At 65.5% G+C, this 115,343-nt stretch carries 85 protein-coding genes, 3 pseudogenes and 1 riboswitch (1 of these 89 running past the window's edge); of the genes and pseudogenes, 47 read left to right on the forward strand and 41 right to left on the reverse strand.

Annotation, left to right across the window (positions count from 1 at the left end):
- The 4 genes and pseudogenes from XaplCFBP3123_RS09445 to XaplCFBP3123_RS09460 all read right to left on the reverse strand — a co-directional run.
- Positions 1-312: TraI domain-containing protein (locus XaplCFBP3123_RS09445; protein WP_429001622.1), on the reverse strand; the 312-nt coding region annotated here is incomplete at its 3' end.
- Positions 309-1,453, reverse strand: a pseudogene (locus XaplCFBP3123_RS09450) (IS3 family transposase). The pseudogene XaplCFBP3123_RS09450 and the gene XaplCFBP3123_RS09445, both read right to left, overlap by 4 nt.
- 150 nt (positions 1,454-1,603) lie before the next feature.
- Entirely contained in the window at positions 1,604-2,671 is a 1,068-nt protein-coding gene (locus XaplCFBP3123_RS09455; protein ID WP_172453188.1) for a lipocalin-like domain-containing protein, read from the reverse strand.
- Positions 2,672-2,741: 70 nt separating this feature from the next.
- Positions 2,742-3,818 (reverse strand): lipocalin-like domain-containing protein, encoded by a 1,077-nt coding sequence (locus XaplCFBP3123_RS09460; protein ID WP_104533840.1) that lies wholly within the window; start codon positions 3,816-3,818, stop codon positions 2,742-2,744.
- Positions 3,819-4,004: 186 nt separating this feature from the next.
- Here XaplCFBP3123_RS09460 and XaplCFBP3123_RS09465 point away from each other — a divergent pair, with 186 nt between their 5' ends.
- From XaplCFBP3123_RS09465 to XaplCFBP3123_RS09480, 3 genes are all read left to right on the forward strand, one after another.
- Positions 4,005-4,655 carry a TetR/AcrR family transcriptional regulator gene (locus XaplCFBP3123_RS09465; RefSeq protein WP_216361730.1) on the forward strand — a complete coding sequence of 217 codons (651 nt, stop codon included), beginning with the start codon at positions 4,005-4,007 and terminating at the stop codon, positions 4,653-4,655.
- Between the two features lie 1,094 nt (positions 4,656-5,749).
- Positions 5,750-6,145 (forward strand): hypothetical protein, encoded by a 396-nt coding sequence (locus XaplCFBP3123_RS09475; RefSeq protein ID WP_104533842.1) that lies wholly within the window; start codon positions 5,750-5,752, stop codon positions 6,143-6,145.
- A gap of 89 nt (positions 6,146-6,234) precedes the next feature.
- Positions 6,235-6,627, forward strand: a complete 393-nt coding sequence (locus XaplCFBP3123_RS09480; protein WP_023904915.1) for an H-NS family nucleoid-associated regulatory protein — start codon at positions 6,235-6,237, stop codon at positions 6,625-6,627.
- A 670-nt stretch (positions 6,628-7,297) separates the two neighbouring features.
- Here XaplCFBP3123_RS09480 and glgX read toward each other — a convergent pair.
- A complete protein-coding gene (gene glgX, locus XaplCFBP3123_RS09485; RefSeq protein WP_104533843.1) occupies positions 7,298-9,430 on the reverse strand; it encodes a glycogen debranching protein GlgX in 2,133 nt (710 codons plus the stop codon).
- A gap of 486 nt (positions 9,431-9,916) precedes the next feature.
- Here glgX and rimK point away from each other — a divergent pair, with 486 nt between their 5' ends.
- The 4 genes from rimK (at position 9,917) to XaplCFBP3123_RS09505 (ending at position 13,521) form a co-directional block, all read left to right on the forward strand.
- Positions 9,917-10,822, forward strand: a complete 906-nt coding sequence (rimK, locus tag XaplCFBP3123_RS09490; RefSeq protein WP_172453189.1) for a 30S ribosomal protein S6--L-glutamate ligase — start codon at positions 9,917-9,919, stop codon at positions 10,820-10,822.
- A gap of 226 nt (positions 10,823-11,048) precedes the next feature.
- Positions 11,049-11,426 carry a hypothetical protein gene (locus XaplCFBP3123_RS09495; RefSeq protein ID WP_253254181.1) on the forward strand — a complete coding sequence of 126 codons (378 nt, stop codon included), beginning with the start codon at positions 11,049-11,051 and terminating at the stop codon, positions 11,424-11,426.
- 90 nt (positions 11,427-11,516) lie between these two features.
- Positions 11,517-12,194 carry a response regulator transcription factor gene (locus XaplCFBP3123_RS09500; RefSeq protein ID WP_006448355.1) on the forward strand — a complete coding sequence of 226 codons (678 nt, stop codon included), beginning with the start codon at positions 11,517-11,519 and terminating at the stop codon, positions 12,192-12,194.
- The gene (locus XaplCFBP3123_RS09505) at positions 12,187-13,521 is read left to right on the forward strand and encodes a sensor histidine kinase (protein ID WP_172453190.1); all 1,335 of its coding nucleotides are present in this window, start codon (positions 12,187-12,189) and stop codon (positions 13,519-13,521) included. The genes XaplCFBP3123_RS09500 and XaplCFBP3123_RS09505 overlap by 8 nt, the downstream gene beginning before the upstream one ends.
- A gap of 104 nt (positions 13,522-13,625) precedes the next feature.
- Here the strand turns inward: XaplCFBP3123_RS09505 and XaplCFBP3123_RS09510 are convergent, their stop codons facing one another.
- The 6 genes from XaplCFBP3123_RS09510 to XaplCFBP3123_RS09540 form a co-directional block, all read right to left on the reverse strand.
- A complete protein-coding gene (locus XaplCFBP3123_RS09510) occupies positions 13,626-14,024 on the reverse strand; it encodes a SymE family type I addiction module toxin (protein ID WP_104533845.1) in 399 nt (132 codons plus the stop codon).
- Between the two features lie 525 nt (positions 14,025-14,549).
- A complete protein-coding gene (gene coaE, locus XaplCFBP3123_RS09520) occupies positions 14,550-15,173 on the reverse strand; it encodes a dephospho-CoA kinase (RefSeq protein WP_104533846.1) in 624 nt (207 codons plus the stop codon).
- Positions 15,174-15,186: 13 nt separating this feature from the next.
- Positions 15,187-16,050 (reverse strand): prepilin peptidase, encoded by an 864-nt coding sequence (locus XaplCFBP3123_RS09525; RefSeq protein ID WP_104533847.1) that lies wholly within the window; start codon positions 16,048-16,050, stop codon positions 15,187-15,189.
- Positions 16,051-16,056: 6 nt separating this feature from the next.
- Positions 16,057-17,319 carry a type II secretion system F family protein gene (locus tag XaplCFBP3123_RS09530; RefSeq protein WP_047124749.1) on the reverse strand — a complete coding sequence of 421 codons (1,263 nt, stop codon included), beginning with the start codon at positions 17,317-17,319 and terminating at the stop codon, positions 16,057-16,059.
- A gap of 109 nt (positions 17,320-17,428) precedes the next feature.
- Positions 17,429-19,396 carry a hypothetical protein gene (locus tag XaplCFBP3123_RS09535; RefSeq protein WP_146091317.1) on the reverse strand — a complete coding sequence of 656 codons (1,968 nt, stop codon included), beginning with the start codon at positions 19,394-19,396 and terminating at the stop codon, positions 17,429-17,431.
- Between the two features lie 55 nt (positions 19,397-19,451).
- On the reverse strand, positions 19,452-19,868 hold the full coding sequence (locus XaplCFBP3123_RS09540; protein ID WP_047124751.1) for a pilin: 417 nt from the start codon (positions 19,866-19,868) through the stop codon (positions 19,452-19,454).
- A 345-nt stretch (positions 19,869-20,213) separates the two neighbouring features.
- On the opposite strand from XaplCFBP3123_RS09540, the gene XaplCFBP3123_RS09545 reads away from it, so the two are divergent.
- The 5 genes from XaplCFBP3123_RS09545 to pilB all read left to right on the forward strand — a co-directional run bounded on the left by XaplCFBP3123_RS09545 (position 20,214) and on the right by pilB (position 24,917).
- Positions 20,214-20,594: an SMR family transporter gene (locus XaplCFBP3123_RS09545; protein ID WP_052767997.1), complete on the forward strand. Its 381-nt coding sequence runs from the start codon at positions 20,214-20,216 to the stop codon at positions 20,592-20,594.
- 4 nt (positions 20,595-20,598) lie between these two features.
- Complete coding sequence (locus XaplCFBP3123_RS09550) at positions 20,599-21,393, forward strand: glycosyltransferase family A protein (RefSeq protein ID WP_052767998.1); 795 nt, start codon at positions 20,599-20,601, stop codon at positions 21,391-21,393.
- Positions 21,390-22,421: a glycosyltransferase gene (locus tag XaplCFBP3123_RS09555; RefSeq protein ID WP_080959838.1), complete on the forward strand. Its 1,032-nt coding sequence runs from the start codon at positions 21,390-21,392 to the stop codon at positions 22,419-22,421. The genes XaplCFBP3123_RS09550 and XaplCFBP3123_RS09555 overlap by 4 nt, the downstream gene beginning before the upstream one ends.
- A 10-nt stretch (positions 22,422-22,431) precedes the next feature.
- Positions 22,432-23,031, forward strand: a complete 600-nt coding sequence (locus tag XaplCFBP3123_RS09560; RefSeq protein WP_047124752.1) for a class I SAM-dependent methyltransferase — start codon at positions 22,432-22,434, stop codon at positions 23,029-23,031.
- Between the two features lie 149 nt (positions 23,032-23,180).
- A complete protein-coding gene (gene pilB, locus XaplCFBP3123_RS09565) occupies positions 23,181-24,917 on the forward strand; it encodes a type IV-A pilus assembly ATPase PilB (RefSeq protein WP_104533848.1) in 1,737 nt (578 codons plus the stop codon).
- A 215-nt stretch (positions 24,918-25,132) separates the two neighbouring features.
- Here the strand turns inward: pilB and XaplCFBP3123_RS09570 are convergent, their stop codons facing one another.
- Complete coding sequence (locus XaplCFBP3123_RS09570; RefSeq protein WP_172453191.1) at positions 25,133-26,527, reverse strand: sigma-54-dependent transcriptional regulator; 1,395 nt, start codon at positions 26,525-26,527, stop codon at positions 25,133-25,135.
- Positions 26,528-26,719: 192 nt separating this feature from the next.
- Positions 26,720-28,333 (reverse strand): sensor histidine kinase, encoded by a 1,614-nt coding sequence (locus XaplCFBP3123_RS09575; protein WP_104533850.1) that lies wholly within the window; start codon positions 28,331-28,333, stop codon positions 26,720-26,722.
- A 230-nt stretch (positions 28,334-28,563) separates the two neighbouring features.
- On the opposite strand from XaplCFBP3123_RS09575, the gene sucC reads away from it, so the two are divergent.
- Both sucC and sucD read left to right on the forward strand, forming a co-directional pair.
- A complete protein-coding gene (gene sucC / locus XaplCFBP3123_RS09580; RefSeq protein WP_104533851.1) occupies positions 28,564-29,733 on the forward strand; it encodes an ADP-forming succinate--CoA ligase subunit beta in 1,170 nt (389 codons plus the stop codon).
- Positions 29,734-29,757: 24 nt separating this feature from the next.
- Complete coding sequence (gene sucD, locus XaplCFBP3123_RS09585) at positions 29,758-30,633, forward strand: succinate--CoA ligase subunit alpha (protein ID WP_047124757.1); 876 nt, start codon at positions 29,758-29,760, stop codon at positions 30,631-30,633.
- Positions 30,634-30,709: 76 nt separating this feature from the next.
- Here the strand turns inward: sucD and XaplCFBP3123_RS09590 are convergent, their stop codons facing one another.
- Complete coding sequence (locus XaplCFBP3123_RS09590; RefSeq protein ID WP_104533852.1) at positions 30,710-30,955, reverse strand: hypothetical protein; 246 nt, start codon at positions 30,953-30,955, stop codon at positions 30,710-30,712.
- 178 nt (positions 30,956-31,133) lie between these two features.
- Between XaplCFBP3123_RS09590 and XaplCFBP3123_RS09595 the strand changes: the two genes are divergently transcribed.
- Entirely contained in the window at positions 31,134-31,526 is a 393-nt protein-coding gene (locus tag XaplCFBP3123_RS09595; protein ID WP_026064065.1) for an endonuclease domain-containing protein, read from the forward strand.
- A 1-nt stretch (position 31,527) separates the two neighbouring features.
- Positions 31,528-33,168, forward strand: a complete 1,641-nt coding sequence (locus XaplCFBP3123_RS09600) for an NAD+ synthase (protein WP_104533853.1) — start codon at positions 31,528-31,530, stop codon at positions 33,166-33,168.
- Positions 33,169-33,177: 9 nt separating this feature from the next.
- Here the strand turns inward: XaplCFBP3123_RS09600 and XaplCFBP3123_RS09605 are convergent, their stop codons facing one another.
- Positions 33,178-34,164: a hypothetical protein gene (locus XaplCFBP3123_RS09605; RefSeq protein ID WP_104533854.1), complete on the reverse strand. Its 987-nt coding sequence runs from the start codon at positions 34,162-34,164 to the stop codon at positions 33,178-33,180.
- A gap of 337 nt (positions 34,165-34,501) precedes the next feature.
- Positions 34,502-35,383 (reverse strand): outer membrane protein assembly factor BamD, encoded by an 882-nt coding sequence (locus XaplCFBP3123_RS09610; protein ID WP_104533855.1) that lies wholly within the window; start codon positions 35,381-35,383, stop codon positions 34,502-34,504.
- Between the two features lie 120 nt (positions 35,384-35,503).
- On the opposite strand from XaplCFBP3123_RS09610, the gene rluD reads away from it, so the two are divergent.
- From rluD to XaplCFBP3123_RS09625, 3 genes are read left to right on the forward strand one after another with little or no spacing between them, the layout of a single operon-like run.
- A complete protein-coding gene (gene rluD / locus XaplCFBP3123_RS09615; protein ID WP_016901271.1) occupies positions 35,504-36,499 on the forward strand; it encodes a 23S rRNA pseudouridine(1911/1915/1917) synthase RluD in 996 nt (331 codons plus the stop codon).
- 1 nt (position 36,500) lies between these two features.
- Entirely contained in the window at positions 36,501-37,316 is an 816-nt protein-coding gene (pgeF, locus tag XaplCFBP3123_RS09620; RefSeq protein ID WP_104534231.1) for a peptidoglycan editing factor PgeF, read from the forward strand.
- Positions 37,226-37,528, forward strand: coding sequence for a thiol-disulfide oxidoreductase DCC family protein (locus XaplCFBP3123_RS09625; protein WP_104533856.1), 303 nt, complete (start codon positions 37,226-37,228; stop codon positions 37,526-37,528). The genes pgeF and XaplCFBP3123_RS09625 overlap by 91 nt, the downstream gene beginning before the upstream one ends.
- Before the next feature lie 300 nt (positions 37,529-37,828).
- Here the strand turns inward: XaplCFBP3123_RS09625 and XaplCFBP3123_RS09630 are convergent, their stop codons facing one another.
- From XaplCFBP3123_RS09630 to XaplCFBP3123_RS09655, 6 genes are all read right to left on the reverse strand, one after another.
- Positions 37,829-39,697 (reverse strand): methyl-accepting chemotaxis protein, encoded by a 1,869-nt coding sequence (locus XaplCFBP3123_RS09630; protein WP_104533857.1) that lies wholly within the window; start codon positions 39,695-39,697, stop codon positions 37,829-37,831.
- Positions 39,698-40,335: 638 nt separating this feature from the next.
- Positions 40,336-42,774 carry a membrane-bound PQQ-dependent dehydrogenase, glucose/quinate/shikimate family gene (locus XaplCFBP3123_RS09635; protein WP_172453221.1) on the reverse strand — a complete coding sequence of 813 codons (2,439 nt, stop codon included), beginning with the start codon at positions 42,772-42,774 and terminating at the stop codon, positions 40,336-40,338.
- Between the two features lie 429 nt (positions 42,775-43,203).
- Entirely contained in the window at positions 43,204-44,571 is a 1,368-nt protein-coding gene (otsA, locus tag XaplCFBP3123_RS09640; RefSeq protein WP_104533859.1) for an alpha,alpha-trehalose-phosphate synthase (UDP-forming), read from the reverse strand.
- On the reverse strand, positions 44,568-46,346 hold the full coding sequence (locus XaplCFBP3123_RS09645) for a glycoside hydrolase family 15 protein (protein WP_104533860.1): 1,779 nt from the start codon (positions 46,344-46,346) through the stop codon (positions 44,568-44,570). The genes otsA and XaplCFBP3123_RS09645 overlap by 4 nt, the downstream gene beginning before the upstream one ends.
- Positions 46,347-46,394: 48 nt before the next feature.
- On the reverse strand, positions 46,395-47,153 hold the full coding sequence (gene otsB, locus XaplCFBP3123_RS09650; protein WP_026064067.1) for a trehalose-phosphatase: 759 nt from the start codon (positions 47,151-47,153) through the stop codon (positions 46,395-46,397).
- A gap of 233 nt (positions 47,154-47,386) precedes the next feature.
- Entirely contained in the window at positions 47,387-49,822 is a 2,436-nt protein-coding gene (locus XaplCFBP3123_RS09655) for a TonB-dependent receptor plug domain-containing protein (protein WP_026064068.1), read from the reverse strand.
- Between the two features lie 226 nt (positions 49,823-50,048).
- Here XaplCFBP3123_RS09655 and XaplCFBP3123_RS09660 point away from each other — a divergent pair, with 226 nt between their 5' ends.
- The 5 genes from XaplCFBP3123_RS09660 (at position 50,049) to XaplCFBP3123_RS09685 (ending at position 56,131) form a co-directional block, all read left to right on the forward strand.
- Positions 50,049-50,522 (forward strand): DUF3574 domain-containing protein, encoded by a 474-nt coding sequence (locus tag XaplCFBP3123_RS09660; RefSeq protein ID WP_016901292.1) that lies wholly within the window; start codon positions 50,049-50,051, stop codon positions 50,520-50,522.
- 88 nt (positions 50,523-50,610) lie between these two features.
- Entirely contained in the window at positions 50,611-51,555 is a 945-nt protein-coding gene (locus tag XaplCFBP3123_RS09665; RefSeq protein ID WP_253254182.1) for an XAC2610-related protein, read from the forward strand.
- A 136-nt stretch (positions 51,556-51,691) separates the two neighbouring features.
- Positions 51,692-53,293 (forward strand): hypothetical protein, encoded by a 1,602-nt coding sequence (locus tag XaplCFBP3123_RS09670; protein WP_104533862.1) that lies wholly within the window; start codon positions 51,692-51,694, stop codon positions 53,291-53,293.
- Positions 53,290-54,459: a lysozyme inhibitor LprI family protein gene (locus XaplCFBP3123_RS09675; protein ID WP_104533863.1), complete on the forward strand. Its 1,170-nt coding sequence runs from the start codon at positions 53,290-53,292 to the stop codon at positions 54,457-54,459. Before XaplCFBP3123_RS09670 ends, XaplCFBP3123_RS09675 begins: the two co-directional genes overlap by 4 nt.
- 856 nt (positions 54,460-55,315) lie before the next feature.
- Positions 55,316-56,131, forward strand: coding sequence for a DUF3014 domain-containing protein (locus XaplCFBP3123_RS09685; RefSeq protein ID WP_104534232.1), 816 nt, complete (start codon positions 55,316-55,318; stop codon positions 56,129-56,131).
- A 132-nt stretch (positions 56,132-56,263) separates the two neighbouring features.
- Here XaplCFBP3123_RS09685 and XaplCFBP3123_RS09690 read toward each other — a convergent pair whose 3' ends face one another.
- Both XaplCFBP3123_RS09690 and XaplCFBP3123_RS09695 read right to left on the reverse strand, forming a co-directional pair.
- Positions 56,264-56,971, reverse strand: a complete 708-nt coding sequence (locus tag XaplCFBP3123_RS09690; RefSeq protein ID WP_104533864.1) for a glutathione S-transferase family protein — start codon at positions 56,969-56,971, stop codon at positions 56,264-56,266.
- Positions 56,972-57,016: 45 nt separating this feature from the next.
- Positions 57,017-57,325 carry a GIY-YIG nuclease family protein gene (locus XaplCFBP3123_RS09695; protein ID WP_104533865.1) on the reverse strand — a complete coding sequence of 103 codons (309 nt, stop codon included), beginning with the start codon at positions 57,323-57,325 and terminating at the stop codon, positions 57,017-57,019.
- Positions 57,326-57,593: 268 nt separating this feature from the next.
- Between XaplCFBP3123_RS09695 and XaplCFBP3123_RS09700 the strand changes: the two genes are divergently transcribed.
- From XaplCFBP3123_RS09700 to cobT, 10 genes and pseudogenes are all read left to right on the forward strand, one after another.
- The gene (locus XaplCFBP3123_RS09700) at positions 57,594-59,849 is read left to right on the forward strand and encodes a TonB-dependent receptor (RefSeq protein ID WP_253254183.1); all 2,256 of its coding nucleotides are present in this window, start codon (positions 57,594-57,596) and stop codon (positions 59,847-59,849) included.
- Positions 59,850-59,913: 64 nt separating this feature from the next.
- On the forward strand, positions 59,914-61,242 hold the full coding sequence (locus tag XaplCFBP3123_RS09705) for an LLM class flavin-dependent oxidoreductase (protein WP_104533866.1): 1,329 nt from the start codon (positions 59,914-59,916) through the stop codon (positions 61,240-61,242).
- 16 nt (positions 61,243-61,258) lie between these two features.
- A complete protein-coding gene (mgrA, locus tag XaplCFBP3123_RS09710; protein WP_104533867.1) occupies positions 61,259-62,299 on the forward strand; it encodes an L-glyceraldehyde 3-phosphate reductase in 1,041 nt (346 codons plus the stop codon).
- Complete coding sequence (locus tag XaplCFBP3123_RS09715) at positions 62,296-63,294, forward strand: aliphatic sulfonate ABC transporter substrate-binding protein (RefSeq protein WP_301182391.1); 999 nt, start codon at positions 62,296-62,298, stop codon at positions 63,292-63,294. The genes mgrA and XaplCFBP3123_RS09715 overlap by 4 nt, the downstream gene beginning before the upstream one ends.
- A gap of 127 nt (positions 63,295-63,421) precedes the next feature.
- Positions 63,422-64,216 carry an aliphatic sulfonate ABC transporter permease SsuC gene (ssuC, locus tag XaplCFBP3123_RS09720; protein ID WP_104533869.1) on the forward strand — a complete coding sequence of 265 codons (795 nt, stop codon included), beginning with the start codon at positions 63,422-63,424 and terminating at the stop codon, positions 64,214-64,216.
- Positions 64,213-65,058: an ATP-binding cassette domain-containing protein gene (locus XaplCFBP3123_RS09725; protein ID WP_253254184.1), complete on the forward strand. Its 846-nt coding sequence runs from the start codon at positions 64,213-64,215 to the stop codon at positions 65,056-65,058. Before ssuC ends, XaplCFBP3123_RS09725 begins: the two co-directional genes overlap by 4 nt.
- Before the next feature lie 204 nt (positions 65,059-65,262).
- A complete protein-coding gene (clpB, locus tag XaplCFBP3123_RS09730; RefSeq protein WP_104533870.1) occupies positions 65,263-67,848 on the forward strand; it encodes an ATP-dependent chaperone ClpB in 2,586 nt (861 codons plus the stop codon).
- Positions 67,849-68,279: 431 nt separating this feature from the next.
- Positions 68,280-68,502: riboswitch (cobalamin riboswitch) on the forward strand.
- A 116-nt stretch (positions 68,503-68,618) separates the two neighbouring features.
- The gene (gene btuB / locus XaplCFBP3123_RS09735) at positions 68,619-70,496 is read left to right on the forward strand and encodes a TonB-dependent vitamin B12 receptor (protein ID WP_104533871.1); all 1,878 of its coding nucleotides are present in this window, start codon (positions 68,619-68,621) and stop codon (positions 70,494-70,496) included.
- A 23-nt stretch (positions 70,497-70,519) separates the two neighbouring features.
- Positions 70,520-70,681: pseudogene (locus XaplCFBP3123_RS09740) on the forward strand (bifunctional adenosylcobinamide kinase/adenosylcobinamide-phosphate guanylyltransferase); the annotation flags it as partial.
- Complete coding sequence (gene cobT, locus XaplCFBP3123_RS09745; RefSeq protein ID WP_104533872.1) at positions 70,678-71,724, forward strand: nicotinate-nucleotide--dimethylbenzimidazole phosphoribosyltransferase; 1,047 nt, start codon at positions 70,678-70,680, stop codon at positions 71,722-71,724. The pseudogene XaplCFBP3123_RS09740 and the gene cobT, both read left to right, overlap by 4 nt.
- Positions 71,725-71,956: 232 nt before the next feature.
- On the opposite strand, the gene XaplCFBP3123_RS09755 is transcribed toward cobT, so the two are convergent.
- The 8 genes from XaplCFBP3123_RS09755 to ybaL all read right to left on the reverse strand — a co-directional run bounded on the left by XaplCFBP3123_RS09755 (position 71,957) and on the right by ybaL (position 84,261).
- Entirely contained in the window at positions 71,957-73,246 is a 1,290-nt protein-coding gene (locus tag XaplCFBP3123_RS09755; protein WP_104533873.1) for a type III PLP-dependent enzyme, read from the reverse strand.
- A complete protein-coding gene (locus XaplCFBP3123_RS09760) occupies positions 73,243-75,012 on the reverse strand; it encodes an IucA/IucC family protein (RefSeq protein WP_104533874.1) in 1,770 nt (589 codons plus the stop codon). The genes XaplCFBP3123_RS09755 and XaplCFBP3123_RS09760 overlap by 4 nt, the downstream gene beginning before the upstream one ends.
- A complete protein-coding gene (locus XaplCFBP3123_RS09765; RefSeq protein WP_104533875.1) occupies positions 74,990-76,198 on the reverse strand; it encodes an MFS transporter in 1,209 nt (402 codons plus the stop codon). Before XaplCFBP3123_RS09765 ends, XaplCFBP3123_RS09760 begins: the two co-directional genes overlap by 23 nt.
- Complete coding sequence (locus tag XaplCFBP3123_RS09770; protein ID WP_104533876.1) at positions 76,195-77,997, reverse strand: IucA/IucC family protein; 1,803 nt, start codon at positions 77,995-77,997, stop codon at positions 76,195-76,197. The genes XaplCFBP3123_RS09765 and XaplCFBP3123_RS09770 overlap by 4 nt, the downstream gene beginning before the upstream one ends.
- Positions 77,994-79,220, reverse strand: coding sequence for a siderophore biosynthesis protein PvsA (locus XaplCFBP3123_RS09775; protein ID WP_104533877.1), 1,227 nt, complete (start codon positions 79,218-79,220; stop codon positions 77,994-77,996). The genes XaplCFBP3123_RS09770 and XaplCFBP3123_RS09775 overlap by 4 nt, the downstream gene beginning before the upstream one ends.
- Before the next feature lie 233 nt (positions 79,221-79,453).
- On the reverse strand, positions 79,454-81,586 hold the full coding sequence (locus XaplCFBP3123_RS09780) for a TonB-dependent receptor family protein (protein WP_104533878.1): 2,133 nt from the start codon (positions 81,584-81,586) through the stop codon (positions 79,454-79,456).
- Positions 81,587-82,348 (reverse strand): HpcH/HpaI aldolase family protein, encoded by a 762-nt coding sequence (locus XaplCFBP3123_RS09785; protein WP_104533879.1) that lies wholly within the window; start codon positions 82,346-82,348, stop codon positions 81,587-81,589.
- 215 nt (positions 82,349-82,563) lie between these two features.
- On the reverse strand, positions 82,564-84,261 hold the full coding sequence (ybaL, locus tag XaplCFBP3123_RS09790) for a YbaL family putative K(+) efflux transporter (RefSeq protein WP_104533880.1): 1,698 nt from the start codon (positions 84,259-84,261) through the stop codon (positions 82,564-82,566).
- Between the two features lie 258 nt (positions 84,262-84,519).
- Between ybaL and XaplCFBP3123_RS09795 the strand changes: the two are divergent.
- Positions 84,520-84,903, forward strand: a pseudogene (locus XaplCFBP3123_RS09795) (cytochrome P450); the annotation flags it as partial.
- A 142-nt stretch (positions 84,904-85,045) separates the two neighbouring features.
- On the opposite strand, the gene XaplCFBP3123_RS09800 reads toward XaplCFBP3123_RS09795, so the two are convergent.
- The 4 genes from XaplCFBP3123_RS09800 to XaplCFBP3123_RS09815 form a co-directional block, all read right to left on the reverse strand.
- The gene (locus XaplCFBP3123_RS09800) at positions 85,046-87,445 is read right to left on the reverse strand and encodes a TonB-dependent receptor plug domain-containing protein (protein ID WP_104533881.1); all 2,400 of its coding nucleotides are present in this window, start codon (positions 87,443-87,445) and stop codon (positions 85,046-85,048) included.
- 310 nt (positions 87,446-87,755) lie between these two features.
- Positions 87,756-90,143, reverse strand: a complete 2,388-nt coding sequence (locus tag XaplCFBP3123_RS09805; protein WP_104533882.1) for a TonB-dependent receptor plug domain-containing protein — start codon at positions 90,141-90,143, stop codon at positions 87,756-87,758.
- Between the two features lie 274 nt (positions 90,144-90,417).
- Positions 90,418-90,843, reverse strand: coding sequence for a VOC family protein (locus XaplCFBP3123_RS09810; protein ID WP_172453192.1), 426 nt, complete (start codon positions 90,841-90,843; stop codon positions 90,418-90,420).
- 234 nt (positions 90,844-91,077) lie between these two features.
- Positions 91,078-93,462, reverse strand: coding sequence for a TonB-dependent receptor plug domain-containing protein (locus XaplCFBP3123_RS09815; protein ID WP_104533883.1), 2,385 nt, complete (start codon positions 93,460-93,462; stop codon positions 91,078-91,080).
- Positions 93,463-93,639: 177 nt separating this feature from the next.
- Here XaplCFBP3123_RS09815 and XaplCFBP3123_RS09820 point away from each other — a divergent pair, with 177 nt between their 5' ends.
- Entirely contained in the window at positions 93,640-95,556 is a 1,917-nt protein-coding gene (locus XaplCFBP3123_RS09820; protein WP_104533884.1) for an ABC-F family ATP-binding cassette domain-containing protein, read from the forward strand.
- A gap of 321 nt (positions 95,557-95,877) precedes the next feature.
- Here the strand turns inward: XaplCFBP3123_RS09820 and ampR are convergent, their stop codons facing one another.
- A complete protein-coding gene (ampR, locus tag XaplCFBP3123_RS09825; protein ID WP_104533885.1) occupies positions 95,878-96,750 on the reverse strand; it encodes a LysR family transcriptional regulator AmpR in 873 nt (290 codons plus the stop codon).
- A 100-nt stretch (positions 96,751-96,850) separates the two neighbouring features.
- Here ampR and bla point away from each other — a divergent pair, with 100 nt between their 5' ends.
- The gene (gene bla, locus XaplCFBP3123_RS09830; protein WP_104533886.1) at positions 96,851-97,744 is read left to right on the forward strand and encodes a class A beta-lactamase; all 894 of its coding nucleotides are present in this window, start codon (positions 96,851-96,853) and stop codon (positions 97,742-97,744) included.
- A 202-nt stretch (positions 97,745-97,946) separates the two neighbouring features.
- On the opposite strand, the gene XaplCFBP3123_RS09835 is transcribed toward bla, so the two are convergent.
- From XaplCFBP3123_RS09835 to XaplCFBP3123_RS09850, 3 genes are all read right to left on the reverse strand, one after another.
- Positions 97,947-100,094, reverse strand: coding sequence for a phosphocholine-specific phospholipase C (locus XaplCFBP3123_RS09835; RefSeq protein ID WP_104533887.1), 2,148 nt, complete (start codon positions 100,092-100,094; stop codon positions 97,947-97,949).
- Between the two features lie 220 nt (positions 100,095-100,314).
- Positions 100,315-102,729, reverse strand: coding sequence for a TonB-dependent receptor domain-containing protein (locus XaplCFBP3123_RS09840; protein WP_104533888.1), 2,415 nt, complete (start codon positions 102,727-102,729; stop codon positions 100,315-100,317).
- Between the two features lie 790 nt (positions 102,730-103,519).
- On the reverse strand, positions 103,520-104,764 hold the full coding sequence (locus XaplCFBP3123_RS09850) for an MFS transporter (protein WP_104533890.1): 1,245 nt from the start codon (positions 104,762-104,764) through the stop codon (positions 103,520-103,522).
- A gap of 176 nt (positions 104,765-104,940) precedes the next feature.
- Between XaplCFBP3123_RS09850 and XaplCFBP3123_RS09855 the strand changes: the two genes are divergently transcribed.
- On the forward strand, positions 104,941-105,234 hold the full coding sequence (locus tag XaplCFBP3123_RS09855; protein ID WP_104533891.1) for an FmdB family zinc ribbon protein: 294 nt from the start codon (positions 104,941-104,943) through the stop codon (positions 105,232-105,234).
- Positions 105,235-105,339: 105 nt separating this feature from the next.
- On the opposite strand, the gene XaplCFBP3123_RS09860 is transcribed toward XaplCFBP3123_RS09855, so the two are convergent.
- Positions 105,340-106,107, reverse strand: a complete 768-nt coding sequence (locus XaplCFBP3123_RS09860) for a DUF3011 domain-containing protein (protein ID WP_104533892.1) — start codon at positions 106,105-106,107, stop codon at positions 105,340-105,342.
- A 155-nt stretch (positions 106,108-106,262) separates the two neighbouring features.
- Between XaplCFBP3123_RS09860 and aspS the strand changes: the two genes are divergently transcribed.
- From aspS to ybgC, 9 genes are all read left to right on the forward strand, one after another.
- The gene (gene aspS, locus XaplCFBP3123_RS09865) at positions 106,263-108,029 is read left to right on the forward strand and encodes an aspartate--tRNA ligase (protein WP_104533893.1); all 1,767 of its coding nucleotides are present in this window, start codon (positions 106,263-106,265) and stop codon (positions 108,027-108,029) included.
- A 362-nt stretch (positions 108,030-108,391) separates the two neighbouring features.
- Positions 108,392-108,919, forward strand: a complete 528-nt coding sequence (locus tag XaplCFBP3123_RS09875) for a GNAT family N-acetyltransferase (RefSeq protein WP_104533895.1) — start codon at positions 108,392-108,394, stop codon at positions 108,917-108,919.
- 175 nt (positions 108,920-109,094) lie between these two features.
- Complete coding sequence (locus XaplCFBP3123_RS09880; RefSeq protein WP_253254189.1) at positions 109,095-109,772, forward strand: alpha/beta hydrolase; 678 nt, start codon at positions 109,095-109,097, stop codon at positions 109,770-109,772.
- A gap of 75 nt (positions 109,773-109,847) precedes the next feature.
- On the forward strand, positions 109,848-110,576 hold the full coding sequence (locus tag XaplCFBP3123_RS09885) for a YebC/PmpR family DNA-binding transcriptional regulator (protein ID WP_104533896.1): 729 nt from the start codon (positions 109,848-109,850) through the stop codon (positions 110,574-110,576).
- Positions 110,577-110,705: 129 nt separating this feature from the next.
- Entirely contained in the window at positions 110,706-111,230 is a 525-nt protein-coding gene (ruvC, locus tag XaplCFBP3123_RS09890; protein ID WP_104533897.1) for a crossover junction endodeoxyribonuclease RuvC, read from the forward strand.
- Between the two features lie 118 nt (positions 111,231-111,348).
- A complete protein-coding gene (ruvA, locus tag XaplCFBP3123_RS09895; RefSeq protein WP_104533898.1) occupies positions 111,349-111,933 on the forward strand; it encodes a Holliday junction branch migration protein RuvA in 585 nt (194 codons plus the stop codon).
- Between the two features lie 52 nt (positions 111,934-111,985).
- Positions 111,986-113,893 (forward strand): potassium transporter Kup, encoded by a 1,908-nt coding sequence (locus XaplCFBP3123_RS09900; RefSeq protein WP_104533899.1) that lies wholly within the window; start codon positions 111,986-111,988, stop codon positions 113,891-113,893.
- A 178-nt stretch (positions 113,894-114,071) separates the two neighbouring features.
- Positions 114,072-115,106, forward strand: a complete 1,035-nt coding sequence (ruvB, locus tag XaplCFBP3123_RS09905) for a Holliday junction branch migration DNA helicase RuvB (protein ID WP_104533900.1) — start codon at positions 114,072-114,074, stop codon at positions 115,104-115,106.
- Positions 115,107-115,158: 52 nt separating this feature from the next.
- Positions 115,159-115,343, forward strand: the 5' end (the start) of a protein-coding gene (gene ybgC / locus XaplCFBP3123_RS09910; RefSeq protein WP_104533901.1) for a tol-pal system-associated acyl-CoA thioesterase. Its footprint extends 274 nt past the window's final position; 185 of the gene's 459 nt are visible here — the first part of the coding sequence; its start codon is at positions 115,159-115,161; its stop codon lies off the right edge, out of view.

Below are 115,343 nucleotides of genomic sequence, written 5' to 3' on the forward strand. Positions count from 1 at the left end.
CCGGAGACCTCTAGTTATGGATGGATCAATTTTACGGGGAGTCGACACAGACGCTGGGAATTGCTGCACAAGATCCGCATAGCGCTCAATCGGGACTCGATAGAGCGTGTGGAACTGCTTGCGGGATAGAGAGGTGCGCTGCCAGATATGTTCCAGAAGCTTCTGGCGTCGAGGTGTGGTGAGTAGTTCCGCTGCCGGCTTGGGGTGCAACAGCCCTTTGCCAAGCGCATTCTCGGTCACTGCCGCAATAGGTGGCAGGATGGCGGCCTTTCGTTGAAACAATGATACGCTCAGGGTTCCGTAGACACTCAAGACCCTCGTTGCGCGTAGCGCCGTTCAAACTCTACAGGGGACAGGTCGCCAGTTGAACCGTGGCGGCGGTTGGGGTTGTAGAACATCTCGATGTAGTCGAATACCTCGGCGCGAGCGGCGTCCTTGGTGGGATAGATCCGCCGCCTGATCCGCTCGCGTTTGAGCAGGCCGAAGAAGCTCTCCACGGGTGCGTTGTCGTGGCAGTTGCCACGCTAACTCATGCTGCACACCAAGCCATGGGACGCCAGGAAACTGCGCCAGTCATCGCTGGTGTAGACCGACCCTTGGTCCGAGTGAACCAAGCAACCAGCGTTGGGTTTGCGCCGCCACACCGCAGACAACAAGGCCTGCACGACCAACTCGGTATCGGCCCGATCGCGCATCGCCCAGCCGACGACCTGCCTGGAAAACAGATCGATCACGACAGCCAGGTACATCCAGCCTGCATGCGTGCGGATGAAGGTGAAATCGCTCGCCCAGGCCGTGTCCGGCTCAGTCACGTCGAACTGTCGGTCAAGCAGGTTGGCCGCCGCCTTGCGCTGCATTCCTCCATGGAAGCGCGGTTTGCGACCATAGCCCACCTGGGCACGCAGTCCCTCGGTGCGCATCAGCCGATGCACCCGATGGCGACTGCAACGCTCACCCAGATCGCGCAGATCCTTCGTAATCTTGCGATGCCCATAGACACTGCCGCTGGCCAGCCAGTGGTGCTTGATCAATCCCAGCAGGCGTTGGTCTTCCTTTGCGCGCGCACTGTCGGGCGAGCGTAACCAGGCGTAATAACCCGCCCGGTTGACCCGCAACACCCGGCACATCGCACACACCCTGAATTCCCCGCAGTGGGCTTGCATGAAGGCGTACTTTGCCTTTACCCCTTGGCAAAGTACGCGGCGGCCTTTTTTAGGATGTCGCGCTCCTCGGTCACTCGACGCAACTCTGCCTTCAGCCGCCGAACCTCGGCGCTCTGGTCCACCTCGGCGCGCTGCACCACGCCAGGCTTGCCGAACTTGCGCAGCCAGGCGTAGAGGCTGTGCGTGGTGACACCCAGTCGCTCGGCGACTTCTGCCACCTTGAACCCACGATCAGTCACTTGCCGGACCGCCTCGATCTTGAACTCATCCGTATACCGCTTACTGCTCATGGACACCTCCGAATTAGCCATTTTCCATGGCCTTGAGATGTCTAGGAAACCCTGGGCGTATCAACTCAACGGTATCCGGCTTTCTCACCCTGCCGGGCCTCCAGCCTCCGCGGCGTTGCCGGGAGGCTCCACATTGCATCGCGAGCGTAGTTACTGCAATTGGCGACGGCGTCCGAGAAAATCCATGTTTTCCAACGAGCCGACCCCGCTCACCTGCAGGTGCTCCTCGTCCGTCGCGAGGTCCACGCTCACCTTCGCGACGAACTTGGCATGCCAGGTCTCCCAGTCGGGCGAGGAATTGGTGAACGGGAAGGACGCGACGATCGTGCGCTGGCCATCGAAGCGCACGTTTCCCTTGAGTCCATCCAGATCGACGATGTAGACGCAATCGCTACTGACCTTCTTGCCTGTCTGCGGCACCGGGACTTTCACGCCCTCCAGGCAGATCAATTGGTCGTTGATCACGTCCGCGTGGACCTGCTCGCCCCGCGCAACGTACAGCAGGGGAGTTTCCAGCCCACCGGCCTCGGTGCGGAAGCGGACGGAGGACGCCACCACGGTGACGCCCTCCACTTCCGCCCGTCCCCACAGCCAGTCGCTGAGCAAATGATCCATCGGGACATCACCCCAGTTGTGGTCGTGGTAGCCATTGCCTTCGACCTCGATGGCCTTCCCGGCGACGAACAGGCTGCCCTTGGTGCGCGCACCGGGCACCGCACTGAACCAGGAGAAATGCCCGTCGGCGTTTTCCCAGCGGCCGGTGCCCGGGCGGTAGGGGCGCACCGTACGCTCGAGCACCAGGTCCAACCCGTGACCTTGGTTTTCGTCCGGATCGACGTGGATGTGGTAGCGCTCCAGGCCATCGAGGCCGCGGAAAAACGACTTGCCGATTCTGACGTCGCATTGGGTGTCGGAGACCTCGAAGCGGCCGTCGTCGAAGGGCGTCGTGATGTCGGCGAGCTTGGTTCCATCGCGGGCGATGTTGAGATTGATGAATGGCGTGTTCCTGCCCTCCGCATCCACCTGGATATGGAACGAGACCACGCAATAGAGGCCATCGGAGAAATGGGCGTCGGCATACCACCATTCCCATTCGCCGGGCTTGAACGGCTGCTTTAGCCGCAACGCGTCCTCCCATGTCTGGGGGTGGTCGCGATCGATGCCGAGCCGGTCGAAACTGGCCTGGTCGTCCAGGAGCCTGCCGTTCTTGTCGGCCATGTGATTATCCTTTGTCTGTCGGTGGAATGGGGTCGGGAGCGGCATGGCCGCGCCCGAGGGGCGAGGGCTTTCAGCGCTGGCGGCTGGCGTAGGGAGCGTTCTGCATAATCCGGATGTCGGCCGACTCGTTGACGGATACGCCGACCTGTCGTCCGCTCGTTTCGTCGATCAGGCGAGCGCCGCCTTCGTAGAGCGCATACCGGATTTCCGGGATTTCCAGGAACTCCCTGGAGGACAGCGGCTCCACCCGGAACCGGCGCGAGCCTTCCACCTCGACCGGCAACTCGTAGCTCCAGCCCCAGGACACCCACGTGCCGACATCGGGCGCCTTGGCGTAGCCGTTCTGTTTCACCACCACGCCATCGAGATACCGGACCTCGCCGTCGGCGGTCACGTAGACCGCCTCCTGGTGGCCGTTGTAGAAGTTGTAAAGATGGAAGCGCGCACCGTTGTCGAAACGGAAGGACGACCATTCCCAGGTCAGAGTGAAGAAGTCCCCCCACTGGCGATCGATCCAGGCCTGCCCGGCGATCTGCAACGTGCGCCAGCTGCCGTCGGCATCCTTGAGCGAAAACGTGCCATGGGCGGCGGCGCGCATGATCGAGAAGTAGAAGCTGAAGTCGTCCTCGGCACCCTGCTGGATCAGGCCTTTCACGCCGAGCTTGTCCTGATGCCAGATCACCTCGTCGGTTTCGGAGAAGCGCAGATCGAGGCGGGTATCGCCGACCTCTGCTCTCAATTGCATGCCCTGGTCCGTGTACGACCAGTCGGCCGAGCTTTCCCCGAGCCGTGTCAGGACTGCGCGGCGATCCGCGTCCCATATCTGCTGGTCGGAGATGAGTCCTTCCGTGCGCAGGGTCCGGTAGTCCTGCCGCTCGTAATCGCTCACCATGCCGACCAGGTGGGCGAAGCGCTTGCCCTCCTCGAACGGCACGCCGAAACGCGTGTGCCAGCCGTCGCCGGGATAGTGCACGATGTCGAAGAACAAAAAGTAGCGCCGCCCCGAGGCATCGAAGGCATGGAGCGTCACGTACCACCACTCGTACGACTTCTCGCTCATGCGGGCGTGGGGTCGCCACTCCTCCTGTGGCGAGCGGATATGCGGCTTGGAGACGTCGAAGGACAGCGGCGTGTAAAGTTGCGGCATGGGGTTCTCCTGCTTCGGCAACCAACGGAGGCAAGCACGGGGCGACGCCGCTGGCTGCGGGGAACGGTGCGCCAATAATGCAACGCAAGTGTTGCATTATTGGCGCACCCGAGCAAGTCGCCCACCCTGCGGCTCAGGCATATGAACAGCGAGAGAGACAGCGATTTGAGACAAGAGAAAGACAGTATGAGGAGAGGTGGACGCCCCACCGCGGAGTCCGCTGCGGAGATAACCACGCGTATCGTCCAGGTCGCGACCCGCGCCTTCCTAGATAAGGGTTATGCCGACACCGGCATGGAGCAGATCGCCGTATCGGCCGGCGTGGCCAAGCGCAGCCTCTACGCCCGCTTCCCCACGAAGGAGACGCTGTTCCGGGTCGTCGTGCGCACTTATTCGGACCAGACGCTGGGGCACCTGCCGGATATGGCCGAGGATGCGAGCCCGCTCAAGGATCGCATCCTCGATGGCTGCCTGCGGGTCCTGGAGGTCGTGCTCGCCACCGACGTCATCGCGCTTGAGCGCGTGATCGTGGCTGAATCGGTGCGCTTCCCGGAACTGGTGGCCAGCGTCGAAGCCGCGCGCGGGCAGGCGCTGCGCTATCTCGCAGGCATTCTCGAACGAGGCCGTGAAGGCGAGGCCCGGACGTCTCGCAAAAAGCGTGCCGCTGAAGACCCAGCCATCGTGTCGGCCGGGCATCTCTGGGATCTGGTTGTGGCTCCGGCGGTGCGGGCGGCCGTGCTTGCGAAGGTTCCCTGTGGCTTGGCGAACGCCGACCGAAGTCAGGTCTGCGCCCGTGTGGACTTCTTCCTCGATGGCTACCGGGGAAGCGTGCGTTGATGCGGCTGTCCCACCAGCGATCGCGCTGGCTGAGCAAATTACTGAGTCAGAAAGGCCTTGGCGAAGTCCGCAGATGGCCTTACCCACAGTCTTACTTGCACTTCTAAGGTCGCCTCTTATGCAGCATCAGCCCGCGTGTCGGCTCGAAGCACCGTTGGCACCTAACCGCTCAAGCACTTTCGGCCGCCAGAGCCTTTTATCAGTCTCGCACCAGCCACACCGAGTGCCAATGCCCTGTCGCCGCCAAGACTGTTCCTACACTCCATGCCCGTTAACCTTGTGACAAGCAAGAGGGATGATGTGGCACGGGGCACATACTGGTCGCATGAAGAAATGGCCGCGGTCGGTCGGGTTCGGCAGGCGGCGTCTTGGGCATGGTCGGGTGCGCACCATACGGCATGGCGAAGCCCACTGACACGCGTCAGAGCGCGTGAAAGGGGTGCCGATAAGATCATCGTCAACTACGACATGCCCATAGCCGACACCTTCGGCAACAGAGCCATACCGTCGTAGCCTTGATAGCTGTTCTTGGAGGTCAGCGGCGCTGAGTGGATACAGTTGGCTTGTCGAGAACAGGGCCTCGGTACATAATGCGGTCTAATCCTGTAGACCATACGGGATAAATTTCTTTAATTACAATGGGTTGGGCGCGAAGTGCTGTTCCCATCGCCCGCTCCATGTCCTGCAGGCGCCGCTGACGATCTTGTCCGCTCTGCCGGAGCGTGATCGCTCGATATCTGATCCGTTCCCAACTGAATTGCTTTTCTTCTCGGGCGGCCGCTGCACGAGCGCGCTTATTTTCCTGATATGCGACTGCAGGCGCAGGCTCAGGTCTCTTGCAGTGATGGCAGCGACTGGTTTTTCAGCTGTCAGCTTTTTAACCTCTGATCGGGTGTACCTCTGTCTGCTACAACCGATTGGGACGACGCGGTCGGACATGACGTTTGGCGTTTGGACCGACATCGATTGCAGCGCGCCCAGAGCGAATGACGCGAGTTGCGCGCTTCGCTATTTCCTTCCCCATGGTCAGGAACCTCCTGATTGAGCGGGTTCGCGGCGATGGGCATAGTGGCAGCCATCATCGAGCGAGCACCATGACCGCCACGCATCCTCAACTCATCGGCGCACTTCTCAAGGGTATGCGACGCGCCGAATCCGCGCGTGCAGCCTCTATCGCGTATTGCGCCGGGTCGGCCGGGCAGATGAGTTCTGGTTATGGCACGCCGGACGATGCGGGCAAGGTGCTGGAGATGTTCGCGCTGGATTCCGAGCAGATCCGCGAATTGGGGCTGGTGGGCGTGGAAGAGCTGGGCGAGGCGGTCTGCCATGCCTGGTCCATCAACGCCGGCGAGCTGGATCGGGTGGTGCAGTGGTTTTCGGCGCCCAGGGTCGAGTTCGTCGGCAAGCACTGCCGTGAGCTGATCCGGGCCGGGCGCATCGGGCCGGTGCTGACCATGGCCCGCGAGCATGCCTTGCTGCGCCATCGCTGAGCGCAGCCAGCCTCGGGCACGCCCTGCCGCTTTACGCTAGCCGGCGCAACGGCAATACTCGCTGACCCCTCCCAACCTCAGTTTTGCCAATGCGCCAGGTTCCGCCCGCTTCACCCTCTGCCGCCGCCAAAGCCCAATTGCTGGAAGAGCTGCGCAAGCTCGAGCAGGAAGAAGCCCAGCTGAAATACGCCCAGACCCTGGAAGCCTTCGACCAGGTGGTCGAGGTGCTGACCCAGTTCGGCAGCCGCTTCAATGCCAAGCAGAAGTCCCAGATCGCTTCGCTGGCGATGACCGGAAAATCCAAGGGGCCGCTGTCGTCCACGGGCGAAGTGGTGGCCAAGTACTGGATTCCGCATTCCGGCGAAACCTGGTCCGGGCGGGGCCGCACGCCGCGCGCGTTCAAGGCATGGGAAGGCACCAGCTCCTACAAGGAATGGAAGGCCAATCATCCGGACAAGCGATTCCCGCTGTATCCGGGCTGAGTTTTTGCGTATTAAGAGCCGGGCTAGGGGCGCGTTGGCGCCTGGCGATTCGCGGCTTTGCGCACGTTGATTTTATCGCTGTCACTGCTGCGCTGTATTTTAGGCGCCGGCGGACCATGCGATCGATGCTGGATGTGATCCAGGCTTGCCGATGTGGCCGTACGCCAGGCCGGAGACGGAAAGTTGCGCGTCCAGCTTGGTGCAGCGATGTGGTTGTTCGATGCATTGCGGCGCAGTCAGCCAGCGGGTGTTTTCGATAGGTGTACTCGAACGGCGCGATCCCGGGTACGGCTGTTTTGGCTTGTCGGTCCGCTGATCGACTATCGATAATGACGCGTGATGAATCGATAAGTGTTGCGCCAGCCCGCATCGCCATATCAGTAATTGATGCCAAGCCATTGCCTCAAGCGCTTTAGCCGATAAAGCAAATCGAAGCTCTATCTGCGATTGCGGCATTGCCAGGAGCGATTCTGTTTGCGCCGCGCTCGACGCCGATTCTGGGTGTCACCAGCAGGGTTGTAATCGCACACGAAAAGCAGCGGCGGCGTTTGCAGAGCGACAGCGCAGATCCGCTTCAAACAGAAGCATCCGGCGCAAATGTCCAAGCAATAAAAAACCCGCTGCCCGCCGGAATTCCGGCAGGCAGCGGGTTTCGCTTATCGCTACAGGGCTACTGGTCGCTCTTGCACTCGAATACCGACACGCTGCGCGGCGGTGCCAGGAACTCGCTGGCGCCGGCCGGCATCATATCTACTGCCAGCGCTTCGTCGGTGGAGAGCACCAGCTTCCAGTGCACCGGTTCATCGGACGAGGGCAGGGTGAAGGTCACCCCTTCGTGGTAGGCATGGATGACGATCAACAAGGTGTCGTCGTTGGCCAGTTCCTTGACGCCCGAGGTCTGCGCCTTGCCTTCCAGCAGCAAACCCACCGAGCGCGCACCGGCATCGGTCCAATGCGCGTCGTCCATCTCGGTGCCGCCGGGATTGAGCCAGGTCAGATCGCGCAGGCCGGCCTCTTCGTTGTACTGGCCGTTGAGAAAGCGACCGCGCGACAGGATCGGGTAGCGCTTGCGCAAGCCGGTGAGCGCCTTGACGAATTGGGTCAAACGGCCGTCCGTGGGGTCGTTTTGCCAGTCCAGCCAGGTGATCTCGTTGTCCTGGCAGTAGGTATTGTTGTTGCCGCCCTGCGACTGCGCACGCTCATCGCCGGCAAGCATCATCGGCGTACCTTGCGAGAGCAGCAGCGTGGCGAGCAGGTTCTTCATCTGCCGCTCGCGGATCTGCAGCACGTCCGTATTGTCTGTGTCGCCTTCTTCGCCGTAATTGCAGGAGCCATCGTTGGACGAACCGTCGCGATTGTCCTCGCCATTGGCGATGTTGTGCTTTTCGTTGTAGCTCACCAGATCGCGCAGGGTGAATCCATCGTGCGCGGTGATGAAGTTGACCGACGCCCACGGACGGCGACCACGACGATCGAACAGATCGGCCGAGCCGGTAAAGCGGGTGGCGAATTCGGCGAGCTTGCCGTCCTCGCCCTTCCAGAATTCACGCGCGTTGTCGCGGAACTTGTCGTTCCATTCCGACCAGCCGGGCGGGAAGTGACCGACCTGGTAGCCGCCGGGGCCGCAGTCCCAGGGTTCGGCAATCAACTTGACCTCCGACAGCAGCGGGTCCTGGTTGCACGCATCCAGGAAACCGCCACGCTGGTCGAAGCCACTCGGCTCGCGCCCCAGGATGGTGGCCAGATCGAAGCGGAAGCCGTCCACATGCATCTCGCCGGCCCAGTAGCGCAGCGAATCGTTGACGAACTGGATCACCCGCGAGTTGCTCAGGTTGAGCGTGTTGCCGGTGCCGGTGTCGTTGATGTAGTAACGCTTGTCTTCGGCAAGGCGGTAGTAGCTGGCGTTGTCGATGCCCTTGAACGACAGTGTCGGGCCCAGCTCGCTGCCTTCGGCGGTGTGGTTGTAGACCACGTCCAGGATCACTTCCAGGCCCTGCTTGTGCATGGCCTTGACCATGTCGCGGAATTCGTCGCGATGCCCGCTGGACAGGTAACGCGACTTCAGCGCGAAGAAGCCGATGGTGTTGTAGCCCCAGTAATTGCGCAGGTCCTTGTCCAGCAGATGCTGGTCGTCCAGATACGCATGCACCGGCAACAGTTCGACTGCGGTGATGCCCAGGTCCTTGATGTATTGCAGGACCTGCGGCTGTGCCAGGCCGGCAAAGGTGCCACGCACGGCTTCCGGCACCTGCGGGTTGCGCATGGTGTAGCCACGCACGTGGGTTTCGTAGATCACCGTCTCGTTCCACGGCGTCAGCAGGCGTGCGTCGTCTTCCCAGTCGTAGGTGTCTTCGACCACCACGCACTTGGGCATGAACGGCGCACTATCGCGCTCGTCGAAGCTCAGGTCGCCGTCCGGGTGGCCCACGGTATAACCATAGAGTTCGTCCGCCCAGATCAGGTCGCCATCCATCTCGCGCGCGTACGGGTCCATCAACAGCTTGTTGTGGTTGAAGCGGTGGCCTTCGGTCGGTTCATAGGGGCCATGCACGCGGTAGCCGTAGCGCTGGCCGGGTTTGACGTCGGGCAGGTAGCCGTGCCAGATCTCGTTGGTGTATTCCGGAAGATCCACCCGCACTTCGGTGCCCTGTTCGTCGAACAGGCACAGCTCCACGCGCGTGGCGTGCGCGGAAAACAATGCAAAATTGGTGCCCTTGCCATCGAAGACGGCGCCACGCGGAAACGGGCGTCCTTGGCGGATGCGGGAGGGGTTGGCGTAAGCCGCGCTTGCTGGACGTCGCATTGAGAGTCTCGGGTGCGCCGGCATGCCGGCATTGAGGGGACTCAAGCATTGCGGGTTCAGCTGTGCAAAACGCGTCACGACGACAGGGGGGCGGCGTGAGGGCGGCCATGCGGCGCGCGCTGCCGGTCATTCTTGGCGGCGGTGACAGAACGACGCATGCCGATGCGGGTGAGCTGACGCATTGAATCGAACGCATCTGGTGCGTTGCGTGTGCGATGGTCGTCAGACAAATGAGTACTGTGCATCACCCGTCCCGATGCACGCATGCGCGCGCTTGAGCGCTGCGCAGCGGCCCTGCTAGCATCCAGCCGGTCGAAGCGACGCAGCGCATGCAGTGTTACAGCTGCCTTGCTGCATCGCTTCCGTTTCCCATTCTCGGGGCCGTCGCACACCCGTCGAACGCAACGTGCAGGGCAGGGACGCTGCCCGCGCGTAATCGACCGGCAGACCTGCGGACTTGGGTCACTCCGTCATCAGACTCCGACCATGTCCAGGCCGCGCCGTATACCTGCCGCGATGAAAATCGCCATTCTTTCCCGCAACAGCAAGCTGTATTCGACCCGGCGGCTCATCGAGGCCGGGCGCAAGCGTGGCCACACCGTGCGCATCCTCGACCCGCTGCGCTGCTATATGCGCATCGCCGCCGACGGCTTCAGCCTGCACTACAAGGGCAAGCCGATCACCGGGTTCGACGCGGTGATCCCGCGCATCGGTGCCTCAGTCACGCGTTATGCCACCGCTGTGTTGCGCCAGCTCGAATTCATGGGCACCTACACCCCCAACCCCTCCGACGCCATCCTGCGCTCGCGCGATAAGCTGCGCGCGCATCAGTTGCTGGCCGCGCAAGGCATCGACATGCCGGTGACCGTGTTCGGCGACAACCCGGACGACACCCAGGACCTGCTGTCGATGCTCGGCCCGCCGCCGCATGTGGTGAAGTTGAACGAAGGCGCGCAGGGCGCCGGGGTGATCCTCACCGAAAAAGCCAGCGCCTCGCGCGGCGTGGTCGAGGCGCTGCGCGGGCTGTACGCCAACTTCATCGTGCAGGAATTCATCGGCGAGGCCGAGGGCGCGGACCTGCGCTGCTTTGTGGTCGGCGACCGGGTGGTTGCCGCCATGCGCCGGCAGGCTGCCGAGGGCGACTTCCGTTCCAACCTGCATCTAGGCGGCAGCGCCGCGGTGGCCCAGGCCACCGAGCAGGAGCAGGAGGTCGCGGTACGTTCGGCGCGCGCGCTGGGCCTGGCGGTGGCCGGCGTGGACCTGATTCGTTCCAGGCGCGGGCCGCTGGTGCTCGAGGTCAATTCGACACCCGGACTGGAGGGCGTGGAAGGGGTCTGCGAGGTGGACGTGGCGGCGGCGATCATCCAGCACCTGGAGCAGTCTGTCCGCTGATCGGGCCACCAGCTTTCTTATCAAAAATTTAACGGAAATATAATCCTTTCCTCGCTAGCCTCACCCGACCGTAGCTCCGCTCTCGGCAGTGACGGTGATCGGGATGAACTTTTGGCCCAAGTGCGTTGTCGCACTTGGGCCTTTTTATGTGGTGGCTTGCTGCCCCCAGGCTTCGCGTCTACATTCGTTGATGTTAAATCGCTCGGGCACACAAGGAGGCGTCGGCATGGCAAGGCAAGTCAGCACCGCAATGCTGCTCAGCGTGATCGGTTTCCTGATCAGCCCTGCCTGCGCAATGGCGGTCGATGGCGACGCGCCGCCCAAGCCACCGGCGGAGCAGGTGCGGAGCGAGCTGCACACAGGCGCGAAGCACTCCGAGATCAGTCAGGATGAGCGCGCTAAGGTGACAGCTGCACTTGATTGCAGCAAAGCTGCGTTGGAGGCGCAGCCGGATGTCACCGTGCTGCACCCGGACCAGCGCGCAGCGTTGCAGAACGATCAGGAGCCCGTCACCCAGATTTTGACCATGGCAGGCGATGATGGTCGGCCAACTGCCGGCGCGCGCGTGCACCTGGTTCGTAGATCAGTACCAAGCAGTGTCTGACCGCCGCCGAGTGCCGCCCTCATACGACTGTGAGTCAACACGACATTTCTCGGCGCCAGCGCCAAAAACAGCTTAACCAATGAGGTTCCAGTGCGAATTCTAGTAATCGAAGACAACAGCGATATCGCCGCCAATCTGGGCGACTATCTCGAAGACCGCGGCCACACGGTGGACTTTGCCGCCGACGGCGTGACCGGTCTGCACCTGGCCGTGGTGCACGAGTTCGACGCCATCGTGCTCGACCTCAACCTGCCCGGCATGGACGGCATCGAGGTGTGCCGCAAGCTGCGCAACGAAGCGCGCAAGCAGACCCCGGTGCTGATGCTCACCGCACGCGATTCGCTGGACAACAAGCTGGCCGGTTTCGACTCCGGTGCGGACGACTACCTGATCAAGCCGTTTGCATTGCAGGAAGTGGAAGTGCGGCTGAATGCGCTGTCGCGTCGAGGCAAGGGCGTGCACACCCGCGTGCTGGAAACCGGCGATCTGGAATACAACCTGGACACGCTGGAAGTGCGTCGCCGCGGCAAGCTGCTGCAGCTCAACCCCACGGCGTTGAAGATCCTGCAGTCGCTGATGGAGGCCTCGCCGGCCGTGGTCACCCGCCAGGAGCTGGAAACCCGCGTCTGGGGCGAGGAGCTGCCGGATTCGGATTCGCTGCGCGTGCATATCCACGGCCTGCGCGCGGTGGTCGACAAGCCCTTCGATGTACCGATGATCCAGACACGTCACGGCATCGGCTATCGCATCGCCTCGCCCGATGCCTGAAAGCAATAACGGCGCGCGGCCGGCGCGCAAGCGCGGCCGCTACCGGCGGCGTCTGCGCAGTCGCATCATCCTGTCGTTCGTGTTGTTGGGCTTTTGCCTGACCACGCTGTTCGCCTTCGCCACCAACTGGGCGCGCTCGCGCGTGGAAAACCAGTTGGTCGAAGACGTGATGAACCGCAATATCGACGCGTTCGCGCAGCGCTTCTATTCCGACCCGCTGCGCAACCCCGATCTGCCGGTACAGCAGATGCGCGGGCGCGTGGTCAAGAGCGACAAGTTCGAAGCGCTGCGGCTGGAACAGCCGGAGTGGTATCAGTTCCCGGACGGCATCCACACCATCTCCGGCGTGGACGAAAATGGCAACGCGTATTCGTACAAGCTGGCGGTGCGCAAGACGCCAAGCGAGTGGTTCTTCCTCGCCTACGACATGACCCAGACGCTCAAGGGCGAGATCCAGCTCAAGCGCACGCTGATGCTCTCGGTGCTGGTGTTCAGCGGGTTTTCGCTGCTGATCGGCTGGTGGTCCGCCTCCAAGGTGATGCGCCCGGTGTCGGATCTGGCCGCGCGCCTGCGTGCCTACCGTGGCGGCACCAGCGAGCCCAAGCCGCTGGCCGCGCACTTCCCCGACGACGAAGTGGGCCAGCTGGCCGAAGCGCTGGACGATTACTCGGCCCGCCTCACCGAAGTGGTACAGCGCGACCGCGAATTCAACGCCGACGTCAGCCACGAACTGCGCACCCCGCTGGCGGTGATTCGTGGCGCCACCGAACTGCTGCTCACCAAGCCCAATCTCGACGAGAAGATGCTGCAGCGCCTGCAGCGCATCCAGCGCGCCGAACTGCAGTGCAGCGACCTGATCGGCTCGCTGCTGCTGCTCTCGCGCAATGAACGCGGGCAGGGCAGCAGCAACGTCGCCAAGGTGGCCGAACAGCTGATCGACGCGCACCGCGCCCAGCTCGGCGGCAAGCCGCTGGAACTGCTGCTGGAAGGCGAGCGCGACCTGGTCATCGACGCGCCCGAATCCGCCTTGTCGGTGGCGCTGGGCAACTTGATCGGCAACGCGGTCAAGTACACCCAGGACGGCCAGGTGCGGGTGCGCGTGCGCGGCGACTGCGTGGAAGTCATCGACTCCGGCCCCGGCCTGAGCGAGGAAGACGCCGCCAAGCTGTTCCAGCGTGGCTACCGCGGCACCCACGCCGGCCACTCGCAAGGCGGCGGCATCGGCCTATCGATCGTCAGCCGGCTCTGTGACCTCTACGGCTGGCGCGTCAGCGTGCGCCCAGGCCAGCAGCGCGGCGTCATCGCAACCCTAGCCTTCTACCGCTAACCACCATCCGCACGTCCGTAGGAGCGCACCCGGGCGCGACAGCCTTACCCATAACGCCTCACCAACGCAGCGCCTCCAAACAACAACCGCACCCAAAACACCCCTCAGCGCTCCACCACCGTCACCACCAACTCGCCCGCACGCGCCGTGATCTGCAGCTTGCACCCAACCGCAAACCCCAACTGCTCCAGCCACAGCCCGCGCAAGCGCACGCTGGGAATCCGCTGGCTGTGCGGCCGGCCCGGTTCTGCATCGTAGAACGCATAACCCACCGTGCAGCGCGTGGGCGTGCGTGCCTTGCGCGGTGGCCGCGGCGGCAGATCGTCCACGCGGGGCCTGTGGCGACGGTCGACGTCGGGGTTGTCCACATCGAACTTGGGCGAGGGCACCAGCTGCATGGGCTGCGCGTCCTTTACCGGCGTAGCTGCCCGCTTGGTGGTCGCGTTGTGCTTGGCATTTGATTCTTTGTACCGCTTGGCGGTTGGAGACTGCGTCCGGCTCATCGCCTCACCCCCGCCAGCACCACGGAGCGACGACGCCCACCAATCTGCGATACCGATGCATCTGTCATGACAACGCCTCCTTCGAAGAACAGGCACCGTCGCCGGCCGGCGACGGGATGTCGGGAGGTTAGAAACCGCTCATAGCCGGCGGGCGTATTCCTCCCGAAGGAGTGTTGTATTAGCCGCCCTCCCGACGCAGGCATCGCGTCGGCTTGCGCCTGCGAACAGGCACAAAAAACCCACCAGTTTGACGGAGGTGGGTACCGCTATGAGAGGAGTTTCTACGCTCCTTGAGGCAGAGGTTGCTACTGGTTTTCTGGAATGTCAATGCAGTAAATAAGTCCGGTCGGCGTTGATGCGCTAATTCGGCGTCGAGTACGTCACGCTGCCTGGGAAACATGCCATGCACACCGGAGGAGCTGCGTGCTGAGGGAACGGACGCCGTGCAGCGTGTGCCAATTAACTCGCCGCTGGTAATGGCAGCCGGCTGACCGCGGGAGCATCTTGGGTGCTCGGCCGTGGACGTCAGCGCCCGATTCGATGCGTTTGTAGAATTGCCCTGTAGCTCGCATCCAGGCTTCGCGCTTGTTGCGCCAGTCGGTCCGTGTCGCCTTCGTTGCTGACTACGTCATCGGCAATGGCCAATCGTTGTTCGCGAGACGCTTGCGCGGCAATCATCTGATCGGCAAGCACCGATGTGCTCCCGTCGCGTTGCATCAGGCGAGCATGTTGAAGCGACACCGGCGCATCGACAACCAGAATGCGGTCCAGCCAGGCATAGGTCGCTCGTCCACCCGCTTCGGTCAGAAGGGGGATGGCGACGACCGTATAAGGGCCCAAGGCTTCCTGCGCGGCGCGCTGCAGTTCTGCGCGAATGGCCGGGTGGGTGATCGCTTCCAGCGCTTTCCGTTGGGCTGGATCGGCGAAGACGATCTTGCGCAGCGCTTGGCGGTCCAGTGTTCCATCCGGTAACAGAATCTCGCGGCCGAACTGCTCGGTGATGGCGTCGAGAATGGGGCCGGGCGCCACAACCTGCCGCGCAATCACATCCGCATCGATGACCGGCACGCCCAGCTTCTCGAACTCGGCGGCCATGGCGCTCTTGCCGGAGGCGATGCCGCCGGTAAGGCCGACGATGAAATCGCTCATCGCCGTGCCCGGGTCAACGCAGCCCTGCGAAGTGCAGGTAACCGTCGACTATATCGTTGCCCCAGAAGAACACCACCCAGCCGGCGATGGCCAGGTAGGGGCCGAACGGGATCGGGGTGGCGCGGTCACGGCCCTTGGCCACCAGCCAGATCGAGCCGAGGATGGCGCCGACCAGCGAGGAGATCAGGATGATCGGCAGGATGCCTTTCAACCCGCACCACGCGCCAAGCGCGGCCAGCAGCTTGAAGTCGCCGTGGCCCATGCCTTCCTTGCCGGTGAGCTGCTTGAACAGCCACCACACCGTCCACAGCGAGACATAGCCGACCGCCGCGCCCAGCAGGGCGGGCTTGGCGGGCATATAGAGGTTGTCCATCGAGCCGACCAGGCCCAGCCACATCAGCGGCAGGGTCAGCTGGTCCGGCAGCAGCTTGTGGCGCAGGTCGATGCCCGACATCGCCACCAGGAAGCAGCTCAGCACGATCGCGCCGAAACCCTGCCAGCCGAAGCCAAAGCGCCAGACGCTGGCTACACACAGGATCGAGGTTAGCAACTCCACCAGCGGGTACTGGAGCGAGATCGGCTTGCCGCTGTAGCGCGACTTGCCGCGCAGCATCAGCCAGCTAAAAAGCGGGATGTTCTCCCACCATTTGAGCTTGTCGCCGGTGACCGGGTCATGCGAGGGCTCAACCACGATGCCAGGCGGCGGCGGCTCGTAGATGTCAGGCAGCTCCAGGATCTCGCGCGCATCGCGCCGCCACTGCCACTCCATGCGCTTGGGCAAGCGCAGGATTACCACGTTCAGGAAGCTGCCGATCAGCAGTCCCAGTCCGGCCGCGGCAGGAAAGCCGAGACCGGGATGCTGGTCGAGAAATGCCATTACGTCTTATCCAACCACTGCGCCGAGTTTGAAGATCGGAAGATACATGCCGATGACCATGCCGCCTACGATGGTGCCGATGAAGATCATGATCATCGGCTCAAGCAAGCTACTCAAGGCATCCACTGCATTGTTCACATCTTGCTCGTAATAATCAGCCACCTTGAACAACATGGCGTCGAGTGCGCCAGCCTCTTCGCCGATTGCGGTCATCTGGATCACCATGTGTGGAAAGAGATTGACCTGTTTCATTGCCATGTTAACGGGATAACCGACAGACACGTCATCGCGCATGCGCAGCACAGCCTCTTCATACACCTTATTGCCTGTGGCCCCGGCGACGATGCTCAACGCTTCCACCAATGGAACACCGGCCTTGAAGGTCACCGCAGTAGTGCGTGCGAATCTTGCAATGGCACTGTCATGCATGATCTTGCCAATGACTGGCACTTTCAGGATCAACCGGTCGAATAGATGCTGCATCTTCGGCGAACGCTTGTAAGCCATGACCAAGCCAATGGCCGACCCGATGGCAACCAGCAGCATCGGGAACCACCAGGAGACCATGAATCGCGACAGGTTAACGATCATTTGGGTAAACGCCGGTAGTTCCGCACCGAAGCTAGAGAACACGGTTTCGAACTGCGGGACCACCCAAATCAGCAAGATAGAACTGACTATCAAAGCTACGGCCATCACCATTGCAGGATAGAACAGCGCCTTCTTGATCTTCCCTTTGAGCGCCTCAATGTTCTCCTTATAGGTCGCCACCGTGTCTAAGACAGTATCAAGCACACCTGCGCTCTCGCCCGCCCTCACCAAATTGCGGTAGAGCTCGTCAAACTGTACTGGATGCTTGCTGACAGCCTCGTTGAGGGATAAGCCTCCCTCAATGTCGGTGCGGATTTCGCCAACCATTTTTCTCATGCGAGGGTTCTTGGCACCCTCGCCGATGATTTCGAGGGAGCCCACGATGGGCACGCCAGACTTCATCATGGTGGCCATCTGTCGACTGAAGAACGCGATCTCCTTGGCTTTGATGGGTTTGCCTGCCGCACCGAATAGTGGCTTGGGCTTGGTCTTGACGACAGTTGGTATGATCCCACGCCGCCGTAGCTCTGCACGCAACATGTTGGCATTGCGAGCGAGCTCATCTCCCTTCATCTTGATGCCGCGTTTGTCTGTCCCCTCCCACACGAACATGGTCATCGCGTTGGCGCGGCTGACCGGCTTGGTCCCCTTTTTCACCGTTCTGCTAACTGCGGACATTGCGAAGTCTCCCCACCGACACCCCATGCCGGTACACCTATGATGATAGCGGTTTACGCATTTGCTGACATGATCGCTGTCCTGATCCAATCGGCTGCCTTCCGCTGGTTCAGTTCAATTCTTGGGCACCGTTCCTTGCGGCGTAATCATTGATTTCCTTGAGAATTGCGCGTAATGCGGTGCCGCGCGACGCGTTCTCAAGCTCGCTCACCCGCGTGTAGCGAGCGCGCCGCATGACATCCCAAAACGCGTTCTTTGCGGCATTAAGGTCATCCGCTTTGAGTAAAAGCCTTACATGAAACAAAGCGATTGTAGGATCGGGGCTGTTGGGCCAAGCAATTCTGGTTTGCTTCAAAGCGCTACGCCAGTCACCAGCCTGGTCGTAGGCAAGAGCAGCGTTGTAGCGGAGTGTCCATATTGCTTGAGAGGATTCACGCTGCATTGTTGCGTTTGCAAGCATTGCTTCGATCGTCCGAGCGATCGTTTTTGCTGTGACTCGACCGCAACCTCCACGCGCATGGACCTCTAGAAGGTTGGATATCGCATAGGGCATGACGGGGTTGATGAAGGCAGCCGATTGCTGTCCGGCCTGTTGTAACAGTTCTGGATCGCTGTCGCGCTTCAGGTGGCAGTTCAGCACAGTCAGTTCCACTTTTCCTATCGCAGCAAGCGCGGGGTCCGGGTTGGCGGCTAACTGATCAAAGGCTTGGTAGGTTTCTCCAACTAGCCCGGCTTGCATGGCAGCAAAGCCGAATGCGACATGAGCTCTGGCAGAGTTGGGGTGGGTTTCCACCGCTGCAAGGCTAATGCCAAGCGAGGTTTGCCAAACCATTGCTTTGGACCATGTTTGAAAGGCCAGCACTGCGATAAAGCCGCATGCAAGAGTGTTGCCTAAAACTTTGACTTTTATCTCGGATTTTTTCAAATGGCGTAATGCAGCGGCGACAAGGTCTATGAGCATGAGCCACAAGCCAAATTGCGGCAGGTAATTGCGATGCTCGTAATAGAGCTCGATAGGAACAATGCTTGCTTCAACGGAGTGCGCTACCAAAAACCAAAACCATCCGACAAAGGTTGCTGGTAGGCGCTTGCGTACGTTCCAAGCAAAAGCGCTGACTGTGATCAGTCCAACTATCGAAAGCAGGGTCGAGATGGGTGTGAGCAGACCATGTGATATGACGAAGTCGTCATTGTAGATCCCCATTGCGGGCGAGTACGGAACTACCAGCATATGCAGATACTGCCAGAGCACGCGCGGTTCAGTAAGCAGTCTCTCGGACGGCGTCATTCCCCATTCGAGCATCGCTGCTTCGAGTGAGTGCCAGTAGTGATAAAGTGCAAACGGCAATATCACCAGCGGCATGACAACAAAAAAAATGTAAAAGCTCTTCAGGACCCAGTTCCACTCACGAGGCTCCTGAAACCAACCTATCTCCACGACTAGGCACAGACCAACCAGTACTACGGCGCTCTGCTTGCCCTGTATACCTAGTAATGTCAGCGCAGGAATGCAAAAAAACAACAAGAACAGTGATTTGATCGCCGATATTTTATCTGCCAGCATGCGTTGTCGGACAAGCACGTACAGCGCCACCCCGAGCAACGGAAAGATAGCGGCGATCTCGCTCATTCGCTGTACAACGTACAGCACAGTGCTTGCATTGATTGGATGCAATAACCACAACCCACAAATCAGTGCGGCAACCAAGCCAGTATTGCTTGATAAATTTTTATCAAAGGCTAGCAGTTGGCGAAACAAGCCAAATGCAACCCCAGCACAGATAAGGTGTCCCAGTAAATTACCGAGCTTGAGAGAAAAGCTTGAGTCTCCCCCGATGACGACATTCAGTGCTAGGCTTGCCATGGCGAGGGATCGATGAAATAGCCAGTTGCCGTTGCCTGCAGCCATGTCCCAGAAACCAATATGTCCTTGGTGCCATGATTGAACAAGTAGTAGATGCTGTTGATCGTCCATCAGGAATGGACCGCTCAATCCGGGCCAGTAGATAGCCGCGGCCAATAACATCGCGCTCAATAGCAGAAAAATTGGATTGATGCGGTTGAAATGGGGTGGCATTTTCCTGTCCAATAAAAAAACCCCGGTTCCCCGGGGTTTCTGCTAAACAATTCGATTACTGCTTGGTGCCCTGGCAGGAGCCCGGGCGAAACTTAGTATTGACACTGCCGCCGCAGGTCCAATCGACTTGGAACGTCGACGGATTCACTGTACCAGTCAGGATGATGCTGCCTTCTGCGCCCGGGACCTTGCTAACTGCGGTAATCACGCAGCCGCTATTGCTAACGCCGGTCACATAAGCCGAGGACTGGGTTTCAAGGATGCTGCTAGACGGGCAACTGCCATTGTTTGCGGCGACATATTCGGAAATGCTAGTGCGTCCAGACGAGGCGGCCAGCACGGCTTCCGAGACCTTGGCTTTCTTGGTGTAGTCGGAGTAGGCCGGCAGCGCGATGGCGGCCAGGATGGCGATGATGGCGATCACGATCATCAGTTCGATCAGGGTGAAGCCCTGCTGCATATTCTTTTTCATTGATTCGACCTTGGCTTGGATTGGATTGGGACTGGATGAGAGCACTTCGGTGACCCTTGCCCTGCGCGGCAGGGATCGGGCCGTGGCTGTGCGTGACCACCACGTGTTGATCAAAGCAAAGGACGTGCCAACTCTCGCACCTTGCCGTTTAACAAGCGCTCAGGCGAACTCTTCCGTAACTGCAGCTCTGCGCGGCGACCAAATGGGTCAGAGGGTGACCAAATTTGTCACTCTTTCTGGCTGATTTGCGCAAGTGGTGCGGTCGGTTCGCAGCACTTATGCTGTTCACGACGACACGCAGGCATTCGATGCGCGGTCAGGCCCCATCCCGAACGCGGCAATGCGATGATACGTGAAATACCTCTAATTTTTTTTGTGACGTGCTCCACTATCGGGAGCCAGTTGCTGGTAAAGCATGGATTGACTCAGATCGCTGCGCGGACGCCGGCGCCGACCGGGCGGGCGTGGTTGGCGGCGGCGGTGCTGTCGCCCAGTGTGATCACGGCAGTGGCAGTCCAGGGCATCGGATTCATCGTTTGGATGTTGGTGGTCCGCCAGGTCAAGCTCGGCGTGGCATTTGCGATTTCTGGCGCGTTCTTCTATCTGTTGTTGGCCCTGCTCAGCTGGTTGCTCTATGGGGAGCGACTGACGCCCTGGCAGTGGGTGGGGTTGGTGTTGATCTCCACAGGCGTAGCGCTGGTTTCGCTCACCGCGCAGGCGGGCTGACGAGATGTCAGGCGAAGTGGATCATGCGTTCGTGGTGCCAGCCTATGGCGATTCGCCTTATCTGGATGCCTGTCTGCGCTCGCTGGCAGCGCAGTGGTCGCCATCGCCTATCTGGATCAGCACCTCCACGCCGAGCCCGCAAGTCGAATTGTTGGCGGCGCGCTATGGGGCCAGATTGGTGGTGCACCATCAGGCGCAGCGGGGCATCGGCCACGACTGGAATCTGGCGCTGGGCGTGGCAGCTGCGCGCTGGGTCACCTTGGCACATCAGGACGACGTCTATCTGCCCGACTTCGCAGGCGAGACCAAGGCCGCCATTGCGCAAGAGCCTGGCGCGGTGTTGGTCATGACCGGTTATGGCGAACTGGCTGGCGAGCAGCAGCGCGTGATGACACCGATGCTGGCAGTCAAGCGGGTCTTGCAGGAGATCGCGTTTCTTGGAACAGGGATGATCCGGTCCAGGGCATCGAAGCGGCGGCTATTGATGTTCGGCTGCGCAGTGCCATGCCCCTCGGTGACCGTCCGCAAGGACGCCGGCTGGGGCGTTTTTCGCGAAGATCTCCGGCTGAACCTGGATTGGGACGCGTGGACGCGCGCAGCCGATCAGCAAGGGCCGTTCGTGCGTGTGCGAAGGGTCGCGATGCTGCACCGTGTGCATGCCGCAAGCACGACCAGCGACGGGGTGCTGTCGGGCATGCGTGCCACTGAGGATCTGATGATGTTCCAACGCTTCTGGCCGCGCGCGGTCGCCGCGTTGTTAGCGCGCGTCTATCGTCTCTCCTACAGCACCGGTGGATGAAGATGCAGGCTGCAGTGCAATACGCCACCAATGCATTGCCCGGCGCCGACGAGGCCAGGTTCGAGGTGCGCCTGGCGGTTGTCATTCCCTGCTACCGGGTCAGGAACAAGGTGCTCGATGTGCTGGCGGCGATTCCCGTGCAGGTTGAACGTATCTATGTGGTCGACGATCATTGCCCCGACGCCAGTGGTGCCTGGGTGGAGCAGCGCTGTGCGGATCCGCGGGTGGTGGTGTGCCGCAATCCCTCCAACCTGGGTGTCGGAGGGGCCGCCATAACTGGTTATCGGGCGGCGGTTGCCGATGGTATGGAAATCATCGTGAAGATGGACGGCGACGGTCAGATGGATCCGGATGCGTTGCCGGAGCTGATCGGGCCGATCGTTCGAGGCGAGGCCGATTACACCAAGGGCAACCGGTTCTACGACCTGGCGCAGATCGGCCGGATGCCGAAGCTACGGATCATCGGCAACGCCGCGCTGTCTTTTTTGACCAAGCTTTCCTCCGGGTACTGGGACATTTTCGATCCGACCAATGGCTACACGGCCGTGCATGCGAGCGTGGTGGCACGCATGCCGCTGGACAAGATCAGCCGCCGGTACTTTTTCGAAAGCGACATGCTGTTTCGCTTGAATACCATCCGTGCAGTGGTGGTCGATGTACCGATGGATGCACGGTATGGCGACGAGGTCAGCAACCTGAGTGTGCGCAAGATTGTCCTGGACTTCGCTGTCCGCCACCTACGCAATTTTGGAAAGCGGATCTTCTACAACTACTTCTTGCGCGACCTGTCCCTTGCATCGTTGGAGCTGGTTGCAGGCGTACTTTTTCTGTTCTCCGGCGCAGCGACAGGTGTGTTCTTCTGGCTGCAATCGGCACAGACGGGGTATTTCAGTTCTGCCGGTAGCGTAATGCTCGCAGCGCTGCAGGTGATCGTGGGAATCCAGCTCGTTCTAGGTTTCCTTGCGTACGACATCGCCGCAGTGCCATCGCGGACATTGCACCTGCTAGTCAATAAGAAAAAGGGGTGAGGAGTGGTGCGTGACTGAGTTCGATGAGCGCTACACCAGCTATCAGACCGATCGCGCACCGCTGAGGAAGCTGGTGCGCAAGATCTACCTGCGCAGTGCGCAATCTTTGCTGCGTGGCCCGACGCTGGATTTCGGCTGTGGCGTAGGGGAGTTGCTTGGAAGACTGCCCGAAGGATCCAGGGGGCTGGAGTACAACGGTGCAACGGTTGCGTATTGCCGCCGCCGGGGTCTTGTGGTGGATCACTATGACGGTTTCGCTGATAACTGGCAGTTGAGCGTTATTCCCGATTCGATTCGGTTCGAATCGATGGTGGTTAGTCACGTGCTGGAGCACCTTGAGGCGCCGGCAGCGATTTTCAGCAATTTGGCTCGGGCAGCTCGTCGTTTGGGCGTACAAAGACTGCTGGTGATCGTGCCAGGCAAGGCGGGTTTTCGCAGCGATCCCACACATTTGACATTCATCGATAGCCAATTTCTTTCGGGCTCAGAGCTGGTGGCCGCAGCAGGTTTCAAGTTGCAAACCTTGCGCTATTTTCCGTTCGATAAGCGCTGGCTAGGCGATTGGTTTACACATCATGAAATACAGGCGCTCTACGTGCGTGATGTCTAGAAGCGCAAGTGCTGGTGAGGGGTTGATCCAAAGATGTTTTCAAGTATTGCAAGACTGCGGGGATGCGAGTGGCTAGGCTGGTCGGGTATACATCCGTTGCTGCCAGTGCCGGGATACCATAGGTGCAAAGAAATTAGGGGTAGTAATCTATGAATAGCGTCGTCACTGCCAACTTGGTTGGTATCACCGGCATCGCCCGCCGCCTTGTGCAGGACGGTGCTTTGGATGAAGGCGCTGCGCGTACGGCGATGGATCAGGCCGCTACCGCTAAAGTGCCGTTGCCGCAGTGGTTCTCGGAGAAAAAGTTGGTCACTGCATCTCAGCTCGCCGCAGCCAATGCGGTTGAGTTCGGTATGCCGCTGATGGATGTGTCGGTGTTCGACGCCAGCCAGAACGCGGTCAAGCTGGTCAGCGAAGAGTTGCTCCAAAAGTACCAGGTGCTGCCGCTGTTCAAGCGCGGGAACCGGTTGTTCGTGGGGGTGAGCAACCCAACCCAGACCAGGGCGCTGGACGATATCAAGTTCCACACCAATCTGGTGGTGGAGCCAATCCTGGTCGATGAGGACCAGATCCGTCGTACCTTGGAGCAGTGGCAGGCGAGCAATGCGGCGCTCGGCTCGTCGCTCGGTGACGACGATGACGACATGGGGGATCTGGATGTCTCCTCCGGGGACGAGGACATGGGCGCCGGCGGGGATTCCGGGGTCGATGCCAAGGGCGACGACACGCCGGTGGTGAAGTTCGTCAACAAGGTACTGGTGGATGCGATCCGGCGGGGAGCCTCCGACATCCATTTCGAGCCCTATGAAGACGACTACCGGGTGCGGCTGCGGATCGACGGTTTGCTGAAGAACGTGGCCAAGGCACCGGTAAAGCTGAACCAGCGCATCGCGGCGCGCCTGAAGGTGATGTCGCAGCTGGATATCGCCGAGAAGCGGGTGCCGCAGGACGGGCGCATCAAGCTCAACCTGTCCAAGACCAAGCAGATCGACTTCCGCGTGAGCACCTTGCCGACGTTGTTCGGCGAAAAGGTGGTGCTGCGTATCCTGGACGGCAGCGCAGCCAAGCTGGGCATCGAGAAGCTGGGCTACGAGGCGGACCAGCAGAAGCTGTTCCTGGATGCGATCCACAAGCCGTACGGCATGGTGCTGGTGACCGGGCCGACCGGTTCGGGCAAGACGGTGTCGCTGTATACGGCGCTGGGCATCCTCAACGATGAGACGCGCAATATCTCCACGGCCGAGGATCCGGTCGAAATCCGCTTGCCTGGTGTCAATCAGGTGCAGCAGAACGTCAAGCGCGGTATGACGTTTGCTGCGGCGCTGCGCTCGTTCCTGCGCCAGGACCCGGACATCATCATGGTCGGCGAAATCCGCGACCTGGAGACGGCAGAGATTGCGATCAAGGCGGCGCAGACAGGTCACATGGTGCTGTCCACGCTGCACACCAACGACGCGCCGCAGACCATCGCGCGTTTGATGAACATGGGCATTGCGCCCTACAACATCACCTCGTCGGTGACGCTGGTCATTGCGCAGCGTCTGGCACGGCGGTTATGCAACAACTGCAAGCGCAAATCGACCTTGCCCGAGCATGCGTTGCTGGCGGAAGGGTTTACTGCAGAGCAGCTCGCTGCCGGTATCGAGCTATACGAAGCGGTCGGTTGCGACGAGTGCACGGAAGGCTACAAGGGCCGTACCGGTATCTATCAGGTAATGCCAATGACCGACGAGATCGGTGCGATCGTGCTGGAAGGCGGCAACGCGATGCAGATCGCCGAGGCGGCGCAGAAGATCGGCATTCGCGACCTGCGCCAGTCGGCACTGGTGAAGGCGGCGCATGGGGTGACGAGCCTGGCCGAGATCAATCGGGTGACGAAGGACTGAGCGCCGGGAATCGGGAATCGGGATTGGGGAATCGGAAAAGCCTGGGGCCTATACGTCCCAGGCTTTTTTGTTTGGACAACAGCGTCAAGGATTGCGGCGGGCCACCGCGAGGTAATGCATTAGCCAATCCACGGCGCTGTTTCCCGCAAGAACCATCGAAGCGGCGCCTGTGCTTTTACGATTCCCAATTCTCCAATCCCGACTCCCCGGCTCTTCTACTCCATCCCCAACTTCTTCAACTTGTAGCGCAACGCCCGAAACGTGATGCCCAGCTGCGCGGCAGTCTTGGTCTTGTTCCAGCGGTTTTCTTCCAGCGCCTTCTGGATCGCGGCGCGTTCCAGTTGCTCGATGTAGGAGGGCAGGGCGGCCGAGGCGGGGTCGATGTCGACCACGGCTTCGCGCGGTTCGACGGCGGCGCTGCCGGGGGTGGCGGCGAGGCGGTGGCCGCCGTGGGCGGGCAGGCGCAGGTCGGTGGCGCTGATCTGGTCGTCTTCGGCCAGGGCCAGCGCGCGTTCGAGGATGTTTTCCAGCTCGCGCACATTGCCCGGGAAGCCGTACTGGTCCAGCGCGTCGAGCGCGGACTGGGTCAGTAGCGGAATCGGGCGGCCGTGGCTGCGTGCCAGGCGCGCAATGATGGCCGCAGCCAGTTGTGGCAGGTCGCCGCTGCGTTCGCGCAGCGGGGGCACGCGCAGTTCGATGACGTTGATGCGGTAGTACAGGTCGTGGCGGAAGCGGCCGTCCGAGACCAGGTCGCCCAGGTCCTTGTGGGTGGCCGAGAGGATGCGCACGTCCACCAGCGACTCGCTGGAGGCGCCGACCGGGCGCACCGATTTTTCCTGGATCGCGCGCAGCAGTTTGACCTGCATCTGCAGCGGCAATTCGGCCACTTCGTCCAGAAACAGCGTGCCGCCATGCGCGGCCTGGAACAGGCCGGGCTTGTCGGCATGCGCGCCGGTGAAGCTGCCCTTCTTGTGGCCGAAGAACTCGCTTTCCATCAGTTCGGCGGGGATGGCGCCGCAGTTGACCGGCACGAATGGGCCGGCCGCGCGTGCGCCTTGCTCGTGGATGGTGCGCGCGACCAGCTCCTTGCCTACGCCGGATTCGCCGACGATGTAGACCGGCGCCTGGCTGCGCGCGACCTTGCCGATGGTGGCGCGCAGGCTTTCCATCGCACTGGAATCGCCGAGCAGGCGGCTGGCCTGTTCCGGCGGCGGCGGTGGCGGGGCGGGACGATCGCGGTTATTCAATTCCAGCGCGTGCTTGACCAGGCCACGCAGCACGCTGATGTCCACCGGCTTGCTGACGAAGTCGAAGGCGCCGGCCTTCAAGGCTTCCACCGCCAGGTCCATGCTGCCGAACGCGGTGATCATCGCCACCGGGGTCTGCGGATAGTGCTTGGCGATTTCGGTGACCAGTTCGATGCCATTGCCGTCTGGCAGGCGCATGTCGGTCAGGCACAGGTCGTAGGGATTGTTGGCCAGCAGCTCGCGCGCTTCGGCCAGGTTGGCGGCGGTGCTGATGCGCAGGCCCATCCGGCCCAGGGTGAGAACAAGCAGTTCGCGAATGTCACGCTCGTCATCGACAACCAGGGCACTTTTCGGTTCGTTCATGTGGCGCACGATAGCCCACGGCGATGACAGTCGACAATTGCCGGTCGAGTCCGGGCCTGACGATTCACGTGATCTGAAATGGTGCGCGGCGGGACGCACGATGCGCAGCGGCTGGCCGCAGACATACGATCGCCGCGCCGTTGCAGGCGGATGCGCCATTGGCTTGTCGCAGGCGTGACGCAACGGTCCCGCTCATTTCCCGAGCAGGCTATTGGGCCCCTGCAACAGGATCCGGAAACAGGCGCCGCCGCCCGGCACCGACACGTAGTCCAGTTGCGCCTGGTTGGCGCGGCACAGTTCCTGGGCGATATACAGGCCCAGCCCGGTGCCGTGTTCGGAGGTGGTATAGAACGGGCGGAACAGTTGTGCGGCCACCGTCTCCGGGATGCCGGGGCCGCGGTCGACCACGTCGATCACCGCCATGCGCTCCACGCGCTCCACGCGCAGCTTCACCCGCGCCGGTTCGTCCATGACCCGGCCGTACTTGAGCGCGTTGTGGACCAGCGCGGTCAGGATCTGGTGCAGATGCTTGGGGTCGACCAGGGCATGCACGGAAGCGCCTTGAATGCTCGCTTCCAGGATGTCGGTTTCCATCGACAGGGTCTGCCGGTACTCGACCACGAAGCGGCGCACGAACGCGGCCAGATCCAGGTTGTCCGGGTTGGCGCGTTCGCGCCGGGCTAGCGCGAGCACGCTTTCGACGATGCCATTGGTGCGCTGGCATTGCTGGTGGATGATCTGCAGCAGGCGGCGGTCGGCATCGCCGATGTCCGGGGATTCTTCCAGCAACTGCGAGGCGTAGCTGATCGCCGCCAGCGGGTTGCGGATCTCGTGCGCCAGGCTGGCCGAAAAGCGCCCCATCGCCGACAGCGTGAGCGATTCGGCGCGCCGCGACACTACGCTGGCATCGTCCAGGAACACCAGCACCAGGTCGCTGTCGGCGAGCAGGCGCACGAAGCGCGGCTGCACTTCCGGGCGGTCGGCGCCCAGTTGTAGCGGGGCTTCTTCCTGGCGCCAGCCGCTGCGCCAGCGCTGCAGGCGGCGCGACAGTTCGGGCGTGAGCGCGGCCAGCGACAGGTCGACCGGGGCGTTGCGCTGGTCGCCGTCGCCGAGCAGCGCCAGCGCCGCCTCGTTGGCCAGGGTGATGCGGCTGTGCGTATCGACCACCAGCACGCCGGTGCGCATGCGGCGGATGATCAGCTCGTTGATCTCGTAGAGATTGGCGACCTGCGCGCCGCGCTCCTCGGCCAGCACCTGATTGCGGCGCGCACGCGAGGCGATCTGTTCGCAGATGAAGGCCACCGCGACATAACTGGTGGCGAACATCGCCAGTTCGGCCACCGGGCGGGTGGCGCCGCCGCCTTCCAGCACCGTCCACAGGTATTCGAGCACGGTGGCGAAGCTGGCGAGCACGGCGATGCTCATGCCATAGCGCAGGCGCAGCAGGATCGAGGCGGCGGCGACATTGAACAGCAGCATCATCGCGATGCCGGCGCTGGCGCCGGGCAGCGCATGCGTGGCCAGGGTCGCGGCGAGGATGTCGGCGATCACCGCGCACAGCACGGTGGCGGTCAGGCGGCGCCCGTTGCGGCCCCAGAACAGCAGCGGGATGGCCATCGACAGGTAGCCGATCGCCACACCGGCCGCCAGGCGCGGGTAGCGCGGTTCCGGGATCGCGTCGGACAGGGGGCTGAACACCAGTGCGGCGATCAGCCCGGCCACCAGCACCCGGTACAGCGAAAAGAAGTACAGCTCGCGCTGCGGCGCGGACTGGATCCGGTCGATAAGCGATGGGCTGGATGGCAAACCGGTTCCCCGCTGGAGCAAGCCGCGAGTATAGGCAGGTGTACGGCCCGCGCAGCGCTTGCGCACAGTGGAGGGCCGGGCGCAAGCGCCGCCAACGGGGGGCACTCCGGCCGGCTTTTGCGCCGCACGGCGTGGTCGGCCACAATAGGCGGCCCGTTCGCGTCTCTTGACGTGCCGCCCTGGCGGTCTGCGTTGCACGCAGCGGTCGTTTCCTTTTCCCACGGTGACGCATGAATTTCCACGAATACCAGTCAAAACAGCTGCTTGCCGAGTACGGCATCCCCGTTCCGGCCGGCAAGGTCGCGGCGACCCCGGACGAAGCGGTTGAAGTCGCCAATTCCCTGGGCAAGGGCCCCTGGATGGTGAAGGCGCAGATCCACGCGGGCGGTCGCGGTAAGGCTGGCGGCGTCAAGTTCTGCAAGACCACCGACGACGTGAAGGCCGCAGCGGCCAAGATGCTCGGCACCAAGATGTCCACCTACCAGACCGCCGGCGTCGAGCTGCCGATCAACCTGGTGCTGGTGACCACCGCCGGCGAGATCGTCAAGGAGCTGTACCTGTCGATCCTGGTCGACCGCGGCACCAAGACCATCACCTACATCGCCTCCAGCGAGGGCGGCGTGGAGATCGAGCAGGTCGCCGCCAAAACGCCGGAGCTGATCCACTCGCTCAACGTCGATTTCGTCGAAGGCGTGCAGGGCTACCACGGCCGCGATTTCGGCTTCAAGCTCGGCCTGACCGCCAAGCAGGCCGGCCAGTTCGCCAGCATCATGGTGAACCTGTATCGCCTGTTCAACGAAAAGGACCTGGCGCTGGTTGAAATCAACCCGCTGGCGATCCTGGACGACGGCAACCTGTACGCGCTGGACGGCAAGTTCGACAGCGACGACAACGCCGCGTTCCGTCAGAAGCAGCTGATCGCCATGCGCGACAAGACGCAGGAAGACGAGACCGAAGTGACCGCGTCGGAGCTGGACATCAACTACGTCACCATGGACGGCAACATCGGTTGCATGGTCAACGGCGCCGGTCTGGCCATGGCCACCATGGACGTCATCAAGCTCAACGGCGGCGAGCCGGCGAACTTCCTGGACGTGGGCGGCGGCGCCAACAAGCAGCGCGTCATCGAGGCGTTCAAGCTGATCCTGTCCTCGGACAAGGTCGAAGGCATCTTCGTCAACATCTTCGGCGGCATCGTCCGCTGCGACATGATTGCCGAGGGCATCATCGCGGCGGTCAAGGAAGTGGGCGTCAAGGTTCCGGTCGTGGTGCGCCTGGAAGGCACCAATGTGGAAGAAGGCAAGCAGCTGCTGCGCGACAGCGGCATGGCCATCATCCCGGCCGACAACATCAACGACGGTGCCAAGAAGGTCGTCGAAGCTGTCAAGAACGCCGCCTGATTCACGACACCGAAGGAACTATCCATGTCCGTTTTGATTAACAAGAACACCAAGGTGATCGTGCAGGGCTTCACCGGCCAGCAGGGCACCTTCCACGCCACTCAGATGATCGAGTACGGCACCCAGGTCGTCGGCGGCGTGACGCCGGGCAAGGGCGGCACCACGCATATCGACCTGCCGGTGTTCAACACCGTGGCCGACGCCGTCAAGGCCACCGGCGCAGACGCGTCGGTGATCTACGTGCCGCCGCCGTACGCGGCCGATGCGATCCTGGAAGCGGCCGCGGCCGGCATCAAGGTCATCGTCTGCATCACCGAAGGCATCCCGGTGCTGGACATGCTGCGCGTCAAGAACGTGCTGACCCGCTCGCATCCGGACACCGTGCTGATCGGGCCGAACTGCCCCGGCGTGATCACCCCGGGCGAGTGCAAGATCGGCATCATGCCGGGCCACATCCACAAGCCGGGCAAGATCGGCATCGTGTCGCGTTCGGGCACGCTGACCTATGAAGCGGTCAAGCAGACCACCGAAGTGGGCCTGGGCCAGAGCACCTGCATCGGTATCGGCGGCGACCCGATCAACGGCCTGAACTTCGTCGACTGCCTCAAGCTGTTCAACGAAGACCCGCAGACCGAAGGCATCATCATGGTCGGCGAAATCGGTGGCGACGCCGAGGAAGCCGGTGCCGAGTACATCAAGCAGTTCGTGAAGAAGCCGGTGGTCGGTTTCATCGCCGGCGCGTCGGCTCCGGCCGGCAAGCGCATGGGCCACGCCGGTGCGATCGCATCGGGCGGCAAGGGCACCGCCGAAGGCAAGTTCGCGGCGATGGAAGCCGCTGGCGTCAAGACCGTCCGTTCGCCGGGCGATCTGGGTGCGGCGATCGCTGCGCTGGTGAAGTAAGCAGGTCGCGCGCAGGCGCGGGATGTGAGAGGCCGCCTTCGGGCGGCCTTTTTTGTGGGCGTTTGGAAACATCCCCTCATCCGCCCTTCGGGCACCTTCTCCCGCAGGCGGGAGAAGGGAGCAACAGCAACAGCAAGAACAACAGCAACAGCAACAGCAACAGCAACAGCAACAGCAGGAGCAACAGCAGGAGCAACAGCAGGAGCAGCAGCAAGAGCAAGAGCAAGAGCAAGAGCAAGAGCAAGAGCAGGAGCCCGGTCATGTTCTCAAGCACGTCGGGTTGGTCGTTCCTCGCCAGATCGACGGAGCACACCACGGTCATTGAACTCCCGCTGCCCAACCCCCGCAGGACGCGACATCCCCTCTCCCGCCTGCGGGAGAGGGGCCAGGGGTGAGGGCGCTTCCCGCGCGGCGATTCCCGACACCAAAGCGCCATCAGCACCGATAGCGCCACCAGGGCGGCACAAGCACCGTAGCCATCTCTCCTGCCGAGAATGTCGATGCGCCACGCCGCCAAGACCGGATTCGCCAAGCACCTGCGTCGTGAGATGACAGCAGCCGAGCGCGCGCTTTGGTATCGGTTGCGCGATCGACGTCTGCTCGGCTTCAAATTCCGGCGTCAGTTCCCCATCGGGCCCTATATCGTCGATTTCGTCTGCCTTGCCCGGGCGTTGATCGTCGAAATCGACGGTAGCCAGCACCTGCTGCCGGGCGCGGATGCCACGCGCGATGCTTTCCTGCACCGCGAGGGCTTCCAGGTGCTGCGCTTCTGGAATAATGCGGTTCTGGCGAGTGGCGACGACGTCTGCGACATGATCGCGCGAGGTCTGCTTGCGGCTCGTTCTCCCTTCCCCGCTTCCGTGCTTCGGAAAATACACCCACAAGGCCGTTGACATGTCCCAGACCCTCCGCATCGCCATGGCGCAGTTCGATTTCCCGGTCGGTGCGGTGGCGCAGAACACCGATCGCATCGTCGATTTCATCGCGGCCGCGCGCGACGAATTCGGCGCCGATATCGTGCTGTTCCCCGAGCTGGCGATCAGCGGCTATCCGCCGGAAGATCTGCTGTTGCGGCCGGGCTTTCTCGCCCATTGCGAGGAAGCGCTGGCGCGCATCGCCGCCAGCACGCGGGGGATCGTGGCGGTGGTCGGCTGGCCGCAGAGTGCCGGCAGCGTGGTCTACAACGCCGCCAGCGTGTTGCGCGACGGGCGTATCGAAGCAACGTATCGCAAGCGCGAATTGCCCAACTACGCGGTGTTCGACGAGCGCCGCTATTTCGACGTGGATCCGGATAGCGACAACTGCGTGGTCACGGTCAAGGGCGTGCAGGTGGGCGTGGTGATCTGCGAGGATCTGTGGTTTGCCGAGCCGCTGGCCAGGACCGTGCAGGCCGGCGCCGAGCTGGTGCTGGTGCCCAATGCCTCGCCGTACGAGCGCGGCAAGCACGCGCAGCGCGATGCCTTGCTGGCCGAGCGCACCCGCGAGAGCGGGGCGGCGATCGCCTATCTCAACGTGGTCGGCGGGCAGGACGCATTGGTGTTCGATGGTGCATCGGTGGTAGCAGATGGCGACGGCACCGTGCATCCGGCCGCTGCCGCCTTCGTCGATCAGTGGCTGGTGGTGGACTACGCCGCCGGCGAGCGCAGCTTCACCCCGGTGGTGTGGGTGGACGATGGCGACGAGAGCATGGACGCACTGGCCTGGCGCGCGGTGGTGCGCGGGCTGCAGGACTATTGCCGCAAGAACGGCTTCAGCAAGGTCTGGCTGGGCCTGTCCGGCGGCATCGATTCGGCGCTGGTGCTGGCGATGGCGGTCGATGCGCTGGGCGGCGACAACGTCACCGCGGTGCGGTTGCCGTCGCGCTACACCGCCAATCTGTCCAACGATCTGGCCGACGCGCAATGCCGCGCATTGGGCGTCAAGCTGGAAACCATCGCGATCGAGCCGGCGTTCGAAGGGCTGCTCGCCGCGCTGGGGCCGATGTTCGAAGGCACCCAGCCGGACATCACCGAAGAAAACCTGCAGTCGCGCAGCCGCGGGGTGATCCTGATGGCGCTGTCCAACAAGTTCGGCGGGCTGCTGCTGACCACCGGCAACAAGAGCGAGTACGCGGTGGGTTACGCCACCATCTACGGCGACATGTGCGGCGGCTATGCTCCGCTCAAGGACCTGTACAAGACCGAAGTGTTCGGCCTGGCCAAGTGGCGCAATACCGTGGGCGGGGCGCCGGTGATTCCGCCGGCCGTGATTTCGCGCCCGCCCTCGGCCGAGTTGCGCGACAACCAGACCGACCAGGATTCGCTGCCGCCGTACGATGTGCTGGACGGGATCCTGTATCGCTACGTCGACCAGGAACAGTCGCGCGACGACATCGTCGCGGCCGGCTACGCCGCCGATACGGTGGAACACGTGTTGCGGCTGGTGCGGCTCAACGAATGGAAGCGCCACCAGGCCGCGCCCGGGCCGAAGGTGTCGCGGCGCGCATTCGGTCGCGAGCGGCGTTACCCGATCACCAATGGGTACTCCGGGCAGTAGCCCGAATGGCTATTCCGGTCGGTACCCCGGCAGACCGGCCAACGCTGCGGTGGCCGGTGCCTGGGCGAAGCGGGTGAGCAGGTCCAGGGTGGGCTTGGGACGCGTCAGGTCGTACATCAGGCCGAAATGGCCTTCGGCGCCCTGGATGGTGGCCTGGTCAAGCAATTCGTAGACGTTCACTTCGGACACCACGTCGGCGTAGTTGTCGCGCACGTTGCGTAACAATTGCGCCAGGCTGTCGTAGCAGCCGCGGTCGCCTTCCGCACCGCCGGTGGTGTTGCCGGTGTAGATCTCCGCACAGTTGAGCTCGTTGAAGAACACCGGTGTGTTGTAGGTCTGCGCGGCCGTGCGCAGCTGGCCAAGATACAACTCGGTCCAGTAGCCGGCATCCTGGTGGAAGGCGTAGTAGTGGAAGCTGATGTGGTCGAAGTCGAAGCCGGCCGCCTTGGCCTTGGCCAGGAACCACAGCGAGCCATTGCGATCGCCCGGGCAGCGCGCGCTGGCGCTGCGGTCGTCGCTGTTGCAGGCGGTGATGTTGATGGTGAAGCGCAGGCCGGCGCCCAGCTCGTTGGAGGCCTGGCGCATGCCCAGGTACATCGTGGTCATTGCCGCAATGCGGGCATCGGCCTCGGCGCGCACCAGATCCTGTTCGTTGCCGATCTCCCAGACCTTGATGTCGGCCGCATAGCGGCGTGCCAGCTGGTAGCCGATCTCGCGCGACATCGGGTAGACCATCGGGCGCAGCGTGATGCCGTATTTGCGCGCCAGCGGGACCAGCGCATCCAGCGTTGCGTAATCGCGCGGGTCCACATCGAAGCGGTAGCTGCGCAGATTGCGCGCGGCCAGCAGTTTGAAGCGGGCCTCGGCCTGGGCCATGGGATAGCCGGGGCGGTTGTCGTGGGCGTTGACGCCGTAGACGATGGGCGCCGCGGTGGCGGTCGTGGTCATGGCCGCCAGCAACAGGCTAAGCATGAGCGGGACGATGCAGCCAGACATGCGGCCTCCTGGGCGGGCGCCAGCGGGGAGTCGGATCTTCTTCGAGGTGCAGTATAGGCAGCGCGCAGGCGCGGTTCGGTGACCTGGTGCCGGATCTGGCGACGTGCGCGCAACGGCCGCAGGCAGGCGCGCTCGGGCGGTGCGAGGTAGCGTGGGACGCGGGCACGTAATGCTGGATCGCCGATCTGTCGCTCGATCGGACGTGGCCGTCCTCAGGCACCGCAAGCGCCTGCGGCAATCAGCCGCGCCGCCGCCTACAGGCGCGTTGCCGCATCCGCATTGCCGCAATGAAAAAGGGGCCTTGCGGCCCCTTCTCATCACACCGGCGGCTGATCTCTCAGTCGCGGCTCATCTGTGCATTGCGCTGACCGGTGGCGGCGGACTTCTCGCCGGCGAACGGGTTGAGCTTGCGGATGGCCCACGGGTACTTCGGCCAATTGCCGGTCAGCCACGGATGCTGCGGGCTGTTGAGCTCCAGCACGCGGCGGGCGTCGGCGGCCAGGGTCTTGTTACCCAGGTGGGTGTAGGCCTCGGCCAGCACCGCCACCGCGTCGTACTGGTAGGCGCTCTGCGGATAGGTCTCCAGCAGGTAGTTGGCGCGACCGGCCGCCGACACCCAGGCATTGCGGCGCAGGTAATACAGCGCGTTGTCCAGTTCGTGCTGGGCGAACACGTCACGCAGCTCGATCATGCGCTTGCGCGCATCCGGCGCATAGCGGCTGTTCGGGTAGCGGTCGGTGACGGTGTTGAAGTCGTTGTAGGCCTGCTGCGGCGAGGACAGATCGCGACGGCTCGGATCCAGCGACCACACGCGGCGCAGGAACACCGTGTCGCGGTTGCTGTTGGCCAGCCCGCGCAGGTAATACAGATAGGAGATATTGCGATGGGTCGGGTAGGTCCGGATGAAGCGGTCGACGCTGGACACGGTGTCGTCGTGCTTGCCGGCCTTGTACTGGGCGTAGGCGGTTTCGATCATCGCCTGTTCGGTGTACGGCCCGTACGGGTACTGGGCGATCAGGCGCTTGTAGCTGGCTTCGGCGCCGGCCCAGTTGCCTTTCTCCATCAGGCCGTGGCCCTTGCCGTAAAGCTGCTCGACGGGCATGCCTTCGTCGGGATTCTTGTCCTTGGCGCCGCGGTGGCAGCCGGTGACGACGAACGCCATGACCAGCAGGAGGGCAATCAGGCGCACAGGCGCGGAAAACATGGACCGTCGGATCATGGGTCTGGGCAGGACGCATCAGGAAAACGAGAGCGCGATGATAGCCTAGTGGCCTGTCCGGCGACTGACTCCCGCCGCCCGGACCCCCAAATTTCCGCTTTTGCCTGAGTGCCCGTGTCCATGTCCGACCCATCTGCCGAACCCCTCGACCCGTCCATTCGCCAGGCCATCGTGCCCGACAACGCCGCAGGGCGCCGTTTCGACGCGGTGCTCGCCGAGCTGTTCCCCGAATTCTCGCGCTCGCGCTTGTCGGAGTGGATCAAGTCCGGCGATGCGCTGCTGAACGGGGAAATGGCGCGCCCGCGCGACACCTTGCGCGGCGGCGAGAGCGTGCAGGTGCAGGTGGTGCTGGAAACCCAGACCCACGCCGCCCCGCAGGACATCCCGCTGAGCGTGTTGTACGAAGACGACCAGGTGCTGGTGATCGACAAGCCGGCCGGGCTGGTGGTGCACCCGGGCGCCGGCAATCCGGACGGCACCCTGGTCAACGCCTTGCTGTTCCGCGACCCGGCGTTGGCGGCGGTGCCGCGCGCCGGCGTGGTGCACCGGCTGGACAAGGACACCAGCGGGGTGATGGTGGTGGCGCGCACCGTGCAGGCGCAGACCGCGCTGGTGGAACAGCTGTCCGCACGCGATGTGCATCGCCAGTACCTGGCAGTGGTGGTGGGCGCGCTGGTCTCCGGCGGCACCGCCAATGCGCCGATCGACCGCCATCCGCGCGATCGCCTGAAGATGGCGGTGCGCGACGATGGCCGCGATGCGGTCACCCATTACCGCCTGCGCGAGCGTTTCCGCGCGCATACCGCGCTGGAGTGCCGGCTGGAAACCGGGCGCACCCATCAGATCCGCGTGCACATGGCGCATCTGAAATCGCCGATCGTCGGCGACCCGCTGTACGGCGGAGCGCTCAAGCTGCCCAAGGGCGCCAGCGACGAACTGGTGCATGAATTGCGCACCTTCAAGCGCCAGGCGCTGCATGCCGAAACCCTGGAGTTCCTGCACCCGGTCAGCGGCGAGCCGGTGCGCGCCAGCGCGCCGGTGCCGGCCGACCTGCAGCGTCTGATGACCGCGCTGCGTGAAGACAGTGCGCGCGCCGCCGAGCTGGCACGCCGCTGACATGGCTGCCGCCGCGCCCTTCGTGCTGCCGGCCGACTGGCCGGCGCCACCACGCATCCATGCGCTGACCACGCTGCGTTATGGCCTGGGCGGCTCGCAGGCACCGTTCGACACGCTCAACCTCGGCAACCGCAACAATGCCGAGGGCGACGCGCCGGAGCAGGTGGAATGCAACCGGGCGCTGCTGGTCGAGGCGCTGGCACTGCCCGGCAGCCCGCAGTGGCTGCGTCAGGTGCATGGCGTGGAAGTGCTGCGCGTTGATGCGCCCGCGCTTGCGCCCGGCGAGCGGGTGCGTGCCGCGGGCACTGTCGCGCCAGGTGCGCAGGAGCCGGTCGCCGACGCAGCGGTGACCGCTGTGCCCGGCATGGTGCTGGCCATCCTCACAGCCGACTGCCTGCCGGTCGTGCTCGCGGCCAGGGACGGCAGCGAAGTGGCCGCCGCGCATGCCGGGTGGCGCGGCCTGGCCGACGGCATGCTGGAGCGCAGCGTGGCGGCGATGCGCACGCCGCCGCAGCAGGTGATGGCATGGTTGGGGCCTGCAGCGGGGCCGCAGGTGTATGAAATCGGCCAGGACGTGTTCAACGCCTTCGTCGCGCACGATGCGCAGGCACACGCCGCGTTCGTTGCGACCCGCCCGGGGCATTGGCTGGTGGACTTGTATGCATTGGCGCGTCAGCGCCTGCAGCGTGCCGGTGTACCGGCCAGCGCCATTCACGGCGGCGGGCTATGCACCATTTCCGAGCCGCAACGCTTCTTCTCGCATCGTCGCGACCGCCGCAGCGGACGCATGGCCACGCTGGCCTGGATCGCGCCCTGACCACGCCGTTTCTGCTGGTGAATGAGCGCGGTACGTGGACCGACAGCGACGCGATCATGCGGGTGCTGGCCGGGTTGGGCGGCTTCTGGCGGCCGGCCACGGTATTGCGCACGATGCCGCGCAGCGTGCGCGACATCGGCTATCGCCTGATCGCCCGCAATCGCTACCGCTGGTGCGGTCGCACCGACCATTGCATGTTGCCGAGCCCGTAGCAGCGCGAGCGGTTTCTCGACTAGCGCCCGCTGCCCGGTGTAGGAGCGCACCCGGGCGCGATGCGGCGTTACCGGGAAAGCGTCATCGCGCCCGGGTGCGCTCCTACGACAGCGCGCCGATTTCTATGATGTCTGGCTGATCTGGAGTACCGGTCGGCTGTGTGTGCTGGATTTGGGGTGGCGGACAGGCATGCTCGCTTGGTGTAGGAGCGCACCTGGGCGCGATGTGGCATTACCGGGAAAGCGTCATCGCGCCCGGGTGCGCTCCTGCGATGATTCTGCGCTTTGGGTGACGGCAGCTTACGTCGCGGCGTTTCCGAAACTTGCGCGCACTACCTTCGGGTTGCCGCTGTGCGCAGGCTGCAGGCGGAAGATCGACACTGCATCGGCCAGCTCCACGGCCTGCTCTTCCAGGCTGCGTGCGGCGGCGGTGGCTTCTTCCACCAGCGCGGCGTTGCGTTGGGTGACTTCGTCCAGTTGCGCGACGGTGCGGTTGACCTGTTCGATGCCGCTGGATTGCTCGGCGCTGGCGGCGGTGATCTCGCTCATGATGTCGGTGACGTGTTTGACCGAGCCGACGATCTCGCGCATGGTGGCGCCGGCGCGATGCACCAGGCCCGAGCCCAGTTCGACCTTGCCGGAGGAGTCGGCGATCAGTGTCTTGATCTCCTTGGCCGCATCGGCCGAGCGCCGCGCCAGGGCACGCACTTCCGAGGCGACCACCGCGAAGCCGCGGCCCTGTTCGCCGGCGCGTGCGGCTTCCACCGCGGCGTTGAGCGCCAGGATATTGGTCTGGAAGGCGATGCCGTCGATGACGCCGATGATCTCGCCGATCTTGCGCGAGGCGGTGCTGATCTGATCCATGGTGGACACCACATCGTCCATCACCTGGCCGCCGGTCTGCGCGACTTCGCCGGTGCCCACCACCAGCCGATTGGCCTGCAGCGCGCTGTCGGCATTCTGCTTCACGGTGGAGGTGAGTTCCTCCATGGAGCTGGCGGTTTCTTCCAGATTGGCGGCCTGCTGCTCGGTGCGCTCGGACAGGTCGGTATTGCCGGCGGCGATTTCCACCGCCGCGCGGCGGATCGTGTCCGATGCAATCTGGATACCGCCGATGATCTCGGTCAGCCGGGCCACGGTCTGGTTGGTGTCGTCGCGCAGGCGCGCAAAGATGCCGTGCGCATCGCCGTCCACGCGCTGGGTGAGGTCGCCTTCGGCCAGGGCACCGATCACGCGCGCCAACGCGGCCAGGTGGATTTCCACCGAGTCGTAGATGCGGTTGATGCCCTGGGCCAGCGACAGCAGCACGCCGTCCATGCCGTCGATCTGCATGCGCCGGCTGAAATCGCCGGCCGCGGCGGCATCGATGATCTGGATCAGCGCCTGCTCGGCGTTGACCTGCGCGGTGACGTCCACCCACTGCGCGATGGTGCCCAGCCTGGCGCCGTCGGTGGCGATGATCGGGCTGTAGACGAAATCGATCTGGCGGCCGAAGAACGGCGCGCGCACCGCCTTGGAGGCGGTCAATGCGCGCATGCGGTCGATCGCGGCCTGGCTGTCGGGATAGATGTCGCCGATGCTGCCGCCGACGAAACCTTCGGCATGGAAGTCGGGGCGGAAGCTCTGCACATCCGGCTCGATCAGCTTGAGCATCGCGAGCAGTTTGCGGTTGGCGAACAGCACCTGGCCGTCGTCGTCGGCGATGCGGATCATGGTGTCCAGATCGTCCAGCGCCTTGATCACGAACTGGCCGTGGCGCAGGCCCTGTTCCATCACATCGATGCGGATGGCCAGCTTGTCCTGGGTTGCCTGCAGGGCGTGCAGCAACGGCGCGAGTTCGCCGGAGGCGTTGCGCAGATCCAGACGCTGGAAGCGCCCGTCACCGATGGCCGTCACCGTGCCGACGGCCTGTTGCAGTTGCGCGGCGTTGCGACGATGCGACCACCAGCACAGCCCGACACTTGCCGCGCCCAGCACCAGCAGCGCCGGCAGCAAACGGCCCAACCCAGCCCAGACACCGCCGGGCAGCAGCGTGGCGGCATAGAGCGTGAGCAGGGCCAGCAGCCCGATCTGTGCAGCGGCAGGCAGCCATGCGGCCGTGGTGGCGGGCGCAAGGTTCCGGCCGGAAGGCGGGCGGGAAATGGCGCTGGCATCGGGTGAGGGCGACATAGGCTAGTCCAACTGAGTGGTTCGGAATGGGGAGCGATGTCGTGCGCTGCATGGGCTGCTATGGGGTATCGGCGGCCGAACCCGAATCATGACGGCGTGAAATCACCGTTGGTCGGAATCTGTCGACCGGACCCCTGGAGAACCCGATGTAGTTGATTTGGAAGCGGTTCCAGTGCCTCCCGGTGCACCGTAGAACCGTGATCCGTAGCTGGACACCCTGCTCCAAATTGTAAATTCCACGTGAAATATCGGTGGGTGCCGTCAACACTTCGTAGACCTCGACTCCACGCGATCTGATCGCCTGCCTGTCGCCAAGACTGGCCGCAGCGCCATCAGCGCGACGCCACGAATACACATCGAGGCGCGGGAATCGGGAATGGAGAATCGGGAATCGGGAATCGGGAAATAGGAAATCGGGTGCCCTACAGACCCAGATCAGCGCAACGCCACGAATAGACATCGAAGAGCGGAATCGGGAATCGGGGACTCGGGCGGCTTACAGGGCCAGCCCAGCCCAAGCAGCGACAGAAAGACGCTTTTCCGATTCCCGATTCCCGATTCCCCAATCCCCCAAAAAAAAACCGGCCATCTCACGATGGCCGGTCTATCGATGCCGCACTAGTTGACGCTGCGCCGGCTTACTTCGCCGGCTTGGCGCCTGCGTCGTCCGGCAGCGCCCAGGCGATCACGCTGTCGCCCGACCTGGTTTCCATGCGGTCGTGTCCCCCCACGGCGGCCACGATGTACTGCTTGCCGTCGATGGTGTAGCTCAGCGGGGCGGCCTGCGGGCCGGCCGGCACGCGGGTCTCCCAGACCTGCTTGCCGGTGCGGGTGTCGAAGCCGCGCATGAAGTCGTCCAGGGTCGCGCCGATGAAGGTCACGCCACCGGCGGTGGCCAGCGAACCGCTGTTGTTGGGCGTGCCGATCTCGAACATGGTCTTGGACGGGATGCCCATCGGGCCCTGGTCGTAACCGGTGCCCAGCGGACGCCGCCAGATCACCTGCTGGGTGCGCAGGTCCACACCGGAGATGTAGCCCCACGGCGGTGCCACGCACGGCGTGTTGAGCGGCGACATCCACGGCTCCTTGCGGGCGCCGTAGGCCAGACCCTTCTGCGCCATGTAGCCGGGCGTCTTGCTCTTGCCGTCGAACACCGACACCACGCCCAGCTCATTCATCTTTTCGCGGGTGTAGACCTGCAGGGTGTAGGGCAGGCGATTGCTGTTCATCACCATGATGCCGCGCTGCAGATCGACCGAGACGCCGCCCCAGTTGATGCCGCCGTGGTTGCCGGTGAAGGCCAGCGAGCCTTGCAGGGTCGGCGGGGTGAACATGCCTTCGTAGCGCAGCTGCTTGAACTGGATGCGGCAGGCCAGCTGGTCGAACGGGGTCATGCCCCAGGCATCGGATTCGACGATGGTCTCGTACTCGCGGCTCGGTGCGCCCACGGTATTGGGCATGCCCGGCGAGATCGGCTGCGTGGCCGCGGTCCAGTCGCCGTGATCGGTGCCCTGCGGCACGGCGATCTGCTTGACCGGCATGAGCGGCGCACCGGTGGCACGATCCAGCACGAATACCTGGCCGGACTTGGTGGCCTGGATCACCGCAGGACGGGTAGCGCCGCCGGCGACCGGCCAGTCGACCAGGTTCGGTTGCGGGCCGATGTCGTAATCCCACAGGTCGTGGTTGACGGTGCGGAAGTGCCAGCGCTCCTTGCCGGTGGCCGCATCCACCGCAACCAGTGCCGCGGTGTATTCCTCATCCTGCGGGGTGCGGCCCTTGCCGAAGAAATCGCCCGAGGCGTTGCCGGTCGGCAGATAGACCAGGCCCAGCTCGTCGTCGGCGGACATCAGCGACCACGCGTTCGGGGTCGAACGGGTATAGGTCTGCCCGGCCGGCGGCTCGGTGGTGATCGTCGGGTTGCCCAGGTCCCAGGCCCAGCGCAGCTGGCCAGTGAGCGCATCGAAGCCGCGCACCACGCCGGACGGCGCATCGCCTTCCTGGCCGTCGCGGACCTGGCCGGTGGGCTGGATCACCACGCCGCGCATCACCACCGGTGGCGAGGTCGGGCCGACGAAGCCCGGCTTGGTGTTACCGGTGCCGGCATTGAGATCGACGAAGCCGTTGGTGCCGAAGCTGGTGCACAGCTTGCCGGTCTGCGCGTCCAGCGCGCCGAGGCGGCCGTCGACCATCGGCCAGAAGATCCGCGTCGGGCACTCGGCGGTGCCTTGCGGCGCCTGGTAGTACGACACGCCACGGCAGGTGGTGGCGGCAACGCCGGCCATCGCCTTCGGGTTGGTCTGCGGGTCGAAGCGCCAGCGCTCCTTGCCGTTGGCCGCTTCCACCGCGATCACCTTCTGGGTCGGGGTGCAGATGTAGAGCAGCTCGCCGACCTTGAGCGGGGTGTTCTGGAAGGCGTAGCCCAGCTTGGAACCGGCCGGCTTCAGATCGCCGGTATGGAATTCCCAGGCGACCTTCAGATTCTTGGCGTTCTCCGGGGTGATCTGCGCACCGGGGGTGTAATGGTTGGACAGGTTGGAGCCGGCGTACGAGGTCCAGTTGCTGGCATCGTGATTGGCCGCGACGTTGCCGTCCGGGCTGGGCACATTGTTGCGGCTGAACGGCGTTGCGTTCTCGGCCGGCAGCTTGGAGGCATCGGCCAGTTCGACATTGCGCGGCACCAGCAACGGCCACAGGATCAGCGTCGCGCCCAGGATCGGCAGCACGCCGGTCACCAGCACATAGCCCAGACCCGACAACGGCTGCATGCGGCGACGGGCCACGCCCCAGAACGGCAGCAGCACCAGACCCAGCACCGACATCCATGCCAGGCGCGGGACCAGACCCCAGCCATCCAGGCCCACTTCCCACAGCGCCCAGGCGATGGTGGCTGCCAGCGTGGCACCAAACAGCCACAGGCCGGCACGCCTGCCCAGTGCCAGCAACACGCCGGCCAGGAACAGGCCGATGCCCGCCAGCAGGTAATACCAGGAACCACCGACGGCGACCAGGCGGCCGCCCTCGTAGGCAAGCACCGCACCAAGCACGGCGATCACCACGGCATAGACCACCAGCAACCAGGTGCCTAGTCCACGTTTTGAGGATTGATCAGTCATTTTGAGATGTCAGGAAGGACCCAGGCACCGGCAGGCGGTGGCGAGTCGTGGAGGGAGAAAGATCACGGGCTGGCAAAGGGCGGCCCCGATCTAACAAAAACGTCCTACATCGAGAACGCCCGGATATGAACGCGCAGCCCCTCCCAGGGTCCTCAGCGCTACTCATCTGAATATTTTAGACCGCAACGACGCTCGTGTCCGTGACGGAATGAGAACCAGCGTTCCAGGCTGTGCATCTGGGGCGCTGGAATTGCTCAAATCCGACGTGCACACGTACCCTCATCCGCCCTTCGGGCACCTTCTCCCGGGGGGAGAAGGGAAGCGCTGCCGGTGCGCAGCGCGTCTGTGCTGATAGCGTGGTGCTGGCAGCTTGCCTTGCGAAAACCGGATTCAAATATCGGCCAGCGCCTGCAGATACCGCTGGCGCCAGTGGTTGATGTTGTTCTTGCGCAGATGATCCATCATCGCCCGCCAGCGCTCGATGCGGGTTGCCAACGGCATGCTTGCCGCGGTGGCGATCGCATCGGCCACGCCGTCGAGGTCGTGCGGATTGACCAGCAGCGCCTCCTTCATTTCGTCGGCTGCACCGGCCAGCAACGACAGCACCAAGACGCCCGGATTTTGCGGATCCTGCGCAGCCACAAATTCCTTGGCGACCAGATTCATGCCATCGCGCAGCGGCGTGACCAGGCCGACCGAGGCGGCGCGATAGAAACCGGTCAAGGTCGCATGGCTGAAATTCTGATTGACGTAGCGCAGCGGCGTCCAATCCGGCTCGGCATGCCCGCCGTTGATATGGCCTGCGATCTGCTCCAGTTGCCCGCGCAAGCGGCGATATTCGTTGACATCGCCGCGCGACACCGGCGCGATCTGCAGGTAGGTCAGGCTGCCGGATTGCTCCGGATAGCGCTCCAGATAGCGCTCGAACCCCTGGAAGCGTTCCGGCAGGCCCTTGGAATAATCCAGCCGGTCCACGCCGATCGCCAGTTGCCGGCCGCGCAGGCTTTCGCGCAGGTCGCGCACGGCCTGCTTGCCGACCGAGGCCTTGGCCTGGTTGGCGATCAACTCGGTATCGATCCCGATCGGGAACGCCGCGGCGCTGAAGCGACGTCCGCCCGGGCCCTCGACGATGTCGCCATCCAGAATGCGGCCGCCGCCGAACAGGCGCACATAGGCCTTGAAGCGTTCTGCATCGCGCTGGGTCTGGAAGCCGACCAGATCGTAGGCGTAGAACGTGCTGAACAGGCGCGCGTGATCGGGCATGGCCTGCATCAGGTCGGCCGAGGGCATCGGCACGTGCAGGAAGAAGCCCATCTTGCAGCCCACACCCAGCTCGCGCAGCATCGCGCCCAGTGGAATCATGTGGTAATCGTGGATCCACAAGGTGTCGCTGTCCTTCAACAACGGCGCCAGCTTTTCGGCGAACAGCCGATTGACGCGCATGTAGCCTTCGCGAGTGGCGCGGTCGTAATCGACCAGGTCCAGGCGGAAGTGCAGCAGCGGCCACAGCGTGCGATTGGCAAAGCCGTTGTAGTACGAATCGATGTCGCGCTTGTTGAGGTCCATGGTGACGAACTTGATGTCGCCTTCGGTCTGCTCGTGCATGCCGCCGCTGTCGCCGCGCACGGTCTTGCCGCTCCAGCCGAACCACACACCACCGCGCTCCTTGAGCGCGGCCAACAAGCCCACCGCCAGGCCGCCGGCCCGGTTTTCGCCGGGCACGGCAACGCGGTTGGATACCACCACCAAACGACTCATGACGCCTCCTGCCAGCTCCGCGACAAGCGCATCGCTGCAATGATCAAACCCACATGCGAATAGGTCTGGGGGAAATTCCCCCAGGCTTCGCCGTCTTCGAACGATAGATCCTCGGACAGCAAGCCGAGGTGATTGCGGCGCGAGAGGATGCGCTCGAACAATTCACGTGCCTCCTCCTTGCGGCCGATCGCGGCCAGCGCGTCGATGTACCAGAACGTGCAGATGGTGAAGCTGGTTTCCGGCTCACCGAAGTCATCCGGTGCGATATAGCGGTACAGCGCATCGCCATGCTTGAGCACGCGGCCGACGGCTTCGACCGTGCGCACGAAGCGGCTGTCGTCGTTGGCGACGATGCCGATATCGGCCAGCAGCAACAGCGATGCGTCCAGGCGATGACCGCCCAGCGTATCGGTGAAATGACCGTGTTCTTCGCTCCATGCTTCGCTCAGCACGCGTTCGCGGATGGTCTCGGCGCGCTCGCGCCAGTACACGCTGCGCTCGGGCAGCACCAGCCGATCGGCGATCTTGGACAGACGGTCGCAGGCGGCCCAGCACATCGCGGCGGTGTAGGTATGCACTTCGGCGCGGCCGCGAAATTCCCATAGCCCGGCATCGGGGACGTTGTGCAGCGCGAATGCGCGCTCGCCCAGCGGCTCCAGGCGGCGGAAGGTGTCCGCATCGCCCTGATCCTTCAGGCGCAGATCGAAGAACAGCTGGGTGGAGGCCAGCACCACGCTGCCATAGACATCGTGCTGCTTCTGGATCCAGGCCAGGTTGCCGCGCCGTACCGGGCCCATGCCGCGATAGCCGTCCATCGTCTCGACTTCGTGCTCTTCCAACTGCGATTCGAAACCGATGCCGTACAGCGGCTGCAGGGTGCCGTCGGCGGTGGCGATGTTGAAGATGTAGCCGATGAACTGCTCCATCGTGCGCGTGGCGCCCAATCGATTCAGCGCACGCACCACGAATGCGGCGTCGCGCAGCCAGCAATAGCGGTAATCCCAGTTGCGCGGGGTATTCGGCGCTTCCGGGATCGAGGTGGTCATCGCCGCGATGATGGCGCCGCTGTCTTCGTACTGGCACAGCTTGAGCGTGATTGCGCTGCGGATCACCGCTTCCTGCCAGTCGAGCGGAATCGACAGATAGCGCACCCATTCGCGCCAGTATTCCTCGGTGCGTTCCTGCGCTTCCTGCACGTAGCCGGTGAGCGAGCGGGTCAGCGATTCGTCCACCCCCAGCACCAGGTTGACCGGGTGGCTGAGTACGAACGGCAGGCCGTCGCGCACGAAGCGCACCGGCACATCGGTAGTCAGGCGCAGGGTGAATTCGGGCAGCACCCAGCGGATGTGATTGCTGCCCCAGGTGGTTTCCGGGCTGCGGCCACCCCAGTCGGCCAGCGGGCGGGCGCGCACGATGATGCGCGGGTTGCCGGCGAGCGGGCGGATCTGCCGGATGATGCTGACGGGCCGGTAGAAACGCCCGTTATTGCGCCAACGCGGCGCGAAGTCGATGACTTCCACTTCGCCGCCGTGGTGGTCGCGCAACACGGTGCGCAACACGGCGGTATTGGGCAGGTAGTGCTGCTCGCTGCTGGCGAAATCTTCCAGCTCCACGGCGAAGTCGCCGCCTTCGCCCTTGGGCGAGAGCAGCGAACAGAATGCCGGGTCGCCGTCGAAGGCCGGCAGGCAACTCCACACCACACGTGCCTGCCGATCGACCAACGCTCCAAAGCTGCAGTTGCCGATGACGCCCAGATCCAGGTTTGGCTCGGTCATGGAGTGCGAACGATCCTTTTGAAGGGAAGTAGAGAAGGCGCGCTGTGCTCAGGCCTGGCGCGCGTTGCGTTGCAGCCACGCATGTACGTCGGCAGTGCCATCGACGCGAAAGCGCGCGCTGGTCTGGGCGCGATCGCCCACCAGTACGCTCCAGCCGCCGAGGCGATTGGCCGCTTCGAAGCCGAATTCGTCGGTGAGGTCGTCGCCGACGAACACCGGCGTGCGGCCGGCGAATGCGCCGTGCTGCATCAGCTGTTCGACCGCCAGGCCCTTGTTGCTGCCTTCGGGCACGAATTCGACCACATGGTCGCCCGGTTGCAGGCGATAGCCGGAAAGCTGGGCGATTTCCTGCTGCGCGAAGGCGAGTACGTCAGGGCCGGCAAGCGGTTGCGCGCGCCAATGCAGCGCGACGCTGACGCCCTTGTCTTCGACCAGTACACCGGGATGACGGTGCGTGAGTGCGGCGGCGCGTTGGTGCAGGCCATGCAGCCACTCGGAGGTGTCCTGCGGCATCGCCGCGCGTGCAGCGATATCGCTGCGAAGTTCGTGTCCGTGCAGGCCGGCGGCCGGGAGCAGCAGCGGCGCGAACAAGGCGTCCAGTTGCGACAGCGGTCGTCCGCTGACCAGTGCCACTGCACCATGCAGGCGGTCACTTAACTGGCCGATGGCCGCGCGGACCTCGGGCAGGAGCCGCACAGCCTCGGGGCTGTCGGCAAAGTCGATGAGGGTACCGTCCACGTCCAGAAACAATGCGCAGGCATCGTCCAGCAATGGCGGCGACGGAAGGGGGGAGTGCACGTCTGCCATCGCGCTAGTGTGCGCAAGGCGATGTGATATTCAGGTTATGCAACGGCGGCTGCCATCCCTTCTCCCATCGGGAGAAGGTGCCCCGACGGGGCGGATGAGGGTACGGGCGAAGCCTCGTGCGGTTGGAGTAACGCAGGGCTTCGCCCCGTACCCTCACCCCAACCCCTCTCCCGCGGGAGAGGGGCTAGAGCACGCTCCCGAGGGGAAAGGGGGGTTGCAGCTTGCGCTGTTGCTCAGAAGCTATACCGCACCCGCCCATACCAATACGCGCCATTGCTGCCGATCGGCGAGAGCACGTCGTACGGCAGGTTGCCGAAGTAGGCGATGTCGTCGATGGAGCGGTCCGAGTAGTTGTCGAGAATGTTCTGGCCGCCGATCGCCAGCGTCCACTGCGTGCCCAGGTGGTACTCGGCTTCCAGGTCCAGCTGCCATTCCGCGCCATAGGTCTGGCGTGGCACGAAACCGCCGCCGAAGTCGAACACGCGCGTGGCGCTGCCGTAGCGATTGACCCGGGTCTGCAGGTTCCAGTGCTCGTTGTTCCAGTTGGCGGCCAGCGCGGCGCGTGTGCGCGGCGCCGCATCGGTAAGCGTGTTGCTCTCTTCGATACCGAACAGCACGTAGTCCGGGTCCAGCGCGAGCAGCTGCGCCGGGGTGCCGATGACGTTCTTCAACTCGGTCTTGGCGTAGCTGTAGGTGCCGGTCAGCAGCAGGTCGCCGCCGAAGGCGTACTGGCGCCAGTTGCCGACCAGCTCGGCGCCGCGGGTGCGGGTGTCGGCGGCGTTGAGGAAATAGCTGGCGCTCTGCACGCCGCTGACGCCGAAGTTCTGCTGCACAAACTCCGTCAGCGTGGTGCCGGTGATGTCTTCGGACAGGGCGATGCGGTCGTCGATATCGATCTGGAAGAAGTCCAGCGACAGGTCGAAGTGATCGCCCAGCTGGCTGGTGAAGCCCAGGCTGTAATTGAGCGATTTTTCCGGTTTCAGATCGGTGGCGCCGAGCGCGCGTGCGATCGGGTTGTTGACCGACAGCAGGCGGCCCTGGGTCAGGCGGCCGGCGGCGTCATAACCGGTGGACGTGGCTTCGTAGCCGATCTGGCTGAGCGAGGGCGCACGCACGTTGTTGGAGACCGCACCGCGCAGCGCGAATGCCGGGGCGAAGGCATAGCGCGCCGCCAGCTTGCCGGTCCACTGGCTGCCGAAATCCTGGTAATGCTCGTAACGGCCGGCCAGGTCGGTGGAGAACTTGTCGCCGAACTGGCTGGACACGTTGGCGTAGGCGCTGGCCACATTGCGCGACAGATCGGCTTCGTCCTGTGGGGTCAGCCCGCCGCCGGCCTGCGAGCCGGTGGGGCGATCGGTGAACGGGCCGGCCGCATAGCTGGCCGGGTCGCCGGCATGCGTGCGGTATTGCTCGCGGCGGAATTCGGCACCGGTGCCGAAGGTGTGGGTGGCGCCGGCCGCATCGAACACGCGGGTCAGGTCCAGATTGCCCACGGTCTGCGCAAAGGCGAAATCGCCGGTCTTGAAGCGGGTGGTGCTGCCCGGGCCGAGCGAGGCGTTGAGCGAGTTGCGCAGCCGGTAGGTGAAGTCATTGCGGCCGTAGTTGACGCTGGCGTCGTAGTCCCAGTTGCCGAGTTGCCCGCGCGCGCCGGCGACGACCTGCAGATCGCGGTTCTCGCCTTCGGAAATCGGGCGGTAGCCGTTGGGATAGATCTCACGCCAGTTGGCGCTGCCGTCCGGGTAACGGAAGTAATTGGCGCCTTCGGTGTCGCGCTGGTTGTAGGTGCCGAAGGCGTAGAACTCGCCGTTGGCGCTGAAGGGCACCTTGGTGTTGAGCCAGGCGTTCAGGCCCTTGGTGGCGCCATCGCCGAGCACGTAATTGCGCTTGCCGGCCAGCGCCAGATTGGCCGGGGTCTGTTCTTCGAACGACGGAATCTGGTCGAAGCCGGCGCGATTGGTCGCCTCGCGATTCTTCAGCTCCAGGCCGACCTTGAAAAAGCCGCCATCATCGCCGAGCAGGCTGCCGACCTTGGCGCTGGCGTAGCTGGTCTGGCCGTCGGTGACGCGGCGATTGATCGGCTCCACATCGGTGTTGTAGGCGCCGAAGCTGGCTTCCAGCTCGCCACGCTCGGGGTTGTCGTCCAGGATCACGTTGATGACGCCGGCGATCGCGTCCGAGCCGTATTGCGCGCCGGCACCGTCGCGCAGCACTTCGATGCGCTTGATCGCATTGATCGGGATGGAATTGAAATCCACCGGCGTGGTGCCCTTGCCGATCTTGCTGTCGGTATTGACCAGCGCCGAAGTGTGGCGGCGCTTGCCGTTGACCAGCACCAGCACCTGGTCGGGCGAGAGCCCACGCAACTGCGCGGCGCGGATATGGTCGGCACCGCCGGAGTTGGACTGGCGCGGGAAGTTGAACGAGGGCAGCAGCGCCTGCAGCGCGCTGCCCAGCTCACCGTTGACCACGCCGGCCTTGCGGATGTCCTCGGCGGTGAGCACGTCCACCGGCACGGTCGATTCCAGCACGGTGCGGTCGCTGGCGCGGGTGCCGGTGACGATCACGGTGTCCAGCGTGGTGGCGCCGGGGGCGGCCTGCTGGGCCTGTGCATTGGCGCTCAACGCGGCGGCCACGGCCAGGCCGATGGCCGAAAGGGTGGGGCGGGTCATCTCTCTCTCCTGCGACAGCAACTGCGAACGCGCCGCGCGGTCGGCATCCGGCCGGGCAGGGCGCAAAGGGTTCGGATCGTCCACATTCATCCGGATGGAAAGATATTATCGCGTTGTTCAGGCGCGTGCGAGATGGCACAGTGCGCGCACGCCGGCATCGGCTGATGCCGGCCCTGCATGAGCCCGCCCCCGATCCGTCGTAAAAATACTCGTTGTGGAGAAGTCGATGAAGTTGCTGCCGTCCTGCCTGCTTGCCGCCATGCTGGCGCTGTCCGCCTGCGCCACCACCCCCGGCGGCGCGCCGGGTTCGACCACTGCCAGCCTGCAAGGCGATGCGGCGCGGCCGGCGGCGGCGCGCGGCTGGGTGCGCAGCGAGCTGTACTTCGGCGTGGGCGAGGAAACCGGCCCGGCCGATCGCCCGCAGACCCGCACCATCGACGAAACCCAGTGGCGCGCATTTCTGGACAAGGAAGTGACCCCACGCTTTCCCGACGGCCTGACCGTGTTCGACGCCTACGGCCAGTGGCTGTTCCGCGGCGCCAAGGAGCCGAACCGGCTGGGCACCAAGGTGCTGGTGATCCTGCATGAAGACACCCCGCAGCGGCGCAACGACATCGAGGCGATCCGCCTGGCCTGGAAGCAGGCCACCGGCCACCAGTCGGTGCTGTGGTCGCGGCAGGCGGTGGAGGTGTCGTTCTGAGTGGCGCCGCCTGGAGCGGCCGCCGAACCTGTTGTGCGGCCGCGGCGTGGGCATCGGTACCGGCGAGCGCTGCGCGTGCGGTGCAGTGATGCGCCGCATTCGTGTCTTTCCAACGGGCAGTGCCGTGCCGGGTGACCTGGCGACCCTGGCGACCCTTCGGCTTGGCTATCTGCGGCGGTTGCGTGTGGGCGCGGCCCGCGTGCTGTTGTCGACTGCGCTCACCGGCCTGTCGTTTGCGGCCGTGGCGCGCGATACCAGCGTGCAGGTGACGATCGACGCGCACACGCATGCGGCCGCCACGTTGGTCGGCGAACGCCTGCATGTGGTGTTCACCCCGGGCGGCAAGGAGCAATGGATCGACGCGAACATGGATCAGGGCGGAGGCGGCACCGGCGTGGACAGCGACGACTACAACTTCGACGGACATCCGGATCTTGCGGTGTCGGCGATGCTCGGCCAGGTCAACGAAGCGGTGCTGGTATTTGTGTTCGATCCGGCGCAACGGCGCTTTCGTGCACTGACCGCGCCCACGCGCCCGGCAGTGCAATGCGAAGGCTTCTTTAATCTGACGCCAGACACGCAGCAGCGCAGCCTGACCAGCTCCTGCCGCAGCGGGCCGATGTGGTACGCCGACGTGTATCGCTACGCCGCCGATGGGCGGCTGTATGTGGCCACGACGCAGCAGCCGATCGCCTCGCCGGACATCCAGACCTTGCTGGATCCGGGCAGCGACGATGGCATGCCGCTGTCGGTATGGCCGCGCTACGACGCGCGTGGCGTGCGGGTGTCCAGCGCAATCGGCACCACGCTGGACGCGCCGATGCCGATGCCGGTGCAGTTGCACGTGCAGGTTGCGCGTCTGCCGCTATACGCCACCCCTACGACGACCAGCACCAGGCGCTATCTGGTACAGGGCGATCGGGCCGACGCGCTGGATGTCAGCGCCGACGCCACGCGGGTGCAGGTGCGCTATCGCAGCGCCAAGCGCGGCGACAGCATCGGCTGGATCGAGGTCGCTGCGGCGATGAAGTAGGGCCGTTGGTGCCACGCAGCCGCCTGGCACGGAACAGACCGGCGCAATCGCGGCAACACGCTCTGATCCACCTTGCCGCTGTCGCGCATGCTGGGCAGCGGCTACCATCGGCCGATCCCCATGCTTCCTGGCTCCCATGTCGGCCCCTTCCTCGCGTACTGCGGCATCGCCGCGCTGGTTCGTCGCCGGCGACCTCAATGGCTTCTTCGGCCTGGTCGTCGACAATCTCTCCATCCTCGGTTTCATCGCGATGGCACTGGTCGGGATGTTCCAGTTCCCGGCCGAAGTGGTGTTCGGGCGCATGTTTCCCGGCACCGCGTTCGGCGTGCTGGTAGGCAACCTGCTCTACACCTTGATGGCGCGACGGCTGGCCGCACGCAGCGGGCGCGACGACGTCACCGCGATGCCGCTGGGCCTGGATGCGCCGACCAGCATCGGCATGGCGCTGCTGGTGCTGGGCCCGGCGTTCGTCGGCTTCAAGGCGCAGGGGCTGGATCCGCAGGCGGCCGCCATCGCCACCTGGAAACTCGGCATGGCCTCGCTGGTGGTGATGGGCCTGCTCAAGCTGGTGCTGTCGTTCGTCGGCGAAGCGGTCACGCGCGCGCTGCCGCGCGCGGCCTTGCTCGGTTCCATCGCCGGCATCGCGCTGGTGCTGATGGGCTTGTTGCCGCTGCTGGAAACCCTGCGTTCGCCGGTGGCCGGCTTCGTCACCCTGGGCCTGCTGCTGTACGTGTTGCTGGCCAAGGGCCGGTTGCCGACCAAGTTGCCCGGCGTGCTGGTGGCATTCGTGATCGGCACTGCGCTGTATTACGGGCTGGGATTGGCGGGCCTGGGCGCACCGGGCTTCGCAGTGCCAACATTCACGCCGCCGAAGATCGTGTTGCCGCTGCCGAACCTGGGCTTCATCGACGGCCTGCCCGCCACGGTGGCGTACCTGCCGCTGCTGCTGCCGTTCGGCCTGTTGATGGTGGTGGGCGGCATCAATGTCAGCGAGAGCGCACGCGCCGCAGGCGATGACTACCGCACCCGCGACATTTTGCTGGTGGAGGCGTTGGCGACGCTGGTCGCAGGCGTGTGCGGCGGAGTGGCGCAGACCACGCCGTACATCGGCCAGCCGGCCTACAAGCATATGGGCGCGCGCTCCGGTTATACGTTGCTGACCGGCGTGTTCGTCGGCATCGGCGGCATGCTCGGTGTGATCTCCGGGTTGGTGCAGTGGCTGCCGCTGGCGGTGCTGGCGCCGATCATCGTGTACGTGTCGATCGACATCACCACGCAGGCGTTCCAGGCCACGCCCAGGCAGCATGCCGGTGCGATGGTGCTGGGCTTTCTGCCGTCGGTGGCGTATCTGCTGACCATCAAGGCACCGGGCTGGATCGCGCCGGATCAACTTGTGGCACTCACCACCAAACTCGATGGACACGGCCTGCCGGAGTTGGCGGTGATCTTCGCGCTGGGCAATGGCTTCATCATCACCGCGATGCTGTGGATCGCCGCCGTGGCGGCGATGATCGATGGCCGGCTGCGCCGCAGCGCGGTCTTTCTGCTGGTGGCCGCCGGGCTGACGCTGTTCGGCCTGATCCATTCGGTGGACCCGCGCGGTGGCATCTATCTGCCATGGTCGCTGCACGGCCTGGCGCGCGTGATCAGCTGGCAGTTCGTGGGTGCCTATGTCGCGCTGGCGGTGACTTTGCTGCTGCTCTCGTTGCTGCCCGCACGGAAGGACGCAGTGCAATGACATCCTGCTCAGGTGTGTTGCGCGTGGTCATCGGTGGCGCGCTGTTGCTTGGCGCCGGCGGTGCCTGGGCGGCGTCGTTCGATTGCAAGCAGGCAGGCACCGCAGTCGAAAAACGGCTGTGCGCGGTGCCGGCGCTGGGTAATCTGGACGATCAGTTGGACGAGTCCTATCGGGCGCTGCTGGACACCACGCCGCGTAGCGCGGTCGCAGGCGTGCGTGATCAGCAACGCGCCTGGCTGCGGCAGCGCAATGCCTGCGCGCAGGACGCCAAGCTGGACGACTGCCTGCAACGCACATTGAAGGCCAGGGCCGATGTGCTGGCCAAGGCGCTCACCGCGCAGCAACAGGCGCTGGATCGCATCATTGCCAGTATTCCCACCGCGCCGGCCGACGCCGCGCGCCAGTTGCAGGGCTACGACACGCCGCTGGCTTCGGCGTGGCTGGCGTATCTGCATCAGTTCGTCCCTGCAGCCGGCGTGGATGCGGCGCTGGCGAGTGCGCGGTTTGAAAGTGCGCGCAAGGCGCTGCGCAAGGTCGACGGCTTCGCCGCATCCTTGCTCGACGATGTGGATGGCATGCCCGCCATGCAGGCGCAGGAACGCGTTTTGACATTGCTGCGGATGTGGATCGAACGCGACGACAGCGATCAGCGCCCGTACGTGCATTGCTTCATCTTCGCTGCAGTGGGGGAGCCGGCGTACGATGCGTTCGGCTCGTTGTATGGCTCCAGCCGCGACGGGTTCGCGCCGATCTGCCAGCCGCCGGGCGGTCTGTTTGCATTGGCCAGCTGGAAGCAGCTGGATGCCGGCTTCGACGGGTTGATCGAGGCCCTGAGCAAGGACGCCGGCACCATTCGCTATGCCAGTTACGCCGAGTGGAAAATCATCGCGCTACGGGCGTCGGTGTCGCCATTGCTGTACCTGACACCGGCGTTGCGCAAGCGCTACGGCGAGGATCCGGACAAGGCGATTGCCGCCTGGACCGGGGAAGACAGCGACTGGCCGGCGGCACAGCGCAAGGCCGTGCGCGCGTTGCTGCCGAAGGTGCGCGCCGACACTGCCGCATGGCTGGTGCGCGAGAAGCGCCTGCCTGCGAAACAGGCCGAGCAGGCGGCCGCCGCGATCGTGGCGGCCTGGGTAAATGCGCGGCTGGATTTCGCGAGCTGAGAGCGGTGGGCACGCCTGCTCTCGGATTTCAGGCGGGTGGCGGTGTCGCTTGGTGCGGCAACGCGGTCGTCCTGGTCCGAGACCAGGTGATGTGGATGAGCCAAAGCCAAAGCATGCGATCTGCGGCTTGGCTGCAGGGTCCTTGCCCGCCCACCGTCGCAGGACACGCCGTGAATCCGTCCATGGAGGCTCTTACGCGGCATCCGTGCCGCGTAAGGTCCCGCGACGGTGGGCGGGCAAGGACCCGTCGAGATGGTCGGTGTGCATGGTAAGAGCAGTCCTGGATGCGCCTTTTTCGATCATGAAGCATCGGCTCCACGTCTGATGCACACAGCACGACAGACAGTTTTTTAAGTGAGCGCCGACCAGTTGTCTGGCTCGGCGTCCTCGACGCTGCGAGTTTGCTGCAGGGCCCTTGCCCGCCCACCATCGCGGGACACGCTGCAAGTACGTCCTTGTAAGCTCTTACGCGGCATCCATGCCGCGTAAGGTCCCGCGACGGTGGGCGGGCAAGGGCCGGTCGAGATGGTCGGTGCGCATGGAAGAGCAGTGCTGGATGCGCCCTGTTCGATCATGACGTATCGGCTCCATGTCTGAGGGGCGCGGCACTACAGATAGCTTTTCGAACGAGCGCCGACCAACTGTCTAGTGCGGTGTCCTCACCGGTTGCGGGACCGTGTGGCGGCATGGATGCCGCCACCGAGCCCCCAGGGATGGGTTCACGGCGTGTCCCGCAAGCGGTGAGGGCGCCGCGCCCTCGATTCAGTGCTCGATTGCAGCATCGCCGCACATCGATGGAACCACCGCGATCTCTCATGGTCACACCGTGGATGGTGTCGATGTAAGGAGTTCCATGATGCAATCCAAGTCTTCGCGTTGGCCGTGGCTGCTGGCGGTGCCGGTGGTGGTCGGCGCTGCCTGGTGGCTGTTCAGCGGGTCACCCACTGCGCCGGGCGCCTTGCCAGCGCCGATCAGCCGGACCGCCAGCGCCGTGGCAGCGGCGGTGACCACGGCGCCGCCGGTGCCGGCGGGGCCGCGGCATCCGGTGCAGCAGCTCTCGGCCGATGCCGCTGACGCCGCGATCCCTGCGCTGGCTCAGAGCGATGCGGCTGCGTGGGAGGCCTTGCTGGCGTTGGTGCAGGACGATGGTGCATTGTCGATCGTGCTGCGCAAGCATCTGATCGAGCGCGTGGTGGTGATGATCGACAATCTCACCCAGCCCAGCATCAGTCGTCGCGCCTCGGTGCTGCAGCCGGTGCCGGGTGAGCTTTCGGTGTCCGATGCCACCGGGAGTGCGGTGATCGATCAGGCCAATGCGGCGCGTTACGCGCCTTACGTGGCGGCATTCACCCAGGTTGATGCGCAGGCGCTGGTACGCAGTTATGTGCGTTTCTATCCGCTGTTGCAACAGGCGTATGCCGATCTGGGCGCGCCGGACCGCTACTTCAACGACCGCGTGATCGATGTGATCGATCATCTGCTGCGCACGCCCGACCCGGCACAGCCGATCAAGGTGCAGCGCGACGAGCGCGGCCGTTATCGTTTTGTCGACCCGGCGTTGGAGTCGCTGTCGGTCGGTCAAAAGGCGCTGCTGCGGCTGGGGCCGACGCAAGCGGCTGCAGTGAAGGCGCAGTTGCAGCAGATCCGGACGGCGTTGCTGCAGGGACGTTGAAGCGGCGTGTGGTGACGCGAGGATAAGGCCGTCCGAGTACGGCCTTGCACGTCTTACAGCGGTGTAAGCTCCATTCCAGCAGGGAAGCAACGCAAGTTCGGCGGCACGCGCTACGCCACGTGCCGCCATTGCTTACGCCGCGTCCAGCTCCGGATAATGGCGGAAGATGCCATTGGTGTTGAACGCCACTCGCCGTTCGGAGGCGAGATAGGCCGCGATGCGCGGGCGCGCGGCCACGCGCTGCTGCAAGGCCTTCAGGCCGGGAAGATCGGACGATAGTGTCTTCATGCGCTTGGGGAACATGTAGTCCAGCCCGCTGACCAGCTGGAACAGCGACAGGTCCACGTACGAGTGCGCGCCCAGCACATGGGTGCCGCCGGCCTGTTGCAGCACCTGCTCGAAGTAGCCCAGGAACTTGGGCAGGCGGTTGTCGCGCAGATCCTCCGCACGCTTGGCCGCTTCGTTTTTCTGGTCTTCGTAGTACAGGCCGGTGGCGATCGGATGATGGCTGTCGTGCACCTCGGCCACCAGATCGGCGATGGTCAGCTGCAATTGCAATGCCTGGATGCGCTGTGCGTCCGAGTCCGGCACCAGCCGCAGTTGTGGCCCGATGGCATGCAGGATGGCCGCGACTTGCGCAACCACCGTGTCGCCGGCCTTGAGGAAGGGCGGCGCGAACGGTTGGGCGCCGGTTCTGTTGCCTTCCAGAAAGGCATTCATCACCTCATCGCCTTCGACACGCGCCACGTCGGTGTAGTCGGCACCGGCATCTTCCAGTGCGAGGCGGACGAATTCGCCGCGGCCTTGCAGGCCGGTCCAGTAGTAGAGCTGGTAGTGCATGTGCTGCTCCGCGATTGACAGCGCCACAGCCTAGAAACTGCGCGGCTAGGCGGGCGTGATCGAAGCGTCAGCGGGCTGTGACTCGGTACCGTCGTGCGGTTGCGCCAGCAGCCAGGCCAGCTTGCGTGCGCGCGGCTGCTGCTTGAGCTGCCATTCCGCACGTGAGGCGGCGGCGCGGTCCGCATACGGATGGCTGGCAAGCATTTCCAGCGGCGGATGTGCACGCGTGTAGCGCGCGCCGGTTCCGCGCTGATGTGCCTGGAAGCGCCGCTCCAGATCGTTGGTGATGCCGACGTAATAACTGCCGTTGCGGCACAGCAGCAGGTAGAGGTGCCAGGGCTTGGATGCATCCATGTACCCATTATCGCCATTGGCCGGGTGTCGTGCAGCGAGGGTCTTGGCGAGCGCCGGGCACGGATGACCGGCACGCTGCGACGCGTGAGTGAATAACCATCTAAACATTGGTTATTTGACGCTTGAGCCAGCTGCAAACAGCATGCGCTACTGCATTGCAGCGCCGTTTCGGCTTGCGCTGCGCAAGGGTCGCCGTGCATGCACAGCGACCGCCAACTCGCAGTTCCCCACGCTGCTGCAAGACAGCCGACGCCACGAAAGGACGTACATGCCTGCGCGACACCGGACCCCTGCAAGGATCCTCGCTGCTTCGAAATGGTTGGCCAGGCCGCAGGTGTTGGCGTGGAGTCTGGCGTGGGCAGTTACGCCGGTGCTGGCAGATGAGGTGGGCGAGGCTGCCGCGACGCCGGAGCGTGCCGCGCAGACCCTGGGTGCGGTCACCGTGACTGCTACGCGCCGCGAAACCACCTTGCAGCAAGTTCCGCTGGCGGTATCGGTGGTCCAGGGCGAGACGCTGGAGCGCGAAAACCGCAACAGCGTGGCCGACCTGCCGGCGCTGGTGCCCAGCCTGACCTTCCGCACCGGTGCCTCCAACAAGGACACCTCGTTGTTCCTGCGTGGCGTTGGCACCATCTCCACATCGCCAGGGGTCGAGCCCAGCGTGGCCACGGTAATCGACGGCGTGGTGCTGGGGCGTCCGGGCCAGGCCACGCTGGACCTGCTCGATGTCGAGCGCATCGAAGTCCTGCGCGGGCCGCAGGGCACCTTGTTCGGCAAGAACGCCTCGGCCGGCGTGCTCAATATCGTCAGCAAGCCGGCGCCGGAGCTGTTCGGCGGCTATGTGGATTATTCGCACTTCGGTGGCGGCGACGAAGACCGCGTGCGTGCCAGTGTCGGCGGCACGCTGGTGCCGGAGCTGCTCAAGGCCAGCGTGTCGGCGTTGTGGGCCGACTACGGCGGCAACGTGCGCAATGTGGCTGACGGCCAGACCGTCAACGGCGACCGGCGCTCCGGCGCGCGGCTGCGGCTGGACCTGACCCCGAACCCCGGCTTGAACGCGACGCTGCTCGCCGACTACCTGCAATCGCACAGCGATGCGCCCAGCGGGGTGGTGGTGGCCAGCACGCGTGCGGACTTCGCCGCGGCGCTGGCACCGGTCGTCGCCAGCGCCGACAACCGGCAGATCAACAGCGATTACCGCACGCAGCTGGACGACACCAACAAGGGCGCCTCGCTGCAGCTGGAACAGCAGCTCGGCGATGCGCTGCTGACCTCGATCAGCGCGTGGCGGCAGTGGGACAACACCCAGTTCCAGGATGGCGATCGCACCGCGCAACGCAGCGCGGCGTTTCCGTCCTCGCACGACCGTGGCGACCTGGGCTACACGCAGTATTCGCAGGAATTGCGCATCCAGACCCCGCGCGATCGTGCGCTTGAAGCAGTCGCCGGGCTGTATTACCTGCATGCGCGCAATGACGAAACCTATCGCCGCACGGTGACGACGCCAACCGCCAGCGACGTGGGTGTGGCCGATTACGCCACCCGCGCGGAAACCTATGCGGCATTCGGCGAAGCGACCTGGCACTGGCGCCCGGATCTGCGCGCCCTGCTGGGCGCACGCTTTACCCGCGATACGCTCGACTACCGGCATCAGCGCGTGTCCAGCTCCGCAACGTCAGTCACCGGTATCCAGCCGTCCACGGCAAGCAGCGGAAGCACCGCGGAAGACGGGGTGTCGGGCCGCACCGGCCTGCAGTACGACTTGGATGCGCAGACCACCGGTTACCTCACCTATTCGCGCGGCTACAAGGGCCCGGCCTACAACGTGTTCTTCAACACGCAGCCGCGCGATACGCCGGCGCTCAAGCCGGAGACCTCCAACGCCTGGGAACTGGGCCTGAAGGCGCGTGCGTTGGACGATCGCCTCAGTGCGAACGTCGCGCTGTTCCATACCGAATACGCCAACTATCAGGCCAACTTCTTCGACACCGTGGCCGGGCAGGTGGTGACGCGCCTGATCAACGCCGGGCAGGTGCGCACGCAGGGCCTGGAGCTGGACCTGGATTACCGGCCCACCGAGCGGCTCAGCCTGGCCGCCTCGCTGGCCTACACGCAGGCGCGCATCCAGCGGTTTGCCTGCCCCGCTGCAGCGGCGGCCAACTGCAATGTCGACGGCAGGCCGCTGCCGTTTTCGCCGGACTGGAAGGGCAATCTGCGTGCCGGGTATCGCCTGCCGCTGCGCGGCAGCCTGGCGCTGGAATTCAACGGCGACGTGAGCTGGCAGGACAGCGTGCAGTACGACCTCAGCCAGACCCCGCAGACCATCCAGGGCCCGTATGCGATCTGGAACGCCAGCATCGCGCTGGCCGACGATGCGCATGGCTGGCGGGTGGCGGTGCTCGGTCGCAATCTCGGCGACCGCGCGTACGCGCCGCTATTGGCCAATGCCACCGGCAACGTGTACCGGCTGGTGCCGCGTGACGACCAGCGCTATGTCGGGCTGCAAGTGCACAAGGATTTTTGACGATGTCCGTGATGCGTTTCGATGGTGATCCGAGCAGTGCAGGCGCGGCGCACGGTGGACGGCGATGAGCGCTGCACGACAGCTCTCGCTCGGGGCGTTCCTGATGGCCACGGGCCACCACGTGGCCGCGTGGCGGCACCCGCAGGCCAGTGCCGACCCGCTGGTGTTCGACCATTATCGCGAGATGGTGCGCATCGCCGAGGCCGCCAGGTTCGATGCGGTGTTCGTCGCCGACAGCCTGGCTGCAGCCGGCGGGCCGGTGGCGTCGCGGATGGCGCGCTCCAGCCTGTTCGAGCCGCTCACGCTGCTGAGTGCGTTGGCGGTGGTGAGCGAGCGCATCGGCCTGATCGCCACCATGAGCACCAGTTACAACGAGCCGTACCACGTGGCGCGCAAGTTCGCCTCGCTGGACCATCTGTCCGGCGGGCGCGCCGGCTGGAATCTGGTTACTTCCGATGCCGCCGATGAAGCATTGAACTTCAACCGCGACGCGCATTACGTGCATGCCGAGCGCTACGCGCGGGCGCGCGAATTCCAGCAAGTGGTCGCAGGGCTGTGGGACAGCTGGGACGACGATGCCTTCATCGCCGATACCGTCGCCGGCGTGCACTACGATCCGGCGCGGTTGCATGTGCTGGATCATCGCGGCGCGCACTTCCAGGTCCGCGGCCCGCTCAACATCGCGCGTGCGCCGCAGGGGCATCCGGTGCTGGTGCAGGCCGGCTCGTCCGAGCCAGGGCGCGCGCTGGCGGCGGAAACCGCCGAGGTGGTGTTCACCGCGCAATCGTCGCTGGCCAAGGCTCAGGCGTTCTATGCAGACATCAAGGGGCGGCTGGAACGGTTCGGGCGTTCGCGCGATGCGTTGAAGGTGATGCCGGGTGTGTTCATCGTGGTCGGGCAGAGCCAGGCCGAGGCGGAGGAAAAATTCGAGCAGTTCCAGGCGCTGGTGGAGCCGGAGGTCGGCATCGCGCTGCTGTCGCGCATGCTGGGCAATTTCGACCTGTCCGGCTATCCGCCCGATGGCCCGTTGCCGGAATTGCCGCTCACCGAAACCGGGCAACGCAGTCGCCAGCAGTTGTTTACCGAGCTGGCCGGACAGGAGCAACTGAGCATTGCCCAGCTCGGCCGGCGCATCGCAGGCGGGCGCGGGCATTACAGCCTGATCGGCACGCCCACGCAGATTGCCGACGAGCTGCAGACCTGGTTCGAGCAGGGCGCGGCCGACGGCTTCAACGTGCTGGTGCCGCATCTGCCCGGCGGCCTGGCCGAGGTCGCCACGCACCTGGTGCCCGAGTTACAGCGACGTGGACTGTTCCGGCGTGAATATGCCGGGCGCACCTTGCGCGATCATCTGGGGCTGGCACGTCCCGTCAATCGCTTCAGCGCACGCTGACTCACCGGATACCTTGATGACCTATCTTGCACACCCCGATCGTTACGATCGTATCGCCTACCGCCGTGTCGGCCGCAGCGGCCTTGTGCTGCCGGCGCTGTCGCTGGGCCTGTGGCACAACTTCGGCGACAGCACGCCGATCGACACGCAACGCGCGTTGCTGCGCACCGCTTTCGACCTGGGCATCACCCATTTCGATCTGGCCAACAACTACGGCCCGCCGTATGGCAGCGCGGAAATCAACTTCGGCCGCCTGCTGCGTGAGGACTTCAAGCCGTATCGCGATGAATTGATCCTCTCCACCAAGGCCGGCTGGGACATGTGGCCGGGTCCGTACGGGCAGGGCGGCAGTTCGCGCAAGTACCTGCTGTCCAGCCTGGACCAGAGCCTGCAGCGCCTGGGCGTGGACTACGTGGACATCTTCTACTCGCACCGCTTCGATGCCGACACGCCGCTGGAAGAGACCGCCGGTGCATTGGCCAGCGCGGTGCAGCAGGGCAAGGCGCTGTATGTGGGCGTGTCGTCGTACTCGGCAGCGCGGACGCGCGAAATCGCCGCGTTGCTGCGCGAGTGGAAGGTGCCGCTGCTGATCCATCAGCCGGCCTACAACCTGTTCAATCGCTGGGCCGAACACGAATTGTTCGACGCAACCGAGGAGGTCGGCGCCGGCGTCATCGCCTTCACGCCGCTGGCGCAGGGCCTGTTGACCGGCAAGTACCTCAATGGCGTCCCCGGCGATGCGCGGGTGAACCGGCCCGGTGGCGACTCGCTGCGGCCGGAACATCTGTCCGAAGCCAACCTGCAGCGCGCACGCGGGCTGGATGCGATCGCGCAGCAACGTGGGCAGAGCCTGGCGCAGCTGGCCCTGGCCTGGGTGCTGCGCGACCGGCGGGTGAGCTCGGCACTGCTGGGCGCCAGTCGCCCGGAGCAGCTGATCGAAAACGTCGCGGCCTTGCAGACGCCGGAATTCAGTGCGGAAGAGCTGGCCGAGATCGAGCGCTTTGCGGTCGAGGGAGGCGTCAACCTCTGGGAAAAACCGTCCACCGATTGGCAATGAGGAACACTCCGATGCGCTACCGCTTTTTGATTGCTGCGTTGCTGTTGTGCGGCATCGCGTGGCTGCAACCCGCAGCGGCCGCCGAGCCGGCGCAGCTGCGTATCGGCTATCAGAAAGCGGTGTCCAGCCTGGTGCTGGCCAAGCAGCATCGGTTGCTGGAGCAGCGCTTTCCGCGCACCAAAATCAGCTGGGTCGAGTTTCCGGCCGGCCCGCAGCTGCTGGAAGCCCTGAACGTGGGCAGCATCGACCTGGGCGGTGCGGGCGATATTCCGCCGCTGTTCGCGCAGGCCGCCGGTGCCGACCTGCTGTACGTGGGCTGGGTGCCGCCCACGCCCAAGGCCGAGACCATCCTGGTGCCGGCCAGCAGCATGCTGCGGCGCGTGGCCGATCTCAAGGGCAAGCGGGTTGCGTTTCAGAAAGGCTCCAGCGCGCACAACCTGTTGCTGCGGCTATTGGCCAAGTCTGGATTGAGCATGCGCGACATCACGCCGTTGTATCTGTCGCCGGCCAACGCACGCGCAGCGTTCGCGGCCGGGCAGGTGGACGCCTGGGCGATCTGGGACCCGTGGTATTCGGCACTGACGCTGGATGGCAGCGCACGCCTGCTCGCCAATGGCGAAGGGCTGGGGCTGACCGGTGGGTTCTTCCTGTCCTCGCGCCGTTACGCCACCGCGTGGGGTCCGTTCGTGCAGCAGGTGATGGCGCAGCTCAACCAGGCCGATGGGCTATTGGAACGCGATCGTGCCGGCAGCATTCGCGTGCTGGCGCAGGTCAGCGGGCTGTCGCCTGCGGTGGTCGAGCGCACGCTGACCCATCGCCCGCCGGCCAGCGTGCAGCCGCTCAGCGCCGAGGTCATCAAGGCGCAGCAGGCCACTGTCGATCTGTTCTACGCGCAGCACCTGCTGCCCAGGCGCGTGCTGGTGGCGCCCGCGGTGTGGCGTGCGCCCGCGGTTGCCGGCCCGCAAGCGGCAGGCAAGCAGGCGGCGGGCAAGTGATGCGCGCAAGCAGGACTACACGCGCAAGCAGGAGCGCATGCGCAAGCAAAAACGCGTGCCCAGCATCCATGAGAGGCCAGGCGCATGCCGTTGTCTCGCTGCATCGCCCAACCAGCAAGGCCGCGCGATGAGTCGCCGCTCGCAGCGTTTAAGTAACGTGCTGGTGCCCTGGCTAGTGCCGCTGGCCTTGCTGGTGGCCTGGCAGGTCGCGGCCTCCGGCGGCTGGTTGCCGCAGCGCATCCTGCCCGCACCGGATGCGGTATTGCGTGCCGCAGTGACGTTGGTACAAACCGGCGAGTTGTGGCAACACCTGGCGATCAGCAGCTGGCGTGCGGCGGTGGGCCTGGCCATCGGCGGCAGCATCGGGTTTGCGCTGGGCCTGCTGACCGGCGTGTCGCGTGTGGCCGAACGCCTGCTCGACAGCACCTTGCAGATGCTGCGCAACGTGCCGCATCTGGCGCTGATTCCGCTGGTGATCCTGTGGTTCGGCATCGACGAGGGGGCCAAGCTGTTTCTGGTGGCGCTGGGCACCTTCTTCCCGATCTATCTCAATACCTATCACGGCATCCGCAGCGTGGACCCGGCCTTGATCGAGATGGCGCGCAATTACGGCTTGCGCGGCCCGCAGCTGTTTGTCGATGTGTTGTTGCCCGGTGCGTTGCCGTCGATTCTGGTCGGCTTGCGCTTTGCGTTGGGGCTGATGTGGCTGACCCTGATCGTGGCCGAAACCATCTCCGCCAGTTCCGGGATCGGCTATCTGGCGACCAACGCGCGCGAGTTTCTGCAGACCGACATCGTGGTGGTTGCCATCCTGCTATACGCGCTGCTGGGCAAGCTGGCCGATCTGGCCGCACGCGGATTGGAAGCCTGGTGGCTGGGCTGGCATCCGGCGCAGCAACAGCGTGCGGAGCTGCGCCGATGAGCGCGACCGAGACCGGTCTGCCGCTGCGCTTGCGCGGCATCGGCAAGCGCTACGGCGACAGCGATGTGTTGCGCGGCATCGACCTGGAGATCGCGCCTGGCGCCTGCGTGGCGGTGGTCGGGCGCAGTGGCTGCGGCAAGAGCACCTTGCTGCGGGTGATCGCCGGGCTGCAGGCGGCCGATACCGGCACCGTCGACAGCGGCCATGCAGCGCTGGCGGCGCAGCGCGACGCGGTGCGGCTGATGTTCCAGGACGCGCGGCTGCTGCCGTGGAAGCGCGTGATCGACAACGTGGCGCTGGGCCTGGGGCGTGCCGGGCGGGCGCAGGCGCAGACGGCGCTGGACGCGGTGGGGCTGGGCACACGTGGCGGCGATTGGCCGGGGGCGCTGTCCGGCGGCCAGCGCCAGCGCGTGGCTCTGGCGCGTGCACTGGTGCATCGGCCGCGGCTGTTGTTGCTGGACGAACCGCTGGGCGCGCTGGATGCGTTGACGCGCATCGAGATGCAGCAGCTGATCGTGCAGTTGTGGCGGCAGCATGGCTTCACCCTGGTGCTGGTCACGCATGACGTGGCCGAGGCGAGCGCGCTGGCCGATCGCATCGTGCTGATCGAGCACGGCCAGGTCGGCCTGGATCTGCCGGTGCCGGTGCCGCATCCGCGTGCCCCCGGCGCGCCGGCCCTGGCGGCAATCCAGGCGCAGGTGCTGGCGCGTCTGCTGGGGACCGCGCAGCTGCCGGCGTCGGCGGCCGTTGAAGATGCCGAGGACGCAGAGGACGCCAAGGATGTCGATGCGGGGCAGGGCGGTGTGACGCACGCCACTGTGCCGCTGCGGCGGATTGTCTAGTGGGCGGATCGTCGGCCCGGGTCTGTCCAAGCCAATGCCAATGCGCAAAGCAGACATCGCGCAGCCCCACAGCAGGCAGCGTGCACCGGCCTTGGTGCCCCGCATCTGCACCTGCGGCGCCCGCCACACCTTGAAACCCCGCATAGCAGCCGCATCTGCACGGTATCGCCGGCGTCGCCGGCCACCCGTTCAGAGGATTCCCCCATGCGGATGGACAAGCTCACCTCGCGGTTCCAGCAGGCGCTGGCCGACGCGCAGTCGCTGGCCGTGGGCCGCGACCACAACATCATCGAGCCGGTGCACGTGCTGGCCGCGCTGCTCGACCAGAGCGGCGGCAGCACGCGCCCGCTGCTGTCGCAGGCCGGCGTCAACGTGCCGCTGCTGCGCGAACGGCTGGGCGAGGCGCTGGACACGCTGCCCAAGGTCTCCGGGCAGGAAGGCAACCTGTCGATCGGCAACGATCTCAACCGCCTGCTCAACCAGACCGACAAGCTGTCCCAGCAACATGGCGATGCGTTCATCGCCAGCGAGTGGTTCGTGCTGGCGGCCGCCGACGATGCCAGCCCGCTGGGCGTGGCCTTGCGCGCGGCCGGCGGCGACAAGAAGAAGATCGCCACCGCCATCGACAAGCTGCGCGGCGGCGAAACCGTGCAGTCGGAAAATGCCGAGGAACAACGCCAGGCGCTGGAAAAATACACCATCGACCTGACCGCACGTGCGGAGAGCGGCAAGCTCGATCCGGTGATCGGCCGCGACGAAGAGATCCGCCGCACCATTCAGGTGTTGCAGCGGCGCACCAAGAACAACCCGGTGCTGATCGGCGAACCCGGCGTGGGCAAGACTGCGATTGTCGAGGGCCTGGCGCAGCGCATCATCAACGGCGAAGTGCCCGAAGGCCTGCGCGGCAAGCGCGTGCTGTCGCTGGACATGGGGGCGCTGATCGCCGGCGCCAAGTTCCGCGGCGAGTTCGAAGAACGCCTGAAGGCGGTGCTCAGCGATCTGTCCAAGAACGAGGGCCAGATCATCCTGTTCATCGACGAACTGCACACCATGGTCGGCGCCGGCAAGGCCGATGGCGCGATGGACGCCGGCAACATGCTCAAGCCGGCGCTGGCGCGTGGCGAGCTGCATTGCATCGGTGCCACCACGCTGGACGAATACCGCAAGTACATCGAGAAGGACGCCGCGCTGGAACGTCGCTTCCAGAAGGTGTTCGTGGGCGAGCCGACGGTGGAAGACACCATCGCGATCCTGCGTGGGCTGAAGGAGCGCTACGCGGTGCATCACGGCGTGGAGATCACCGACCCGGCGATCGTTGCCGCCGCCACGTTGTCCAACCGCTACATCACCGACCGCCAGCTGCCGGACAAGGCGATCGATTTGATGGACGAGGCGGCATCGCGCATCCGCATGGAGATCGACTCCAAGCCGGAGGAACTCGACCGCCTGGAGCGCCGCCTGATCCAGCTCAAGATCCAGCGCGAGATGCTGAAGAAGGAAAAGGACGATGCCTCGCGTCAGCGCCTGGCCGATCTGGAAACCGACATCGACAAGCTCGAACGCGAGTTTTACGACCTCAACGAGTTGTGGAAGTCGGAAAAGGCCGCACTGCAGGGCACCACCAAGGTCAAGGAGCAGATCGAGCACGCCAAGCTGGAACTGGAAGCCGCGCAGCGGCGCCAGGACTACGCCAAGATGAGCGAGATCCAGTACGGCGTGCTGCCGCAGCTGGAAAAGCAGATGGCGCTGGCCAACGAGGTCGAACATCACGACTTCAAGCTGGTGCAGGATCGCGTCACCGCCGAGGAAATCGCCGAAGTGGTATCGCGCTGGACCGGTATCCCGGTCAACAAGATGCTCGAAGGCGAGCGCGACAAACTGCTGCGCATGGAAGACGAGCTGCACCAGCGCGTGGTCGGCCAGAACGAGGCGATCAAGGTCGTCTCCGACGCGGTGCGGCGTTCGCGTGCCGGCCTGTCCGATCCCAATCGCCCGAGCGGTTCGTTCCTGTTCCTGGGGCCGACCGGCGTGGGCAAGACCGAGTTGTGCAAGGCGCTGGCGGACTTCCTGTTCGACAGCACCGAGGCGATGATCCGCATCGACATGAGCGAGTTCATGGAGAAGCATTCGGTCTCGCGGCTGATCGGTGCGCCTCCGGGCTATGTGGGCTACGAGGAGGGCGGCTATCTGACCGAGGCGGTGCGTCGGCGCCCGTATTCGCTGATCCTGCTGGACGAGGTGGAAAAGGCGCACGCCGATGTCTTCAACATCCTGCTGCAGGTGCTCGACGACGGCCGCCTGACCGATGGCCAGGGCCGCACGGTGGACTTCCGCAATACCGTCATCGTGATGACCTCCAACCTGGGCTCGCACCAGATCCAGGAGCTGTCCGGCGACGGCAGCGCGGAGGCCTACACGCAAATGAAGGCCGCGGTGATGGGTGTGGTGCAGGCGCATTTCCGCCCGGAGTTCATCAACCGGCTCGACGATATCGTGGTGTTCCATCCGCTGGACAAGGCGCAGATCAAGTCGATCGCGCGCATCCAGTTGCATGGGCTGGAAAAACGCCTGTCCGAGCGCGGCCTCAAGCTGGACCTGGACGATGCGGCGCTGGAGTTGCTCGGCAATGTCGGCTTCGACCCGGTGTATGGCGCGCGCCCGCTCAAGCGTGCGATCCAGTCGCAGGTGGAGAACCCGCTGGCCCAGCAGATCCTGTCCGGCCAGTACCTCGGCGGCGACACCGTGCGCGTGCGTGCCGAGGGTGGGCGCCTGGTGTTCACCAAGGGCTGAGGCGCGGCGGCAGTTATGCGCCACATGGCTTGCAGAGGTTGAAGCAACCAACGGTCACTGTGCAGGCAGTGCCCGCTGGCGTGATGTGGATGGTGCATGCAGCGCTTCGTTAGCGCTCACAATGCGGCGGTATAAGTTCATCGCCGCTGGTTTGCGGACGCGCGTGCAGAGCCGACGATGGTCGGTACGCCTGTCCGAGCGAGCCGCGCCATGACCGTCGCTTACGCGTTCGACGACACCCTGCATGGCGCGGACCTGTTCGACCTCAGGGTGCAGGGCACTATCTACAGCCGCAGCATGAACCCGACCACCCTGCGGAGCACCGTCTCCCGGTGGGAGAAGAAAGAGGCAATTCACTCTTTAGGCGCGTGGCGACGCGCTGCGCGTGGCCGGTTGCCGGAGACTGCCGAGGCGCCCCCGGGCAATCCTGCTACCATGCGCGCCCCTGAGGTGACTGCCGCAGTTGCGGTGGTTTAAACGGGAATCCGGTGCGTGGATCGCCTTGGCGAGCTGCAATGCCGGAGCTGCCCCCGCAACGGTGGGCGAGGTCAGGTGCCGCAACAAGCCACTGTGCAATCGCATGGGAAGGCGCGGCATCGGAGGCGCACGCCTCCACTCGCGAGCCCGGAGACCGGCCCGAGGGATTGAACCGGCACGCGGTGGGCGTGGCCTTGCTCGTCTGGCGCTGCTGCGTCGGGCGCCTGGCCCGTTGCTGTTTGTCGCCCCATTGCCCCCGCGCGGGTAAGGCGCGGTTCCAGGAGCAGCAGTCGATGTCCGTTTCTTCCGTTTTGCCGCGTCGTGCGGTGCTGGCCGTGGGGCTGTCGCTGTGCGTGGCCAACCTGGCCCACGCCGAGGCCGCCACCGATCTCGACCAGGTCGTGGTCACCGCCTCGCGCACCGCGCAGACCCAGGACCAGACGTTGGCGCCGGTCACCGTGATCGACCGCGCGCAGATCGAGCGTCGCCAGGTCACCGCATTGCAGGATCTGCTGCGTGGCGAAGCCGGGGTGTCGCTGGCCAATAACGGTGGCCCGGGCAAGCCGACCTCGCTGTTCCTGCGCGGCACCGAGTCCGACCAGGTGGTGGTGCTGATCGATGGCGTGCGCATCGGTTCGGCCACCTCGGGCGGCGTGGCGTTGCAGGATCTGCCGATCGAGCAGATCGAGCGCATCGAAATCGTGCGCGGCCCGTTCTCCAGTTTGTATGGTTCCGAAGCGTTGGGCGGTGTCGTCCAGATCTTTACCCGCCGCCCGCAAGGCAGCTTTGTGCCCACCTTCAGCGCGGCCGCCGGCAGCGACGACGCGCATCGTTACAGCGCGGGCGTGGCCGGGCGCAGCGAAGGCGATCTGAGTGAGCGCGGCGGCTGGTACTCGGCCAACGCGGTGCATGACCAAACCGATGGCATCAACGCGTATCTGGACACCAGCTCCAGCGACTACGACCCGGATCGCGATGGCTACCGCAACGATTCGCTGAGCGTGCAGGGCGGCTGGCGCTTCAATCGCCAGTGGGATGCCGACGTGCATGGCCTGCGCACGCAGAGCCGCAACGAATACGATGGCTCGGCCTTCGGCGGCAACCTGTCCAAGGGCGTGCAGCAGGCGGTCGGCGGCCGCGTGCGTTACGCGCCCACCGATGCGCTCACGCTCACTGCCAGCGTCGGCAGCAGTTCCGATCTGAGCGATGCGTATTACGACGGTGTGTATCTGTCCAGCTACGACACCCGCCGCAAGCAGGGCGCATTGCAGGCCGATATCGCTGCCGGAGCGGGCCTGTTCACGGTCGGCTTCGACTGGCAGCGCGACGCCATCGCCAGCAGCGACAATTACGATGCCGACAGCCGCATCGACCGCGCCGCATTTGCGCAGTGGCAGCAGCGCTTCGGTGCGCAGTCCTTGCAGGCCAGCCTGCGTCGCAACGACAACAGCCAGTTCGGCGGCAAGACCACCGGCAGCCTGCTGTGGGGTTGGGATGTCGCCGAACATCTGCGCCTGACCGCCAGCTACGGCACCGCGTTCAAGGCGCCGACCTTCAACGAGTTGTATTACCCCGATTTCGGCAATCCGTTGCTGGGACCGGAAACCTCCAGCAGCACCGAGCTCGGCCTGCGCGGCAGCTACGACTGGGGCACCTGGACGCTGAGCGCGTTCCAGACCCGCATCGACGATCTGATCGCCTACGACGCGTCGTTGGTGGATGCGGCGCATCCGTTCGGGCAGCCGAACAATATCGATCAGGCGCGCATCCGCGGCGTGGAAGCCGGCTACGACACCGAGCTGGCCGGCTGGACCGTGCGCAGCGCCTTGACCTGGCTGCAGCCGCAGGCCGATGGCGAGGTCAATCATGGCAACTGGTTGCCGCGGCGCGCGCGGCAGAGCGGGCGCATCGATGCGGACCGCAGCTTCGGTGCATTCGGCGTCGGCGCGAGCCTGTTCGGGTCCGGCAAGCGCTTCGACGATCTGGCCAACACCGAGCGTCTGGCCGGTTACGGGTTGCTGGATCTGCGCGTGAGCTATGCAGTTAATGCGGACTGGAAGGTGTCGCTCACCGCCAACAACGTGTTCGATCGCCAATACGAAACCGCACGCTGGTATGCGCAGCCGGGGCGCAATTATCTGCTGACACTGCGTTATCACGCCGCGCAGTAAGCGCGGCTGTTGCACCGGCCACGGTCGGCAACGAGGTGGGGCAGGGCATCGTGCCGTTGTGCGAACTGACGCGTCGATTTGTCTACGAGGCCGGCCGGCTGCACCAGGCATTGGCGCTACAGTGCGCGCGTGTCGTGCTGGTGGTGAAAGGTTTGCCGATGGTTCTGAAGGGAGAGGTAGTGTGACAAGCGATTGGATCTATGGTGCCTGCGCGCTGCCGGACGCGCGCGTGCGCTCGGCTGCGCTGGCACGGCAGGAACAACTGACCAAGCCGCCCGGCGCGCTGGGCCGGCTGGAACAGCTGGCGGTGCAACTGGCGGCCTGGCAGCGCAACGAGCACCCCACCGTGCAGCGGGTCTGGATCGCGGTGTATGCCGCCGACCACGGCGTCGCTGCCGAGGGCGTGTCTGCGTTTCCGCAGGCGGTCACCGGGGAGATGGTGCGCAATTTCGCCCGTGGTGGTGCCGCCATCGCAGTGCTGGCGCGCGAGCTAGGTGCGCGCCTGGAAGTGGTGAATCTGGGCGTGGTCAACGACCCGGGCGAGTTGCCGCGTGTGCGGCGTGCCTGGATCGCGCCGGCCAGCGCCAACATCTGCGATCAGCCGGCGATGAGCTCCACCCAGTTGCGCGATGCGCTTGCCGCGGGCGCCGAAAGCGTTGCGCAGGCAAAAAGTTGCGACACGCAGCTGTTTGTCGGCGGCGAAATGGGCATCGGCAACACCACCTCGGCTGCGGCGCTGGGCTGCGCGTTGCTGTCGCAATTTCCGCAGGCGATGGCCGGCGCCGGCACCGGGCTGGATGCCGAGGGCATCGCGCACAAGGCGATGGTGATCACCCGTGCGCTGGCCTTGCATGCCGATGCCTCCACCGCACTGGAGCGGCTGCGCCGGCTGGGTGGTTTCGAGATCGCCGCCCTGGTCGGCGCCTACATCGCCGCGGCGCAGGCCGGGATTCCGGTGCTGGTGGACGGTTTCATCAGCACCGCCGCGGCGCTGGTCGCCACCCATCTCAATGGCGGCGTGCGCGAATGGCTGTTGTTCGGGCATCGCTCGCAGGAGCGCGGCCACGCCGCCTTGCTGCGTGCACTCGATGCCGAGCCGTTGCTGCAGCTGGACCTGCGCCTGGGCGAGGCCAGCGGCGCAGCGGTGGCGATTCCGCTGCTGCGTCATGCCTGCGCCTTGCACAACGGCATGGCCACCTTTGCCGAAGCCGGCGTGTCCGACGCATGAGTGCGCAGATCACCTTGCTGCGGCACGGCGACACCGGTTAGCGCAGCGACTGCGGTTCGACGCCGCACCGTCGCCGCCGGCGCCGCTGCAACTGCGCCGCTCGACGGCGGCGCGCATGCGGTGCTGCGCCATGTGGGCTCGTATGCGAGTCTGGAAGACGCGCTCGACCGCGTGCTCGCCCAATGGCGGCCCGACGCTGCGACGTCCTGTGCGATGCGCCGCTGCACTATCTCTACCTGGACGATCCCGAAGCGGTGGTAGAGGCCGAACTGCATGCCGACCTCCGCGTGCCGGCCCAGCCTTCGACGGACGCTGATGCTGCCGGCTGCCCCGCTACTGGCAAAAACACCATCTGCGGTGGCGGATGCATCAGGAACTGCTGATGCGAAATATTCCACGCATACGCGCCGGCCAGCGGGAAGGCCAGGCAGTCGCCCGGTGCCAGCGCCGCGACGTGCTGGTTGCGTGCCAGCACGTCCTTGGGCGTGCACAACTGCCCGACCAGGGTGACCGGCGTGTCACGCAGCACAGGAGCATGCGCACCACGCAACACAAGGAACGGGTGATCGTGGCCTTGCGCGGCCGGGGTGCGGAAGTGATGGGTGCCGCCGCGGGCGATCGCAAACCACTTGCCGTGGCTGCGCTTGAGGTCGAGCACTTCCATCAGGTACCAGCCGCAGCTGGCGCTGACGTAGCGGCCGGGTTCCAGCCGCAGGCGCAGCGCCTGGCCGTGTTCGCCCAGCAGGGCGGGCAAGCCGGCGCAGAAGCCGGCCCAGTCGAACGACGACTCCGGCGCCAGATACTCCACGCCGAAACCGCCACCGGCATTCACCCGCAACGGGCCGAGCCCGTAGGCCTGCCGCCACTGCTGCACGGTGCGCAAGTAGGCGGCGATCAGATGCAGCTGCGCGCCGGCATCGCGCTGGTGCGACATCAGATGGAAATGGAAGCCTTCCAACCGCAGCGAGGCGCTGGCCCGCAGCCGTTGTATCGCCGCGTCCAGATCGTCCGGGTCCAGGCCGAACGGCGAGGGCTGGCCGCCCATCATCAGACGCGTGCTCTGTGCGCCGGGTACGGCGATGTTCATGCGCAGGAACACCGGCACGCAGCGGCCGGCCTGCGCTGCAATGGCGGCCAGGCGTTCCAGTTCGCCCAGGCTTTCCACATGCACGGTGCAGTCGGGCAGCGCGGCGGCCTGGGCCAGTTCGGCATCGAGCTTGCCCGGGCCACCGAACAACAGCGCGGCCTGGGGTTGTTGCCGATGCAGCCAGGCCAGTTCGCCGCCGGAGGCCGCCTCGAAGCCATCCACGTGCGGTGCGAGCGTTTGCAGGATCGGCGGCTCCGCATTGGCCTTTGCCGCGTAGAACAGCTCGCAGTCGGCCGGTAGTTGCGCGCGCATCCAGGCCGCATGCGCATCCAGTGCGGCCAGGTCGTAGACGTAGGCGCAGAGCGGGCCATCGCTGCGGTCGCGCACACGGGCCAATGCCTGCATCAATGCGGCGCTGTCGATGCGCAGGCTCATGCCGCCACCCGCCGTGCCACTGCGATGGGTGGAATCGGATTGGGCAGGGCGGTGTAGTCGGATTGACGATCGGCGCGTTGCCACAGCCGCGTGCCCAGGTTGTTCTTGCCGGGTAGCGGCGCGCCGTCGAGCAGGCCCTGCAGCGCGGCTTGCGCGCCATGACGTTGCTGCCAGCGTGCGGCGATCTCGCCCACGCATTGCCACAGGCGTGCTTCGAGCGCCGCATCGCCTTCGGTCAGATGGAAGATCGCCTCGGCCAGATTGTTGACCAGCGCGCAATACGCCACGCGATTCCAGCCCTGTTCCGGGGTGTAGTACAGCGATTGTCGCGCGCGTTCGCCCACGCCCTGCAAGCGCGTGGCGGGCCAATGGTGTGCGAGCAGTTTGGTGCCTTCCAGGTCGCGGATCCACACCCGCGTCGGCCAGCCATCGGCAAACCCGATCACGGTGTTCTGCAGATGCGGTTCCAGCGCGATGCCGTGCTGGAACAACGCACTCCACACGCCCTCCAGCAGCAAGCCGGCATAGGCACGGAACCACAGCAGCGTGGCGGTGTGACGATCCATCTGTGCGCTGCCCAATGCCTGCAACCTGGATGCACACACGCTGTTGCCCTGCGCATCGCAGGTGAACAACGCGGCGGCCACCTGCGGCTGCCAACGCGCACGTTGCGCCGCAGGAATGGTCTGCCGATACAGGATGCCGAAGCTCTCCGACAAGCCACGCGCTGCCAGCGGGTCGGCGTCGTGCAGGGCGGGATCGACCTGCGCGACCTCCAGCGAGGTCGCCGCAGGCTCCAGCATCACATCGAAGCCCGGCACCTGCGCCGCCAGCGCACGCCAGCTCGGCGCCAGCAGCTCGGTGAGCGCGACCGCACTTTCCAGCTCGTACCAGGCGTTCTTGCGCACGCAGTTGGTCAAGCGCACATGCACCGAACACTTGAGGAAATAGTCCAGCTCCGGGTGATACAGCGTGCGCACCGACGAGGTCGGCCGCAGTGCGTCGCCCAGTACGCCGACAGGCGCGATCAGCCCGCGCGCCTGCAGGGTGCGCAGCAGCGGGTCGTCGAGCAGACGCTGCGCTTCCCACGGATGACAGGGATACAAGTCGTCGCTGCCGGACAGCTGCCGCAGGCTGGCACGCACATCGCGGCCTTGCATGCGCAGCAGCCGTGGGTCGATGCGGAACCAGAACAGCTGGAACGCGGCGCGTGCTTCCGGCGCGCAGGCCAGCACCTGCGCCAGATCGACGCCTTCGCGGCTCTTGGGCGTGGGATGCAAGGCATGCCCCCACAGCATCGATTGTTCGGCGTCGATCATCGCCTCGCCGGTCGCAGCGCTGCCCTGTGCCTGGCGCAGCAGTGTGGCAGTGATCGCCACGCTGTTGGCGCTTTGCGCGAGCAGTTCCGGATTGACCGCCTGCGCGCTGCCCAGCGCCTGCAGCAGGCAGCGCGCCAACGCATGCGCGTCCAGGCTCTGCCACGGTTGGCCGGCGCTCTTGAGAAACGGCGTGGAGGCGAAGCGGCAGCGGCCCAGGCGATCGGCATAGGCAATGCGTACGCACAGCGCGCCGGTGCCGCCCAGATCGATCCGCAGCCAGCGTTGTTCGGCCACACGCGGGCCGGGGCGATCGAGCCCGCGATAATCGAAGTCCACTGCGCGCTGCGGAATCGCGAACTCGCGCAGGTAGCAGTTCAACCAGCAGGTGCAGGCCTGCGCGTCGGCCATGCTGTCGTACCAGGGGTCATGCATCGTGTGCGGCGACATCGGTGGATCTCCTCGAAGGGAAGCGCACCAGAACGGTGAGCGCAGCGGCCGCCGCAGCCAGCGCGGCAGCCAGGAAGGGGGTGGCAGGGCCGGCCGCCTGGGCCAGCGCGCCGGCAGCGGCGCCGGCGAACACGCCGGCCCATTTGCCGCACGCATCGAAGCGGCCGAACAGGCGCCCGGCGCCATGCCCGCTGGCGACCAGCGCCAGGCTGCGGTTGAGCCCACGCAGCCCGAACAACATGCCCAGGCCGAACAGCAGCCGCGCCGCTGCCAATGCGATGGGGTCGTGCAGCAGCGCCTGCCACAGGCAGGCCACGGCGAACAGCACCAGGCCGGGCACCAGCCAGGCCTCGCCATCGCCGCGCCGCCACCACGGCAGCACCACCAGATAGACCAGGTGCGGCAGGCTGTAGAGCAAGCCTGCCAAGGCGTCGTGAGCGGCACCGCGCGCCAGCGCATACGGGATGAAGTAGGGGAAGGTCACCACCATCGCGAAGCAGAACAGGAATTGCGCGCTCAGCAACGCAGGCCACAGTGCGCTGGCCGGTGTGGTGGTCTGTGCTGACGCCGACAGCGACGACGCAGCTGCAAGCCTGGAGGGTGCCGACTGCGCAGTGGACGCTGTCGGCCGCACCGCAGGCCGGTCGGCCGGCAGACGCCAGGTCAGCGCGAACGCCAGCAGCGGCAGCAGCGCAAGCGCGCGATACAGCGACTGCGCCGGGCCGAGCGCCACTGCCAGACCCAACAACGCAGGCGCGCTGACCATCGCCAGGCGCGCCGAGTACTGCGTCCAGTCGAGCGCGCGCGCCAGCGGGCCGGCCTGCGGCTGGCTGGCCAGATACGCATTGGCCGCCGCCAGCGAGCCGCCGCAGGTGCCTTGCACGATCAGGCCGATCACCAACCAGCTCAGCGACGGCGCAAAGCCGGCGATCGCAAAGCCCAGCGCCAACCCCAGTTGCGCACGCAGCAACGAACGCTTGCGTCCATAGCGGTCGGCCAGGCGCCCCCAGGTGCCGGCCGTCAACGCAGTGCACAGCGTCGGCAACACGTACAGCACGCCGCTCCAGCCAACCGCCGCAGACGGTGCCAGCTCTGCCAGCACCTGCGGCAGAAACAACGGCATGCCCAATGCGGTGAAGGCGGCCAGGTAATGCGCCGCCAGCACCGGGCCCAGGATGCGCCTCATCGCTGACCGCCCCCCTGCCGGTGCGGCATCTGCTGCGCACAAGCGAAGGCGTCGCCGAAGGGATTGGGCGCGCTATCGCCGTAGAACTTGTTGATGTCGCTCGCGCCGGTGAGCTGTTTGCTGAGCAGGCTGCCGGCGCTGAGCAGGTACTTCACCGGCAGCCGCGGTGCGGCCAGCAGGCGGCGTGCGGGGCCGGTGTCGATGCCGTCGACGTCCAGCTGCGCCAGCGTCAAGGCGAACTGCGTCTGCAACTGCGTGTACAGCGGCGTGCGCAGCGCGGGCCGCCATTCGGCCAGGCCTTCCAGCACCGCCTGCAGATCCAGTTGCAGCACGATGGTGCAGAACATCTGCGCCAGGGCGTGCGGCGCGTCTACCGCGATGCGCGCATCGTGCAGCGGGCCCAACGCGTCCAGATCCGGCAGCTGTGCGCGCAACTGCGGCAGGACGATGCGCGCGGCGTCGTTGTCCTTCATCAGCAGCCGCGTCGCCTGGCCATCGGCGTAGACCAGCACGCTGTTCTGCTGATTGGCTTCCAGTGCGATGCCGTAGCGCAGCCACAGGCGCAGATGCACCGCCAGCATCAGCTCGGTGTACTGGCGCCACCAGCCGAGCACATCGCCGTGCGCAAAGCGCTCGGCCAGATGGACCGCCATCGGGCGGCCGTCCGGCAACAGCGCGCATAGCGCGGCCACCGGCACCAGCGTGGCGTCGTCCAGCGGTGGGTAACGCCGCAGCAGATAAGCCAGGTGACGCGTCTGACCCACGTGCCCGCCGTGCGATTCGTCCGCGAACACGCAGCGGCCGCGCAAGGCCGGATCCAGCGCATCGATGCGACGCAGTGCGCGCTCAAGCCAGTGACCGTCGTATAGCGTGGAGGGCTTGATCAGGCGCAGATTGAGCGCGCCCAGCGTGCGCATCGGGATCGGCAACTTGAGATGCAGCTGCGGATGCTGCAGCGGCACCAGCGTGCGGACCGACAGGGTGGGCCGCACTTCCAGCCAGGCCTGCGGCGCTCGCAGGCTGCCTGCCGGCAGCGCAAACCCGTCCTGCTCCAGGCGCGCCCACACCAGCGGATGCACTGGCCAGGCGACATGCGTGTCGGCCAGCGCGGGCGACAGGCCCAGCGTGGCGAAGTCCGGCCACAGTCCGGCCGGCGCCATGCTGGTGCAGCTGGCCTGCGCACGCGGAATCGCCAGCCAGCGCAGCGCGAAGGTGGGCGCAAACTCCGGTGCGTAACCACGCAGTTCCGAGGCATCCAGCCCGGCCTTGGCGCGTGCGGTCGGATAGAACGGATGATCGCGATAGCTGGCCAGTTGATCGCAGCGATACGCACGCTCGGCCGCATCTGCATGCTGCAATGCGTTGAGCAGCGCAGGCGCCTGCGCATCAAAGGCCTGGCGCGCCAGGCCCAGGTGGGCGGCAGCGCACTCGGCTTCTTCGGCGTAGGCGCGATGCAGCTGTTGCGTCTCCACATCCAGTTGCGCGCTCATGCGCTGCAGCCACGCCTGCGCACCGCGTTCGACATGCGTGCCAGCGGCGGTCTGCACGATCCAGCTGTCGCCGCAGGCACTGATGTCCTGCAGATAGCCCTGCCGATGGATCGGCAACCACAGCGTGCCATCGGGCAGATGTGCGATGCGCCACCAGCCCTCCACCGGGCTGGGGTCGGTCCATGCCGCCAGTACGCTTGTGTCGGGTATGGCGGCGCTGCCGCGCGTGGCGATCCCGCGCAGGTCTTCGCGCAGGCAGGCATCGATGATGCGTGTGGCGATATAGCGCTGGTCGGCGGCACTGCTCATGCGCGCAGCTCCGCGCCATCGATCCGCCACTGCAGCCCCGCTTCGGCATGCACCACCGCCCGTTGCAGCGCCTGTGCATCGCTGGCCACTGCGCTCAGCACGCCCAGGTAATCCTTGTTGGAATGGCTCAAGCGGATGCGCTCGCCTGGTGCGCGCATGCGCCGGTACTGCACATCGCTGTGCGCATCGTGGTGGCGGCGATCTTCGCTGGCGGTCACCAGCTCGCCGTCCTGCTCGGCGACGTAGTAACGCAGCAGGGCATGGGCGCGATCGCAGCGCAGCTGCGGCAGCGGCAGGCCCAGATGCGGCGCCAGCGCGGCAGTGAACCATTGCCTGCCGAACATGTCGTCGAGCAGGAACTCGCGGCGGTCGCCGATGCTGCGGTAGTTGATCTCCACCAGCACCGGGCCGTCGCTGGTGAGGACGAACTCGCTATGGCACAGCCCGAAGCCCACACCGAAGCTGCGCAGCTGTTGCAGTGCCTGCGCAATCACCGGCGTGTCCACGCGGGCATCCCACTGCGCCTCGCATTCCACGAAGTGCGGCGGCGGCGACAAGCGCACCTTGAAGCCGCCCAGTGCCTGCAGCGTGTGGCCGTCGCCCAGCGTTTCCAGCGTAAACAGCGCGCCTTCCAGCATGCCTTCCAGCAACACGGTGCGCTGCGGATGGCGCTGCCACACATCGTCCAGGTATGCCTGCAATTGCGCGATATCGGCGCAATGGCGCACGTCCAGACTGGCCACGCCCTCGCGCGGTTTGGCCACCACCGGCCATGGAATGTCGGCCGGCAACGCGGCGCCCGGCGCCAGCGCGCAGAACCACGGCGATGGCAGCCCACGCGCACGCAGGCGCTGACGCATCGCCGCCTTGTTCTTGGCCGCGTAGCAGACCTGCCAATCCTTGCCGGGCAGGCCAAGACCCGCTGCGACCAGCGCCGTGCTGGTCTGCAGATGATCGCTGTTGCTGAACACCGCGCGCGGCGACACATCGGCGTCGTGCAGCACATCCAGCACGCCGAGCGGATTGAACACATCGCATTCGATGACCCGTTGCGGGGCGTGCTCGGGGTGCTCGCGGAAATGGCTCAGGTGATCGAGTCGGTGGTCGGTCAGCAGCCACACCGGCAGGCCGAGCGCGTGCGCGGCCGGCAGAAAGCCTTCGGTGATGGCTGGATGGCAGACATGGGTGAGGATCACCAACGGTGCAGCGGATGTCGCAGTCATGGCAGCTCTCGTTCAACAGGACGGTGGAAAAACCGGTACCGAAACGGGCTGCCTGGCGCCGCGGGGGCGTTGGGTGGCCTGCGATACGGTGATCGCATGCCGCATGCTGCGGCAGGGCGACGCGCGTCGTGCACGCCGTGTGGTCTGCGGCGCTCGCCAGCGCGAGCGCCGTTGCCGTCAGGCGACCGACGCCCCTGTACGTCGATCGCGACGGTATGTGCCGGGTTGAATGCTTAAAACGTGTACTCCAGCCCGGCGGTGACGGTGCGCGACGGCGCGGCCTGGCGGCCCCACGGGCTGGTATCCACGCCGCGGAACCAGTACTGCCGATCGAACAGGTTATTGATCGCCAGCGATGCGCTGAATTTTTGTCCATCGCGTTCGAACAGGGTATGGCTTACCTGCGTGTTCCAGACCCAGTACGAAGGCAGCTCGCCGACCGAGGCGATGGCGTTATCCTGCATGGTGTTCGCGGCATCGCTGTAGGCCTTGCTGAAGTAGTAGCTCGACAGTGCGACAGTGGTGTGACCGAGCGTGTAGTTGCCGCCCAGGGTGATCTGGTTGCGCGAGGTGTAGGGCACGCGCAGCCCGCGGAATGCGCCCGATTCCTGGCTGGCATCCAGATACGCATAACCGGCATTGAGCGTGAGCGCGCGCAGGTTTTCCGGGCTCCATTGCAGTTCCAGCTCACCGCCTTGGTGGCGGGTCTTGCCAAGGTTGCGGAACACGCGCGTGGTGTTATCCAGCTGGATCTGCTGATCGAAATCGATCAGATACGCACCGAGCTGGATGCGGGTGCGGTCGTTGGGCTGATACCGCGTGCCGGCTTCGTAATTCCACGCAAGTTCGGCATCCAGATTGTTGCCGAAGATGATCTGGGTGACCTGCGGCGCGCGCAGCGAGCGCTGTCCGTCCGCGTAGAAGAACCATTGTGCGTTGGCCTGGAAACCGACCGTCAAACCCGGCAATACATCGCGGGTCTGGTTGCGCGTGCGCAGGCCGGTGGCGCGGTTGAAATAGCGCGAATCCAGCCGCTCGTAGCGCAGGCCCGGGGTGATGGTCAGGCGTTCGTCGGGCAGGGTGATCGCGTTGCTGACGTAGGCCGCCAGGGCGCGATCCTCGAACTGCCAGTCGCGCACGCTGGTGAACAGGCCATCGCGCAGGCGCAGATTGCCGACCAGGAAATCGATGTCCTCGCGCACCGTACGCACGCCGGCGGTCCACTGCTGACGCACGCCACCGGCATCGCCCATGGTCCAGCTCAGGCGCGGCTCGCTGCCGGCCACGCGGAAGTCGCGCGGGGCGGTCTGGCGCAGTTGCGGCGGCAGGTCCGAACGCCAGGTTTCGGCGGCCGCCTGACGCATGCCGACGATGAAGTTGCGGCTGCTGCGCGCGCTGAAGTTGGTCCAGGACAACCGGACATCCTGCAGCGGCCCCCAGTCTCCGAACAGCTGCTCATACCCCAACGATGCACGCGTGGTGCGGCCATTGAAGCTGTCCAATGGGCGCGTGGACTGGCGCGGGTCGCGCCGGTAGTCGTCCGGGCTGAGTGCGCCGGCCAGATCCATGTCGACCAGATAGCGTTGCACGCTGGCCTTGAGCAACTTGGTGTCGTCCAGCCACCACTCCGCACGCACGCGCAGGTTGCTGATGTCGGTATCGCTGTGCGCGCGCCAATACTCGCCGTAGCTGCGATTGGCATCGACCTGCAGGCCGACGTTGTCGGTGAGGTAGCCGCCGCTGCTGAGCGCGCTGTCCTGCAGGAACTGGCCCTGGCCGCCGGCGGTGACCTTGTGCGCCAGCGTGGTGCTCCACTGGCTGGGGATCTCCTTGCTGACCAGGTTGATCACCCCGCCGACGTTATTCGGCCCGTACTGCACGGCCGCGCCACCGCGCACGATATCGATGCGGTCGATCTGATTCAGCCCCACCGGAAACAACGACAGACTGGTCTGCCCGTACGGCGCCAGTGCCAGCGGAATGCCGTCTTCCAGCACCTGCACGCGGCCGCTGCGGCTTTCGTACAGGCCGCGCAGCATCAGCTGCGGCAACGCGCCGGTGCCGGTTTCGTCGAAGATCTTGATGCCCGGTACGCGCTGCAAGGCATCGTCCAGCGAGCGGTTGCCGCCATTGCGCAGTTGTTCGCGGTCGATCACCTGACGGCTGCCGGCATAGCGCTGCACGTCGTCTGGCTTGGAACGCCCGAGCAGGCTGCCTTGCACCTGGATCGCGTCCAGCGCGCGGATCGGCGTTTGCGCATCGGTGGCCGCCACATCCGGCGACTCGATGGCGTACGCCAACGGCGGCAGGGTCAGGGTAGCCGCAGCGATGGCGATGGTCAGGGCGTGGAAACGGAACGTCGACATCTACGGCGTGCTCCTGCAGGCGGGCGGTGGAGTGGGTGCGGCGAAGGTGGCCAGGTGAGCGCGCAGTGCGCGTTGAATCAGCGCGCGGTCTTCGCCGGCAAGCAGCCAGCGCAGATCGGGCTGTTGCAGCCAGTGCGTGCGCTGCGCCTCGGTGCGCGGATTGGGGCAGAACGGCACCTCGGCCGCAACGCATTGCGCATGCAGTTGCAGCAGCAGCTCCCACACCTGTGGATGGGTCGGTTGCGGGCCCAGGCCCAGATCCAGCGCAAGATCCAGTGCGCCTTCCATCACCAGCGCCACGCCGGGTACTGCCAGCATCTCCGGTAGCGCCGCAATGCCGGCGGCACTTTCGATCATCGGCACCATGCGGATATCGCGATTGGCGTGCGCGATGTAGGTGGGCAGGTCGACAGTGCCGAAGCCGGTGACGCGCCCGCCGGTGATGCCGCGCCGGCCCAGGGGCGGGAACCGTGCCGCGGCGATGGCAGCGGTCAGTTGCGCGGCCGACTCGGCGCGCGGAATCACGATCCCGCGCGCGCCGGCATCCAGCACCCGGCCGATCAGTTTTTCGTCCACCTCCGGCACGCGGACCCAGGCCTCGCAACCGGACAGCTCACAGGCGCGGATGGCGTGTTCCAGTGCGTCCGGCGCGCGCAGCACATGTTCCAGATCGAGCACCACAAAGCCATAGCCGATGCGTCCCAGCAGTTCGCACAACTGCACGCTCGGCACTGCATTGAGAACACCAACCGCAAACGCCATGGATGAGGCCGGCAAGGGAACGGGCGCTCATCCTGCTCTTGATGGGAATGATTATCAAGTGGATTTGGAGGGCAGTTTTCGGTTCCCTGGTCGCAGTTCGATCAAAACGCGACCACGCGCCGTTCCGCACTGAACCACCTGCGCGTAACAAAAAACCCGCAGGCGCTGCCGGCGGGTCTTCGTTTTGTGCAGCGCTGCGTCATCCCGCCGCGCGGTTACGACGCCGGCACGCGCAACGCCCGATACGGCGGAGTGGACATCACCATCTCGGCCAGCGAATAGGCCAGCTCGCGTTCGGCCAGCACTGCGCCGTCGGCGCCGTGTTCGAGCAGGTGCTTGACCTCGGTATCGCTGTGCGCACGCGCCAGCAGCGTCAGCGCCGGGTTGATGGCGCGCAGCTTGGCCAACGCCTCGCCGGCTTCCAGCGGCTGCGGGATCGCAAGAATCGCGATCTTGGCGTGCTCCGGGCGGGCTTCGGCCAGCACGCGGTCGGCCGCCGCGCTGCCGCGGATGCCGGGAATGCCGGCCGCATGCGCCTTGGCCACGTGATCGCTGTTGTCGTCGATCACCAGCACCGGCACGCCGCGGCTACGCAACAACTGCGCCAGCGCGCTGCCCACACGGCCATAGCCGATCACGATCGCATGGCCGTCCAGTGGCAGCGGCGGGCCGGGCGGCAGTTCCGGCTCCACTTTGGCCGGGGCGTCCTGCGCCTGCCTGGCCTGCCAGCGGTCCAGCCACGAGAACAGGAAGGGGTTTGCGATGATCGACAGCAGCGCGCCGGCCAGGATCAGGTCGCGCCCGGTTTCCGGCAGGATCGCCAGCTGCACGCCCAGCCCGGCCAGGATGAAGGAGAACTCGCCGATCTGCGCCAGGCTGGTGGAAATGGTCAGCGCGGTGCCGGTGGGGTGGCCGAACGCACGCACGATCACGAACGCGGCAAGGGACTTGCCCAGGGTCACGGTCAGGAACGTGGCCAGTACCTGCCACGGATGCTCGACCAGGATCAGCGGGTCGAACAGCATGCCCACCGAGACGAAGAACAGCACCGCGAACGCGTCGCGCAACGGCAGCGAATCGCTGGCGGCCTTGTGGCTGAGCTCGGATTCCTTCAGCAACATGCCGGCGAAGAACGCGCCCAGCGCGAACGACACCCCGAACAGCGTGGCCGACAGGAACGCCACGCCCAGCGCGATGCCGAGCACGGCCAGGGTGAACAACTCGCGCGAGCCGGTGGCGGCGACCTTTTCCAGCGACCACGGAATCACCCGCCGCCCGACCACCAGCATCACCGCCACGAACGCCACCATCTTGAACAGCGTCAAGCCCAGCGCGGCCAGCAGCGAGGTGGACTCGCCCGCGTGCGCCGCAGCCGGCGCGGCCGTGCCCAGCACCTCGGCCAACGCCGGCAACATCACCAGCGCGATCACCATCACCAGGTCTTCGACGATCAGCCTGCCCACCGCGATGCGGCCGCGCTGGGTTTCCAGCAGGCGGCGCTCTTCCAGTGCGCGCAGCAGCACCACGGTACTGGCCACCGACAGCGCCAGACCGAACACCAGCCCATGCATCAACGGCCAGCCCATGCTCCAGGCCAGCGCCCAGCCGAGCAGCGTGGCGACCACGATCTGCGCCAACGCGCCCGGAATCGCGATCCATTTCACTTCCATCAGGTCGTCGAGCGAGAAGTGCAGGCCCACGCCGAACATCAGCAGCATCACGCCCAACTCGGACAGCTGGTTGGCCATGGTCTGGTCGGCCACGAAGCCGGGCGTGAACGGCCCGACGCAGACACCGGCCAGCAGATAGCCGACCAGCGGCGAGAGTTTCACTTTTTGTGCGAGCGTGCCCAGCACGAAAGCGACCGCGAGGCCGACGGCGATGATGTCGATGAGGCTGGTGTCGTGATGCATTCCAATCCGTTGTGAGAGTGTCCGAGAGAGCGTCGCGGGCGCGACCAGCCAACGGCACTGCGCCGGGCGTCGCCTGCGGGCATTGCGTGGTCATGGCTGGAGTCCGGCGCGGGGGAACAGGACCGCGTTGCTGGTCCGGTGGCCGGACGCCCATAGTACACAGCGCTTGATTAACGCGATGCGACACGCAGCGCATGTACGTACGCACACGGACGGATGCGTCGGACGCGACGCGTAAACCGTAGTGGCCCGTGCGCGATCGCGCAACGTCGCAGCGATGGCGGCGATGATGTGATCGCGCGCTTCGTCCAGGCCGCAGACAACGGCCGCCGCGTGAGCGATGAGGAGATCGTCTCCGACGCGATTCTGCCGTTTTTTGCCGGCTACGAAGCCACCGCCAACATGATCTGCAATGCGCTGGTCGCCCTGCATCGGCATCCGCAGCAATTGCGCCTGCTGCAGGAAACCCCGAGCCTGCTACCCAATGCGGTGCGCGAATGCATGCGCTACGACAGCTCGGTGCAGATCGCCACACGCACGGCGTTGCAGGATTCCGAGATCGAGGGCGTAGCCGTTCCCCAGGGCGCCATGCTGTATCAGATGCTGTGCGCGGCCAATCACGACAGCCTGCAATTCACCGACAATGCGCCGGCAATCACCGCAGCAGATGACGCACGGCGGCTGCACGCGAATCGAGATGCCCGCAACGACAAACACCGCCGATCACTCGGCGGTGTTTGCTTATACGCATGCGCGGATCGGCACGTCCGCTCGAAACCGCCGATCAGAACCGGTAGGTGACCCTGCCGTACCAGTAGCGGCCGTTGAAGCCGAACGGCGACAACGACGAATACTGCAGGCCACCGGCGCGGTCGTCGTAGGCAGTGGTCAGCTGCGCCTTGGTCGGATACTGGTTGGTGAGGTTGTCCGCGCCCACGGTGAAGGTGAACGCGTTCCAGGTCTGGCTGGCGGCCAGATTCAACAGCCAGCGCGCGTCGTAGGTCTGGTCCTGGCTGCCATCGACCGGGTCGCTGATGCGCTTGATCGATCCATAGCGGGTGGCGTTGACGTTGAGCGCAAAGCCGCCCAGCGTCCAGTCGGCCGCCGCCATGTACTTGGTGCGCGGGGTGGCGTCGGTGAGCAGGCCCTGGCTGGCGCGCCCGAAGTTGGGGTTGGACAGTTCCAGGATCGTGGTCTTGTTGTAGTTGGCGCTGGCACTGAGATTGAGCTTGCCGTAGCTGCCCAGGTCGGCGAGATAGCTGTTGATCCAGTCCACGCCGCGGGTGCGGCTGGTGGCGCCATTGACGAAGAACTGCACCGCGGCCACCTGGCCGATCGGCTGCGCCAGCTGCAGCTGGTCCGAATACAGGATCTGGTCCCAGATGCGGATCTGATAGACGTCCAGGCTGGAGGTGAAGTTGGCGGTCGGCTGCCAAACACCGCCCAGACCGTAGTTGGTGGATTTTTCCGGGCTCAGCGGGCCGGCGCCCAGCGCCACCGCGACCGGGTCGGAGGTGCGGTAGGTACCGACCTGCACCAGCTCGCCGTTCTGGATCAGCGTCACCACCGAGGCGTAGTTCTGCTGCGCCAGCGACGGTGCGCGGAAGCCGTTGGAGATGGTGCCGCGCAGCGAGAAGGTATCGCTGAAGGCGTAGCGCGCCGACAGCTTGCCAGAACGCGTGGACCCGGCGTCGCTGTAGTTTTCGTAACGCCCGGCGATGCCGCCGGACAGCTTGTCGGTGATGTCCGCTTCCAGGTTGGCATAGACCGCATTGCTGTGGCGTCCGAACTTGCCGGCCACCGACGGCTCCAGGCCGGAGAACACCTGTGCGCCGCCCGGATACGGTGCGCCGTCGTCGGGATTGATGGTGTCGGGATCGAAGAAGTACGACTCCGGCGAGCCGGCGGTGATCTGGTAGCGGTCCTGGCGATGCTCGGCGCCGAAAGCGACGTTGACCGGATATGCCAGGCCCCAGTCGAAGGACTTGTTGACGTCCAGGTTGATCGTGCCCTGTTCGGTTTCGAAGCCGCCGGAATTGAAGTTGGTCGGCGAGCTGCCGGTGGTGTAGTACAGGTTGGTATTGATGCTGTTGAGGATGTTGAAGTTCATGTCGTTCTTGCCGTAGGTGGCCGACACGTCCCAATTCCATTCGCTCTCGGTGCTGCCCTTCAGGCCCAGCACGGCCGAGCGGTCGTTGGTGGGGTTGTAGATCTGCGGCAGGAAGCCGTTCGGGTAGATCGCCTGCACGTTGCGCGCGGTGTTGTCGGCGGCGCGGTAATAGCCGTTGGAGGTGACCTCGCGCCGGCTCATGCTGAGGTGGCCGTACAGCTCCAGGTTCGGCGAGAACGCGTAGCCGAAGGCGGCCAGCCCCTGATAGAAATTGGAGGCCGGGTCGCCGTGGCGCTGGTAGGGCACACCGCCCGGATTGGGCGTGCCCGGCACGGTGGTGGCGCGGTTGGTGTTCTCGCCGCGGTTGGTGCTCATGGTGTTCTGGTAGTTCCAGGACAGGCGTACCCAGCCCGGTGCGGTATCGCCGCCGCTGCCGCCGAACGGCAGGCCGACCGAGCCGTCGATGCCGTTCTGCTCGCCATCGCCCTTGTCCATGATGCCGCCATTGATGGACACGCTATTGCTGCCCGCATCGGCGCCATGCTTGAGCACGATATTGACCACGCCGGCGATCGCATCGGAGCCGTATTGGGCCGAGGCGCCGTCACGCAGCACTTCGATGCGCGCGATTGCCGACATCGGCAGCGAGTTCAGATCGGCCGGCGCCGACCCGCGGCCGACGTACGGGTTGTAGTTGATCAGCGAGGAGGTGTGATAGCGCTTGCCGTCGACCAGCACCAGCACCGCATCCGGCGACAGGCCGCGTAGCGTGGCCGGGCGCGAGGCATCGTTGCCGTCGGAGATCGCCGGGCGCGGGAAGTTCAGCGACGGCAGCAGTTTGCCCAGCGCTGTGGCGATGTCGGTGGCGCCGGTGGCCTGCAGCGACTGCTCGGTGATGATGTCGATGGGCGATTCGGATTCGGCCACCGTGCGGTCGCTGACGCGCGTACCGGTGACGATCAGGGTATCCAGGGTTTTCTGCGGCTGGGCAGGCTGCGACTGCGCACTGGCAGCGAACGTACAGACGGTGAGTGCGACCGAGATCGCAAGCGAGAGTGCATTTGAGGTGTGCATGGGAATGGAGACTCAAAGGGGGTGATGGACGCAGCGATGCGCTACGCATGTTGCCGGGGAGTACGACTGCGACTGCGTGATCCGTGTCGCCTGCGCGCAGCGCGTGTGCGCTGGCGAGGCGGCGTGTACAGCAAGGACACGGACTGCGACACAGCGTCTGCTGCGTGGCGCATCCTTGCGAAAGAAGGGGGAACCCGCCCTTTGGCGACAATCGGAAAGGGCGAGCGATGCTGCGGGCGTGCTGCCTCGTCTTAGCCAAGCGCGACGAGGCGATCGACGCGCCGGTCGCTGCCGACCGGCACGCGGCGATTTACCACTTGTAGCTCACGTTGGCATACACCAGCGCGCCGTTGAAACCGAACGGCGAGGCGCCGCTGTAGGGCAGGTAGGTGCGCGTGCCCAGGCCGGCTTGCTGGCGGTCGGGATACTCGTTGAGCACGTTGTCGCCGCCGATGGTGAAGTTCCAGTCGTTCAACTTGTAGGATGCGGCCAGGTCCAGCGTCCACTTCGCCGCATAGGTCTGATCGCTGCCTGCGTTGGTGCCGAAGGTGCTGAACTCGCCCCAGCGCGTGGCGGTGCCGGTGAACGACCAGTTGCCCGGCGACCAGGTGCCGCCCAGGAAGAACTTGTCGCGCGGCGTGCCTTCGGTGATGCGACCGATTTCCGCACGGCCGATGCGCACCGCACCTGGATCGATCGCTTCCAGCGCTGCCGGATTGGCGGCGATCTTCTCCACGTCGGTCTTGTTGTAGTTGTAGCCGCTGGTCAGCTCCGCGCTGCCGCCGTCCAGGTTCCAGCGATAGGTGCCGACTGCGTCCACGCCCTGGGTCTTGGTGTCCACTGCATTGGTGAAGTAGCGCCCGCCACCGATACCCGGGAAGCCATTGGCCTGCAGATAATTGCGCGCCGCAATGGAGGTGAGGTTTTCCGACAGCACGATGCGGTCGTCGATTTCGATGCGATACGCATCGACCGTGACGTACAGGTTTTCGATCGGCTGCAGCACCACGCCAAGACCGTAGTTCTTGGATTCCTCGGCCTTCAACGGCTCGGCGCCGAGTGCGATGGCGGCCGGGTTGTCGGTACGGAAGGTGCCGATCTCGAACGGAATCGCGGTGACGGTGCCGTTGGGCTGGGCCACGTTGAGGAACTGGGTGGCGATCGACTGGAAGTTCTGCTGCTGCAACGAGGGCGCACGGAAGCCGGTGGAAGCGGTTGCACGCACTGCGATCTTGTCGGTGAACGCATAGCGCAGCGACAGCTTGCCGGTGGCGGTATCGCCGAAGTCGCTGTACTTCTCGTAGCGCCCGGCCAGGCCGGCGGAGAACTTGTCGGTCAGATCCGCTTCCAGGTCCACATAGGCCGAGTGGCTGTTGCGGTTGTAGTAACCGGCATCGGAGAGCTTGAAGCCCGGGAACACCTGTGCGCCCGGGATCAACGCGCCATTGGCCGAGGGAATGCCGCCGTTGGCCGAGGACGCCGCATCACCGGGCGACTGGTTGAACTTCTCGCCGCGCCATTCCGCACCGAAGGCCAGCGTGACCGGATACGCCAGGCCCCAGTCCAGGGTCTTGGTGAAGTCGGCGTTGAGCACGTTCTGGGTCACTTCCAGCGTGCCGGCATGGAAGTCGGTCGGGCTGGTCACGCCCAGGCTGTTGTTCAGGCTGTTGCGCACGTCGAAGGTGAGATTGTTCTGGCCGTAGTTGTAGCTCAGATCGATGTTCAGGCCGCCTTCGGTGGAGGTCTTCAAGCCGCCGACCCACGATACGTCCTTGCTGACGTTGTAGATCTGCGGCAGGAAGCCGTCCGGATAGATTTCCGGGCGGTTGCGGTTGTCGCCGGCAAAGCGGAAGTAGCCGTTGGACAGCACCTCGCGGCGGCTGACCATGCCGAACGAGTAGAAGGTCAGGTAATCGGTGGGGCTGTATTCGCCGTTGAACGAGATGGCGCCCTGGTCGATGTCCGGGTCGCCGTAACGCTGCTCCACGCGGCCCTGGAACGGCAACGCGCGGTTGGTCTGGTCCGAATGCCCGGCCTGCGCGGCCAGATGCACCTTGCCGGTTCCGGCGAAGCTGAAGCCGGCATCGCCGGATAGCTGATATTGCTCGCCGTCGCCAGCGCTGTACTTGCCGTAGCGGCCATTGACGCTGCCGCCTTCGCCGCTGCCCTTGAGCACGATGTTGATCACGCCGGCGATGGCGTCCGAGCCGTACTGCGCCGATGCCCCGTCGCGCAGCACTTCGATGCGCTCGACCGCGGCGATCGGAATGGTATTGAGGTCGGCCGGCGAGGAGCCGCGCCCCTGGGTGTCGTTGAGATTGATCAACGCGGTGGTGTGATAGCGCTTGCCGTTGACCAGCACCAGTACCTGATCGGGCGACAGGCCGCGCAGCTGCGCCGGGCGCACCGCGTCTGAGCCGTCGGAGATGGCCGGGCGGGGGAAGTTCAACGAGGGGATCGCGCGTGACAGCGCGGTCGCCAGCTCGGTGGTGCCGGTCGATTCCAGTGCCTGTGGCGAGATGATGTCGATCGGCGATGCCGATTCGGCCACGGTGCGATCGGCCACGCGTGTGCCGGTCACGATCAAGGTATCGAGGGTTTTCTGGGTGGGAGCCTGTGACTGCGCGGATGCGCTTGACGCGGAAAACGACAGTGCAAGAACAACGGCGACTGCGAGTGGACTGGTCTTGCAATTCATGCGGTGACAACTCCGAGTGGGGAACGGATGCATCGCAGGGGCTCCCTTCCCGGGCCGCGTCCGTTGCGGCAGCTGCGGTGCGTTCCCAACCATTAACCACGTATAACCGCATGTCAAATTTTGGTTACGTTGCGCGTGCAACCGTCATCGCAAATATGCTTATGAAAACGTTACCAGCTTGCACCAGGGTGATGCGTTGATTGCACCCGACGTGCTGCTCCGCGGGTTTGTTTGCACCATCATGGACATCGATAGGAGTTATGAAACTTCTGCATCAGAACGTGATTTGCACCGCGTCGGCACTGCGTTGCGCAGGACCATGGAACACCGCTTCGATGTTGTTGCCATCCGGGTCGAGCACGAAGGCGGCGTAATAGCTCGGGTGAGACGGGCGCACACCCGGCGCGCCGTTGTCGCGACCGCCGTGGGCCAGGGCGGCCTGATGGAACGCATGCACCATGGCGACGTCGTGCGCCTGGAAGGCCAGATGGTGGCGGCCGGTGAGTTCGCCTTGCGCCACCGTGTCGCGATCGGACACGAACAGCTCGTCGGCCCAGAAGAATCCCTCGCCCTCACCACCGAGCGGAATGCCCAGGACATCGAACACCGCCTGGTAGAAACGTCGGCTGGCCGCCAGGTCGTGGACGACCAGATGCAGGTGATCGATCAGACGGCCGCGTGAGAGCTGCACTGCTTCCATGGTGGGTGCTCCGGCAGGTGGAAGCGCTGTTGATACCACCGCGTCCGCCGGCAAATCTTCACGGCGTAGCGATACCCGCGTCTGGGTGGCTGCATCAAAACGCCGCACGTACGCGGGGCAAAAACCCACACGCCCCGGGCAGGCCGGGGCGTGTGGTCAGGCGTCAGGATGCGAGCGTGCCGCGTGCTTCAGCAACAAACGCCTGGCAACAACGCAGCAGGGTGGATCGCCGGGTTACCAGCGATAGTTGATGCGGCCGTATACGTAGGCACCGTTGAAGCCGAACGGCGACAGGTTGCTGTACGGGAACTGCCCGCTGGTGGAGTTGGCGAAATTGTTCTCGTCCGGGTATTCGTCCAGCAGGTTGTCCGCACCCAGCGTCAGCGTCCAGCGATCGATCTTGTAGCTGGCCGAGGCATCCACCACCCACTTGGCATCGAAGGTCTGGTCGTTGATCGCCGCAGCCGGACGCGTGCTGTACTTGCCGTAGCGCGTGGCACCCAATGCCAGCGTCCAGTGCTCCAGGTTCCAGCTGCCGTTGACCAGGAACTTGTCGCGCGGGAAGCCTTCTTCGATGCGGCCGCGTTCGGTGCGGTCGATGCGCTCCAGGCTCAGCCCGTTGGCCGACAACGCGGCCGGGTTGGCGGCGACGCTGCGCACCTCGGTCTCCGAATAGTTGTACCCGGCGGTCAGGTCCACGCTGCTGGCGGCGAGCTGCCACCGGTAGCTGCCGACCACGTCCACACCGCGCGTGCGCGTGTCCACCGCGTTGGTGAAGTAGCGCCCGCCGTTGATGCCGAAGATGCCCTGCGCCTCGAGCAGATTACGCACTGCAGTGCCGGTGAGGTTGGACGACAGCACGATGCGGTCGTCCACGTCGATCTGGTACGCATCCACGGTGAGGTAGAGCGCATCGGTCGGCTGCAGCACCAGGCCCAGGCTATAGGACAGCGATGTCTCGGCATCCAGCGGCTCTGCGCCCAGGGCGCGCGCGACGGTGCTGTCGGCCGGGAAGGTGCGGATCTCGAACGGGTTCGGATTGCCGGCCAGGAAGGTGGTGCTGGTGGACTGGAAATACTGCTGCGCCAGCGACGGCGCGCGGAAGCCCGACGCCACCGTGCCGCGCAGCGCGATCTTGTCGGTAAACGCATAGCGCCCGGACAACTTGCCCGATGCCTGGCTGCCGAAGTCGTTGAAGTCTTCGTAGCGCCCGGCCAGGCCGGCGGAGAACTTGTCGGTGAAATCGGCTTCCAGGTCCGCATACAGCGCGTAGCTGTCACGCGAGTAACGCCCGGACACGCTGGGCGCGAATCCGCCAAAGCCCTGCGCGCCACCGGCCAACGTGCCGGCCTGGAAGTACGAGCCCACTTCGCCCGGCGACTGGTTCCACTTCTCGTTACGGTATTCGGCACCGAAGGCCACCGTCACCGGGTACGCCAGGCCCCAGTCGAAGCCGCGCTTGACGTCCAGGTTGACGATGTTCTGCGTGGTCTCCAGCGCGCCATCGTAGAAGGAGGTCGGCGAGGTCGGCCCCAGGCTCACGTTGAGCGTGTTGCGGGTGTGGAAATCGATCCTGTTGTAGCCGTAGTTGTAGCTGGCATCCCAGTCCCAGCCGCTGGCCGTGGACCCGCGCACGCCGGCCACCAGCGAGCGGTCCTTGGCGTAGGTCTGGATTTCCGGCAGGAAGCCCTGCGGATAGATCGACAGGATGTTCTGGGTGCTGCCCGGCGCGCGGAAGAACGCGAACGAGCTGATGTCGCGGTTGCTGGCGGTGGCGAAGGCGTAGCCGGTGATGCTGTCGCTGAAGGCGAACTCGGTATTGGCCGACACCGCCTGCGCGTTGACGTCCGGGTCGCCGATCTTGAACGCCTTCTGGCCGACGGCCGGCTGCGAGGCGCTGGGTGCGCCGGCATAGCCGCGCGCACGGTCGGTGGGGTCTTGCTGATTGAGCTGTGCGGCCACATGCAGCCAGCCGCGCTCGTTGCCATACGCCACGCCGGTGTCGCCGGACAGCTCGTAGTTGCTGCCGTCGCCGGCCGAATACTGGCCGAAGCCGGCCTGCAGGCTGCCGCCCTTCTCGGCGCCCTTGAGCACGATGTTGACCACACCGGCGATGGCATCGGAGCCGTATTGCGCCGAGGCGCCGTCGCGCAGCACTTCCACGCGTGCGATCGCCGCCACCGGAATGGTGTTCAGATCCACCGCTGCGGCGCCACGGCCGATGGTGCCGTTGAGGTTGAGCAGCGAGGAGGTGTGGCGGCGCTTGCCGTTGACCAGCACCAGCACCTGGTCCGGCGACAGGCCGCGCAGCTGCGCGGGGCGGATCGCGCTGGTGCCATCGCTCAGGGCCGGGCGCGGGAAGTTCAGCGACGGCAGCGCCCGGGCCAGCGCGGTGGCCAGCTCCGAGGTGCCGGTAGCCTGCAGCGACTCGGCGCTGATGATGTCGATCGGCGACTGCGACTCGGCCACGGTACGGTCGGACACCCGGGTTCCGGTGACGATGACGGTGTCCAGCGTGTTGGCGGGCGCACTGGCCGGGGTGGCGGTCTGGGCGAAGGCCGGGGAGGCGAGCAGCGTCGCAACGACAGCGGTTGCGAGCGTGGACAGCGGGTAATTCATGACAACTCCGAACGGGGGTCCATGCAGGACCAGCAAGGCTGGGCGGGGTCTGGTCGTGGCGACGCGAAGGAGGCGACGGCCAGCCCGAAGGCGCTAATTATTCGTTAACGCTAGAATGGCGTCGCAGGAGTGCTGCTCATCTGCTCATTCCTTTTCGTTCTATCGGACTGTCCATCAATGATTTCCCTGCGCAACTTCTCCATGCGACGCGGTGAGCGTCTGCTGTTGTCCAACGTCGACCTGACCATGCATGCCGGCTACCGCGTCGGTGTGGTGGGCCGTAATGGCACCGGCAAGTCGAGCCTGTTCGCCGCGGTCAAGGGCGAGCTGGAAGCAGACAAGGGCGATGTCGACCTGCCCGGCAAGGTGCGCACTGCCAGCGTCTCGCAGGAAACCCCGTCGCTGCCCGATCCGGCGCTGTCGTTCGTGCTCGGCGGCGATATCGAGGTGTCCGCGATCCTGCAGGAAGAGGCCGCGGCCACCGCGCGCGAAGACTGGGAGGCGGTCGCCAACGCACATCAGAAGATGGCCGAACTCGGCGCCTACGATGCCGAGGCGCGCGCCGGCAAGCTGCTGCACGGCCTGGGCTTCCCGGCCGACACCCATCACCGCGCGGTATCCTCGTTCTCCGGCGGCTGGCGCGTGCGCCTGAATCTGGCGCGCGCGCTGATGATGCCCAGCGACCTGCTGCTGCTGGACGAACCGACCAACCACCTGGATATGGACGCGGTGCTGTGGCTGGAGCAATGGCTGCTCAAGTACCCGGGCACCTTGCTGTTGATTTCGCATGACCGCGAGTTTCTCGACAACGTCGCCACCCACACCCTGCACCTGCATGGCGGCACCGCCAAGCTGTACGTCGGCGGCTACACCGATTTCGAGCGCCAGCGCATCGAGCACCTGCGCCAGCAGCAGATCGCCCACGACAAGGAACAGGCCGAGCGCGCGCATCTGCAGAGCTTCATCGACCGCTTCAAGGCGCAGGCCAGCAAGGCCACCCAGGCGCAGAGCCGCATGAAGCGGCTGGCCAAGATGGCCGGCACCGAAGCGGTCCGCGCCGAGCGCGAGTTCCGCATCCAGTTCGCCCAGCCCAATCGGCTGCCGTTTTCGTTGATCCGGTTGAATCACGCGGCTTGCGGGTATGCGGCTGCGCCGCGGGAGCCGGGAATCGGGAATGGGGAATCGCAAAGGCGTGGGTCCAGCGATGCGATTACCGTGTTGCACGATGTTGGATTCGGGCTGGAGGCTGGTGACCGGATCGGGTTGCTGGGGCCGAATGGTGCGGGTAAGTCCACGCTGGTGAAGACGTTGGTGGGCGAGCTTGCGCCGCTGTCTGGCGAGCGCAGTGCGCATCCGGACCTGCGGATCGGCTATTTCGCCCAGCACACGGTGGAGTCGCTGCACGAGGGCCAGTCGCCGATGGATCACTTCCGCGAGCTGTCGCCGGATGGTGCCAACCAGGCGTTTCGCGACTTCCTGGGCAAATGGAATTTCGCCGGCGACCGTGCGTTCGAAGTGGTGGATGGTTTTTCCGGCGGCGAGCGCGCGCGTCTGGCGCTGGCGCTGATCGCCTGGCAGCAGCCGAACGTGCTGCTGCTGGACGAACCGACCAACCATCTGGACCTGGAAATGCGCGAGGCACTGGCCGAAGCGCTGAGCGACTTCGAAGGTGCGATCGTGATGGTCTCCCATGACCGCCATCTGATCGGCCTGGTCTGCGACAGTTTCTGGCGCGTGGCCGATGGCGTGGTCGAGCCGTTCGAAGGCGACCTGGACGAATACGCCGCCTGGCTGCGCAGCCGCCCGGCCGCCCAGGGCACCAAGCAGAAGATGGCCGAAGTGGCGCCGACACCGCCACCGCCGACCAAGCCGCTGCCGCCGAAGAAGGCCGTCAACCCACACAAGCTGGCCAGCGCGGAAAAGCGCGTCGGCGAACTGGAAGCGGCGTTGGCGGCGCTGGACCGCGAACTGGCCAACCCGGGCAACTATGCCGACAGCGAGAAGATGGCGGTGCTGGGCCGCGACCGCGAGGCCACCGCGCAGCAACTGGCGGCTGCGGAAGCGGCGTGGATGGAGTTGATCGAGGGGGTGTAGCAGCTGGGTCGCGGTGATGGGGCTGGTGATGGTGCCTGTCGATCGATGATGCATGGAGCTCGACGGTGATGGAAGTGCGCTTCGCGCCCGCACCTTCATCCGGCGCTATGCGCCACCTTCTCCCAGCGGGAGAAGAGAGTAAGCCGCAGCTCTGGTGATTAAGAGCCCCTCTCCCTGCGGGAGAGGGGTTGGGGTGAGGGTACGGGTACGGCGGAAGACAGCCATCCTGATGGAGGGGCTAGGTGAGGTGCGGCGCAGCCATCTCACAAGAGCGGCTGTGTCGAGTGCACGCAGGCCATCACCACTGGGGCGCATCCAACCTCACCCCAGCGTTTGCTCCACCAACAACCACGCAAGAAACCTCCGCCCAGCCTCGCTCTCCGCCCGCGAGCGCAGCCGCGTCAGCCAATAACGTCCAGCGTTGATCTGGATCGGAAACGGGCACACCAGACGCCCGGCATCCAGGTCCTGGCGAAACATCGGCAGCGGCAACAACGCCACGCCGGCACCGGCCGCCGCGGCGCTGGCCAGGGTCAACGACGAATCGAACATCGCCCCGCGTGCGGCGACTTCGGCCACACCCGCGGCGCGAAACCACTGTGGCCACTCGTCCAGACGGTACGAGCGCAATAACGGCAGCTGTGCCAGATCGGCTGGCGTGCGCAAGCCACGTGCCATGGTCGGCGCACACACCGGCGCAAACGGCGCCTCCATCAACGCCTCGGCAATCTGCCCCTGCCAGTCGCCATCGCCAAACCGGATCGCCAGATCCAGCCCTTCGCCGGCAAGATCGACGCGGTTGTTGTGAGTCGACAGGCGCAGCTCGATCTCCGGATGCGCCGCATGAAAGGCCTCCACGCGCGGCAGCAGCCAGCCGGTGGCGAAGGTGCCGACCACGCCGACGCTGAGCACCTCGCGGTAACGGCCATCGGCAAAGCGCTCCAGGGTGGCAGCGATGCGGTCGAAGGCTTCGCCGAGCACCGGTGCCAGTGCCGCACCTTCGTCGGTGAGCGCCACGCCGCGCGGCAGGCGGTGGAACAGGCTGCTGCCCAGCTGCTGCTCCAGCGCCTTGATCTGATGACTGAGCGCGGCCTGGCTGACGCACAACTCTCCCGCGGCGCGGGTCAGGTTCTGGTGGCGTGCGGCGGCCTCGAAGGCGCGCAAGGCGTTGAGCGGAAGGCGAGGGCGGTGCATCTGCAGAGATTAGTTCAATTCATGCCAGGGATCGAAACATCGCAATAGTCCGGTGGCTGGCATGCGCCGATACTGGGGGCTCTCCCCAGGAGGCTGCTCCATGTTGAACCGTCGACAGTTCTTGTACGCAACCGGCGCAAGTGTGTTGCTTGCCGCGTCCAGACCCGCGTGGGCGCTGACTCCCGCGATGCTCCCGGGCGATGTGCTGCGAGCGCAATGGGCCGAGATCGAACGCAGTAGCGGCGGCCGCCTGGGCATCAGCCTGCTCGACAGCGGCACCGGTAAGCGCATCGGCCTGCGCGAAGACGAGCGCTTTCCGCTGTGCAGCACCTTCAAATTTGTATTGGCTGCGGCGGTGCTGCAGCGGGTGGACAAGGGCGAGCTGACGTTGGCGCAACGGGTGAAGATCCGCGCTGCGGACATGCTGTCCCACGCGCCGGTCACCGAGCGCCATGTCGGCGGGTCGCTGAGCGTGGCCGAGCTCTGCCGGGCCACCATGATCTACAGCGACAACCCGGCCGCCAACCTGTTGTTCCCGCTGGTCGGCGATCCGGCCGGCCTGACCGCCTTCCTGCGTGGCATCGGCGATGCGCGCACGCGCAGCGACCGCCACGAGCCGGAGATGAACCGGTTCGCCCCGGGCGACCCGCGCGACACCACCACGCCGGCGGCGATGGCCGCCACCCTGCGCACCCTGCTGCTGGGCAACTTGCTGAAGCCGGCCTCGCGCAAGCAGTTGACCGACTGGATGATCGACAACCGCACCGGCGATACCTGCCTGCGCGCCGGCCTGCCGCGCGGCTGGAAGATCGGCGACAAGACCGGCAGCAACGGCACCGACACCCGCAACGACATCGCCATCATCTGGCCGCCGGCAGGCAAGGCGCCATTGCTGCTCACCGCGTACTTAAATGGCGCCAGCGTCGACAGCGATGCGCGCGATGCAGCGGTGAAGGCAGTGGCGCAGGCAGTCGCGACGTCTGTCTTTGTTTGATGCGCGCGCGTGCGCGCGAACTGCGCTTGAGGGGCCGCCTCACACCGCGATCGAATCGCCGAGCGGCAGCCTGCGATCCGCCGTGCTCAGTTGCGTGAGGTGTTGGAGGTCAATGCAGCGTCCGTCGCGGATGACCGTTGCCATGCGGGGCCCCGAGACAATGCCGCATGCAACGCGGCGCGGCGGCCGTCTTCGGTACTGATTAGCCGGGATCCTGCAATCTCGCTGTATCGCTTTGATACAGCCGTGCCGGCCCGCCCATGGCCGGGTCGCTGACGCTGTCTGCGCCGGTTTCGATGCGCCCGGCAAGCCGCTGCGCTGCGCCGTCGTGCTTCACCCACAGGTCGTACCAGCCGCCAGTTGCCACCGCCTTCCAACGGCGTTGTTCGGTGGCGCCGGGTGCAATGCGCAGGCGTTCGTGCGGTTGTGCGGTGGCATACGCGCCCGGCTGCAGCTCCACCTGCACCGCAGTGCTGCCAGCATTGCGCAGCGATAGCGACACCGCTGCGGCGTCGTTCGGATCCTGGGTGATCTCAGCCATCAGTAACGGTGCGCTCAGCTCTCCGCGATAGTGACGATGGAATCCATTGGGGCCGATCAACCATAGGTCGTAACGGCCATCGTCGGTGGTCCACGTGCCGTCCACTGCCGCGTCGCTCCCTACGGTATAACGGCGCGGAAGCGCGGCAAGATCGAAGCGGTTGTAGACGTGCAGGACCACCGCAGCGCCAGCGTTGGACATGCGTAGCAGCACGTCGCCGCGCTCAGACAAATAGGCCAATTCCACGCTGGGGCGATACGGCAGCGCGCGCGAACGGCGTGCACCGAACGCCTGCTGCGGCGGTTGCAACGAGGCAGGCAACGGCGGCAGTGCGTGTTCGCGCAGGGCTGCCGCGCGCGCTGCGGCGGCGCTGACATCGGGCAACGCCGCGACGAAGGGGCGCGCATCGGCATTGCGGAAATCGAATGCACTGGTGAGATCGCCACAGACCGCGCGCCGCCACGGCGTGATCTCCGGCGCGCTCACGCCGAAGCGGCGCTCCAGCAGGCGCAACACCGAGGTGTGGTCGTACACCTGCGAATCCACCCAGCCGCCGCGGCTCCACGGCGAGATCACGTAGAGCGGCACGCGTGGACCCAGGCCGTAGGGGCGGCCGCGCAGCTCGGGCAGATCCACTTTCTGCTCGCCGGGTGCCGGGTGGCGATGGTAGTCGTCGTCGGTGGCGATGCTGGATGCGCCTGCAAACCCGCCGGCCGCACTTGGGTCCGGCGATGGCGGTGCGGGCGGCGGCATGTGATCGAAGAAACCGTCGTTCTCGTCGAACATCAACAGCAATGCGGTGCGGCTCCATACCTGCGGATCGGCGGTCAGCGCATCCAGCACGCGCGCGGTGTAGGCCGCGCCTTGCGCAGGACTGGACGGGTCCGGATGCTCGCTGCCGGCCGCATCGGCGATGACGAAACTCACCGACGGTAGACGCCCGCCCAGCACATCGGCGCGCAGCTGCTCGACACCGCGTGTGCTGACGCCACGCGCGCGCAGCTGCGCATCGTGCCCGGGCGCCGCGTTGAAGGCCTGCCGGAACGGTACGAAGCCCGCCAGCGGGTTGTCGGTGAAGTTGTCGGCCATGTCCTGATAGATCTGCCAGGACACGCCGGCGCGTTGAAGATGCTCGACGTAGGTCGTCCAGCGATACGGCTCGGCAAAACCGCCCAGCTCGGCAAAGTTGTCGTGCGAGTTGCCGATCACCGGCCCACCGGCGCGCGCCTGCGGGTCGTTGCCGCCGCTCCACAGGAACACGCGATTGGAATTGGTGCCGGTCTGGATCGAGGCGTGGTACGCATCGCAGAGGGTGAAGGCGTCGGCAAGCGCGTACTGGAACGGAAGATCCGCGCGCCGGTAATAGCCCAGCGCGTGGTCGTGCTTGGCCGCGGCCCAGTGCCCGAGCCGGCCGTGATCCCAGGCGCGTTGCGCATCCACCCAGCTATGCGGCGTGCCTTGCACGCGCATGAAGCCGAATTGCGCTGCGGTATCCAGCGCAAACGGCGTCAGCCATTGGCGGCCGTCTTCGCTGGGTTGCAGCCACACCGTGCGCGCGGGCGCGCCCGCCAGCGGCGGTGCGGGAATCGGGAAACGATCGCCGAACCCGCGCACGCCGGGCAGGGCGCCGAAGTAATGATCGAAGGCGCGGTTTTCCTGCATCAGGATCACCACATGCTGCAGATCTTCCAGCGTGCCGGTGCGGCGGTCCGGCGCGATGGCGGCGGCCCGCGCGATGCTGGGCGGCAGCAGCGCGGCGGCGGCGGCAAGCCCGGTCTGCAGAACGCGGCGGCGGGGAAGATCGATCATCGTGTCACCTGGTTGGCGCGCCAATCCTGTCGGCGCTGGAGCGGGTCGAGCGTACCCAACGCGTCAGCGCGTGTGTTCTCTTGCGTGTTGACAATCCTGCCCTTTTGCAATTGCGCAGGAGGCAATGCAGGGGGCGGATCGGGTGGCGTGCTTTTTACCCGATGCGCTCCCCATACATTGGAAATCCTATTCCCTGTCGGTCGGCCATGCGCCGTCTACGCTACAGATCCAGCGTCAAGGTCAGCCCGACCGTGCGTGGCGCGCCGATGAACGCGCTGTCGCTGCCGTCCACGCCTTCCAGATAGCGCTTGTCGGTGAGGTTGCTGACGTTGAGCGCCAGCTGCAGGCCCCTGAGCTGCGACGACAGCTGCGACAGCTCCACGCCCAGGTTGGCATCGAAGGTGGTCACGCCATCGAGTGCCGCACGGTTGGAGGCGTCCAGGTAGCGCTTGCCCAGGTAGCGCCCGGACACACCGAAGCGCCACGCCTGGCCGCGCCAGTCGGCCGACAGGACCAAGGTGTTGCGCGGCTGGCCGATCACCTGCGCGCCGGGGGTGATCTCCAGCGCGGTGTCGCGTGCGGCGTCGCCGCTGCCCAGGTAATCGGCCTTGTTGTAGGTATAGGCACCGTTGATGCGCCAGCCGTTGTCCCATCCATAGCCGAGCGCCGCTTCCACGCCGCGCGCATGCACGCCGCCGAAGTTCTCGTACACGCCGTCGGTTTCGCCCAGGTAGTCGATGCCGGTGACGAAGTTGGCCGGCACATAGACGATGCGGTTGTCGAAGCGGATGTCGTACAGCGTCACGCTGCCGGTCAACGGCCAGCGGCTCAGGCGCAGGCCGAGTTCGACGTTGTCGGCGGTTTCCGGTTGCACCCGGCTCAGCGCGACCGGGTCGGTTTCGCCCAGCACACCGGAGGGAATCGCGGCGAAGTTCTGCGAATACCCGGCAAAGGCTTCCAGGCCCTGCACCGGGGTGGTCCAGGTCAGGCCGGCCGACAGCAGCGGGTCCGAATGCGAATCCGACTCCACATGCTGCGCATCGCCGATGCGGCGCTCGCGGGTCTGGTCGACGAAGAACTGCTTGACGCCCACGCGCCAGGCGAAGGCGCCGTAGCGCATCACGTCCTCGACGTAATACATCTGCTCGTCGGTCTGGTAGTTGTCCTTGAACTGCACCCAGTACGGCTGATGATCGAAGCCGATGTTGGTGCCGACGTTGAGCAGGCGATGCCAGTCGCGGGTGACACTGCGCTCAACGCGCTCCAGCCAGGCGCCGGCGCGCACGGTATTGTCGATCGCGCCGAGATCGGCGCGCCATTCCACATCGGCCATCGCGCCGGCGCGGTGGTTGTCGTAGTGGCTGTGGCGATACGACTGCACCGGCACCGAGCCGGCGGGATAGCAGGCCGGGTTGGATTCGGCAGGCACCGCATCGCTGCCGGCGCAACCGGCCAGCATGGTCGCGGCTGCACCGCCGGGCGTGAGGTAATACAGCTTGCCCAGGTCGCTGCCGGCATACACGGTGTTGCCGCCACGCGCTTCGGATTCCGCTGCGCCGGCGCCGTCGTTGCTGACATCCACCAGATATGGCGGAATCCAGTCGCCGCGGCCCTGCATGCGGTGCGCGTAGCCGGTCAGCGTGGTCTTGAACCCATTGCCGCCGTCGAAGGCGCCACGCAGATAGCCGAAGGTGTTCTTGCGCAGCGCGCGCGAGCCGGAGCGGTAGTTCTGGTCCAGGTACGGAATGCCGGTGAGCGTGCCGGTCAGCAGGTCGTGCTCGCGGTCGCGCGCGAACTGCTCGGGCGTCACGCTGGTGTATTCGGATTCGTCGGCATCGTCGTAGGACGCGTAGCCGCTGAGCGTCCACTTGTCCAACACGCTGACGAACTTGCCAGCCAGGTGATCGCGGCTGGTATGGCCGCTGCCGTCGATCCAGTCGTCGTTGCGTGCCGACGAGCCGCTGACCCAGGCCCGCGTAGTGCCGCCGAGCAGGCCGGTGTCGTAGCGCGCGTAATACTTGCGCGCCTGGTTGTCGCCGATGCCGCCGATCACGCGCACGCGCTGCTCTTCCAGCGGCTCGCCGGTGAGATAGTTCAAGGTGCCGCCCAGCGCTTCGTTGGAGCGCGAGGCGATGTCGGCGGTGCCCTGGCTGACTTCCACCGTTTCCAGATCCGGCATGTCGATGAAGCGGTTGGCCTTGGAGCCGCCGCCATAGGCCGAGCCGCCGTTGGGCACGCCATCGATGGTGGTGCCGATCTGCTGGGTATCGCGGTTGCTGACAAAGCCGCGCATGCTGATCTGGGTGCCCCAATCCGACGAGCCGAAGGCATCGGCCTCGGTTACCACCACGCCGGGCAGTTCGTTGAGCGCATCGTTGACGCTGCCCAGCACGAACTGGCGGTCCAGCATTTCCTTGCTGACATTGGTCTTGGAATACGTCATCGCCTGGCCGACCACCTGCACCTGATCCAGCGTGGACACCTGCTGCTCGCCAGTGGCACTCGACTCGGCCGCAGCCGGGCCAGACGCTGCGCCATCGGGGACTTGCTGTGCGTAAGCGGGCAGGGTGAGCGGAACCAGCAACAACGCGAGCGTGGCCGGATGGCGCACGCGCGAGGAGGACGTCGAATCCATTGCAATCCAACAAGAGGGGAGGTCTGCAAAGACTGCCGCGCTTGCATTGCGTGATGATGACCGCACAAAAGGTGTGGTCGGGATCACTGGATGGTTCTACGAAGCCCTGCCGCAAGGACGATTGCGGACTAGTGCCGTCTGCATACTTTCGCGTTGGGTCGTTGAACGACACCTCCGAAACTGCGTGTCATACCGTGGGCTATTCATTCCAAGACAGGCGATGCGAATCGTCGCGTCGTTGGAGGGGTGGTCAAGTGCTTGGGTCAAAAGCTCAGGTCGTCGAGGGCGCGGCGCCCTCACCGCTTGCGGGACACGCCGTGAACCCGTCCCTGGGGGCTCGGTGGTGGCATCCATGCCGCCACACGGTCCCGCAACCGGCAAGGACGCCGCACCAGACAGTTGGTCGGCGCTCACTTGAAAAACTGTCTGTAGTGAGGCTTGCACCAGACGTGGAGTCGATGCGTCATGATCGAACAAGGCGTATCGAGCACCGCTCTTACCTTGCGCACCCACCATCCCGACAGGTCCTTGCCCGACTACCGTCGCGGGACCTTGAGCGGCATGGATGCCGCGCCAGAGCCTCCATGGACGGATTCACGGCGTGTCCCGTGATGGTGGGCGGGCAAGGGCCCCGCGGCCAAGCCGCAGATCATCGGCTCTACAGCTGATCTACAAAGCCGTCTACCAACTGCTCTCTCTTGCGGCGTGTCCTGCAATGGTGGGCGGGCAAGGACCGGCAGCCAAGCCGCAGATCATCGGCTCTGCGACCAACGCCCGCGAAACAGGGGCGTTAGCCGCTGTTGGTGTGCGGCGGTGCTTCGGCCTGCTGCGTTTCCGGCATCAACTCCAGCGCCGATGGGGTGGTGCGCAGCATCGGGCGGAAGGAGATCGGGTGGGTGCGGCGGCGCGTGAAGCGCAGCAAGCGTGTCAGGGTAAATCCGGCCAGTGCCAGCAGCATGACCGCGAAATACACCGGAAGCGCCGCAGGCCCGAATTTCTGCATCGCGCCACCGGCCAGGGCCGGACCGATCGCCGCGCCCACGCCATGCACCAGCAGCAGGCTGCTGCAGCCGGACAGCAGATCTTCGCGCGGCAGGTAATCGAGCATGTGTGCCACCGCAAACGGATACAGCGAGAACGCCAACCCGCCGTACACGAAGAACAGCACGAACAACAGGGTGGTCTGTGCCTGCACCATCGGCACCGCGGCGGCAATCGCAATGCCGGCCGCCAGCACGCTGATCGTGACCAGGCCGATGCGCCGGTCATGGCCATCGCTGATGCGCCCGATCGGCCACTGCAACACCGCACCGCCGATGATGGCGGCGAGCATGAACATCGCCACGCCATCGGCATCCAGCCCGATACGGTTGGCGTACACCGGCAACAAGCCCCAGAACGCCCCCATCGCCAGGCCCGACAACCCTGCGCCGATGGTCGCCACCGGCGCCAGTGCGTACAGCGTTTTCAGGCGCAGGCGCGACACGTGCGGTACCTCGGGCGGAATCAGGCGCGTGGTCATCACCGGCATCACTGCCGCGCAGATCAGGATCGCAGTCAGCGTGAACATCGCCGGTGCGCCCGCATCGCCAGTGGTGAGCAGGATCTGGCCCAGCGCCAACGCCGACAGATTGATCGCCATGTACACCGAAAACACCCGGCTGCGCCGACGCGCGTCCGGCTCGGCGTTGAGCCAGCTTTCGATCACCGTGTACAGGCCGACCAGTGCCGCGCCGGTGACCAAGCGTAGCAATCCCCAGCCCCAGGCGTTCAACCAGATCGGATGCAGCAGCACCGCGATTGCCGCCAGCGCCGCGTAGAAGGCGAATGCACGGATATGCCCGATGCGCCGGATCAGCGGCGGTGCGAAGAAGGTGCCGAGAAAGAAACCGGCGAAATACCCGGACATGATCAGGCCGAGCGCACGCGCATCGAAACCGGCCTGGCCACCGCGCACGGCAAGCAGGGTACCGAGCAGCCCGCTGCCGGTCAGCAGCAGGGCAACGCCCAGCAATAAGGCAGTCAGCCGCAACATGGATGCGGTCCTCGTGGGGGAAGAGGCGCGTCGATCACCTGTTCGAGTGTAGCAGCCTGGGTCGTGCGGCTTGATTGAAGCGACCCCGCAACGCGCCGCGCGTAGTCAAGCGCGCATGTGCCTGCCCGCATCCGTCTAGAATCTGCGCCCCTGCATCGTCTTCAGCTGATCCTGCCATGCCCATCTACGGTTTCCAGTGCACCACCTGCGGTCACGCCTTCGACCGCCTGCAGAAGATGGCCGACCCCGATCCGCAGACCTGTCCGGCCTGTGCGGCGGCCACGATCAAGCGCCAGATCACTGCGCCGTCGTTCCGTCTGTCCGGTAGCGGCTGGTACGAGACCGACTTCAAGTCGGCGGGCGAGAAGAAGAAAAACCTCACCGAAAGCAGCGGCACCGGTGGCGAGGCCAAGCCGGCGGCCGCCGAGAGCAAGCCCGCTGCTGCCAAGCCCGCGGCCGGCCCTGCCTGAGCCGGGCCAGCGCGCCGCAACGACGGGTGGTGCCGGGCAGCGGCTGGCAGTGCTGAAACCGCAACCCCTCCCCGAGACCCGCGAGCGGGGCGATCATTCGCTGCCTCAATGCGCCTCGAAGCGCGCCCGGCACCCATCGTTGACCCACACCGTCGCGCGGCGCTCGTCGTAGCCCCAGCTGCGGCCTTCCTCGCAACGGGTGTCGGACAGCTGGCGGGTCAGCACCGGGTGGCCATAGCGGCCATCCCAGCCGCAGGTGCGCAGGCGGCGGTCGTCGCTGGCGCAGGTGATGGCGTAATCGTTGCGCCGGCGGTCGTCGCGGCCACCGCCACCGCCGTCACCACGGTCCCAGCCGCCGCCGCGTGCCTGCGCAAACTCGCCCCGGCAGCCGTCGTCCACCCAGATCCGGCCCGCGTCCTGGCGCCAGTTGCGGCCTTCCACGCAGGGCGTGTTGGACAGCTGGCGCACCAGCATGGCGCGGCGCCAGCCGGTGTCGCAGATCTTCTGGCGCTGGTCGTTGCTCTCGCAGCGCACCGTACCGGCGCCCCCGCCGCCGGGGCCAGTGTTGCCGCCCCAGCCGCCGCCGTTGCGGCCATCGACAAAGCGCGCGCGGCAGCCGTTGTCCACCCAGACGCGGCCACGGTCGCTGCCCCAGTTGCGGCCTTCGATGCAGCGGGTGCCGGAGATGTTTTCGACCAGCACCGCGCGGCCGCGGAACGGCGTATCGCACTCGCGGCGCCGGTTGTCGTTGCTGGAGCAGGTGATGCTGGGGCCGTTCCAGCCACGGTCCTGCGCGGCGGCAGGCGCGCTGGTCAGCAGGCCGGTCAGGGTGATCAGGCCGAAGCCGGAGAGCAGCAGGGCGGTGCGCAGCATCGTGACGTCCTTGGTGCGGAAGGGCTGGCGCCTATTCAGCCGGGCGCTGACTTAAGCGACCATGAGCGCCCGCAGATTTGCTCCTGCCGCCCGCCGGCCCCAGAATATCCGGCTCTCCGGCGCTGTCCTGTGTCGGGTTTTCAGCGGAGCTTTCGATGCGTACCCACTTCTGCGGCCTGGTCGATGAGACCTTGATCGGCCAAACCGTCACTCTCGCCGGCTGGACCGACGTGGCCCGCAACCTGGGCGGGGTGTGCTTCATCGACCTGCGTGACCACGAAGGCATCGTGCAGGTGACGGTGGAACCGGTGGCCGGCGACGACGCCAGCGCCGAGCTGTTCAAGGTGGCCGCCAGCCTCGGCTACGAGGACGTGCTGCAGGTCGAAGGCGTGGTGCGCGCGCGTCACGCGGTCAACGACAAGCTGCGCACCGGCAAGGTGGAAGTGATCGCCACCCGCATCAGCATCCTCAACAAGGCCGCGCCGCTGCCGTTCCACGCGCATGAAAACCCGGGCGAAGAGACGCGCCTGAAGTACCGCTATCTGGACCTGCGCCGTCCGGAAATGCAGCGCATGCAGCGCACCCGCATCAAGCTGGTGCAGGCACTGCGCCGGCACCTGGACGCACGCGATTTCCAGGACATCGAAACCCCGATCCTGACCAAGGCCACCCCGGAAGGCGCACGCGACTTCCTGGTGCCTGCGCGCATGCATCCGGGCGAGTTCTATGCGTTGCCGCAGAGCCCGCAGCTGTTCAAGCAGATCCTGATGGTGGCCGGCTTCGACCGCTACTACCAGATCGCACGCTGCTTCCGCGACGAAGCGCTGCGCGCCGACCGCCAGCTGGAATTCACCCAGCTGGACATGGAATTTGCCTTCGTGCGCGAGCGCGACGTGCAGGATTTCGTCGAAGACATGATCCGCGCCATCTTCAAGGAAGTGGTGGACGTCGAACTGGCCGCGCAGTTCCCGCGCATGACCTGGGCCGAGGCGATGCGTCGCTTTGGGTCGGACAAGCCGGACCTGCGCATCGCGCTGGAACTGGTCGACGTGGCCGAGCTGGTCAAATCCAGCGAATTTCCGGTGTTCACCGCCGCCGCCAATGACGCCGACGGCCGCGTGGCCGCGCTGCGCATCCCCGGTGGCGCCACGCTGAGCCGCAAGCAGATCGACGACTACGCCGCGCATGCCGCCAAGTACGGCGCCAAGGGCCTGGCCTACATCAAGCTGTCGGAGACCGGCGACATCAGTTCGCCAATCGCCAAGTTCTTCGGCGAAGAGGCCTTCGCTGCGCTGCTCAGGCACGTCGGTGCGGCCAATGGCGACATCGTGTTCTTCGGTGCCGGCGGCTACAACACCGTGTCCGACTTCATGGGCGCGCTGCGCTTGAAGGCCGGCAAGGAGTTCAATCTGGTCGCCGATGGCTGGGCGCCGCTGTGGGTCACCGATTTCCCGATGTTCGAGTGGGACGAGGAGGCGCAGCGCTACGTGGCCCTGCATCACCCCTTCACCGCGCCGGCGGTGGACGACATCGCCGACCTGCGCGCCAATGCCCGCACCGCGGTGTCGCGCGGCTACGACATGGTGCTCAACGGCAACGAAATCGGCGGCGGCTCGATCCGTATCCACCGCCCGGACATGCAGAGCGCGGTGTTCGAGCTGCTCGGCATCGGCGCCGACGAAGCGCGTGCCAAGTTCGGTTTCCTGCTGGACGCCTTGAACTACGGCGCACCGCCGCACGGCGGCATCGCCTTCGGCATCGACCGCATCGCTGCATTGATGGCGGGCACCGAATCGATCCGCGACGTCATCCCGTTCCCCAAGACCACCGGCGCGCAGGATCTGATGACCGACGCCCCGTCGCCGATCGCCGCCGATCAGCTGGCCGAAGTGCACGTGCAGGTACGCCCCAAGCAGGTCTGACCTGCCACCACACGGCCACGCCAGCGCGTGGCCGTCTTGCCGATACGCTGCGGCGTGCGGCGTGTCGCATGCGTAGATGCCGTGGGCGCGATGCACACCTGCCGAACTGTCGATGTCCTCGTCCGGAGGCCATGCCGTGCCGCAGCCGCGACGCAGGGCCGCGCCCCTCGCTCGCCCTCGACAATCCACTGCGAGCGGCCCACACCCGCATCGCCCCGGAAACGCGGATCCCGGATGCTTTCCCGATTCCCGATTCCCCAATCCCCAATCCCCAATCCCCAATCCCCAATCCCCAATCCCCGCTTGCGACACCGCCGCCGCATGCGCGAAGCTGCCACGTCCACCCGGCATGAGACACCCGCATGACCCGCATCCGCCGCGCCACACCGGACGATGCCGAAGCCTTGTCGCTGCTGGCTGCGCAGACCTTTACCGAAACCTTCGGGCATCTGTATCGGCAAGAAGACCTGCAAGGCTTTGTGCAGGAGACCTATGCGGTCGAGCGCGCACGCATCGTGCTGGCGCATCCTGACTATGCGATCTGGCTGCTGGAGATGGACAACCTGCTGGTCGGCCATGCCGCCGCCGGCCCCTGCGGGCTGCCGCACCAGGACGTGCGTCCCGGCGACGGTGAGCTCAAGCGGCTGTATCTGTTGAAGGACTACCAGAACAGCGGCTGGGGCAGCCGCCTGTTCGAAACCACGCTGGAATGGCTGGAGCGCGACGGCCCGCGCACGCTGTGGATCGGCGTGTGGTCGGAGAATTTCGGCGCGCAACGCTTCTACGCCCGCTACGGGTTCGAGAAGGTCGGCGAGTACGATTTCCCGGTCGGCAAGATCCTCGACCGCGAATTCATCCTGCGCCGTCACCCGCGCATTGCGGCCGATTGAACGGCGCTCCTCTGCCGGGCTTGCGCGGCGTGCGACCACGACCGCCAGCGCCAATCGTTTGCCGGCCTGCCGGCCCGGCACGCGTGTCGTTGATTCGCGCGCAAGCGACCCCCTGCAAATCAGGCGCGCCTTCGCCCTCGCCTGATGCCGGCGCCACGTCGCGGTCATGACGTCCGTGTCCGGCGCATCCTCGAGCATCCCCGTCCCGCCACGGCACATCCTGCGCAGGCAGGCGACAACCACGACCGCCGACGTGCTGCTGGTACACGGCATCTGGAATACCGCGCACTGGCTGTTGCCGCTCGCGCGCCGGCTGCGTGCCGAGGGCCTGGCGCCGGCGCTGTTCGGCTACGCCAGTGTGCTCGGCGGCCCCGCGCAGGCAGTGCCGCGGCTGATCGAACGCCTGCAGGCGACCGGCGTACAGCTGCTGGTCTGTCACAGCCTGGGCGGGCTGATCGCGCTGCAGGCGCTGCGCCAGGCGCCCGAATTGCCGGTGCGCCGCGTCGTCTGTCTGGGCTCGCCGTTGTGCGGCAGCGCTGCTGCGCGCGGTCTGGCCCGGCGCGGCGGGAGATGGGCACTGGGGCGCAGCGCGGCCTTGCTGCAGCACGGGGTCGTGCAATGGGAGGGTGAGGCGGAGATCGGCCAGATCGCCGGCACCGTCGCGCGCGGGGTGGGGCGCTGGCTGGCGCCGCTGGACGGCGGCTCGGACGGCACCGTGGCGCTGGCCGAAACCCGCCTGCCCGGGCTGCGCGACCATTGCGTGGTACCGGCCAGCCACAGCGGTCTGTTGCGCTCGCCCGAGGCCGCGCAGCAGGTGCTGCGCTTCCTGCGCCAGGGCCGGTTCGGCCACTGAACGCCGCCGCCCCGGTGCGGGCGAGCAATCAGGTAAAATCCGCGCCCTGTCATCCAAGCCAGTCTGGAACCACCCATGGGTAGAGGCCCCTCCATCGAAGGCCGCAAGAACGCCTCCGACGCCAAGCGCGGCAAGATGTTCACCAAGATCATTCGCGAGATCAGCGTCGCCGCGCGCGGCGGCGGTGGCGATCCGTCCAACAACCCGCGCCTGCGCGTGGCGGTGGACAAGGGTCTGTCGGCGAACATGTCCAAGGACGTGATCGAGCGCGCCATCAAGAAAGCCACCGGCGAGCTGGAAGGCGTGGAATACGAGGAAGTGCGCTATGAGGGCTACGCCCCCGGCGGCGTGGCGGTGATCGTGGACTGCCTGACCGACAACCGCGTGCGCGCGGTGGCCGACGTGCGCCATGCCTTCAGCAAGTGCGGCGGCAACATGGGCACCGACGGCTCGGTGGCGTTCATGTTCAAGCGCCTGGGCGTGCTGAGCTTTGCCGCCGGCACCGACGAGGACACCCTCACCGACGCGGCGATCGAAGCCGGCGCCGACGACGTGGTGGTCTACCCGGAGGACGGCGCCATCGACGTGCTGACCGCCCCGGACGCCTTCGCCCAGGTCAAGCAGGCGCTGACCGCCGCCGGCCTGGAGCCGGAGCACGCCGAAATCACCTTCCGCGCCGAAAACGATATCGCCGTCGACGGCGACACCGCCGTGCAGGTCCGCAAGCTGCTCGACATGCTCGAGGACCTGGACGACGTCCAGGACGTCTATTCGAACGTCGACCAAGCGGCGCTCGGCGCGTAAGCGCCGGGAATTGGGAATGGAGATTCGGGAATCGAAACAGCCGCATCCCGCATTGCTCGGCAGCGTCGAGCACGCCAGGAGGCCGCGTCACCCATTCCCGATTCCCGACTCCCAATTCCCGGCGCTTCGATGACCCGCATCCTGGGCATCGATCCCGGCTCCCAGCGCACCGGGCTCGGCATCATCGACGTCGATGAAAGCGGTCGCAGCCGGCATGTCTATCACGCGCCGCTGGTGCTGCTGGGCGAGGGCGACTTCGCCCAGCGGCTCAAGCGCCTGCTGCACGGGCTGGGCGAGGTGATCGAGACCTACCGGCCGCAGGAAGTGGCGATCGAGAAAGTATTCATGGGCAAGAGCGCCGATTCCGCGCTCAAGCTGGGCCACGCGCGCGGCGCGGCGATCTGCGCGGTGGTGCTGCGCGACCTGCCGGTACACGAGTACGCTGCCACCGAGATCAAGCTGGCGCTGGTCGGCAAGGGCGGGGCGGACAAGGTGCAGGTGCAGCACATGGTCGGCATCATGCTCAACCTGAAAGGCAAGCTGCAGGCCGACGCCGCCGACGCACTGGCGGTCGCCATCACTCACGCCCACGTGCGCGCCACCGCGCAGCGCCTTGGCGTCAATACCCAACAGGCCTGGAGCCGCAAAAGATGAGAATCGGGATTCGGGATTCGGGAATCGGGAATTGCAAACGCAGAGTCCACGGCAGCGCGCGCTGTTGCGATTCCCCATTCCCGATTCCCCATTCCCGGCACCGCCAAGGCGGTGCCCAATGATCGGCCGCCTGCGCGGGCTGCTGGCCTACAAGCAGCCGCCGTGGCTGGTGATCGACGTGGGCGGGGTGGGCTACGAGCTGGAGGCGCCGATGAGCACCTTCTACGACCTGCCCGATGTCGGCCGCGACGTGATCCTGTTCACCCACTACGCACAGAAGGAAGACAGCGTGTCGCTGTACGGATTCCTGCGCGAAGGCGAGCGCAGGCTGTTCCGCGACGTGCAGAAGGTCACCGGCATCGGCGCCAAGATCGCGCTGGCGGTGCTGTCCGGGGTCAGCGTGGACGAGTTCGCCCGCCTGATCACCAGCGGCGACATCACCGCGCTCACCCGCATCCCCGGCATCGGCAAGAAGACCGCCGAGCGGATGGTGGTGGAGCTGCGCGACCGCGCCGCCGACTTCAGCAGCGGTGCGCCGATCACCGGCCAGCTCGGCCCGGATGCGGTGTCCGAAGCCACGGTGGCATTGCAGCAACTGGGTTACAAGCCGGCCGAGGCCGCACGCATGGCACGCGAGGCCGGGGCAGAAGGCGACGACGTCGCCACGGTCATTCGCAAGGCCCTCCAGGCCGCGCTGCGTTAGGCCGCGCCGTCCTCCTCTCCTTCACGCCACTTGGCGATACCCTGCCCACTTCATGTCCCAGACCCCCACTTCCGCAGCTGGCCACGGCCACGCGCCTGCCAATAGCCACATGGCCTTGGTCATCGGCGCCATCGGCGTCGTCTTCGGCGATATCGGCACCAGTCCGCTGTACACCCTCAAGGAGGCGTTCTCGCCGCACTACGGGCTGACCAGCGATCACGACACCGTGCTGGGCGTGCTGTCGCTGGCGTTCTGGGCGCTGATGGTCACGGTGACGCTCAAGTACGTCACCATCATCATGCGCGCCGACAACGAGGGCGAGGGCGGCATCATGGCGCTGATGGCGCTGACCCAGCGCACCCTCAAGCAGGGCTCGCGCTCGGCGTACGTGGTCGGCATCCTCGGCATCTTCGGCGCCTCGCTGTTCTTCGGCGATGGCGTGATCACCCCGGCCATCTCGGTGATGGGCGCGGTGGAGGGCCTGGAAATCGCCGCGCCCAGCCTGCATCCCTTCATCGTGCCGATCACCGTGATCGTGCTGCTGGTGGTCTTCATGGTGCAGCGCTTCGGCACCGAAAAGGTCGGCAAGGTGTTCGGCCCGATCACCTGCCTGTGGTTCCTGTCGCTGGGAGCGATCGGTGCCTGGAACATCGTCGATGCGCCGGAAGTGATGAAGGCCTTCAACCCGTGGTGGGCGATCCGCTTCTTCATGGAACATGGCTGGCACGGGGTGTTCATTCTCGGCGCAGTGGTGCTGGCAGTGACCGGCGGCGAGGCGCTGTATGCGGACATGGGCCACTTCGGCGCCAAGCCGATCCGCCATGGCTGGTATTTCTTCGTCTTGCCGATGCTGCTGCTCAACTACCTGGGGCAGGGCGCGCTGGTGCTCAATCACCCCTCCGCACTGAAGAACCCGTTCTTCGAAGCGGTGCCGGGCTGGGCGCTGTATCCGATGATCATCCTGGCCACGCTGGCGGCCGTGATTGCGTCGCAGGCGGTCATCACCGGCGCCTATTCGGTGGCCCGCCAGGCGATGCAGCTGGGTTACATCCCGCGCATGCTGATCAAGCACACCTCGCGTACCACCATCGGCCAGATCTACGTGCCCGGCATCAACTGGCTGCTGATGGTGATGGTGATCGCGCTGGTGCTGATCTTCCGCAGTTCGACCAACCTGGCGGTGGCCTACGGCATCTCGGTGTCGATGACGATGCTGATCGACACGCTGCTGCTGGCGCTGGTGGCGCGCTCGTTGTGGCCGCGCTGGCGCAACTGGGTGCTGCCGCTGTGCGTGGTGTTCTTCTTCATCGAGCTGGCCTTCGTCATCGCCAACGGCGCCAAGCTGCTGCAGGGCGCCTGGTTCCCGCTGGCGCTGGGCATCGTGGTGTTCACCCTGATGCGTACCTGGCGCCGCGGCCGCGCGTTGCTGCGCGAGGAAATCCGCAAGGACGGCATCCGCATCGACAGCTTCCTGCCGGGCCTGATGCTGGCCCCGCCGGCGCGCGTGCCGGGCATGGCGGTGTTCCTCACCGCCGACCCGATGGTGGTTCCGCATGCGCTGATGCACAACCTCAAGCACAACAAGGTGCTGCACGAGCGCAACATCTTCCTCAACGTCGACACCTTGCCGATTCCGTATGCGCCGGCCGACAAGCGCCTGCAGATCGAATCGATCGGCGACGAGTTCTACCGCGTCTATGTGCGCTTCGGCTTCATGGAGACGCCGGACGTGCCGCTGGCGCTGATGCGCTCCTGCGACCAGGGAGGCATCCATTTCGACCCGATGGACACCACCTTCTTCGCCAGCCGCGAGACCATCGTGGCCAGCGCCAACCGCGGCATGCCGATCTGGCGCGACAAGCTGTTCGCGCTGATGCATCGCAACGCCGCCCCGGCCACCGGCTTCTTCCGCATCCCCGGCAACCGCCTGGTCGAGCTGGGCGCGCAGGTCGAGATCTGAGGCCGCGACAGCGTCGCGGCCTTGGGAATCGGGAGACGGGAATGGGGAATAGGAAAAGCAACGGACTGCGCCAGCCCGAGACACCCGGCGGCGGCTGAAAAGGGCACCAGCCGTGCCGGTAACCGCTACTATTGTCCGCTCGATTCCCCATTCTCGATTCCCCATTCCCGGCTTTTCAATGGACCGCATCATCGCCAGCAGTGCCACCCGCGAAGACGATGCCGCCGATGCGAGCATCCGTCCCAAGCGCCTGGCCGACTACCTCGGCCAGCAGCCGGTGCGCGAGCAGATGGATATCTATATCCAGGCGGCCAAGGCGCGCGGCGAGGCGATGGATCATGTGCTGATCTTTGGCCCGCCCGGCCTGGGCAAGACCACGCTCAGTCACGTCATCGCCAACGAGCTGGGCGTGAACCTGCGCTCGACCTCCGGCCCGGTGATCGAAAAGGCCGGCGATCTGGCCGCGCTGCTGACCAATCTGCAGCCGCACGATGTGCTGTTCATCGACGAGATCCATCGCCTCTCGCCGGTGGTGGAAGAAGTGCTGTATCCGGCGATGGAAGATTTCCAGATCGACATCATGATCGGCGACGGCCCGGCCGCGCGCTCGATCAAGATCGACCTGCCGCCGTTCACCCTGATTGGCGCCACCACCCGCGCCGGCCTGCTGACCGCGCCCCTGCGCGACCGCTTCGGCATCGTGCAGCGGCTGGAGTTCTATTCGCCGCAGGAACTGACCCGCATCGTGATCCGCTCGGCGGCGATCCTGGGCATCGACTGCACGCCCGAGGGCGCGGCCGAGATCGCACGCCGCGCGCGCGGCACTCCGCGTATCGCCAATCGGCTGCTGCGGCGGGTGCGCGATTTTGCTCAGGTCAAGGCGGCGGGGCATATCGATCTGCCGGTGGCGCAGGCGGCGATGCAAATGCTCAAGGTCGACCCGGAAGGCTTCGACGAGCTCGACCGCCGCATGCTGCGCACCATCGTCGATCATTTCGACGGCGGTCCGGTCGGGGTGGAGTCGCTGGCCGCTTCGCTGTCGGAAGAGCGCGGTACGCTGGAAGACGTGATCGAGCCCTACCTGATCCAGCAGGGCTTTTTGATCCGCACCGCGCGCGGCCGCATGGTCACCACCAAGGCCTATCTGCACCTGGGCCTGAAGCCGCCGCGCGACCGCTCTCCGGGCATCGGCGAGCCGGGAGACCTGTTCTGATGACGCTCCGTTCGTCGCTCGCCCGGGCCGTCTCGACCAACAATCCTTGCACATGACCGCCGACTCCCGACTCCCGATTCCCCAATCCCCGCCTGTATTCAGTTGGCCGACACGCGTGTACTGGGAAGATACCGACGCCGGGGGCGTGGTCTACCACGCGCGCTACGTCGCTTTCATGGAACGCGCGCGCACGGAGTGGATGCGCGCACTCGGTTACGGGCAGGAACGCATGCGCCA

Source organism: Xanthomonas arboricola pv. populi (assembly GCF_002939945.1).
GTDB classification, from domain to species: Bacteria; Pseudomonadota; Gammaproteobacteria; order Xanthomonadales; family Xanthomonadaceae; genus Xanthomonas; species Xanthomonas arboricola_A.

Coding starts and splice junctions, on each gene's coding strand:
- XaplCFBP3123_RS09455 (WP_172453188.1), bottom strand. CDS start 2,671: ATGGCCGACAAGAACGGCAGGCTCCTGGACGACCAGGCCAGTTTCGAC.
- XaplCFBP3123_RS09460 (WP_104533840.1), bottom strand. CDS start 3,818: ATGCCGCAACTTTACACGCCGCTGTCCTTCGACGTCTCCAAGCCGCAT.
- XaplCFBP3123_RS09465 (WP_216361730.1), top strand. CDS start 4,005: ATGAGGAGAGGTGGACGCCCCACCGCGGAGTCCGCTGCGGAGATAACC.
- XaplCFBP3123_RS09475 (WP_104533842.1), top strand. CDS start 5,750: ATGACCGCCACGCATCCTCAACTCATCGGCGCACTTCTCAAGGGTATG.
- XaplCFBP3123_RS09480 (WP_023904915.1), top strand. CDS start 6,235: ATGCGCCAGGTTCCGCCCGCTTCACCCTCTGCCGCCGCCAAAGCCCAA.
- glgX (WP_104533843.1), bottom strand. CDS start 9,430: ATGCGACGTCCAGCAAGCGCGGCTTACGCCAACCCCTCCCGCATCCGC.
- rimK (WP_172453189.1), top strand. CDS start 9,917: ATGTCCAGGCCGCGCCGTATACCTGCCGCGATGAAAATCGCCATTCTT.
- XaplCFBP3123_RS09495 (WP_253254181.1), top strand. CDS start 11,049: ATGGCAAGGCAAGTCAGCACCGCAATGCTGCTCAGCGTGATCGGTTTC.
- XaplCFBP3123_RS09505 (WP_172453190.1), top strand. CDS start 12,187: ATGCCTGAAAGCAATAACGGCGCGCGGCCGGCGCGCAAGCGCGGCCGC.
- XaplCFBP3123_RS09510 (WP_104533845.1), bottom strand. CDS start 14,024: ATGAGCCGGACGCAGTCTCCAACCGCCAAGCGGTACAAAGAATCAAAT.
- coaE (WP_104533846.1), bottom strand. CDS start 15,173: ATGAGCGATTTCATCGTCGGCCTTACCGGCGGCATCGCCTCCGGCAAG.
- XaplCFBP3123_RS09525 (WP_104533847.1), bottom strand. CDS start 16,050: ATGGCATTTCTCGACCAGCATCCCGGTCTCGGCTTTCCTGCCGCGGCC.
- XaplCFBP3123_RS09530 (WP_047124749.1), bottom strand. CDS start 17,319: ATGTCCGCAGTTAGCAGAACGGTGAAAAAGGGGACCAAGCCGGTCAGC.
- XaplCFBP3123_RS09535 (WP_146091317.1), bottom strand. CDS start 19,396: ATGCCACCCCATTTCAACCGCATCAATCCAATTTTTCTGCTATTGAGC.
- XaplCFBP3123_RS09540 (WP_047124751.1), bottom strand. CDS start 19,868: ATGAAAAAGAATATGCAGCAGGGCTTCACCCTGATCGAACTGATGATC.
- XaplCFBP3123_RS09545 (WP_052767997.1), top strand. CDS start 20,214: ATGATACGTGAAATACCTCTAATTTTTTTTGTGACGTGCTCCACTATC.
- XaplCFBP3123_RS09550 (WP_052767998.1), top strand. CDS start 20,599: ATGTCAGGCGAAGTGGATCATGCGTTCGTGGTGCCAGCCTATGGCGAT.
- XaplCFBP3123_RS09555 (WP_080959838.1), top strand. CDS start 21,390: ATGAAGATGCAGGCTGCAGTGCAATACGCCACCAATGCATTGCCCGGC.
- pilB (WP_104533848.1), top strand. CDS start 23,181: ATGAATAGCGTCGTCACTGCCAACTTGGTTGGTATCACCGGCATCGCC.
- XaplCFBP3123_RS09570 (WP_172453191.1), bottom strand. CDS start 26,527: ATGAACGAACCGAAAAGTGCCCTGGTTGTCGATGACGAGCGTGACATT.
- sucC (WP_104533851.1), top strand. CDS start 28,564: ATGAATTTCCACGAATACCAGTCAAAACAGCTGCTTGCCGAGTACGGC.
- sucD (WP_047124757.1), top strand. CDS start 29,758: ATGTCCGTTTTGATTAACAAGAACACCAAGGTGATCGTGCAGGGCTTC.
- XaplCFBP3123_RS09590 (WP_104533852.1), bottom strand. CDS start 30,955: ATGACCGTGGTGTGCTCCGTCGATCTGGCGAGGAACGACCAACCCGAC.
- XaplCFBP3123_RS09595 (WP_026064065.1), top strand. CDS start 31,134: ATGCGCCACGCCGCCAAGACCGGATTCGCCAAGCACCTGCGTCGTGAG.
- XaplCFBP3123_RS09600 (WP_104533853.1), top strand. CDS start 31,528: ATGTCCCAGACCCTCCGCATCGCCATGGCGCAGTTCGATTTCCCGGTC.
- XaplCFBP3123_RS09605 (WP_104533854.1), bottom strand. CDS start 34,164: ATGTCTGGCTGCATCGTCCCGCTCATGCTTAGCCTGTTGCTGGCGGCC.
- XaplCFBP3123_RS09610 (WP_104533855.1), bottom strand. CDS start 35,383: ATGATCCGACGGTCCATGTTTTCCGCGCCTGTGCGCCTGATTGCCCTC.
- rluD (WP_016901271.1), top strand. CDS start 35,504: ATGTCCGACCCATCTGCCGAACCCCTCGACCCGTCCATTCGCCAGGCC.
- pgeF (WP_104534231.1), top strand. CDS start 36,501: ATGGCTGCCGCCGCGCCCTTCGTGCTGCCGGCCGACTGGCCGGCGCCA.
- XaplCFBP3123_RS09625 (WP_104533856.1), top strand. CDS start 37,226: ATGCACCATTTCCGAGCCGCAACGCTTCTTCTCGCATCGTCGCGACCG.
- XaplCFBP3123_RS09630 (WP_104533857.1), bottom strand. CDS start 39,697: ATGTCGCCCTCACCCGATGCCAGCGCCATTTCCCGCCCGCCTTCCGGC.
- otsA (WP_104533859.1), bottom strand. CDS start 44,571: ATGAGTCGTTTGGTGGTGGTATCCAACCGCGTTGCCGTGCCCGGCGAA.
- XaplCFBP3123_RS09645 (WP_104533860.1), bottom strand. CDS start 46,346: ATGACCGAGCCAAACCTGGATCTGGGCGTCATCGGCAACTGCAGCTTT.
- otsB (WP_026064067.1), bottom strand. CDS start 47,153: ATGGCAGACGTGCACTCCCCCCTTCCGTCGCCGCCATTGCTGGACGAT.
- XaplCFBP3123_RS09655 (WP_026064068.1), bottom strand. CDS start 49,822: ATGACCCGCCCCACCCTTTCGGCCATCGGCCTGGCCGTGGCCGCCGCG.
- XaplCFBP3123_RS09660 (WP_016901292.1), top strand. CDS start 50,049: ATGAAGTTGCTGCCGTCCTGCCTGCTTGCCGCCATGCTGGCGCTGTCC.
- XaplCFBP3123_RS09665 (WP_253254182.1), top strand. CDS start 50,611: ATGCGCCGCATTCGTGTCTTTCCAACGGGCAGTGCCGTGCCGGGTGAC.
- XaplCFBP3123_RS09670 (WP_104533862.1), top strand. CDS start 51,692: ATGTCGGCCCCTTCCTCGCGTACTGCGGCATCGCCGCGCTGGTTCGTC.
- XaplCFBP3123_RS09675 (WP_104533863.1), top strand. CDS start 53,290: ATGACATCCTGCTCAGGTGTGTTGCGCGTGGTCATCGGTGGCGCGCTG.
- XaplCFBP3123_RS09685 (WP_104534232.1), top strand. CDS start 55,316: ATGCAATCCAAGTCTTCGCGTTGGCCGTGGCTGCTGGCGGTGCCGGTG.
- XaplCFBP3123_RS09690 (WP_104533864.1), bottom strand. CDS start 56,971: ATGCACTACCAGCTCTACTACTGGACCGGCCTGCAAGGCCGCGGCGAA.
- XaplCFBP3123_RS09695 (WP_104533865.1), bottom strand. CDS start 57,325: ATGGATGCATCCAAGCCCTGGCACCTCTACCTGCTGCTGTGCCGCAAC.
- XaplCFBP3123_RS09700 (WP_253254183.1), top strand. CDS start 57,594: ATGCCTGCGCGACACCGGACCCCTGCAAGGATCCTCGCTGCTTCGAAA.
- XaplCFBP3123_RS09705 (WP_104533866.1), top strand. CDS start 59,914: ATGAGCGCTGCACGACAGCTCTCGCTCGGGGCGTTCCTGATGGCCACG.
- mgrA (WP_104533867.1), top strand. CDS start 61,259: ATGACCTATCTTGCACACCCCGATCGTTACGATCGTATCGCCTACCGC.
- XaplCFBP3123_RS09715 (WP_301182391.1), top strand. CDS start 62,296: ATGAGGAACACTCCGATGCGCTACCGCTTTTTGATTGCTGCGTTGCTG.
- ssuC (WP_104533869.1), top strand. CDS start 63,422: ATGAGTCGCCGCTCGCAGCGTTTAAGTAACGTGCTGGTGCCCTGGCTA.
- XaplCFBP3123_RS09725 (WP_253254184.1), top strand. CDS start 64,213: ATGAGCGCGACCGAGACCGGTCTGCCGCTGCGCTTGCGCGGCATCGGC.
- clpB (WP_104533870.1), top strand. CDS start 65,263: ATGCGGATGGACAAGCTCACCTCGCGGTTCCAGCAGGCGCTGGCCGAC.
- btuB (WP_104533871.1), top strand. CDS start 68,619: ATGTCCGTTTCTTCCGTTTTGCCGCGTCGTGCGGTGCTGGCCGTGGGG.
- XaplCFBP3123_RS09755 (WP_104533873.1), bottom strand. CDS start 73,246: ATGAGCCTGCGCATCGACAGCGCCGCATTGATGCAGGCATTGGCCCGT.
- XaplCFBP3123_RS09760 (WP_104533874.1), bottom strand. CDS start 75,012: ATGTCGCCGCACACGATGCATGACCCCTGGTACGACAGCATGGCCGAC.
- XaplCFBP3123_RS09765 (WP_104533875.1), bottom strand. CDS start 76,198: ATGAGGCGCATCCTGGGCCCGGTGCTGGCGGCGCATTACCTGGCCGCC.
- XaplCFBP3123_RS09770 (WP_104533876.1), bottom strand. CDS start 77,997: ATGAGCAGTGCCGCCGACCAGCGCTATATCGCCACACGCATCATCGAT.
- XaplCFBP3123_RS09775 (WP_104533877.1), bottom strand. CDS start 79,220: ATGACTGCGACATCCGCTGCACCGTTGGTGATCCTCACCCATGTCTGC.
- XaplCFBP3123_RS09780 (WP_104533878.1), bottom strand. CDS start 81,586: ATGTCGACGTTCCGTTTCCACGCCCTGACCATCGCCATCGCTGCGGCT.
- XaplCFBP3123_RS09785 (WP_104533879.1), bottom strand. CDS start 82,348: ATGGCGTTTGCGGTTGGTGTTCTCAATGCAGTGCCGAGCGTGCAGTTG.
- ybaL (WP_104533880.1), bottom strand. CDS start 84,261: ATGCATCACGACACCAGCCTCATCGACATCATCGCCGTCGGCCTCGCG.
- XaplCFBP3123_RS09800 (WP_104533881.1), bottom strand. CDS start 87,445: ATGCACACCTCAAATGCACTCTCGCTTGCGATCTCGGTCGCACTCACC.
- XaplCFBP3123_RS09805 (WP_104533882.1), bottom strand. CDS start 90,143: ATGAATTGCAAGACCAGTCCACTCGCAGTCGCCGTTGTTCTTGCACTG.
- XaplCFBP3123_RS09810 (WP_172453192.1), bottom strand. CDS start 90,843: ATGGAAGCAGTGCAGCTCTCACGCGGCCGTCTGATCGATCACCTGCAT.
- XaplCFBP3123_RS09815 (WP_104533883.1), bottom strand. CDS start 93,462: ATGAATTACCCGCTGTCCACGCTCGCAACCGCTGTCGTTGCGACGCTG.
- XaplCFBP3123_RS09820 (WP_104533884.1), top strand. CDS start 93,640: ATGATTTCCCTGCGCAACTTCTCCATGCGACGCGGTGAGCGTCTGCTG.
- ampR (WP_104533885.1), bottom strand. CDS start 96,750: ATGCACCGCCCTCGCCTTCCGCTCAACGCCTTGCGCGCCTTCGAGGCC.
- bla (WP_104533886.1), top strand. CDS start 96,851: ATGTTGAACCGTCGACAGTTCTTGTACGCAACCGGCGCAAGTGTGTTG.
- XaplCFBP3123_RS09835 (WP_104533887.1), bottom strand. CDS start 100,094: ATGATCGATCTTCCCCGCCGCCGCGTTCTGCAGACCGGGCTTGCCGCC.
- XaplCFBP3123_RS09840 (WP_104533888.1), bottom strand. CDS start 102,729: ATGGATTCGACGTCCTCCTCGCGCGTGCGCCATCCGGCCACGCTCGCG.
- XaplCFBP3123_RS09850 (WP_104533890.1), bottom strand. CDS start 104,764: ATGTTGCGGCTGACTGCCTTATTGCTGGGCGTTGCCCTGCTGCTGACC.
- XaplCFBP3123_RS09855 (WP_104533891.1), top strand. CDS start 104,941: ATGCCCATCTACGGTTTCCAGTGCACCACCTGCGGTCACGCCTTCGAC.
- XaplCFBP3123_RS09860 (WP_104533892.1), bottom strand. CDS start 106,107: ATGCTGCGCACCGCCCTGCTGCTCTCCGGCTTCGGCCTGATCACCCTG.
- aspS (WP_104533893.1), top strand. CDS start 106,263: ATGCGTACCCACTTCTGCGGCCTGGTCGATGAGACCTTGATCGGCCAA.
- XaplCFBP3123_RS09875 (WP_104533895.1), top strand. CDS start 108,392: ATGACCCGCATCCGCCGCGCCACACCGGACGATGCCGAAGCCTTGTCG.
- XaplCFBP3123_RS09885 (WP_104533896.1), top strand. CDS start 109,848: ATGGGTAGAGGCCCCTCCATCGAAGGCCGCAAGAACGCCTCCGACGCC.
- ruvC (WP_104533897.1), top strand. CDS start 110,706: ATGACCCGCATCCTGGGCATCGATCCCGGCTCCCAGCGCACCGGGCTC.
- ruvA (WP_104533898.1), top strand. CDS start 111,349: ATGATCGGCCGCCTGCGCGGGCTGCTGGCCTACAAGCAGCCGCCGTGG.
- XaplCFBP3123_RS09900 (WP_104533899.1), top strand. CDS start 111,986: ATGTCCCAGACCCCCACTTCCGCAGCTGGCCACGGCCACGCGCCTGCC.
- ruvB (WP_104533900.1), top strand. CDS start 114,072: ATGGACCGCATCATCGCCAGCAGTGCCACCCGCGAAGACGATGCCGCC.